This window comes from Deltaproteobacteria bacterium, assembly GCA_029210625.1.
Lineage (GTDB): Bacteria > Myxococcota > Myxococcia > SLRQ01 > SLRQ01 > JARGFU01.
This window is the reverse complement of the sequence record JARGFU010000005.1, coordinates 57,672-173,014: the sequence shown is the minus strand read 5'-3', so window position 1 is coordinate 173,014 and position 115,343 is coordinate 57,672. Positions and strand designations below refer to the sequence as shown.

Here is a 115,343-nt window from a genome sequence, read left to right as displayed (position 1 = left end):
CTCTCGTTCACCGTCTTCACCACCGCGCCGGAGACGCCGAAGGAGGAGATGTTGATGAAGGCCCGGCCGGCGGGGCTGCCCTGGTGATCGACGAAGTCGAGCCAGCCGGCGTCGATCCTTCGCGTGGCCCGCCCGGCGAGCTTCTCGCAGGCGCTCTCGAGCTTGCGCTCGACGCCGACCGTCTTGCGGAAGTCGCCGCCGGTCCCCTGGGGGAGCAGCCCGAGCACGGCCTCGGGGAAGCGGGCCTCGCCTCCCTGGAGGAAGGCGTTGGTGACCTCGTTGAAGGTGCCGTCGCCTCCGACGGCGACCACCATCTCGGCGCCGCGCTCGAGGGCCTCCCGCGCCAGCACGGTCGCGTGCTCCGGCCCCTCGGTGAGCCCGTGCTCGAGCTCCCCCACCCGCGCGCCCACCGCGGCGAGGATCTTCTGCACGCTCTTCCCGGTGGCGCCCCCGGCGGAGCGCGGGTTGAGCACCACGTAGGTCTTGAAGCCGCCCTGACTCATCCTTCCTCCCTGCTCTCGCTGCGTCCGCCCTCGAGGAAGCGCCCGAGGAGCTCGAAGAGATCCTCGCTCTCGACGCCCGCCTCCCAGAAGTGCCGCTCGCAGCAGGGGCTGGCCGTGACCAGCTGCCGCGCGCTCCCCGGCAGGCCCTCGAGGGCCGGCGGCCCGGCGCTCTCCCCCAGGAGATCCGCCGCCCGCACCCGGGCCATCTCCCGGGCGAGCTCGGGGCGGGTGTGGGGCAGCGCCCCGCCGCCCCCGCAGCACCAGCTGCGCTCGCCCTGCCAGATCGACTCGCCCGTCCCCTCGGCGGCCTCGGGCCGCCCGCCGGTGATCGCCTCGAGGAGCTGCCGCGGGGCCTCGCTCTCCTCCAGGCCGTGCACCAGGTGGCAGGGCTCGTGGAGGACCCAGCCCCGGGGGAGCAGGTCCTCGACGACCCGGGTGACGCCCTTGCGGCGCAGCGCCTTGGCGAGGGTCTGGGAGAGGTGCTCGACCGGCGGGAAGCCGATCCCGAAGCGCTCGCTCGCCAGCTCCAGGGTCGTGGCGCAGTGGGCGCAGGGCGTGGTGATCAGGCTGGCCCCCGCCAGGGCGCTCGCGAGCCGGCTCGCGTGGGCCGCGTAGCCCGCGGCGTCCCCGGCCGCCAGGAGCGGGTAGCCGCAGCAGCGGGCCGCCCCGTCCCAGACCACCAGGTCGCCCTCGCCGAGGCTGTCGGCGATGTCCAGGAGCCGCCCCACCCGCTCCGGCGCGTCCTCCACCAGCTCGCAGCCCGGGAAGAGCACCCGCAGGCCCCGGCCGGGCACCCGCGGCCCCTCGAACTCCCTCACCGTGCGGCGGATCCGCCGGGCCTCCTGGATCGACTCCAGGCGCCGGCGATCCACCGGGCCGCGCGGGGTGCCCTCCTCCCGGCAGCGGCGCGCCAGCGCCCGGGCGGCCTCGGGGGCGTCACCGGCGACGAAGCGCCGGGCGCGCGCGGCGAGGAGGAGCTCCCCGACGGGGTTGTCGTGCTCGCAGGTGGCGGTGCAGAGGCCGCAGCCCGCGCAGTCCCAGGCGGTGTGCACGCCGACCTCGCTCTCGCCGCGCAGCTGGCGCCGGGCCTCGGCCATCTTCTCCTGCGGGGTGAGCGCCTCGTCCCGGGCCACCACCCCCACCGGACAGGCGTGGCGGCACATCCGGGGGCAGAGCTCGCAGAGCAGCAGCTCCTTCTCGTGGGCGGCCAGATCGAGGCCGGGGAGCTCGGACCTCACGCGCGCACCTCCGGGAAGACCTTCGCCGCGACGGCGTCGAGCAGCGCGAGCTCGGCCGGAGGCGTGTCCCGCAGCGCGCCGACCTCGGCGAGGAGCGCGTCGAGCGCCGCCGGCGGCAGGCCCACGATCCAGGCCGCCGCCCCCTCCGGCGCGACCGCCTCGAGGTGGAGGCGCGCCGCGGGGTGCTCGGCCCGGAGGCGCTCGACCAGCGGCTCGACCTGGGAGAAGAGCAGCCAGGCCCGGGAGGCGGCGGTCTCGGCGCGATCCGCGGTGGCGGCGCGCAGCTCGCTCGAGCCCGCCAGCCGCTCGCAGCCGGCCGGGGCGGGCGCGCCGCCCGCGCCCCGCGCCACGATCTCGGCCGCGCTGCGCCTCACCCGCACCTGCACGGCGCTCTCGGCGAGCTCCCAGCAGAGCTGCACGCCCCCGGCGCCGTCGTGGAGCGTCATCGCCTCGGGCCAGAGGTCGGCCTCGAGCAGGTCCACGCAGGCCCGCAGGGCCGCGGCGTGCCCCGGGAAGGTCCAGGCCAGCCGCTCCCGCTCGGCCGGCGCGGGGTGGACCCGCAGGTGGAGCCGGGTCAGCAGCCCGAAGCGCGCCCGCGCGCCGAGGAAGAAGGCGGAGAGCTCGGGCCCGGTGGCGCTGCGCGGCGCCAGGCAGCTACGCAGCGGCGTCCCGTCCCAGAGGACCGCCTCCACCCCGGCCACCGGGCCGTGCCCGGGCAGCCCCCGGGGGGAGTGGATCGCGCCGGCGTGGGCCGCCAGCCAGACGCCCACCGGGATCGGCGGCAGGTGTCCCCAGCGAAGGGAGAAGCCCTCGGCCTCCAGGCGCTGCTCGATCACGCTCACCGGCAGCCCGGCGCCCACGCGCGCCAGGTGATTCTCGCGGTCCAGCTCGAGCTCGTCGAAGCCGGAGAGCTCGAAGGTGACCGCGGCCTCGGTCTCGCTGTGCGCCCGCAGGCCCTCCAGCTTGGTCGGGACCCCGGCCTCGGCGGCGGCCGCCAGCGCGCCCCGCAGGGCCGCCTCGTCCGCCGGCCGCACGATGAGGGGCTGCTCGCCCCGCACCCGGCGGGAGCCGCAGACGGCCTCCAGTCGCAGGCGCAGGTTCATGAGCGCACCTCCGCCCGCAGGGCCGCGGCGCCGCCGGGCAGGCTCGGTCCCTCGCCGAGGCCCAGCTTGCCGGGGTTCGCCAGCCCGGCGGGATCGAGGGCGTCCTTCAGCCCCCGCAGGAGCTTCATCCCGCCCTCGCCCAGCTCGTCGCGCAGGAAGGCCTGCTTGCTCATCCCGACCCCGTGGTGGTGGGAGAGCGTCCCCCCACCCTCGCGCACCGCGGAGAGGGCCTTCTGCCAGGTCCGATCGTAGGCCGCCTCGCGGGAGGCCAGCTCCGGCGCCCAGCCGGCGAAGGTGAAGTAGATCGACGCGCCGTCCTCGTAGGCGTGGCTGAAGTGGGCCATGACGAAGGCCTCGTCGGCGACCGCCCGCCGCACCCGCTCGTAGAGGGGGAGGAGCCGCTCCCAGGTGGTCGCCACCTCCATGGTGTCCACGAAGGCCCCCAGGGAGAGCATCGGAGAGAGCTTGTAGCTCACGGCGTGGCGGTGCTCGAGCCAGTGCTCCCCCGGCGCGGGGCCCAGGTCGTCGCCCCCCGCCTCGGCGGCGAGCACCAGGCACTCGGCCAGCTCGTGCTCGACCAGCGAGGGGTCGGCGCCCTCGCTGCCGAGGATCAGGAGCGCCTGCTTGCCGAGGGCGTCCACCGCCCGGTTCAGGAGCGCCGGCCGGTGGAGGCCGCCCTTCATGGCCTGGCGCAGCAGGGCCTCGATGGGCTCCTGTCCCTTGAGCCAGGAGAGGCCGCGGCCCAGGAAGGCGGGCAGGCGCCGCTCAGCGGTGCCGGTCCCCTTGCCCTTGTTCACCGTGGTGTCGAGGGGATCGTAGAGGCGCGCGACGAAGGGGCGATGCCCGGCGGCGAAGATCCGCTGGATGGCCCGCAACCCGGCGCCCACCGTGGGCATGAGGAGCCCGCGCATCCGGCGGTGGCGCGCCCTCCGGCGCACCCGCAGGGTGAGCTCCGGGATGAAGCCCAGCACGCCCTCGCTGCCCACGATCAGGTGGAGGGGATCGGGGCCCAGCCCCAGCCGGGGGCGCGGCGCGAAGTGGTGGACCTCTCCCCGGCCGTCCACCAGGGTCATCCCGGCGACGATGTCCTCGATCTTGCCGTAGCGGGAGGAGCACTGGCCGGCGCCCCGGCCGGCGACCCAGCCGCCCACGCTCGAGCACTGGATCGAGGAGGGGAAGTGCCCGGCGGTGTAGCCCTGCCGCCCGAGGGCGTCCTCGAGGTGCTGCCCGATGACCCCGGCCCCCACCCGGACCAGGCGATCCAGGGGCTCGATCGGGCCGATCGTGTCGAAGCGCTCCAGGGAGACCGTGACGCCGCCGTGGAGGGCGTGGACGCCGCCGCAGACCCCGCTGCCGGCGCCGTAGGGGATCATCGGCACCCCCACCTCGGCGCAGAGCTTCACCAGCCGCACCAGCTCCTCCAGCCGGCCCGGCCAGACCACCAGCTCGGGGGTCTTCAAGGCCACGCCCTCCCGGGCGAGCAGGTAGGTGCGGGGCCAGGCGTCGCGGCCGTAGGCGCGCAGGTGCTCCGGCCGGGCGCTCACCCAACGAGGACCGACGATGGCCTCGAGGCGCTTGTCCAGGGACTCCCTGCTCACGGCACGACTCCCCCGATTCGAAGGATGTTCTTCAGGCGGTGTTCTTCACCTTCAGCTCGGCGAGCTGCTTGGCGTCGACCTCCCCCGGAGCCTCGGTCATCAGGCAGAGGGCCCGCTGGGTCTTGGGGAAGGGGATCGTATCGCGGATCGAGCTGGCCCCGGTGAGCAGCATGACGATCCGGTCCAGGCCCATGGCGATCCCGCCGTGGGGAGGCGGGCCGTAGCGGAAGGCGTCCAGCAGGAAGCCGAACTTCACCCGCTGCTGCTCCTCGGAGAGGCCGAGGAGGGAGAAGACCCGCGCCTGGACCTCGCGGTCGTGGATCCGGATGGAGCCGCCGCCGATCTCGTTGCCGTTGAGCGCCAGGTCGTAGGCCCGCGCCTTGAGGGCGCCGATGTCGCCCTCGAGCTCGCCGGTGAAGATCTTCCGTTGCTCGTCGCTCTCCAGCTTGGGAGAGGTGAAGGGGTGGTGGAGCGCCACCCAGCGGCCCTCCTCCTCGTCGCGCTCGAAGAGGGGGAAGTCGGTGACCCAGACGAAGGAGAGCGCCTTCTCGTCGATGAGGCCGAGCTTCTTGCCCAGGAAGAGGCGCAGCGCGCCGAGGGAGTCGAGGACCACCCGCTTCTCGTCCGCCACGAAGAGGAGGATGTCGCCCGCCTCGGCCCCGAGGGCCTCGCCGAGCTTCTGCTGCACCTCCTCGCCGAGGAACTTCACGATCGGGCCCTGCCAGCCGTCGGGGTTGACCTTGATCCAGGCCACGCCCTTGGCGCCGTGGTCCTTCACCTGATCCGGCAGGGTGTCGAGCTCCTTGCGGGTCATCGTCTGCTGCTTGACGTTGATGGCCGAGACCATCCCGCCCTTCTCGACCGTCTCCTGGAAGACCTTGAACCCGGAGGCGGCGACGATCTCCGACACGTCGTTCAGCTCGAGGCCGAAGCGCAGGTCCGGCTTGTCCGAGCCGTAGCGGCGCATCGCCTCGTCGTAGGGCATCCGGCGGTAGGGGGTCGGCGGGGCCTCGTGCCCGTCGCGCTCGAGGATGGCCGTCATCATCCCCTCGATCGTCGCGTAGATGTCCTCCTCGCAGACGAAGGAGAGCTCCATGTCGATCTGGGTGAACTCGGGCTGGCGGTCGGCGCGCAGATCCTCGTCGCGGAAGCACTTCACGATCTGGAAGTAGCGATCGAAGCCGCTGACCATGAAGAGCTGCTTGAAGAGCTGCGGCGACTGCGGCAGCGCGAACCAGCGGCCGGGGTTCACCCGCGAGGGCACGAGGTAGTCGCGGGCGCCCTCCGGCGTGCTCTTGGTGAGGACCGGCGTCTCGAGCTCGAGGAAGCCCTGCCCGTTCAGGAACTCGCGGGTCGCGGCCATCATCTTGCTGCGGCGGATCAGCACGTCCTGGAGCGCCGGGCGGCGCAGGTCGAGGTAGCGGTGGCGAAGGCGGATGTCCTCACCGGTGCTGATGTCGTCCTCGATCTGGAAGGGCGGCGTGTCCGACTTGCTGAAGACCTCGATCTCGGTGGCGATGACCTCGATCTCGCCGGTGGCCATGCGGGGGTTCACCTGGTCGCCCCGCGAGCGCACCTTGCCGCGGATGCCGATCACCCACTCGGAGCGCAGGTCGCCCGCGGTCTCGAAGGCCTCCTTCGCCTCGGAGGGGTCGAAGACCACCTGGGTCAGGCCGCGCCGGTCGCGCAGATCGACGAAGACGCAGCCGCCGTGATCGCGGCGGTTGTGGACCCAGCCGAAGAGGACGACCTCCTCGCCCGCGTGGGTGCCCCGGAGTTCGCCACAGGTGTGGCTTCGCTTGTGGTCGTGGATGAAGCGCGGCACGTCGTTCTCCTGGCCGGATAGGACCTGCTCGCTCGAAGGAGCGGGCCGGTCGATGTCGAGCCGCACGATTGCCATCGAGGTCTCCGGGTGTCAAGCACCCTCCCCCGTATTCCCCCGGGATTCCAAGGGGTTGCGCCTTGACACCTCTCACCGCCCCACCTAGGGTCCGGCCCCGCCCCTGACACGATCCTGACATTCGGCTGGCACCTCCCGGCCGCACCTCCCGGCCCGCACCTCCCGGCCCCCTCCCGTCATCGACCCGAAGCACCGTGAGCAACCTCCCCGTCAAGAGCCCCCGCCCCCACCGGGCCGTGCCGATGCGCAGCCGCTTCTGGAGAGGCTTCCGGGGCCTCTGGTCCTGGCTCTTCGCCAACGTCCGCTTCCCCGAGGTGGCGGTGAAGGACCTGCGGGAGCTCGCCAGCCGGGGGACCATCGTCTACGTGGGCCGCACCCGGGGCTGGATCTTCGGCCTCCTCCTCAACTGGATGGCCCTGCGCTTCGGCCTCCCCCTGGCCATGCACGTCGACGGCTGGCGGGGCCGGCTCGCCGGGAGCCTGGGCAAGTCTCCCGCCGCCTCGAAGGTGGGGCAGCCCACCCCCTCCCCCCTCCTGGACGTGGTCTGCCGGGGGGAGAGCGCGCTCTGCTTCCTCTGGAAGCGCTCCGCGGGCCTGCGCCTCAAGCAGCCGGCCCTCGACGTGCGGGAGGTCTCCGCCCTCCTCGAGCTCCAGGCCGAGCAGGAGCGGCCCATCTTCCTGGTCCCGGTGACCCTCCTCCTCGGCTTCGATCCGGGCACCCAGCTCGGCCGCACGCCGATCCTCGACGCCCTCTTCGGGCCCCGGGAGATGCCCGGCGCGATCCGCGCCTTCCTCACCTTCCTGCGCTACCGCAAGCGGGCCCGGCTCCAGCTGGGTGAGGCGGTCGACCTCGCCGCCCTCCTCGCCCGCTCCACCGAGGTCCCCGCCGACAAGCTCGCCCGGATGGTGCGGGGCTCGCTGGTGCAGCACCTCGCCCGGGCCGAGCGCTCGGTCACCGGCCCGGTCCGCAAGGCCCCTCGCCGGCTGCGGATGGAGATCCTCCGGGATCACCAGCTCCGCGCCTCCCTCGCCGAGGCCGCCCGCGAGGAGGGCAAGCCCCTCTCGGAGATCGAGCGGCGGGCCGACCGCTACCTCAAGGAGATCGCGGCCCGCTACACGCCCTTCGTGGTGGCCGCCATGGCCTCCTTCTTCCGGATCGTCTTCAACCGGATCTACGACGGCATCTGGGTGGACGAGGAGGGCCTCCAGCGGATGACCGACGCCGGCCGGCGCGGGCCGATCGTGCTCTGCCCCAGCCACCGCTCGCACATCGACTACCTCGTCATGTCCTGGGCGATGCACATGCGGGGCCTCACCGCGCCCCACATCGCGGCGGGCAAGAACCTCTCCTTCTTCCCCATCGGCCCCATCCTCCGGCGGGCCGGCGCCTTCTTCCTGCGCCGCACCTTCCGGGGCAACCCGGTCTACGCCGCGACCTTCCGGGCCTACATCCGCCGCCTGCTCCACGACGGCCACCCGGTGGAGTTCTTCATCGAGGGCACCCGCTCGCGGAGCGGAAAGCCCCTCCCCGCCCGCATGGGGCTGGCGACCTACGAGGTCGAGGCCTTCCTCGAGGGCAGCCGCTCCACCCTGAGCTTCATCCCGATCTCCATCGGCTACACCCGGGTCATCGAGGCCCGGGCCTACGGGAAGGAGCTGCGGGGGGAGGAGAAGCAGAGCGAGGACGTCTCCGGGCTGCTGGGCGCCCGCAAGGTGCTGCGCAAGCGCTGGGGCCGGATCTACATCCAGGTCGGGGAGCCCATCGAGCTGGGCGCCTTCCTCCGCGAGCGGGGGATCGACCGCGAGGCGGTCGACGAGGACACCCGCCGGGATCTGGTCGTGGAGCTCGCCAACACGCTGAACCACCGCATCGGCGCCCTCACGACCGTCACGCCCACCGCCCCCATCGCGGCCGCGCTCCTCGGCGAGCGGCGGCGCGGGCTGGACCTCTCGACCATCGTCGAGCGGGCGACCCTCCTGGTGGACTTCGTGGCGAAGGAGGGAGACGCGCGGGTGAGCGACGCCGTGCGCTACGACGACGAGGGCCGCCTCGAGGAGCCGACCGTCCGCGAGACCGTCGCCACCCTCCAGGACGAGGGCCTGGTGCGCACCCACCAGCTGGGCGACCGGACGATCGTCGAGCTCCACCCCGAGGGCCGCCTCGGCCTCGACTACTACAAGAACGCGCTGATCCCCTTCCTGGCCGGCCGGGCCCTGGCGGCCACGGCGCTGGTGGACGCCCGCCGCCTGCGGGAAGGCCTCGCCGGGGGCGGCGAGGATCCGGTGCGGGGCGCCGCCCTGGCGCTGGCCGAGACCCTGGCCCCCGAGTTCGTTTTCGATCCCGCCAGCGGCGCCGAGGGCGCCCTGGACGCCGCCTTCGAGGAGCTGGTCCAGGACGGCCGCGCCCGCCTCGCCGTGGGCGCCACCGCCGACGCCGTCTTCCTCGAGCCGACGCCCGAGGGCTGGCCGGTGCTCCTCCTCCTGCGCGCCATGACCCTCGCGCTGGTGGAGGGCTACTGGATCACGCTGACCACGGCCTCCCGCCTCCTCTCGGAGGCTCCCCTCCCCCGGGCCGAGCTGCGGCAGGCCATCCTCGAGGAGGGGCGGGCCCGCACCCTGATCGGCGAGATCGACGCCCCGGAGGCGCTCAACCGCCCGCTGGTCGAGGGCGCCATCGACATGCTCGTGCAGCGCGGCGCGCTGGTGCGGGGGCCCGGGCGCGAGGCGCTCCTCGAGCTGGGCGACCCCCTGGCCCTGACGGCGCTGATCGCGACCCTGGCGCCGCACGTCGGCACCCGGGAGGCGCCGGGCGCCGGAGAGTCCTCTTCGGCAGCCCGCACCGGTGACTGAGGATCCGGTCATCGGGTACCCTCGCCGCGCGATGCGGCTTGCGATCACGAACCGGGGGAGCTCGCTCCTGTCTTGCCTGCTCCTGGGGCTCTCTCTGACGGCGTGCCCCTTCGGCTCGGCGGAGCTGCGCCGGGGCGACGATCTCGCGGCCAAGGGTCTCTGGCGCCAGGCCAGCGCGGCCTACGCGGCGGCCCTCGAGAAGGATCCCCGCGACGCCGCGGCGCAGAGCCGGCTGGCCGAGGCCGAGCGCCAGCTGGCCGCCGAGCTGGCCCGGGAGGTCGAGCCGGCGCTCAACCTCGGAGAGCTGGCCCGGGCCGACGGGCTCTTCCTCGAGGCCGAGGCCCTGGACGCCGGCTCCCCGGCGCTCGCGCCGCTCCGCCCCCGGCTGGCCCGCGCCCACCTCGATCAGGTGATCGTGGCCACCGGGGCCGGCGAGCTGGATCGGGCCTTCCACGCCGCCGACCGCGCGGCCGATCTCACGCCCGACGACCCCGAGGCCGTCAGCGTGCTCTCCGCGGCCCGGCACGCCTACAGCGACGAGCTCTCCCGGGAGGCCCAGCGCCACCTGCGCGAGGGGCGCCCGGGGAACGCCCTCGTCTCGCTCCTCCGGCTGGAGGAGGTCGCGCCGGGGGAGAACGACGTCGTCGCCCGCATCTTCGATGCCCGCCTCGCCGCGCGCGAGGCCAACGGCTACGCCACCGAGCTCCAGGTCAGCGCAGGCGGCGCCGCCCGGCGCCGGGTGGCCGTGGAGCTGGTGCGCACCCTCGGCGCGCTGGAGGACAACGCCACCTGTGAGGGGCTCGAGCTGGTGCGGGTCGCCCTCGAGGGCCCCGGGGCGAGCCTGCGCCTCGCCGTGGAGAACTACGCGGTGCTCTCCCAGCGCAAGACCCGCACGGAGCAGAAGCGCTACGTCGCCGGCAGCCGCCGGGTCCCGAACCCGGCCAAGGCCGAGGCGGCCGAGGCGGTGACGCTGGGTCAGGCCAAGCTCGAGGCGGCGGTCGCCGAGTACAAGGCGGCGCTGGGGAAGGTGAGCGAGCGGGAGATCGGCTTCGCCGAGGCCCCGCCCGAGTCCGACACCGAGCAGCTGCGGCAGGCCCTCTCCGACGCCCGGCAGACCGCCTCCGGTGCCCGGCAGGCAGCCGAGGCGGCCGCCAAGGAGCTCGGCCTGGCGCGGCGCCGCCTGGCAGACACCCCGAAGATGATCGACCAGGCGATCGAGAAGGAGGTCGAGCTGGAGATCGCCGACGTCACCCGTCGCGCCGAGCTCGAGGTGCGCATCGCGGCCAAGGACCTGGAGACCGGCGAGCTCGCCATCCCGAGCACCATCCTGCGCGCCGAGGCCTCCACCGAGGACAGCACCCACCGGGCGCTGCCCCGGGCCCAGATCGAGGCCGACCCCCTCGTCTTCCCCAAGACCGACGAGGAGCTGGAGCAGACCATCCTCGACCAGATGAGCCGGCAGATCTCCGAGCGGGTGCTCGGCCTCTGCCAGGCTCACAACGAGAAGATCATCGAGGCGCCGCTGCAGCTCTCGGCCGGCGCCCCCCGCGAGGAGCGCACCGAGGCCTGGGTGAAGGCCATCCTCCGCAGCAAGAAGCCGATCCCGCCGGAGGCGGAGACCTTCTTCACCACCGAGTGGACCCTCTCCGATCTCCACCGCCTCCGCGACTGACCGGGGGCCGGGAGTCGGGAGGCGGGAGGCGCCCGGGGCTTCAGGCCCGGGCGGTCGAGGACTTGGCGAGCTTCTTGTTGATCAGCCCCTCGAGGGCCAGGACCATCGGCGAGGCGATGAAGACCGTCGAGTAGGTGCCGACGAGGATGCCGAAGGTCATCGCGATGGCGAAGTCCCGGATCGTCCCCTGCGCGTAGACCAGCAGGCCGATGAGGGCGAGGACGGTCGTCCCGGAGGTGATCAGCGTCCGGGAGAGGGTCTCGTTGATCGACTGGTTGATCAGGTCGGAGAGACCCCGGCCGGAGAAGCGCTGCCGGTTCTCCCGGACCCGGTCGTAGATGACCACGGTGTCGTTCACCGAGTAGCCGATGATCGTCAGGATGGCCGCGATCGAGGTCAGGTTGAACTCCAGCCCGGTGACGGCGTAGAGGCCCACCGCCAGGAAGGCGTCGTGGGCCAGGGCCACGACCGCGCCCGGGGCGAAGGAGAAGTCGAAGCGGATCGCCAGGTAGATGAGGATGAAGATGCAGGCGTAGAAGAGCGAGAGGAAGCCGCGGCGCCGCAGCTCCTTGCCGACCTGCGGGCCGACGTACTCCACCCGGCGCAGATCGACGGTGCCCTCGCCCACCTGGGCCTCGAGCTGCTCGGTCAGGCGCTTGGAGACGCCCTCGAGGATGAGGGTGTACTGCCAGCCGGTGCCCCGGCGCAGGGCCCGCACCTCGTCGAGGGCCAGCCCGGCGTCCTTCACGATGGTGTCGAAGGTCTCCCGCTGGATCTCCTCGGTCGAGATGACCTCGACGGCGTCACCCTTGTTGGGATCATAGTCGCCGACGGTCACCTGCTCGCCGTGCTTGCCCTTGAGCTCGGAGACGATCTGACCGTGCTCCTCGGGGGTGAGCAGGCTCATCCGCTCCACCCGCACGAGGTACTCGCTGGTCCCCTCCTCGCCGAAGACCTGCACCGACGCCTTGTCGAAGCCGATCTCCTTCATGGTGTTGCGCAGGGTGTTCGCGTCCACGTCCTTGGAGAACTTGAGCTGGATCTCGGTGCCGCCGGCGAAGTCCACGCCGAGGTTCAGGCCCCGGGTGGTGAGCAGCAGCGTGGTGCCGAGCACGGCCACCAGGCTGAAGATCAGCGCGGTCCGGCGCTTGCCGACGAAGTCGAAGTTGGTCTTTCCGATGAGCTGCATGATCGTGGCTCCCTAGACGCTCACCGTCTTCGAGTTGCGGTTGAGGCCTTCCTGGAACACTCGGCTGGCGTAGTAGGCCGTGAAGAGGGTCGAGAGGATGCCCGCGAAGAGGGTCACGGCGAAGCCCTTGATGGGGCCGGAGCCGTACTGCAGGAGCACCAGGGCCGCGATGCCGGTGGTGACGTTGCCGTCGAGGATCGCGGAGAAGGCCTGCTCGTACCCGGCCTGGATGGAGGCCCAGGCCGTCTTGCCGGCCTCGATCTCCTCCCGGATGCGCTCGAAGATGATCACGTTCGCATCCACCGCCATGCCGACGGTGAGGACGATGCCCGCGATGCCCGGCAGGGTGAGCGTCGCGCCGATGGCGCTTAGCATCGCCAGCAGGAAGAGCACGTTCAGGACCAGGGTGAGGTTCGCGACCAGGCCCGAGGCCTTGTAGTAGAGGGGCATGAAGAGCAGCACGAGGATGCCGCCCATCATCAGCGCGAAGAGGCCGCGGCGGATCAGGTCGGGGCCGAGGGTGGCGCCGACGGTCCGCTCCTCGAGGATGCGCACCGGCGCGGGGAGCGCGCCGGCCTTGAGCACCAGGGCCAGGTCGTTCGCCTCGATGAAGAGGTCCTGGTTCGACTTGTAGCTGCCCAGGGTGATCTGGCCGCGGTTGGTGATCTTGCTCTGGATGACGGGGGCCGACTCGACCATGTTGTCGAGGACCACCGCCATGAAGCGGTTCACGTTCGCCTCGGTGAGCTCGCCGAAGATCCGGGCGCCCTCCTGGTCGAACTCGAAGGCGACGTAGGGGCGGCCGTTCTGCTGGGAGTCGGTCGCCACCCGGGCGTCGACGAGGTAGTCGCCGGTGATGCCGGGCGCGGCGGTCAGCAGGTAGGTGCGGTAGGTCGCGGTCCCGTCCGGGGCCGGGATCTTCTGGAAGGCCAGGGTCGTGCCCTCGGGGGTGTGGGGCAGCAGCGCCTCCTTGGCCTGGTCGAGGGGCCGGCGGTCGCTGGCCTCGAGGTAGTGGGTGGCGACCTCACCCTCGGGGCCGCGGCCGCGGTCCGTCTTGAGGGTCACGCCCTCCGGCAGGAGAGCCTGGTTCTCGACCAGGAAGCCGGTCTGGTGATCCTGGGTGATGCGGAACTCGAGCTGGGCGGTCTTGCCCAGGAGGCCCTTGGCCCGCTCGGGGTCCTTCTCGCCCGGCAGCTGGATGAGGATCTGGTCCTCACCGCGGCGGATGATCTGCGGCTCGGTGACGCCCCACTGATCGACGCGGTTGCGGATGGTCTTCACGGCCTGATCCACCGCGGACGTGCGAATGCGCTCGACGGTGTCGGCGGTGAAGGCCAGCTCGAGCCCGGACTCCAAGGAGGTGACCAGGGTCATGTCCTGGAAGTAGCCGAGCATCTCGCTCTCGAACTGCTCCCGCTGGTCGGCCGTGAGCTCGACCCGCAGCAGCGGCTCCTTCACGTCGGCCTTGATCTTGCCGTGGGCGATCTCCTTGTCCTTGGCGTAGGACGTGATCTCGTCCACCCGCCGCTGGACCCGGTCCATCACGGCCTTCTCGACCTCGACGCCCATCACCAGGTGGATGCCGCCCTGGAGATCGAGGCCGAGGGTCAGGTGCTGGGTTCGCATCCAGCTCGGCACGGCCTTCTCGTAGGTCGTCGCGTCGTTGCGCTCCTCCGCAGGCAGGGAGAAGTAGACGTAGGTGGGGAAGAGCATCCAGACCGCTGCCACGGTCAGTGCGATGACGATTCCCAGCTTGGTGATCCAGCCACGATCCATCGGTCTCTCCGGCTCTCGTTACTCGCCGTCCGCTTCCGCGGCGGGCGAGGTGTACAGCGAGCTGATGTTGGTCTTGAGGATGCGAATGCGCGTGTCGCGGGCGATCTCGAGCGTCACCAGGTGGTCCTGAACCGCGAAGACCTTGCCGACGATGCCGCCCTGCGTCACGACCTCGTCACCCTTCTTGAGGGCGCCGAGGAGGTTCTGGTGCTCGCGGGCCTGCTTGCTCTGGGGCCGCAGGATCAGGAAATACACCACCGCGAACATGAGCAGGATCGGGATCATGTTGACGCCACCGCAGCCCGGAGGGCCACCCGCGCCATCCGCGGCCTGGGCCAGGAGAGTGGGGATCGACGAGAACATGGGGTTCACCTGCGAGAAGGAAGGAGTGCGCTCGAAGGGGCGCTAAAGGGCGCGCACCCTACCACCGGGTGGGGGGGGCCACAAGAGCACCGCTTCCGGTCGAAAGCCCGCGATCCCGGGGACTTAGGCTTCGGCCGGGCCCCGGCCCAGCCGCTCGAGCCTCTCGGCCGCGAAGGCCTCGTAGCGGCCCTCCTCGATGGCCTGCCGCGCCTCCCGCATCAGCGTGAGATAGAACCAGACGTTGTGCAGGGTGGAGAGCTTCATCCCGGTGAGCTCCCCCGAGCGGCAGAGGTGCCGGAGGTAGGCCCGGCTGTAGCGCTGACAGGCCGGACAGGCGCAGGAGGGGTCGATCGGGCGCTCGTCGTCCTTCCAGGTGGCGTTGCGGATGGGCAGCCGGCCGTAGGAGGTGAAGAGCAGCCCGTTGCGAGCGCAGCGGGTGGGCAGGACGCAGTCGAACATGTCCAGCCCCAGGGGGATGCAGCGCAGCAGGTCCTCGGGGAAGCCCACCCCCATCAGGTAGCGGGGCCGGTCCGCCGGCAGCCGGGAGGCCACCCGGTGGGCGATCTCCCGCATCCTCGCGGGCTCCTCGCCCAGGGCGAGGCCGCCCACCGCGTAGCCGGGGAGGTCCCGCTCGAGGAGGATCGCGGTGTGCTCGTCCCGGAGCTCTCCGTCGAGGGCGCCCTGGACGATCCCGAAGAGCTCGCCCTTCCCCGCCTCCCGGGCCGGCCGCCAGACCTCGATGCAGCGATCCAGCCAGCGGGTCGTGCGCTCGACGGCCGAGGCCACCTCGGCCCGCGGGGCGTCGGTGGCCGGGCACTCGTCGAAGGCCATGATCACGTCGCTGTCGAGGGCCAGCTGGATCTCCATGCTCCGCTCGGGCGAGATGAGGTGGCGCGAGCCGTCGAGGTGGGAGCGGAACTCGACCCCCTCCTCCCGGATCTTCCGGCGCTTGGAGAGGGAGAAGACCTGGTAGCCGCCGGAGTCGGTGAGGATGTTCCGGGGCCAGGACATGTAGCGGTGCAGGCCGCCGTGGCGGGCCACCAGCTCGTGCCCCGGCCGCAGGTAGAGGTGGTAGGTGTTGCCCAGGAGGATCTCGACCTCCAGCAGGGTCTCGAGCTCGTGCTGGTCGAGGCCCTTCACGCTGCCCGCGGTGCCCACCGGCATGAAGACCGGAGTCTCCACCGTGCCGTGGCGCAGGTGGAGGCGGCCCCGGCGGGCGCCGCTCGGATCCGTCGCCAGCAGCTCGTAGAGGGGGGCGCTCACGAGCCCGCCTTCCGGGCGGGCTTGCAGTCCCCGTCGCGCCGCTGCCGCGGCGAGGCCGGGTCGAAGTAGCTCGCGGGCTCCAGCGGCCCCTGGAGCCCACCGAGGTGGTCCGCGACGATCTCGCGCAGGAGGGGACGCTCCCAGAGGACCTCGATCCGGTCGCCCGGGATCGCCAGCGTGTCGAAGCCGCTGCCCCCGCCGCTCAGGTAGTCGTTCGTGACGAGGGTGTAGGTCGCCGCGTCGTCCAGCGGCGCCTCCCCGATCCGGATGGAGAGGAGCTCACAGCCCCGGGCCTCGAGGGAGAGGCCCGAGTAGGAGAGCGCGCCGTGGCCGCTGTCGATCCCGTGCTGCACCAGCCGGCGCAGCTGGGCCCCCTCGAGCTTCAGCACGGCGAGGTGGTTGTCGAAGGGCAGCGCCTGGAAGACATGCCCCCAGCGCATCTCCCCCGCCGGCAGGTCCGCCCGCAGGCCCCCGCCGTTCGTCAGCCCGATCTGCGCCCCCTCGACCGCGGCCCGGAAGGCGTCGGCGACCAGGTTCCCCAGCGCCGACTCCTCGCCGTAGGCGCGGGTGAAGGGGGCGGCGAGGGAGACGCCCAGGGGGCGGGCCTCCAGCACCCTCGCCTGCTCCAGCGCCGGAGCGACGAGCGCCGCCACCTCGGGGTCGGGCAAGAGCGGGGCGCCGAGGAAGGTGGCGGCCTCGGGCTCGACCTCGCTGGCCTGCACGGCCTTCTTCTCGCAGGTCGGGCCCTCCGCGCCGGGCACGGTGGCCCCGCAGAGCTGCACCGGCGCGTGCACCACCGGCGGCTGGCCCGGCGCCAGCTCGGCCCAGGAGAGGAACTGCCCCCGCGCCGCGCCCTGGAGGAGCGCCCGGTTGCCGACCCGGCGGGCCACCAGCCCGTGGGTGTGGGCACCCAGGATCAGATCCACCAGCCCCTCCGGGAGGCCGGCCTGCAGGCGCAGGAGCTCCCCCTCGGCGCAGCCCTCGAGCCCCTCCCCCAGCGCCGGGCTGCAGTAGGAGCCGTCGTGGAGGAGGACGATCACCAGGTCGGCGCCGGCCGCCCGCAGGCGGCGGGCCTCGGCCACGGCCACCGGCACCGGATCCACGAAGGTCAGCCCCACCAGGTTCCGGGCCACGGTGGTGCTCGCCGTGTTGATCGAGGCCAGGCCAACGATGCCGACCTGCCACTCCCCCACCTCCACCAGGTGGCTGGCCTGGAAGGGCTCCGGGACCTCGTCGCCCCCGCCCTCCGCGCGCAGGTTCGCCGCCAGGAAGGGGAAGCCCGCCTCCTCGATGCGGGCCCGCAGGGCGCCGCGGGGATCCTGCCCCTCCTCGCGCACCACGCCGTCGGGGCCCACCGGCCCGAAGTCGAACTCGTGGTTGCCCAGGGCCGCCGCGGCCACCCCGAGGTGATCGTAGAGGGAGATGACCGGCGCCCCCTCGGCCATCCCCGAGGCGAGGGTGCCCTGGTACATGTCGCCGGCGTCCAGCAGGAGCACCGGGCCGGGGGCCCGCTCCCGGATGCGCTCCAGGTAGGCGCTCATCAGGGCGGCGCCCCCCACCGGCACCTCCCGGCCGCCGGCGCTCCGCAGCAGGACGGGCTCGAGGGCCCCGTGGAAGTCCGAGATGCCGACCACGGTCAGGCGCTGCGGAGCCGCGGGGGCGTCGGGCGTCGTCTTGCAGGCCACCGGACCCGCGGCGAGAGCGGCGAGGAGGCCAGCGAGGAGGAGCGGCGGAAGGACCGGTGCGCGCGTGAGCATCGGCGCATCCTAAACCAGGCGCCGCCTCAGACCAGCAGCATCGCGTCGCCGTAGCTGTAGAAGCGGTAGCCCTCGTCGATGGCCTCGCGGTAGGCGGCGAGGAGCCGCTCCCGGCCGGCCAGGGCCGCGACGAGCATCAGCAGGGTCGAGCGCGGGAGGTGGAAGTTGGTCAGCAGGCCGTCCACCACCCGGAAGCCGAAGCCGGGGGTGACGAAGAGCTCGGTGCGGCCCGGCCCCACGGCGAGCTCGCCGGCCGCGCTGGCGGCCGCCTCCAGCGCCCGCAGGCTGGTGGTGCCCACGCTGATCACCCGCCCCCCGCGGGCCTTGCAGGCGGCGATGGCCCCGGCCGCCGCCTCGCCGATCTCGTAGCTCTCCTCGTGCATCTTGTGTCCGGCCACGCTCTCCCCCCGCACCGGCAGGAAGGTCCCGGGGCCCACGTGCAAGGTGATGAAGGTCCGCTCGGTCCCGGCCGCCGCGAGGGCGGCGAAGGTCTCCTCGGTGAAGTGGAGGCCGGCGGTGGGCGCCGCCACCGCGCCCCGCTCCCGGGCGAAGATCGTCTGATAGCGCTCCCGGTCGGCGCCCGCCGCAGCGTCGTCCTCCTCGCGCTGGATGTAGGGGGGCAGCGGGACCTCGCCGGCGCCGGCCTCGAGGCGCGCGAGGAGCGCCTCGTCCGGCAGCTCGAAGCGCAGCCGCTGGACCCCCTCCCCCTCGGCCTCCTCGATCCAGGCGCGGATCGGCTCGCCCCTCCCCTCCGCGAAGAGGAGCTCGCCCCCGGGGCGCAGGGGCTTGGAGGAGCCGCAGAGCGCCCGCCAGCGGCCCTCGCCGAGGGACTCGAGGAGCAGGGCCTCGACCTTGCCGCCCGAGGTGGCCTTGCGCCCCTGCAGCCGCGCCGGGAAGACCCGGGTGTCGTTGAAGACGAGCAGATCCCCGGCGCGCAGCAGGCCGGGCAGGTCCCGGAAGCGCCGGTGAGAGGGCGGGTCCGTGACCGGCAGGCGCGGCAGCACCATCAGCCGGGAGTCGTCGCGGCGGGCGAGCGGCGCCTGGGCGATGCGCTCGCCCGGGAGCTCGTAGTCGAAGTCCGAGAGCTTCAAGGCAGGCGAAGGTGATCAGTCGTCGGACATCAGCTTCTCGACGGTGTCCTCGGAGCGGATCAGCCCGACCTTGCCGAGGATCTCCTTCACCTTGGGATAGTCGTCGAGGATCTCGAGCACCGGCTGGCGGTCGAAGGCCAGGAGCACCAGATCGCTCTTCGCGACCACCGTCGCCGTCCGGGGCTGCCCGAGGATCGCCGAGATCTCACCGAAGAACTGGCGCGGGCCGAGGGTGGCGACCTCCTTCTCGTCGAGGACGTCCTCGACCGAGACCTGGACCTCGCCCTCCTGGATCACCCAGAACACCGCGCCGGCCTCCAGCTCCCGGCAGATGACGCTGCCGGCCGCGTACTGCTCCTCCCGGGCGATCGCCATCATCCGCTGCCGCCCGGCGTCGTCGAGGAAGCCGAAGAGCTTGGACGCCTTCGCGAACTCCTCCCGGGTCATGCCTTCGATGCTCATACTTGGTCTTCTCCGGCGAGAGGCAGGGTGACGGTGAAGGTCGTCCCCTCCCCCTCCTTCGATTCGTAGGTGATGGCCCCGCCGTGTTCCTGCACGATCTTCTTCACGATCGCCAGGCCCAGGCCGGTGCCCGAGCTCTTGCCGTGGGAGGCGAAGGACTGGAAGAGGCGCCCCTCCATCTCGGGGGGGATGCCCGGCCCGTCGTCCGCGAAGCGGAAGACGAGGTGATCGTCCTGCCGGCTGATCTCCCAGGTGAAGGTGCCGCCGGGCTCCATCGCCTCGCAGGCGTTCCGGGCCAGGTTGGCGACGACCCGCTTCATCTTCCCCTCGTCGAAGCGCGCGGCGCCCCGGTAGCCGTCGATCACCTTGAGGATGATCTTGTGGCGCTCGATCTCGGGCTGGAGCAGCTCGCGGGTCTCGTCGATGAAGCGGTTGAGGAAGACGCGCCGCACGAGGATCTCGCGCTTGCCCTTGGCGAAGGCGAGGATCTCCCGGGTCATGGCGTTGATGTTGTCGAACTGCGCCAGGAGAGACTCGCAGTGGGCCTCGCGCTTGGCGCCGTCGTCCTCGAGGGCCATGAGCTGGGCGTGCCCGGAGATGACCGTCATCGGGGTCTTCAGGTCGTGGAGGATGCCGCTGACCATCTGCCCGAGGAGGGAGAGGCGCTCGGCCTTCTCCTCGGCCTCTCGGGCCTGGCGGATGGCGATGGCCCGGGAGGCCTGCCCGGCGATGAGCACCAGGAGCTTCAGGTCGCCCTCGGTGAAGCCCCCGCCGGACTGGCGGTTGAGGACCTCGATCGCCCCGATGACCTTGCCCCGGGCGCGCAGCGGCGCGGCCAGCAGGCTGTGGGTCTCGAAGTGGACCTCCTGGTCGATCGAGGTGTCGTGGTGCGGATCCTGGCTGACGTCGTTGACGATCCGCGCCACCCCGAGGCGGGCCACCATGCCGGCGATGCCGCGGTCCAGGCCGATGCGCACCCGGCGGAGGGCCTCGGCCGAGGGGCCCGAGGCCGCCTTGAAGAAGAGCTGGCCGGACTCCTCCTCCAGCAGCATCACCGAGGCCGCCTCGGCCCGGATGACCTGACAGCACTGCTCCAGGAGGGTGTCGAGGGTCTCCTCGAGGTCCGCCGCGGCCGAGATGCTCCGCTCGACGTTGTAGAGGAGGTCGACCTCCTGCACCTTGTGCTCGAGCGCCGACCGGGCGTCGACCAGGGCCTGGTTGCGCTGGATCAGGTCCCGGTAGAGCTGCGAGTTCTCCAGGGAGACCGCCGCCTGCGCCACCAGGGAGGCCGCCAGGGCCTCGTCGTACTCGGTGAAGGGGCCGCCGCGCTTGTTGAGGCACTGGACCGCCCCCATCACCTCGTGGCGGCTGTCGAAGACCGGCACGGTGAGGATCGACTCGGTCTTGTAGCCGGTGGCCTGGTCGATCTCCCGGTTGAAGCGCTCGTCGGAGTAGGCGTCGGGGATGTTCACGACCTCCCCGGTCTGGGCGACCCAGCCGGCGATGCCCTTCCCCGCGGCCATCCGGATCTCCTTGATCTCGACCCCCTGGGCGACCATCGACCACAGCTCGCCGGCCCTGCGGTCCAGCAGGAAGAGGGTCGAGCGATCGGCGTCCATGAGCAGGGTGACCTGCTCCATGATGATCTGGAGCACGGTGTCGAGGTCGAGGGTGCGGCCCAGGGCCCGCCCGATCTCGATGACGGCGTCGAAGCGCCGCTGCTGCCAGGCGATGGTCTCCCGCAGCTGCTCCGGCGGCGCGCTCTCGAGGTCGGTCCCCTTGGGCAGGGTCACGGCGCGCGAAGCGGTGCCGGCACCCCCGCTCTCTTCCCCCTGCTTCATGCGCCCATTCTAGTGTGCTTCGGCCCAGGACGCACCGATTCCGACCTCCACCTCCAGGGGCACCTTCAGCTCGAGGGCCCCGCTCATGGTCTTCGCCAGGTACTCCCCCACCGCCTCCGCCTCCCCCGCCGGCGCCTCGACCAGCAGCTCGTCGTGGACCTGGAGGATCAGCCTCGCCTCGGGCCAGCGGGCGGGCAGGCCCGCGTGCACCGAGATCATCGCCAGCTTGATGATGTCCGCCGCGCTGCCCTGGATCGGCGTGTTGATCGCCATCCGCTCGGCGGCCTGCCGGGCGACGCGGTTGGGGGACTTCAGATCGGGCAGGAGGCGCCGCCGGCCCAGGAGGGTCTCGACCTTGCCGTCCGCCAGCGCCGCGGCCTGGGTGCGCTCGATCCAGGTGCGGACGTTGGGGTAGCGCTCGAAGTAGCGCTCGATGAAGGCGGCCGCCTCGGCGTGGGGGATGCCCAGGTCCCGCGAGAGCCGGAAAGCGCCCATGCCGTAGAGCACGCCGAAGTTGATCGCCTTGGCGATGCGCCGGTGCTCGGCGTCGACCGCGTCGAGGGGCACCCCGAGGAGCTCGGAGGCGGTGCGGGCGTGGATGTCCTGGCCGGCGAGGTAGGCGTCGATCAGCCCGGCGTCCTGGGCGACGTGGGCCAGCACCCGCAGCTCGATCTGGGAGTAGTCCGCCGAGACGAGCACCATGCCCTCCTCGGCGACGAAGGCCTCGCGGATCTTCCTGCCCTCCTCGCTGCGGATCGGGATGTTCTGCAGGTTGGGATCCGAGCTCGCCAGCCGCCCGGTCGCGGCGGTGGTCTGGGAGAAGCTGGTGTGGATCCGTCCGGTCTCGGGGTGGACCAGGGTGGGCAGGGTGTCGAGGTAGGTGCTCTTGAGCTTGGCCAGCTGGCGGTAGTCGAGGATCGCCCGGGGCAGCGGGTGCTCGTCGGCCAGCTTCTCCAGCACCGAGTGGTCGGTGGAGGGGCCGGTCTTGGTCTTCTTCACCACCGGCAGGCCGAGCTCCTCGAAGAGGATCACCCCGAGCTGCTTGGGCGACTGGATGGAGAACTCGTGCCCGGCGTGGCCGTAGATCTCCTGCTCGATTCGCAGGAGGGAGCCCTCCAGCTCCCCGGACTGCGCCTCGAGGCGGGCGGCGTCGACCTTCACGCCGGCCTCCTCCATGTCCATCAGCACGGACGAGAGGGGCAGCTCGAGGGTCTCGAAGAGGGCCCAGAGCCCGGCCTCCCGCACCCGGGGCTCCAGGAGGGCGGCCACCCGCAGGGTGACGTCCGCGTCCTCGGCGGCGTAGGGCAGCGCCTTCTCGAGCTCGACCTGGTCGAAGGTCTTCTGGCTCTTGCCCTTCCCCGCGACCTCCGAGAAGGGGATGTTCTCGTGGCCGAGCTCCTCCCGGGCGAGGGTGTCGAGGCCGTGCCCCGGCCGCCCGGGATCGAGGAGGTAGTCGAAGAGCAGCGGGTCCCCCACCACCCCTCGCAGCTCGACGCCGTGGCGCCGCAGCACCAGGGCGTCGTACTTGGCGTGCTGCGCCACCTTGGGCCGCGCCGGATCCTCGAGGAGGGGGCGCAGCGCCTCGAGCACCTGCTCCCGGGGGAGCTGGGCGGGCGCGCCCTCGTAGCGGTGGGCCACCGGCAGGTAGCAGCCGTGGCCCTCCCGCACCGAGAAGGAGAAGCCGACCAGCTCGGCCCGCATCGGGTCGGGGGAGGTGGTCTCGGTGTCCACCGCGAAGCGCTCGGCCGCCTCCAGCTCGCGCAGCAGCGCCTTCAGCTGGGCCTCCTCGAGGATCAGCTCGTAGGCCGAGCGATCGACGGCCGGGGCGCCGCCGGCCGGGGCCCCCGCCCGCGGCAGGGAGGCGGTCTCGCGCTCCAGCTCGTCGAGCTCGCGCTTGAAGCCCAGCTCGGTGAAGAGCTCCCGGAGGTGCTCGGTGGGCCGCCCGGGGCTCCAGTCGAGGCTGCGCCAGCCGCGCTCCACCGGCGCCGCGAGATCGATGGTGACCAGCTCCCGCGAGAGCTCGGCCTCCGCGCGCCCCTCCTCCAGCTTCTGGCGCTGGCTCTTGGACTTGATCTCGTCGAGGTGCTCGTAGATCCCCGCCAGGCTCCCGAAGTCCTCCAGGAGCTTGCCGGCGGTCTTGGGGCCGATGCCCTTCACGCCGGGCACGTTGTCCGAGGCGTCCCCGATGAGGGCCATCGCCTCGATGGCCAGCTCGGGCTTCACCCCGAGCTTCTTCAGGGAGGTCTCCTCGTCCAGCCAGCGGGCGAACATCCCGTCCCAGATCTTCAACCCCCGGGGCAGGAGCTGGAGGAAGTCCTTGTCCCCCGAGACCAGCACCACCTCGGCGCCCTCCTCCAGGGCCTGCACCGCCAGGGTGCCCAGGACGTCGTCGGCCTCCCAGCCGGGCAGCTCGAGGATGGGCAGCTCCAGGGCCTCCACCACCTCCCGGATCCGGGGGATCTGCGCCCGCAGGTCCTCGGGCATCGCCTCCCGGTTGGCCTTGTACTGGTCGTAGCGCTCGTGGCGGAAGGTCGGCCCCTTGGTGTCGAAGGCGACCCCGACGTGGGTGGGGTTCGACTCCCGCAGGGTCTTGGTGAGCATCTTGTAGAAGCCCAGGACCGCCCCCGTGGCCTCTCCCCTCCGGTTGGAGAGATGGGGCATGGCGTGGTACGCGCGGAAGACGTAAGAGGAACCATCCACCAGGTAGAGCACCGGTGTGTCGGTGTTTCGCTTGGCCATCAGGAGGACAACATGGCGGCGATCTCCCGGGCTGTAAACACGGCACTGCTCGTGCTCGCCCTGGCCGGGCTCCCGGCGCCCGCGCGCGCTCAGGCCGGCGGGACGCCGCCCACCGCGGGCTCGCCGCCGCCCATCCTCGCCGGCCGGGTCATCCCCCTCACCCAGGGGGCGGAGCAGGCCAGCAAGAAGGGGGAGGAGCTGGCCCTGAAGGTCCACGTGAAGGGCAGTGGCGCCGTGGGGGGCGACGAGCCCCTCGACCTGCCCACCCTGGTGGCCCGGGCCCGGCAGGACGACCTGCGGGTGGCCGCCGCCCGCGCCCAGCTCGACGCCTTCGAGGCCCAGCACCAGGAGGCCTCGTGGGCCTGGTTCCCGGCCTTCACCACCACGATGCTCTTCGGCGGGCCGGTGCCCGAGGCCCGGGTCGCCGACGGGGCCGACCTGATCCGCGACCCCCTGAACATCACCGACGCCTCGGTGGAGGGCGACTGGAACTTCGGCCGGATGGGCGTGCTGGCCCGGGCGCGGATGGACGCCGCCCTCCCCGTCTGGACCTTCGGCAAGCTCGCCGGCCTCGAGACCGCCACCCGCAAGCTGGTGGACGTGGGCGCCGCCCAGGTGCGGATCGCCGCCGATGAGGCCGCCTACGACGCCGCCCGCGCCTACTGGAGCTACCAGGCCGCCCGCCAGCTCGGCGAGGGCCTCGACGACGCCATCGCCCGCGCCCGCCAGGCCATCCAGGAGGTGCAGGAGCTCCTGGACCGCGACTCGGAGCAGGCCACCGTCGAGGACAAGCTGGCGGCCGAGCTGGTCCTCCAGCACCTCCTGGCCCAGCGCGGCAAGGCCGAGGAGGCCGAGGCCATGTCCCTGGCGGCCATCGGCCTGCTGGCCGGCAACGAGAGCGACCACTCCCCCACCGTGAAGCGCGAGGCCCTCTCGCTGCCCGGCGAGCTCCCCGAGCTGGAGGTCTCCACCGGCCGGGCCCTGGAGAACCGCCCCGAGCTGATGGCCCTCGACGCCGCCTGCCAGGCCCGGGAGGCCGAGCTGGAGGTGCGCCGGGCGATGTTCCTCCCCGACCTCCTGGTCGGCGGCTACGGCGAGTGGTCCTGGTCCAACGCGGCCACCGACCAGCGCAACCCCTTCGTCTACGACCCCTACAACTACGTCACCGCCGGCGCCGGCCTGCTGCTGCGCCAGACCTTCGATTTTCCCCAGAAGAAGGCGCGGATGGACCGCACCCGGGCCGAGCTGAAGCAGCTCGAGCGCCAGAACGAGCTGGTGCAGCGGGCCGTCCGGCTCGAGACCGAGAAGGCCTGGCGAGACCTGCGCTCCACCCGGGAGGAGGCCATGCAGCTGGAGCAGGCCACCCGCACGGCCCGCCGCTGGGTGATCGCGGCCCAGAGCAGCTTCGAGCTGGGGATCGGCGAGGTGCAGGACCTCCTCCAGCCGATCCTGGCCTGGGCGATGACCCGCAGCCTGCACTCCCAGGCCCTCTACCGGGCCCGGATCGCCGAGGCCCAGCTCCTGAAGGCCGAGGGGCGCAGCGCAACCGTGCTAGGAGAATAAATCCGCTCGGGCTATGTCTATGGGACCATGGTTCAACCAATCCGGCCGTTCCACGTCCTCCTCGCCCTGATCCCCCTCCTCCTGGCCGCGCCCGCCCTCGCCGAGACCGCCAAGAAGGCCCCCGGCAAGAAGGGCACCGCCGCCACCGCGGCCCTCAAGGGAGGCCAGAAGCGCATCGACGCCGCGCTCGAGAAGATGACCGGCGAGGGCGCCGACCACGGGGCCGCCGAGGACCAGCTGCGGGCGGCGGTGAACGGGTTCATCGACTTCAAGGAGCTCGCCCGGCGCGCCCTGGGCAGCCACTGGGAGGAGCGCAGCGAGGAGGAGCGCACCCGCTTCCAGGACACGATGCAGGCCCTGGTCGAGGCCGCCTACCTGGCCCGGGTCAGTGAGCGGGGCGACTACACGGTGGCCTATCTGGGCGAGGACGCCCTCGAGCAGGGGGAGGTGAAGGTCCGCACCGAGCTGCGCGCCAACAAGGGCTCGATCAAGATCGACTACGAGCTCTACCGCCGCGAGGGGAAGTGGCTGGTCTACGACGTCATCACCGACGACCTCTCCCTCCTGGAGAGCTACCGCAGCCAGTTCAACCAGCTCATCAAGAAGAAGGGCTTCGAGGGCCTGCTCTCGACCCTCGAGCGCAAGCGCAAGGAGCTGGAGGAGAAGACCGCCGGCGGCGGCGGCAGCGCCTCCGCCGACGGCTGATCGCGCGGACTCTGCCGCGCGAGCTATCAGCTGTCAGCGTTCAGCTCTGCCGTGCTGCCTCGACGCTCTGCGACCGATCGACCGTGGAGTCGTCCGCCGGCTGCCGAGACGGCAACGGCCAGGCTGATAGCTGATGGCTGATAGCTGACAGCTTCTAGCGGCAGCCGCGCCGCTCCATCTCCTGCTGCGCCTGCTTGTGGGTGGCGCTCGGGGGATCCGACTGGGTGAAGGCGAGGATCTTGGCGAACTCGCCGCAGGAGGCCGCCCGGCGGATGTCCACCGCCGCCTGCTGCTCGAGGCGGTAGAGCAGCTCCTTGATCTTCGGATCGCCCTTGCCGACGCGCATGCCCTTCTGGGCCCACTCGTAGGCCTCGGGGTAGCGCTCCATGTTCATCTCCATCTGGCCCTTGTCGCGATAGGCCTGGTGGAGCCCCTTGCGCGCCTCCCGCCGGTAGTAGCTGTCGGCGCCGTCGGGGACGATCTTGCCGTCGGCGGTGAGCATCACCTGCCAGACCCGCTCGGCCTCCTCGGGATCGCCCTTGAGGATCAGCGCCTGGCCCTCCTTCCACTTGCCCTCGACGACCTGCATGCTGGTGGAGATGTCCACCGCCTGGTCGCGGCTGGGGTGGGAGTACTTGTCGGTGATCTTCTTGAGGATCTTCATCCCCTTGAGGGCCGAGCCCTGGCAGTACTCGGACATGGCCTCCTTGACCTGATCGTCGGTGTAGCGCTTGGTGGCCGCCTCGGCGCAGTCCCCCACCGGCGCCGCCGAGCAGGGCACCCACTGGGCGTACTCGACCGGGCACTTCCAACGCTTCTCGACGGGCACCTTGGTGGCCCGCTCGGAGTCGACCAGGTAGCGCCTCACCTGAGTGCTGTCGTACTCGGAGGGGCACTGGCAGGCGAAGTTCTCGTGGAGGCGGCAGCTGTCCACGGCGTCCTTGTAGCGCCGCGCCCGGTAGTTGCCGAGGCAGTCGCCGGCGGCCTTCTTGATGATGTCCTTCACCAGGAGGGACACCTCGTACTGGGCCTGCCCGTAGTAGTAGGACTGCTTGTCGATCTCGACGAAGATCTCCAGGGCGATGCGCAGGTCGCCGAGGTCCTTCTTGGACTTCGCGTCCCGGAACTTCTGGGCCATCTTCTTGTCGAGCTGGATCTGGCGCAGCTTGTCCCGGGCCTCCTTGTTGATCGGATCGAGCTCGACCACCTGCTGGCAGAGCTTCTCGGCGGTCGCCCACTCCTGGGCCTCGGCCTGGGCGCGGCACTGCCGCATCAGGCGGTAGCCCTCCTCGGCGACGCTCTTCTGGACGGCGGCGCCACCGCCCGCTCCCGCGTCGTTCCCCGCCGGCTTGGGCGGCGGCGGCTTGGGCTTGAGGACGGCCGCCACGGCGATGATCGCGACCACCACGGTGGCGCCCACCAGGAGCAGCTTCTTCTTGCCGCCTCCGCCCGAGCCTCCCCCCGAGCCCCTACGCGCGCTCCGGCGCGCGCCGGGGCGGATCGGAGGCGGCGGCGCGCCGTCGGCGGCCGCGGCCAGGGGCATCGCCATCTCGCCGGCCTTCACCTGCAGCTCGACGTCACCGAAGCGGACGATGTCGCCCTCGAAGACCTCCTGGGGCCCCGAGATGGGCTGGTCGTTGACGAAGGTGCCGTTCGACGAGCCCAGATCGCGCACGACGATCGAGGCGCCCCGCAGCACCACCTCGGCGTGCTGCCGCGAGATGGAGGGATCGGCCAGGACGATGGTGTTGCCCTCGACCCGCCCCACGGAGTTGCGGGTGGAGAGATCCCAGGTCTGGCCGTAGGCCACGCCGCCGAGGCCCTCGAGCTGGGGCGCCCCCTCGGGCGCCGCCGGCGGGGGCCCGGAGAAGGTCCCCTGGGAGTCGAGGGCCGGCGCGCCGGCCACCGTGGCGGGGAAGTCCTCCTGGTGACCCCCCGACGGGGCGTCGGGATCCTCGATGTAGATCACGAAGGAGCCCAGCTGGGCCTCCTGGCCCGGCTCGAGGACCACGGCGCCCACCACCGGCCGCCCGGCGATCGAGGTGCCGTTGGAGGAGCCGAGATCCTCCAGGTAGCAGAGCCCGTCCTCCATGAAGAGCCGGGCGTGCTGCCGGGAGACGCTGCCGTCGCCCAGCCGGATGTCTGCGCTCTCGTCGCGACCGAGGATGACCTCGCCCCCGAGGTCGTACTCGGTCTCGTTGCCATCCGCCTCTCGAACCACCAGCACGTACATGCTTTCGCCTCTCGCCTACTCTTCCCGGAAGATTTCCATGTTGACCGGGATGCCCCGGCGCTGAAGTTCGTCGTAGAACTTCGGGATGAAGCCGGTCGCCAGGAAGCGGCCCTTCACCTTGCCGTTCTCGTCGAAGCCCTCCTGCTTGAAGATGAAGATGTCCTGGAGGGTGACGATGTCGACCTCCATGCCCGCGACCTCGGAGATGTGGGTGATCTTACGAGAGCCGTCCGAGAAGCGGGTCTGCTGCACGATGATGTCCACCGCGGAGGCGATCTGCTCGCGGATGGCGCGCACCGGCAACTCCATGCCGCTCATCAGCACCATGGTCTCGAGGCGCGCCAGGGCGTCCCGGGGGCTGTTGGCGTGGGCCGTGGTCAGCGAGCCATCGTGACCGGTGTTCATCGCCTGCAGCATGTCGAGGGCCTCGCCGCCACGGCACTCGCCGACGACGATCCGGTCGGGGCGCATCCGGAGGCAGTTCTTCACCAGGTCGCGGATCGAGATCCGGCCCTTGCCCTCGATGTTGGCCGGCCGGGTCTCGAGCTGGATCCAGTGATCCTGCCGGAGCTGAAGCTCGGCCGCGTCCTCGACGGTGACGATGCGCTCACCCTCGGGGATGAAGTTCGAGATGATGTTGAGGGTGGTGGTCTTCCCCGAGCCCGTGCCGCCGGAGATGATCACGTTCTTCCGCGACTGGATGCAGGCCCGGAGGAACTCGGCCCCCTGGGGAGAGATCGTCTTGTAGCCGATGAGGTCCTCGATCCCGAGGGCCTCCTTCTTGAACTTCCGGATGGTGATCGAGGGCCCCTTCAGGGCCAGGGGCGGGATGATGGCGTTCACCCGGCTGCCGTCCTTCAGGCGCGCGTCGACCAGGGGGCTCGACTCGTCGATGCGGCGGCCGATGGGGGCCACGATCCGCTCGATGACCGAGAGCACCGCCTGGTTCGACGAGAAGGTCTTCGGCGAGAGGGTCAGCTTGCCGCCCCTCTCCACGTAGATCTGCGTGGAGTGGTTGACCATGATCTCGGAGATGTCGTCGTCAGCCAGGAACTCCTCGAGGGGCCCGAGGCCGAGGGCCTCGTTGAGGACATCCGTCTTCAGCTCGTCGATGTCGAAGCCCGAGGGGAGCTCACCGTCGGCGTCCATCTGGGCGAGGATGTCGGTGACGCCGCGCTCGGTCCTGGACCAGAGCTGCTCGTCGCCGATCTTGTCCATGTCGAGGCGCCGCAGGTCCATGTACTCGACCAGGCGGTCGTGGATCTCGCGGATGAGGGCGTTCTGGCGCTCGATCCGCGGATCCATCAACGCCCGCTTCGCCGCCTCGCGCTCGGCCGCCGCCGCGAGGGAGGCCGGCATGTTCTGGGTGCTCTTCCGCCGTCGCTTCTTGCGGGGAGCTTCGTCCTCCTGGTCGCCGCCGCCTCTCGCGACCGGCGCCGGCACGCTCTCCCGGGGACGGCGGGCCGGCAGATCACCGGTGCCCTCCTCCTCGTCGGCCCCGTCGTCCACGTTGATGATGAAGTCGCCGACGTAGATCTTGTCGGAGCCTCGCACCACCTGCGGCGCGGTGATCCGCTTGCCGTTCACGTAGGTCCCGTTGGTGGACTTCAGGTCCAGGACGATGAACTTCCCGTCCTTCAGGACGATCTTCGAGTGCTGCTTGGAGACGTTGCCCTTGCCCAGGACGATGTCGTTCCCGGCCACCCGGCCGATGGTCACTGCGTCCTTGGAGAACGTCTTCCGCTCGGCGGAGCCGCCCTTCTCCCGGATGACGAGCGTCAAACCCATGCCTGTTGCTCCTTGAAGCTGTGAGAGAGTCCGCCCGCGCCCGGCAACGAGGGGTCGGATCCGAGGCAAGGGATCCCGCAGGCAATACGGGAGCATACCCCGGGTCGCCGGAACGCTGCACGCCTCTTCCTCGGGCCCCAGACGCGAGAAGGGGGGCGACCGGCCGGTCACCCCCCTCCCTCATCGGTCAGGCGTTCGCCTCGAGCTCGAGGATCAGTCGAAGATCGAGAAGTTCACCTGGCGGCGCGCCTGCTTGTAGCGCGTCTTGATGTCCGCGATGGTCTTCCGGATGCGCTCGGTGTCCGGGTTCACGATGCGCGGGATGACGAAGATGACCAGCTCGGACTTCGTCTCCTGGAACTTCCGGGACTTGAAGAGCTCACCGAGGATCGGGATGTGCCCCAGGAGGGGGAACTTCGCGACGCTCTTCTGCTGGTCGTGGTTGAACACGCCGGAGAGGACGATGGTCTCACCGTGGCGGACCGTGACGTTCGTCTTCACGTGGCGGTTGCGGAAGCCGGGGATGTTGATGTTCGCGCCGACCTTCACCGAGACCGAGTCGTCGACCTCGCTCACCTCGGCGTAGATCTGGGTCTGGATGTTGCCGTGGCGGTCGGCCGTGGGCTGGATCTCCAGCTTCACGCCGAACTCCTTGTACTCCACCGACATCTCGTTGGCGGTGATCATCGGGATCGGCACCTCGCCGCCGGCGAGGAACTCGGCCTTCTCGCCGGAGGCGCAGACCAGCTTGGGCTGGGCCAGGAGGCGGCCGTAGCCGTCGGAGAGGTTCAGGCCGAAGGCGAAGGGCGAGGAGGCCTCGAGGCCGCCACCCCAGGTCGCCTTGTAGTCGGGGTTGGTGTTGACCCAGCCGACCGACGAGCCCGCCTGGAAGGGCTGGGCGACGTCGATGTTGTAGGTCACGCTGCCGTTGATATCGAGCGGCCAGGCGACGCCGATGTTGTCGGTGCCCTTCTTCCGGATCTCGACGAACTGGACCTCGGTGAGGATCATCCGCTTGATACCGACGACCAGCAGGTTCTCGACCCGCTCGCCCACGGCCTTGGTGATCAGCTCGGCCTTCTGGAGGTCCTGCTGGGACTCGACCGAGCCCTCGAGGAAGATCGTGGTGCCCACGACGCTGGCCTGCACGTTCTTGAGGCCCGCGCGCTGCAGCTCCTGGTTCAGGGTGTTGGCGACCAGCTTCTTGGCGTTGGGGGCGACCTTCACGAAGCTCTTCACCGAGGGGTAGAGCTCGGTCACCTCGTTGATCCGCTGGAAGTCCTCGGTGGTGTAGGCCGAGCCGTCCAGGTAGACCCGGTCACCGACGGTGCGGATGGTCACACCCTCGATGCTGCCCAGCAGGGCCTGCACCTCGCGGATGACCTCGCTCGCCGGCACCATGGTGACGTTGACGAGGTAGGAGACCCGCTGGCCGCTGGAGCGCCACACGATCAGGGTCGTCCGGCCCTTCTTCACGCCGGTGATCAGCACCTGGTTGGTCGCGGCGATGGCCTTCACGGCCGCGATGCTGTCGTCACCGATGGAGATCCGGGTGATTCCCTTCACCGTGAGGACGCGCTGCTGGCCGACGGCGATGGAGATGTTCCCACCTTCCTCTGCCATCGCGGCGGTCGAAAGCCCCAGGGTCAGCCCAAGGGCGAGAAGAGAGGAAACCGCCCACCGGTAGAAGTTCGTCGTCCGCCTCATCTCTCAATTCCCCATGCCAGATCTCGAGAATTCAGCCACGAAGGCCCAGATGGCACCCGCGGCGATCGCAACGCCGTAAGGAATGTAGACCTTTTTGTCTCCCGAGGGATAGCCCTCCGTCGAGGGTTCTTCCCCCTCTTCATTGCCCTGCGCGCCCTCGGGGGCGCGCTCGCGCCGCACCATCCCCAGCAAGGTCCGGCCGAGCTTCCCCTGCCAGAGCAGCACCGCGATGGCGAGGATCCCGCCGGCCAGGGCCAGGCGCACGAAGATGTCGAGGATGAAGGGGAAGCCCGTGAGCGCCCCCAGGGCCGCCACCAGCTTCAGATCCCCCATCCCGAAGGACTGGGCGTTGATGGAGACGAAGATCAGGAAGGGCAGCGCACCGGCGACGAGGCCGATGAAGCTCCACTTCAGGCCCATCCCGGTGCTCTGGGACCAGCCCCAGAAGACCAGGTGGAGCACCAGCCCCACCACGATGGCGGGGAGGGTCACGACGTTCAGGATCTTGCGATCCTTGAGGTCGGTGTAGATCGAGATCAGACAGATCAGCGTCGCGACGCCGGCGAGCACCCACTGTGGCGTGGTGAAGGGCGCGCCTTCCCCGAGCATTTCCATGGCTACCCTTATAGGGCGCCTGGCGGTGTCAGGTCATCGGTCGGGCTGACGCCCGACCTAGCGGATGACCATCTTCACCTTCTCGGAGCAGACGTAGTACTCGTCCCCGTCCTCGATCTTGCGCCGCTTGATCCGCTTCTTGTTGTGCCAGGTGCCGTTCGAGGAGCCGAGGTCCTCGATGTAGAAGCCGTCGTCCTCCCGGACGATGACCGCGTGCTCGCGGCTGACCTTGCCGGACTGGATGATGAAGTCGCAGTGCTTGCCGCGGCCGATGAGGAAGCGCTCCTTGACGATCTTGTCGAGCTCGCCGTCCTCGGACATCAGGTAGAGGTTCTTGCGGCTGACCTCGCCCATGAGCTCGTCGACGATCTCGTCGTCGTCGATCTCGTCGTCGTCGATGAAGTCCTCTTCCTCCTCGAACTCGCCCTCCTCGTCCTCGAGGTCGTCGAACTCGGAGTCGGGCTCCGGCTCCGGCTCCGGCTCCGGCTCCGGCTCGGGCTCGGGCTCGGGCTCCGGCTCGGGGCGGTTCTTGCCCTTGATGTCACGCTCGAGCTTGGCGGCGGTCTCCAGGACCCGCTCTTCGACCTCGCGCCGGCGGGCCTCCCGGCCGTCGTCGTCCTCCTCCTCCTCCTCGAGGATGGGGGGCTCGGGGCGCTCGGGGCGCTCGCGCTCCGGCGCGGGGGCCGCCGCCGGGGCCGCGACCCTCGCCGGGGCCTCACCGCCCCCGGCCGAGAGGAAGCCGTTCAGCCTGGCGAACATGAACATCGCCTGGTTGATGAGGCCCTCCCGGTCGGAGCCCATCTCCTCGGCCATCTGCTCGAACGCATCCCAGAGGTGGTCTGCGATCGCTACCTTCCGCGGCGCTCGACTCTTGTCGCTCATGTCCCTCTCGCTGCTCGAGAACGTGCGTCCACTTCGCGACGCAACTTTCCCGAAACGCTACCAGACTTCCCTTTCAGCACAAAGATCCGGGCCGGGTCTAGGGGGCGCCCCCTAGTAGGACTCCCCGTAGAAGGCATCGAGGATGGCCTGGTTGCCCTTCTCCACCACCCGGCGCTTCACCTTCAGGGAGGCGGTCAGCTCGCCGGACTCCTGGGTGAAGTCGGCCTCGAGGATGGCGAACTTCTTCACGGTCTCGTAGGAGGCCAGGCCGGCGTTCACCGCGTCGACGTGCTTCTGGATCTCCTCGCGGATGCGGGGGTGCTTCGCGAGCTCGGGGATCGAGAGGTCTCCGAGCCCCTCCTTCGCCGCCAGCGCCTTCGCGTTCTCCTCGTCGAGGGTGAAGAGGGCCGAGAGGAACTTGCGCTTGTCCCCGTGGACCACGACCTGGGAGACCAGGGGCGCGGTCTTCAGCTGGTTCTCGATGTTCTGCGGGGCGACGTTCTTCCCGCCCGCGGTGACGATGATGTCCTTCTTGCGGTCGGTGATCTTCAGGTAGCCGTCCGCGTCGAGCTCACCGATGTCGCCGCTGTGGAACCAGCCCTCCGCGTCGAAGGCCTCCTTCGTCGCCTCCTCGTTGCCGTAGTAGCCCTTCATCACGCCCGGGCCGCGGATCATGATCTCGCCGTCCGCGGCGATCTTCAGCTCGGAGCCCGGGATCGCCGGCCCCACGGTGCCGATCTTGATCTTGTGGGGCAGGTTCACGCAGGTGGCCGCCGAGGTCTCGGTGAGGCCGTAGCCCTCGAGGATCATGATGCCGGCGATATCGAAGAAGTAGGCGATGGTCGGCGAGAGGGGCGCCCCACCCGAGAGGAAGAAGCGCATCCGGCCGCCGAAGGTGCCCGAGAGCTTCTCGGCCACCTTGGAGAAGACCAGCTTGTTGGCCAGGGCGAAGCCCACGCCGCCGTACTCCTGACCCTTGCGCTTGGCGTCGGCGTAGCGGTCGAAGTGCCCCATCGCCCAGGCGAAGAGCTTCCCCTTGATCCCCGGGGACTCCAGGCCGCCGGAGATCACCTTCGTGAACACCTTCTCGAAGATCCGCGGCACGCAGGCCATCACCGTGGGGCGGGCCTCGGCCAGGTTCGGCACCAGCCGCTCGATGCTCTCGGCGAAGGCCATCTCGTGGCCCAGGTGGTACCAGGCCGTCTTGAGCACCTGGGCGAAGGAGTGCGCGAGCGGCAGCCAGAACATCTGGATGTCGTCCTCCTCCACCAGGTTCAGCTTCTCCACGGCCTTGGCCTCGTAGGCCCAGGCGGAGTGCGGCAGGATCACGCCCTTGGGCGGCCCGGTGGTCCCCGAGGTGTAGATGATGACGGCGGTCAGGTCCGGATCGATGGCCTCGATCCGTTCCTCGAGGGTCTTCTTCGCCCCCTCGTCACCCTCCCCCGCGCTCATCAGGTCCTCGACGCCCCGGATCCAGTCGCCCTCGCCGGCGGCGTCCCAGCGCACCACCCGCTTCACCGCCGGGATCCGGGCCTTGATCTCCTCGAACTTGGCCAGCTGCTCCGGCCCGTCGACGAAGGCGTAGCTGCCCCCCGAGTTCTCCACGACGTACTGCACCTCGTCGGGGGTGTTGGAGTGGTAGATGGGCACCGAGGTGGCGCCGGCCAGGTGGACGCCCAGCTCGGCCAGCACCCAGTCGATGCTGGTGCTCCCGAGGATGTTCACGCGGTCCCCCGCCTGCACCCCGTCCAGGATCAGGCCGGCGGCGATGGCCCGGGCCCGGCCCTCCAGCTCCTTCCAGCTGTAGGTGCGCCAGGCGCCGTCCTTCTTGAAGCGGGCGGCGACCGTGTCCCCCTTGCGGGCGCAGGTGGCCAGGAAGATCGAGGCGACGTTCTCGCTCATCTTCTTTCTCTCCTTCGTCAGTATTTCTCGTCGTAGAAGCCGTCGAGCAGCTCCGCGTGGCGCGTCTCCAGGACGCGCCGCTTCACCTTCAGGGAGGGCGTCAGCTCGCCTCCCTCCTGGGAGAGCTCGTAGGGCAGGATCGCGTGCTTCTTGATCGTCTCGTAGGAGGCCAGGCTCCCGTTGAGGTCGGCCACCGCCGCGGCGACCGCCGCCTTCACCGCGGAGTCCACCGAGAGCTCGGCCAGGCCGCGGGCCGGCGAGCGGGCCTCCTCGGCGACCTTGGCCGCCGCCTCCTCGTCGAGGGTGACGAGGGCGGTGAGGAACTTCCGGCGATCACCGTGGACCACGGCCTGGGAGATGAGCGGATAGGCCTTGAGCCGGTTCTCGATGTTCTGCGGGGCGATGTTCTTCCCGCCCGCGGTGACGATCAGGTCCTTCTTGCGGTCGGTGATCTTCAGGTAGCCCTCGTCGTCGAGCCGACCGATGTCGCCGCTGTGGAACCAGCCGTCCGGCTCCAGCACCTCGGCGGTGGCCTCGGGCTTCCCGTGGTAGCCCCGCATGATGTGCGGGCCGCGGATGAGCACCTCGCCGTCCTCGGCGATCTTCACCTCGACCCCCGGGACCGGGATGCCGACGGTGCCGATCTTGTTGCGGCCCGGCCGGCAGACGGTCGAGGCCGCCGAGGTCTCGGTCAGGCCGTAACCCTCGAGGATCTCCACCCCGCAGAGCTCGAAGAAGTAGGCGATGGTCGGTGAGAGGGGCGCGCCGCCCGAGACGAAGAAGCGCAGGCGCCCGCCGAAGAGCTCCTTCAGCCGGGCCGCGAGCTTGGTGAAGACCAGGCGCTTCATCAGGAAGAAGCCCGGGGAGGCGTAGCGGCGCCCCGACCGGCGGGCCGCCGCGTAGGCGTCGACCTGCCGCATCGCCTGGGCGAAGAGCACCCCCTTGAGGCCCGGGGAGGCCATGCCGGTGGCGACGATCTTGGCGTGGACCTTCTCGAAGATCCGGGGCACGCCGGCCATCACCGTCGGGCGGGCGTGGGCCATGTCCTCGACGATGGTGGTGAGGTCCCGGGCGAAGCAGGTCGGGTGCCCCAGGGTGAACCACACCGTCTTGAGCACCTGGGCGTAGGAGTGCGCCAGGGGAAGGAAGGCCAGGCTCTGATCCTCGGGGCCGACCAGCCCCACCGCCTCGGTGGCCTTCGCCTCGAAGGCCCAGTTGGCGTGGGTGAGGACGACCCCCTTGGGCGGGCCGGTGGTGCCGCTGGTGTAGATGAAGTGGGCGACGTCGTCGGCCTGGATGCCCGCCAGCCGCTCCTCGAGCCCCTCGGGGTGGTCCGCGAGGTGCCGCTCCCCCTGCTGGCGCAGCTGGGGGAGGTCCGAGACCCACTCTCCGTCCCCCTCCCCCTCCATGAGGATCACCCCCTCGAGGTCCGGCATGGAGGGCCGCTTCTCCTCGAAGCGGGTGAGGAGCTCGCGGCCCTGGACGAAGGCCAGGCGCGAGCCGGAGTCGTTCACCAGGTAGGCGATGTCCTCGGCCAGCAGGGTCGCGTAGATGGGGACGCAGACCGCGCCGGTGAAGTGGATGGCGAGCTCGCAGACGATCCAGTCGAGGGAGGTCTGGGCCATGAGGGCGACCCGGTCTCCGGGCCGGATGCCCCGGGCCAGCAGGCCGGCGGCCCGCGCCCGGGCGCGCTCCTCGAGCTCGCTCCAGGTGCTCTCCCGCCAGTGGCCGCCCTCGAAGTGCTGAGCGGCGGTGCGCTCCCCCAGGCGCCCCACGGTGCGCAGGAAGATGGCAGGGAGGTTCTCCATCCCTCCCCTTCCCTGCGCTGCGCTCTCCCCCGGCCGGCCCGCGCTCACTTCCAGTCCTTCTGCCGGTCCTTCGCCCACTTCACCACGATGCCCACGGCGCCCGGATCCTGCGGGAAGCCGGCCCGGGTGGACTTCAGGGCGATCTCGAGGTGCTTCTTCGCCTCCTCGTCCTTGCCCTCCTTGTGGTAGGCGTCCGCGAGGAAGAGGTGGGTGCGGGGGTTCTTCGGGCAGATGGCGATGGTCTTGTTCAGCCACTCGATCGACTTGTCGAAGTCGTGCTTGGGCCAGGGCAGCTCGTCGAAGTAGCGCCCCTTCGCGTTGTTCGGGCCGCCGCAGTCGAAGCTGGAGTCGATGCCGATGGCCGTGTCGAGGCGCTCGTTGAACTTGCCCTCGAGGCCCTTCCAGAGGGCCTTGGCGATCCCCATGCCCTGGGACCAGGCGCCGGTGCCGATGGCGGCGAAGTAGTGCCCCTCCACCCGCTTGGGCTGCAGGGCCCGGGCCTCGTCGCCCTTCTCCATGGCCTTCTTGCCCCAGGCGCTCTTGGTCTTCTCGTCGGGGGAGACGTCCGCCCGCCACCAGTAGATGCGGGCCATCCGCCAGAGCAGCTCGAACTCGCCCGGGTGCTTCTCCAGGGCCTTCTCGAGCAGCTCGGTGTGGAGGGTGTTGTTCTTGCCGGCGAAGGTGGCGTCCCGGACGCCCCAGAGGCGATCGGCCTCGGCGGCGAACTCCTCCACGGTGGCGGGGCCGGCAGGAGCTTCAGCGGCCGGGGCCTCGGCGGGCGCCTCCGCCGCGGGCTCCGGGGCGGCCTCGGCGGCGGCCTCCGGCGCAGCGGCGACGTCCTCGGCGAGGGCCGGCGACAGGGCGAGGGCGCAGGTGAACAGAGAAGATGCACCGAGTGCGACGAGCCGTTTCATGGGACCTCCCCGACCAAAAGGGCCGAAATCAGGCGGAGGACGCTACCACCGCGCCGCCGGGAGCGACAAGCAGCGTCCGGCCATCAAAAGGGTTGCCGGAAGAGACGGGCCGACCGGCCCCCGGATTCAGCAGGGGTTCTCGGTGGAGCAGGCCTGCTCGACGAAGCTCACCTTGTAGGAGTCGCCCGGCTGGATCGTGCAGTTCGGCGTGTTGCAGAGCCGGATCGCCACGTCGACCGGGTCGTAGACCCAGTCCACCCCATCGGCGCAGGTCTGGGTCGCGTCGATCGGGGACGAGCAGAGGATCTCCTCGCCGTCCCGGATGATCTTCAGCAGCACCAGGGAGGGATCGTCCTCGAAGGGTCGCGCGCTGAGGAAGATGGCGTCGGGCGTGACGATCACCTCGGCCAGGGACCGAAGGGTGTCGGAGAAGCTCGACTGGCAGATCGAGTCCTTGAGGCTGCCGTTGGCCACGAGATCGGCCAGCTGCAGGTAGCGGCCGCCAGCGGAGAAGCCGCCGCACCAGCAGGGATCCGCCCGGGGATCGCCGGTCGTGCAGGCCGCCTCGCAGGCGCTGTCGGTGCAGAGGCCGGGCGTGATGTTGGGGCGCGTGCCGTTGGCGCTGACGATGCTGCCGACGATGACGTCGCTGCCGGCGTCGGCGGCGACGCCCCGGAAGAAATCGGCGTAGTCCGAGACCGGGCCGAGCAGGCCGCCGCCGGGCTGGGCCGCCTCCTCGATGCAGCGGTCGGTGGTCAGGGAGAGGATCAGGTCCCCGTCGGGATCCGAGCAGTCCTCCTCGTCGGAGAGGAAGACCACGACCAGCCGGGACTTGTCGCGGACGAAGGTCGGGTTCGCCTCCAGGGCCCGACGGGCCGCCAGGAGGCCCTGCTCCTGGCCGGAGCCGCACACCCCCAGCTGCACGTTCTGGCGGAACTGGGTGATGATCGTGTTGCTGTCCATCGTCGTCGAGTCGAGGATGGCCTGGTTGCCCGGGGCCGCCATGAAGCGCCCCACCGGGAAGGGGTCACCGGCGGTGATGTTGTAGGGGGTCTGGCAGTTGGCGGTGGAGGAGTAGGTGTTCTGCTCGACCAGGGTGCCGTCGGTGAGCTGGTACTTCAGGCTCACCGAGGTGCTGGCCACCGCCAGCCGGTACTTCAGCTCGGCCTTCCCCTCGTTGCGCCGGTTGGCGTTCTCCTGGTCCAGGGCGTTGATGAAGACGTCGAAGTTCGCCGCCAGGTTGGCCTGCTCACCGGCCATGGAGCCCGAGTCGTCGATCACGAAGAGGATGTCCGCCGAGGAGACGTCGGGCAGCTCGTAGGTGGTGTTGTTCACCGCCAGCAGGGAGGTGACGGCCGGCTCGAAGACGTAGCTCTGGCACCCCGCCGCGGTGGCCGTCGCGAAGACGAGGGCCGCCCCGGCGGCCAACCCGAGGATGGGCCGGATATGACGCTTCATGGAGATCCTCCGGAGGGAAGGTACGTAGGCCACAGTATAGCCCAAGCGGTCCCCGGTCGATCCCCCTGCCCTCCTCCTTCCCTCCCCGGCCCTTCCACCGGGCTTGCCACCCACCCGGGATCGTGCTTCGAGAGACGGTCGAGGGGCCTCGCGGCAGCTTTCGCTGGCGCGGCCGGCGAGGGTGGTTACCTTCCAGCCCAGCCCTTCGTCAGGAGAGACCCGATGAGCGACCAGAACCCGACCCCTCCGGCCAACTTGACGGCGGATGTGCCCGAAGAGCTGCCCATCCTCCCTCTGCGGAACTCCGTCTTCTTCCCCGGCGGGGTCCTGCCCCTGGCCGTGGGCCGGAAGAAGACCATCGCCCTCATCAAGGAGGCGGTGCGGGACGACTCGCTGATCGGCGTGGTCTCCCAGCGCCGCGCCGAGGACGAGGACCCCAGCGAGACCGATCTCTACACGGTGGGCACCGTGGCCCGGATCGTGAAGCTGCTGAAGATGGGCGACGACAACTACTCCCTGGTCGTCCAAGGCCTCGCCCGCTTCCGGGTAAAGTCCCTCGCCCAGACCGAGCCCTTCCTGAAGGCGAAGATCGACCCGGTCTCGGTCGACGAGGGCGCCGAGTCCGACGTCGAGGTGCAGGCCCTGGCGATCAACCTCAAGAAGCTCGCCAGCGAGGTCATCGACCTGATGCCCGACCTGCCGGCGGCGGCCACCGAGCTGATCGAGTCGATCACCGAGCCGGGGCACCTCGCCGATCTGATCGCGGCGAACATCGACGTTCCGATCGACGAGAAGCAGACGGTCCTCGAGACCATCGACGTCAAGGCCCGGATGAAGCTCGTGATGGAGCTCCTCAACCGCAAGCGCGAGATCCTGAAGCTCTCGAACAAGATCGAGACCCAGGTGAAGGGTGAGATGTCCAAGACCCAGCGCGAGTACTACCTGCGCCAGCAGCTCAAGGCGATCAAGGAAGAGCTCGGCGAGCTGGGCGAGGACGAGGAAGAGGTCGACGAGCTCGGCGAGCGGCTGCGCAAGGCCGCCCTCCCCGCCGAGGTCGAGAAGGTCGCGATGAAGGAGCTGAACCGGCTCAAGAACATCCCGACCGCCTCGAGCGAGTACACCGTCGCCCGCACCTACCTGGAGTGGGTCGCCGATCTGCCCTGGAAGCGGCAGACCGAGGACAACCTCGACATCAAGAACGCCCGGGAGGTCTTCGAGTCGCGCCACTACGGCCTGGAGAAGGTCAAGAAGCGCATCCTCGAGTACCTCGCCGTCCGCAAGCTGAAGAAGGACATGAAGGGCCCCATCCTCTGCCTGGTGGGCCCCCCGGGCGTTGGCAAGACCTCCCTGGGTCAGGCCATCGCCGACGCCCTCGGCCGCAAGTTCGTGCGCATGTCGCTGGGCGGCGTGCGGGACGAGGCCGAGATCCGCGGCCACCGGCGCACCTACGTCGGCGCCCTCCCCGGCCGGATCATCCAGAGCATGAAGAAGGCCGGGACCGTGAACCCGGTGATGATGCTCGACGAGATCGACAAGCTGGGCCAGGACTTCCGCGGCGACCCGGCCTCGGCCCTCCTCGAGGTCCTCGATCCCGAGCAGAACAACACCTTCTCGGATCACTACCTCGACGTGGCCTACGACCTCTCGAAGGTGATGTTCATCGCCACGGCCAACCTCCTCGATCCCATCCCGGCGCCCCTGCGGGACCGGATGGAGATCATCGAGCTGCCCGGCTACACCTTCGACGAGAAGACCCACATCGCCACCCGGCACCTCATCCCCAAGCAGATCGAGGAGCACGGCCTCACCGACGATCACATGTCCCTCGAGGACAGCGGCCTGCGCTCGATCATCACCGACTACACCCGCGAGGCCGGCGTCCGGAACCTCGAGCGGCGCGTCGCCGACGTCTGCCGCGGCGTGGCGGTGAAGGTGGCCGAGGCCGAGGAGGGCGAGTTCGAGCGCTGCGTCGTCGACAAGGACTCGCTGCACTCCTACCTCGGGCCCCAGAAGTACTTCTCCGAGGTGGCCGAGCGCACCGAGGTGGCCGGCGTGGCCACCGGCCTCGCCTGGACCGCCGCCGGCGGTGAGCTCCTCTTCATCGAGATCACCAAGATGGCCGGCGCGGGCAAGCTGATCCTCACCGGTCAGCTCGGCGACGTCATGAAGGAGTCCGCGCAGGCGGCCCTCTCCTACGTCCGCTCGAAGGCCGACAACCTGGGCGTGGATCCGCACTTCCTCGACAAGAGCGACATCCACATCCACTTCCCGGCCGGCGCCATCCCCAAGGACGGCCCCTCCGCGGGCGTGACGATCTTCACCGCCCTCACCAGCCTCCTCACGGGCATCAAGGTCCGCCACGACGTGGCGATGACCGGCGAGTGCACCCTGCGGGGCCTGGTCCTGCCCGTCGGCGGCATCAAGGAGAAGGTCCTCGCCGCCCACCGGGCCGGCATCAAGACCGTCATCCTCCCCGAGCGCAACCGCAAGGACCTCGAGGACGTGCCCAAGCAGGCCAAGGACGAGATGGAGTTCGTCTTCGCCACCCACATGGACGACGTCCTCGGCGTGGCCCTCGAGAAGGACGGCGACACCGCCACCAAGAAGAAGACCCGCAAGGCGGGGGGCAGCGCGCCGAAGGCGGGCGAGGCTCCGGCCAGCTAGCGCCGGCGGCGCCCCAGCAGGAGGAACGCCCCGAAGGCGGCCAGGAAGGCGACCACGGTGCTCACCACCGTGGACGCCGTCCAGAAGGGCGCGCTCGCCTGCGGAGCGCCGGGCACGGCCAGGAGCACCTGCTCGGCCTTCACGGCCAGCTCGCTGGCGCCCTCCTCGGGCCAGGTGAGCACCAGGAGGAGGTGGTGCTCCCCCCGTGGCAGCAACGCCAGCCGGAGGTGCCGCTTCCTCCCGCTGCGGCGGAAGCGGCCCTGGAGCTGGAGGGTGGGCTCGCCTCCCACCTGGACCAGATCGACCCAGCGGACCTCGGCCTCGACCCCCCAGAGGTGTCGCAGGGCCTCGGGGGCCGAGAGGAGGAGCGCCTCCCTGGAGGCGTTGTCCGCGGTGAGGGGCGCCTCCACCTCCACCAGGAAGAGGGCCGTGTCCTCCTCGAGGGTCTCGGCGGCGAGGAGCACCTCGCCCGGCGCCCGCCCGATCAGGGACGGGAGGGTGCCGAGATCCGAGGGACCCAGCGTGGTGGTCTCCCGGGCCCGCCAGCCCTCGGGGAGCCAGCCGCTGTCGGCCCAGGGCGCTGCGGGCTCCGAGGCCACGGCGGGGTGGAGGGCGCAGAGGAGCACCGAGGCCAGCAGGAGCCCCACCCGGCGTACGCTCGATACTTGGACCACCACGGGGTGGAGGGTAGCATCCTTCGCCATGAGCGATCCCATCGGTGGAGCCGACCCGAACGAGGAGAAGCGCCGAGAGGCCGAGCGAGAGGTGCGGCACGGCAACTTCCGGGGCGCCCTGGCGCTCTTCAAGGAGCTGGCGGCCGCCGACCCCGGCAACGCCGCCTACGCCGCCCGGATCGCGACCCTGGAGGAGGGGCTGCAGCCCATGGAGCTCCACCACCCCAAGGCCGCCGCCGGCGCCGCCGCCCGGCCCCTGGCCAACGATCTCCAGGAGGGCGAGGCGGCCGCCAACGTGGAGGACTACGCCCGGGCCGTCGCCTGCTACCGGCGGGTGGTCGCCGCCGACCCCGACAACGAGCTGGCGGCCGATCGCCTGCAGGAGCTCGAGGGCCTCCTCGCCGCGCAGGCCACGGCGCCGAAGCCCGGGATCTCGGCCCAGGCGATGACGCCGAGCGCCGCCGCCACCCGGGAGCGCAGCTTCTCCGCCTCCCTCTTCGACGTGGACGAGCCGGAGGCCGCCCCCGCGCCGGCCGCCGTGCCGGAGGATCCCCGGGATCCCATCGCGCTGCTCGAGCTCTTCCTGGAGCGGATCCAGGCCCGCCGTCGACCGCTCCGAGGCGCGGCGAAACCCTGACCCCTGCGTCCTTGTCCATGACGCAGGTGCCAGGCTAGACTCGGGGCATCCCTGACAGGGGCGTCAGGGCACCGGGACTCAGACGGCAGGATTTGCCCGCAGATGGCCAGCCCAGAGCCAGCAGAATGGACGCTCGGAGGTCATCGCAGGTGACCGACCTCCCGCGCATCCCCCGCTACGACCTCCTCGAGGAGGTGGGCAGCGGCGGCATGAGCGTGGTCTACCGCGCCGTGGACACCACCCTGGACCGGGAGGTGGCGGTCAAGGTGCTCCACCGGCACCTGGCGGGGCGCGACGCCGAGCGCAAGCGCTTCCGCCAGGAGGCCCAGGCGGTGGCGCGCCTCTCCCACCCCAACATCCTGGAGATCCACGACTACTCGGGGGAGGACACCGCCGACGCCTGGATCGTCTCGGAGTTCATCCGGGGCCCGACCCTGCGGGGCTTCGCCGAGACCCTCGGCTTCGGCCTGCCGACCATCGGCGCCCTGGTGGCCGAGCGCCTCGCCCGGGCCCTGGCCCACGCGCACGGCATCGGGATCATCCACCGGGATCTGAAGCCCGAGAACGTGATGGTGCAGGACGACGGCACCATCAAGCTCACCGACTTCGGCATCGCCCGGATGGTCGACCGGGACACCCGGATGACGACCACGGGCACCCTCCTGGGCTCGCCGGCCCACATGGCGCCGGAGATCATCGAGGGCAAGGGCTGCGACGCGCGCTCGGACGTCTTCAGCCTCGGCACGGTGCTCTACTGGCTGGTCTGCGGCTCGCTGCCCTTCCAGGGGGAGAGCCCGGCGGAGGTGCTGCGGAAGATCCTCGAGGGCGAGTACCCGGACCCGCGGCAGCTGGATCCCCGGGTCTCGGATCCCCTCGCCGAGATCGTGCGGACCTCGATGGCCCGGGAGAAGGAGGACCGCTACCAGAGCGCCGAGGAGATGGCGGACGCCATCGCCGCTCACCTCGCGGATCTGGGCCTCGAGCGGCCCGCGGACGAGGTGAAGGCCTTCTTCGCCGATCCGCCCCGCTACAAGGAGAGCCTGCGCGAGCGCCTGATCGTGGCCTGGCTCGGCCGCGCGGAGCGCGCGGTCGCGCAGAAGAAGATCCCCGAGGCCATCGGCGCCTGCGACGCGGTGCTCGGCCTGGATCCGAGCAACGAGCGGGCGACCCTGCTGCTGGCGCAGATGCGGCGGCGGAGGGAGCGGCTGCGGGCGTTCTCGGCGTTGGGGGTCACGGCGGTGATGGCGTGTGCGGCGGGGGCGGTCGTCGTCTACTGGCCGCCGGCGGTGGTCTCGGACGCGGGTGATCCGGGAACCGTGGTGGGTCCAGAGGAAAAGCCGCTGACGCCGACGCTGACTGCGGGCACAGGCGAGACGGAGGTGGCCGCCGCGGAACCAGATGCGGCAGGGGTACGCCCGGCGATCGAAGGTGTGACGGAGGAGCCGGTGGAGGTGGCCACCGTGACGCCGCGGCCGGAGCCGGAGGTCTCGCCGGTGGTGAGGCCGCTGGTGCGGCCGCCGGTGAGGAAGGTGCCGCGGCCGGTCCGGATCCTCCTCGACAACTGGGCGGACATCTACATCGACGGGAAGCTGGCGGTCGAGAAGTTCACCGAGGCGAAGGCGACCCTCTTCCACGGGCCTCACGAGCTGAAGGTGGTGCGCGAGGGCTTCGTCACCCTCGAGGAGAGCTTCGAGGTGGCGAGCGGCGAGGGGGTGCAGGAGCTGCGACGCCGGCTGGTCCCCCGCCCGGCGACCCTGGTGATCGAGAGCGCCCAGGAGGGCGTCCTCTCGGTGGGTGACAAGCTGATCGGTCCGGTGGTGGGCGGCCGGCGCGAGGTGCCCATCACCTTCGAGACCGCCGACGGCGAGTACCTCCTCGAGCGCCCCGAGCTCTTGAAGGTCGAGAAGCAGGGCTTCGAGCCCTGGACCGAGACGGTGAGGTTCCGTCCCGGGCAGACGGTGAGGCTGACCGCCAGCATGGTGCCCTCGTCATGAGGCGGCGCCTGCTGATCGTGGCGCTCGCCGCCCTCCTCTTCCCCCTCGGCGCCAGCGCGGCGGGCGACCCCCAGCTGAAGCGGGCGCAGGACCGCTTCCAGTACGGCGACTACGCCGACGCGGTGCAGCAGGTGAGCCGCCTGCTGGAGCAGAACCGCCTGACCTCGGACGAGTCCCTGGTCGAGGCCCACCGCATCCTCGGCCTCGCCTACTACTACCTGGACCGCAAGGAGGAGGCCCGCAGCGCCCTCGTCAGCCTCCTCTCGGTGGATCCCGACTTCAAGCTGGACCCCTTCTTCTACCCGCCGAAGGTGGTCGAGTTCTTCGATCAGGTGAAGGCCGAGAACGAGACCCTGCTCGCCCCCATCCGGGAGCAGAAGGCGCGGATCGAGGCCGAGCGCTTCCGGGCCGAGCAGGCCCGCCTGCGGCTCCTGGAGGAGGAGCGCAAGCGCCGGGAGGAGGCGGCCGAGCGGCTGCAGCCCTCGGAGGTGGTCGAGCGGGTCGAGGAGAACCACCCCTACCTCCTCAACTGGCTGCCCTTCGGCGTCGGTCAGTTCCAGAACGGCGACGTCCTCAAGGGCAGCCTCCTCGCCGGCGGCCAGACCCTCGCCGCGGGCGCCAGCGTGCTGGGCTACCTCGTCACCGCGAACCTGCGGACCTGCAAGCCCCTGACGATCCCCGGCGGCTCCCTCGGGCAGCCCGACCAGGAGGGGCAGCGCTGCGGCATCCCCGAGGGCAGCCAGAACCTCGCGGCGACCATGATCTCGATGAAGTGGATCGCGGGCGCGGCCTTCTGGGGCCTCTTCGCCTACGGGATCATCGACGCCCACCTCCACTGGGAGCCCGTCGTCCTCCGCTCCCAGACCACCCGCAAGCTGCCCACAGCACCGCCGACCGAAGCGACCTCCGAACCGCCGTCCACGTCCACGGACACGTCCACGGGTTCGCCCGAGACCCCCGACGCCGGCCCCACCCCCCAGGCCCGCCTCCACCTCGCCCCCTGGTTCGGCCCGAAGGCCGCCGGAGCCACCCTGGTCCTCACCTTCTAGAGGAGCCCCCATGCCCAGCCTCTTCATCAAGCCCCCCGGCAAGGACGCCATCCAGGTGGCCCTCTTCAAGCGGATCACCTCCGTGGGCCGGGGCGCGGCGAACGACATCGTCATCGACGACCCCGAGGTCGCCGAGGCCGCCCTCACCCTCACCGCCGACGGCGCCACCTGGATGGCCGAGGCCCTCCCGGGCACCGACCTCCTCCTCGGCGGCAAGAAGAAGCGCCGGGCCGAGCTGGGCGCGGGCGAGAGCTTCGCCGTGGGCGGCACGGTGATCGAGATCCGCCCCGAGACCGCCCCCACCGCCACGGTGAAGGCCACCCCGATCAAGGTGACCGACGCCGGGGGGAGCCAGGCCGGCAAGCTCGCGGCCCTCCAGACCCTCCACGACTTCTCGCGGCGCCTCCTCGGCGGCTACGACCTTCCCCGCCTCCTCGACGCCCTCCTCGACGCCATCATCGAGGTGACCCGGGCGGACAAGGGCTTCCTGATCCTCCTCGAGGAGGGCGAGCTGCGCATCCAGGGCGCCCGGAACCTCGACCAGCAGACGATCGAGGACGCGGTCTCGCGGGTCAGTGACTCGATCATCGCCAAGGTCGTGCAGGAGCGCGCGCCGATCATCGTCAGCGACGCGATGCGGGACGAGAGCTTCTCGGCCTCCGAGTCGGTGGTGAACCTCAAGCTCTGCTCGGTGATGTGCGCGCCCCTGATCCACAAGGGCGAGCTCCTCGGCCTGCTCTACGTCGGCAACGACAGCGTGGTCGCGCTCTTCGAGCCCGCCGACCTGGAGGTGCTCACGGTCTTCGCGGCCCAGGCCTCGCTGATCATCGCCAACGCCCTGCTGGTCAGCGACCTGCAGGAGGAGACCGTCGAGCTGCGCCGGGCCCTGGAGGACAAGCGCTTCGGCGAGATCATCGGCGCCTGCGACGCCATGCTCGACGTCTTCCGGAAGATCGAGAAGGTCGCCTCCACCGACATCTCGGTGATGATCACCGGCGAGACCGGCACCGGGAAGGAGCTGGTCGCCCGGGAGATCCACCGCTGCTCGACCCGCGCCGAGGGCCCCTTCGTGGCCATCAACTGCGGCGCCATCCCCGAGAACCTGCTGGAGTCCGAGCTCTTCGGGCACGTGCGGGGCGCCTTCACCGGCGCGACCGCCAACCGCGAGGGCCGCTTCCAGGCCGCCCACGGCGGCACCCTCTTCCTCGACGAGATCGGCGAGCTGCCACCCCAGCTCCAGGTGAAGCTCCTGCGGGCGATCCAGGAGAAGACCATCACCCGGGTGGGCGACGTGAAGCCCCAGCGGGTGGACATCCGGATCCTGGCCGCGACGAACCGCAACCTCGAGGAGGAGATCAAGAGCGGCGCCTTCCGCGAGGATCTCTACTACCGCCTCAACGTCATCACGCTGCACCTGCCGCCCCTGCGCGACCGCGGCGAGGACGTGCTGGTCATCGCCCGCTACCTGCTGGAGAAGTTCGCCGCCGAGCACGGCAGCAAGGTGAGGAGCTTCTCCCCCGCCGCGGTGAAGGCCATCCGCCGCTTCACCTGGCCCGGGAACATCCGGCAGCTGGAGAACCGCCTGCGCAAGGCGGTGGTCCTGGCGGATCGCAGCGCGGTGACCCCCTCGGATCTCGACCTGGACGAGGCCTCCTTCGAGGCGGTGCTGCCCCTCCAGGAGGCCCTCGAGGTCTACAAGAGCGACTACATCAACCGGGTGCTGGAGCGGAACGGCGGCAACCGGACCAAGACGGCGAGGGACCTGGGGGTCGATCCCCGGACCATCTTCCGGCACCTGGAGAGGATGAACACCGATGAAGAGGCATGACATCGATGTCGCGTTCCGGCTCCCGCCCCGGGGCGCTTTCCTCCGTATTTCCAGTGGGTTGGCACTTGGCCTGGTGGTTGCTTTCTCAGGGGGTTGTCTGATCCCCCAGGACACCACGCCCATGCCTCCCGAGCCCATCTACGTGAACCGACCGCCCGCCATCGACCTGGTGAACGTGCAGCCCTCGGCGCCCGTGGTGCAGCTCTACCTCGACTGCCCGGAGCAGACCGACCTCTTCACGGTTCGATTCATCGAGCTGGACACCGACCAGCTGCTCTCCGTGCGCTGGTTCCTCGACTACGACGTCTCGGGGCAGAACGGCGCGGGCTTCCTCCAGCAGCGACTGGTCGACCCGAACGGCACCGTCTGGCGCTCCGACGACTTCGATCCCGCGGATCTCGTCGGCGAGTTCTCGTCCCCGGGGGTCTACGTCCTCGAGGCCTTCGTGGTCGAGGTCGATGCCCTCACCGGCGACGACACCGATGTGCCGCTCTTCCGGGCGACCAAGGACTGCGCGGCCTCGGGCTACCCCGACGACTGCATCTCCACCCACCCGGCCTCCTATCGCTGGGTCCTCGACGTGCGTGACGAGCAGTGCCTGTGAAGCGAAACCTCCTCATGCTGCCGCTCCTGGCGGCCCTCGCCGGCTGCGCCGCGATGGACGGGATGAACTTCCTCCCGGAGGTGGAGTGCTTCGACGACTCGGAGTGCTACGCCGGTCAGCAGTGCAGCTTCGCCCGCTGCACCTGGCAGCCCGAGTTCGCGCTGGACCTCGAGGTCACCCCCCTCCCCGCCTCCGGCTACCTCTTCCAGTCGGTGGAGGCCATCGACTTCGACCGGACCGAGCCGCTGAAGGTCCTGGTGGCCGAGCCCCTCCTCCTCTCCCTGGAGTCCCCGGTGGAGGCCAGCGCGCGCTTCACGACCTCCGAGGGCCTGCGCCGCTCCCGCACCTTCGAGACCCTGCTCGAGATCGATCAGGGCACCACCCAGGCCCGCGCCGAGCTGGCCCTGATGGCCGGCGTGCGGGACGGCGCCAGCGACGCGCTGATCCCGATGGCCTACGACCTGGTGGCCGAGCCCCTGGCGGGCGGCTGCTGCGGGGGCGCGGGCGAGTGCACGGCCCCGGTGCGGCAGAGCGGCGTGGTCCCCACCGCCGACTCCACCTTCGTGCTCCCCCTGGATTTGGCCACCGCCCCGGTGATCCTCACCGGCCAGGTCCTGGTCTCCGAGGCCAACTGGACCCCGGTGGAGAACCTGCAGGTCCAGCTCTTCGATCCCGCCACCGGCGTGCGCAGCCTGGCCTCCCACACCGACCCCGAGGGGCGCTTCTGCCTGGCCGTGGTCCGGCCGCCCGCCGGCAGCGCCCACCGGATGACCCTGCGCCTGGGCCCCTCCGAGTCCCGCCCCACCCTCGAGTTCGACGCGATCGAGGTCGGCGCCGACGACCTCGACCTCGGGGCCTACTTCACCGGCGACCACGGGACCCCGGTCACCGTCACCGGCAACAAGATCGTCGGCCCCGATCAGGCGCCGGTGCAGGGCGCCCGGGTGAGCCTGGTCGGCGAGGTCGAGACCTCGGGCACCTTCCGCCAGACCGCGGTGTCCGACGAGCTGGGCCGCTTCGAGGTGCGCCTGCTGGCCGGCACCTACCTGGCCCAGATCAGCACCCCCGAGGACTCGCCCCTGGCGAGCGCCACCGTGGCGAGCTTCGTGGTCTCCAGCGATCCCACCATCGCCCCGGCCCCCCTCGAGGTCCAGCTCCTGCCCCGCCCGGTGCTGCGCGGCGCCGTGCGGGACGGCCAGACCGACACGCCGGTCGAGGACCTGGAGGTCGTCGCCTCCCGCATCGTCCCGACGGGACCGAGCGAGGAGGCCCCGGTGATGCAGACCTTCCGGACCCGCACCGACGCCGAGGGCAAGTACGTCCTGCCGGTGGACGCGGGCAGCTACCTCATGCACTTCCGCCCGCGGGGCGGCTCGGGCCTGCCCTGGAGCGTCGGCCACGCCGTCACCGTGAACGAGGCGGACTTGAGCCTCGAGACGGTCGTCCTCGACGCGCCGGCCCTCCTCTCGGGGACGGTGCTCGGCGAGCGGGCCGACGCCCTCTCCGAGACCCTCGGCGGCTCGCAGGTCGAGATCGTCGGCCGCACCCCCGACGGCCGCCTCTACCCCGTGGGCGAGGCCTGGGCCGACGAGGCGGGGGTCTTCGAGGCGGTCCTGCCCCAGAGCCTGGCCGGCGGATCGGGCCTCTGACCCACCCGGCCTAACCAGGCTCCCGCGGCCTGAAGTAGAGTCTTCGGCCATGGCCGCCAAGCGTCCCGCCCGCTATCGCCCCTACCGCATCGCCATCCTGGTGATCTTCTTCGTGATGGCAGGCGTCCCCGCGCTGCTCTTCCTGCGGGGCGTGGTCGTCACCCTGGCCGCGGGCGCCCCCGAGAAGGCCGCGGGCCTCGACGCCTCGGCGCCCGGCGGGCTCTCGGCGGCCTGCGTCGAGCGGGCCGAGCAGCTGCGGCGGGAGATCTCGGATCACTTCGACGGGCTGCGGGCGATGGCGAGCAAGGACGGCAGCGCCGGCCTGCGGCGCTGGCGCGCCTACTCCGTCGCCTTCGACGGCCGGGTGGACGCGGCCCGGGAGGCCTGCCAGGTCGACGCCGACGCCGCCACGCGCACGGCGCACCTCTTCGACGAGCTGGAGGAGCTGGCGCGGGTGGCCAACACCGTGGCAACCCGGGTGCTCACCGACGAGGGCGACACCCTCGCCCGCATCGACCGGGCCTTCGCTGCGGCCCGGAAGTAGCTCCCGCACCAGGGGGTGCCCCTAGTCGGCGGGCGCGGCGTCGCCGTCTTCCTCGGCCGCTCCCGCCGCGGCGGGCAGCCCCAGCTTGCGGCGCAGGGTGGCCGTGGCCCGGCCCGCCGGGTCGACCTTCAGCCCCTCCCGCCAGACCTTCTTGGCCTCCTCCTCGGCGCCCGCGCCCAGGAGGACGTCGCCGAGGATCACGTGGGCCTGGGCGCGGTTGGCCTTGGGGGCCTCGGAGGCGATGAAGCGCTCGAGGAAGGGGCGCGCCTCGGGGCCGCGGCCGAGCCGGGCGTAGGTCGCGCCGCTGTAGTAGTCGCCCATCGTGCGCAGGTCGGCGCCCCAGCCCGCGGGCAGGGCCTCGAGGTGGTGGCGGAGCTGATCGAGGGCCGCGGCGGCCTCCCGCATCCGGCCCTTGCGGTAGTGGGCCTGCGCCTCGTCGAAGGCCTTCTGGGCGGACTCGCGGCGCTCCTCGCCCTCGGCGGAGAGGAGCACGGTGCGGGCGAAGGGATCGAGCTCGGCTGGATCGACCTTCTCGAGGGCCACCAGGCCGCCGGCCCGGTCCGCCTCGTCGGCGGAGGTGAGGAGGCGGTGGATGTTGAGGGCCCTGCGGGCCTGGGCCTCCATCGTCTCGATGCGCTGGTCCGCCTGCTCCTGCGAGAGGCGGGCCGCCTCCTGGGCCTGCTCCGCCTCGGCGATGCGATCCTCGAGCGCGGCGCGCTCGGCGTCCACCATCATGTGGGTGTAGAAGAGCGCGCCGCCCCCCGCGAGCACCCCGATGACCACGTAGGCCGCGACGTGCCCGACGAAGTGCCGGCGCTCGGCCCGGGCCTGCCGGTCGGCCACGGCCTTGAGCTCCGCGTGGAAGGTCTTCAGGAGATTGTCGTTGCGGATCGTCAGCGTCCGCGCCTCGTAGATCTCCTTGCGGAGCGCCGCGAGCTCCTTGGCGGTTTCGCTTCCCTCACCCATGGGGACGCTTGTAGCCCGAGGTGGGGGGCCGGAGCCAGCCCGGGGCGTCCCTAGGGGGCCAGGATCCGATCCTGCTCCGGCGCGAAGGTGACGACCACCCCGGCCCAGAGCAGGTTTCCGCCGCCGGCCACCTTCCGCTGGATGCCGTGCACCTCGAGGGAGGCGTTGGCCAGCTCGAAGCGATCCTCGACGACCAGCCCGATCCGCTCGGTGAGGGGCACGTAGAAGCCCACGCCGCCGAAGAAGTCGGTGGCCCCGGACTCGGAGTAGCGCTCGCTCGCCACGGCGCCGATCAGGCCGTAGCCCACGCCCACCGAGAGGTAGGGCAGGACCGGGCCCCGGGTGAGCACCTGGTAGGTGGTGGTGAGGAGGAACTTGCCGACGGTGACCCGCACCGGCCCCTCCACCGGCTGCTGGTGGAAGTAGGCGAAGCCGAGCTCGACCCCCAGGAGCCAGTGGGCGTCGGCCTGCCAGCCGAAGCGCGCGACCGCGCCGCCGCCGCTCTCACCGGGGAGGTAGCGCCAGCCGCCACCGACGTCGATCCGCCCGCCACCGGGCAGGGGTCCCTGCGCCTCGGCGCGGGCGGCCTGGGGGACGAAGACCAGCAGGGCCGCCGCGAGCAGCGCCGACTTCAGGGCACGCCTCACCACTGGCGCCAGCCCTCACCGACGGCCCGGGGGCGGGGCTGCTCTCTCTCCTGCGCCTCGCGATCCCTGGTCGCCGGGGCATCGCCGCTGGCGGTCGCCACGGGGGCGCGGTAGCTCGCGGAGGGGCGCGGGGGACGGGGCGCGACGGGCTCGGGGGCCGTGGGGGCCCGCACGGGCGCCTCGGCCACGGCGGCCACGGCGGGCGCTGCGGGCGCTGCGGGCGCCAGGTCCACGGCCGGTGCCGGCGCGGCTGGCGCCTCGCTCGCCGGGGCTGCCGGAGGGGCCTCCGGCGCGGCCGGGCCCGGCCGGGCCAGGCTGCGCAGCACGGTCTCGGTCGCGGCGCTCAGGCCGCCGCCGCCGCCCACCCGCAGGGTGCCCACCGCCGGGCCGCCCCGCCGGTGGAGCTCGACCTCGAGCAGGCGCACGTAGGACTCGAGCTCGGCGCGGTCCTGCTCGGCCGCCATGAGGCGCCGCGTGATGTCCAGGGCCCGCTCCTTCTCGGCCATGAGGTCCTCGTGGAGGGAGAGGAGCGAGCTCATGGTCTTCTCGGCGTAGTCCGCCGGGACCAGCCCCAGGCGCGAGCGGCGGCTCAGGGCACCAGGCTCGGCGTCCCGGCCCTCGGTCGCTGCCCTGGCGAGCTCGGAGAAGGAAGTGCGCTTGTCCGACATGGCGCGACGGTGCCACGCGGAATGCGGAGCGTCAAATTCCGGGACGCGGGTGGGAGGGGGGCTCCCGGCCCGCCCTTACCCGTCGCGCGCGCCCCTCTACGATGGCGCGCGAAGGTGCTAGATCTGCGGGCATGATGCGCAGTTCGCCGGTGGTCCCCCTCTCCCTCTCCACCCTCCTCCTGGCCCTCGCCGCGACCGGCTGTCCCCAGGAGCCCACCCCCTCGGACAGCGTCCCCCGGGCCACCGCCACCGCCGATCGGCTGGCGGGCACCGCGCCGCTGACGGTCTCCTTCGTCGGTGAGGGGACGGGCGGAGACGAGCCGCTGATCTACGCCTGGGACTTCGGAGACGGCGAGACCGCCACCACCGCGGACGCCCTCCACACCTTCGTCCTGCCCGGGAGCTACCAGGCCACCCTGCGGGTCACCGACGCCGACGGCGACTTCGACGAGGACGCCCTCACCGTCGACGTCACCGCCGCCCCCCTCTCGGCGACCCCGATGGCCGATCCCTCCTCCGGCCGGGCCCCGCTCTCCGTGCAGTTCTCGGTGGGGGTCCAGGGGGGCGTCGGCCCCTACACCTTCGAGTGGGACTTCGCCGACGGCAACCGCTCCAGCCTCGAGTCCCCCACCCACACCTTCGCTGCCGGTGGGCAGTTCGACGTGCTGGTGACGGTGCAGGACAGCAACCTGGTCTCGGCCTCCGGTCAGGTGAAGGTGACCGTCGCCAGCGACGACCAGCCGGCCGCGGCGCTCTCGGCCTCTCCGACCTCGGGCATCGCCCCCCTCACCGTGGCCTTCGAGGGCCGGGCGACCGGCGGCAACGCCCCCCTCTCCTTCTCCTGGGACTTCGGTGACGGCGCGACCGCGGATCGGGCCAGCACCTCCCACACCTACCAGAGCCCCGGCACCTACACGGCGCTGCTCACCGTCGTCGACGCCGACGGCGACCAGGACTCTCGCAGCGTCGAGATCGTCGTCACCGACAACTCGGCCCCCTCCGTGAGCGTGTCCGCCAACCCGGACAAGGGCATCGCGCCCCTCACCGTGGCCTTCACCTCCTCGGTGAGCGGCGGCGACGCCCCCCTCTCCTTCGCCTGGATCTTCGGGGACGGCAGCACCTCGACCCTCCAGAACCCCAGCCACACCTACGCCACGGCCGGCACCTACACCGCGCAGCTCACGGTCACCGACGCCAACGGCGATCCGGCCACCGCCTCGGCCGCGATCGAGGTGGGCAACGACGACGTGCCCATCGTCTCGGGCAGCGCCACGCCGAGCAGCGGCCGCGCGCCCCTGACGGTCTCCTTCAACGCCTCGGCCCAGGGCGGCAACGCCCCGCTCTCCTTCGCCTGGGACTTCGGCGACGGCGGGACCTCGACCCTCCAGAACCCCAGCCACACCTTCTCCACCGCCGGGACCTACCAGGCGACGGTGCAGGTCAGCGACGCCGACGGCGACACCGACTCCACCACCGTGGTGGTGAACGTCACCACGAACGCCCAGCCCCAGGTCACCGCCTCGGCCTCGCCCTCCTCGGGCCGAGAGCCCCTGCCGGTCTCCTTCTTCGCCTCGGTGCAGGGCGGCGACGCTCCCCTCAGCTGGCAGTGGAGCTTCGGTGACGGCTCCCCGGGCTCGACCACCCAGAACCCGACCCACACCTACGCCGCCGCGGGCACCTACCAGGCCCAGGTGACGGTCATGGACGCCGACGGGGACGCGGACAGCGCGCAGCTGACGATCTCGGTCTCCTCCAACAGCCAGCCCACGGCCCGGGCCTTCGCCGACGTGACCCAGGGCATCGCGCCCCTGAAGGTGAACTTCTCCGGCTCGGTCACCGGCGGCAACGCCCCCATCACCTACGACTGGGCCTTCGGGAACGGCGCCACCGGCAGCGGCCAGGCGACCTCCTACACCTACCCGGCCGCGGGCTCCTTCACCGTGGTGCTCACCGTCACCGACGCCGACGGCGACCAGGCCAGCGACAGCCTGATCATCGGCGTGGCCAGCAACCAGGTGCCCACGGTCTCGGCGACGGCGACCCCGGCCAGCGGGGCGGCCCCCCTGACGGTGGCCTTCGACGCCACGGCCAGCGGCGGCGACGCCCCCCTCACCTACGCCTGGGACTTCGGCGACGGCTCGCAGGCCGCGGTCGAGGACCCCTCCCACACCTACGGCCTGGACGGGGTCTACAACGCCTCGGTGATCGTCACCGACGCCAACGGCGACTCGTCCAGCGCCACCGTCGAGGTCGTGGTGCAGCAGGCCCTGCCCGACTACGCGATCTCCGGACTGCAGGTGGACGTGCAGGGCTCGGTGGTCGTCTACTCGGTGACCGTCCAGAACGCCGGCAACACCGCCAGCCCGGGCACCTGGGTCGACTTCTACTACGACCGGGTCTCGGCCCCGGCGATCGGCGACTTCGGCGACTACACCTGGGTGGATGGCCTGGCGGCGGGCGCCTCCACGACCGTCTCGGTGGCCCTGAGCGTGCAGCCGGGCACCTATCAGGCCTGGGCGCAGATCGACGCGAACGACGACGTCACCGAGTCGAACGAGACCAACGGCGTCATCGGCCCCGTCTCCTACGAGGTCTTCGGGCCGATGCTCATCAACGAGGTCTTCTACGACTCCCCCGGCGCCGACACCGGCACCTTCGTCGAGCTCTCCGGTCCCCCGGGCACCTCCCTGGACGGCTACGCCCTGGTGGGCGTGAACGGCGCGGACGGCAGCCAGTACGTCAGCATCGATCTCACCGGCCTCTCGGTGCGCAGCGACGGCTTCCTCGTGGTCGCCCAGGACGGCACCGTCGATCCGACCCAGGTCGACCTGGTGAACGCCGGCGTCGACCTGCAGAACGGCCCGGACAACCTCCTGCTGACCTGGAACGCCAACGTGCTGGACGCCGTCGGCTACGGCGTGTTCGGCGCCGGCACGACCTTCTCCGGCGAGCTGGCGGCCGCCCCGGGCGCCGCGGGCAAGCCCCTCGGCCGCCCCCGCGGCAGCACCGACACCGACGACAACAGCGTGGACTTCGTGGTCCTCGACCTCCCCTCCCCCGGCGCGGCCAACCCCGTGGTGGGCGACACCTGCGCGTTCCCCATCCCCCTGCTGGCCTCCGGCACCCTCACCCACAGCACCGCCGGCGCGGTGGACAACTACCACGCCCTGAACTGCGGCGGGATCTCGGCCCCCTACACCGCCGAGCCCGACGTGGTCTACGAGGTGGTCCTCACGGCCGGCCAGACCCTGACCGCCGAGCTGACCTCGGCCGCGACGGGCTTCGACTCGGTGATGTACCTGCGCTCGAACTGCACCACCCAGTCCAACGAGCTGGTCTGCGACGACGACGGCGCGGTGGCGAGCCTCCTCTCGAAGGTGGTCTACACTTCCAGCGCGGGCGGCACCTACTACCTGATCGTCGACGGGTACGGTGGCGCCACCGACGACTTCGGAACCTTCTCGATGACGGTGAACATCCAGTGATGCGCGTGACGAACCTGGCCCCGGCGGCGCTGACCGCCCTCCTCCTCTCCCTGGCCTGCGGCCAGGGGGGTGGCATCGACCCCGTCCCCACGGCCCGGGCCTGGGCGACGCCGAACAGCGGGCGCGCGCCCCTGACCGTCGATCTCGTCGGTGACCACCTCGGCGGGAACGATCCGGTGCGCTACGACTGGGACTTCGGCGACGGCGCCACCGGCGAGGGCGAGGCCGTCCAGCACACCTTCGAGATGCCGGGGGACAACGTCGTCACCCTCACGGTCACCGACGTCGACGGCGACTCGGATCAGACCGAGGTCATCATCGCGGTGACGCCCGGGATCCTCGGCGCGACCGTCCGCGCCGTGCCCGAGCTGGGCCTCGCGCCCCTCACCGTGGCCTTCACCGGCGAGGCCGCCGGTGGCACGCCGCCCTACCAGTTCCTCTGGACCTACGGCGACGGCCAGACCGACAGCGTCATCTCGCCGACCCACACCTTCCAGAACCCCGGGGACTACGACGTGGTCTTCCAGGTCACCGACGCGACGGGCGGCACCTCCCAGAGCGGCATCCGGATCACCGCCTCGTCCACCCCGGTGCCCCTGGCGGTGGCGGCCCAGGCCTTCCCGGCCACCGGCAACGCCCCCCTCGGCGTGCAGTTCATGGCCACCGTGAACGGCGGCAGCCCGCCCTACACCTACAACTGGACCTTCGGCGACGGCGCCAGCGCCCAGGAGGCGGACCCCTTCCACGGCTACGCCACCGCCGGCACCTTCGACGCCCAGCTCACCGTGGGCGACACCGGCGGCAACGCCGCCAGCGACACGGTCACCGTCAGCGTGGGCGCCCCGGTGCGGGTGCTGATCAACGAGATCCGCTACGACACGACCGGCACCGACGACAACTGCTTCATCGAGCTGGTCGGCGACCCCTCGGTCTCCCTCACCGGCTTCAGCCTGGTGGGCGTCAACGGCGAGACCGGCACCCCCTACGCCAGCTACCCCCTCACCGGCCAGAACATGCCGGCCGACGGCTTCCTGGTCCTGGCCCAGAGCAGCGCCCACGCGCTCACCCTGGCCGAGGCCGACATCCGCACCGAGTTCGCCAACCTGCAGAACGGCCCGGACAGCCTCCAGCTGGTGAAGGACGGCATCGTGGTCGACGCGGTCGGCTACACCAACGGCACCACCGGGCAGACCTTCGCCGGCCTCACCTTCGCCGGCGAGGGCAACCCCGCCGCCGGCGTCGCCTCCGAGCACTCGCTGGGCCGCAACGCCAGCTCAGCCGACACCGCGGACAACGCCAGCGACTTCCGCGACTTCGGTACGCCGACCCCGGGGAAGCCCAACAACTGATCTCGGCTTTGAGCTTCGAGCTTTGAGCTTGGCCGGTGCCGGTTCGCACGTTGGTGCGTCCTCGACCCGGGGGCTCGCAGCTATCAGCTATCAGCTCTCAGCTTTCAGTCTCGGGTCGACGAGCGTGATGAGGGCGACTTGGGGCCCGGTTCACCGCGGTGAGCACGGATACTGATAGCTGATAGCTGACAGCCGAGAGCTGCCGCCCCTATCACCGAAGACCGCACCACCCGTCCAGGAAGTCTCCAGAGCTCGAAGCTCGAAGCTCATAGCTCGCAGCTCAGAGGTTGACCCGGTACTCGATGACCCGGTTCTTCACCAGGTCGGCGCGGATCTGCGCGGTGGTGACGGTCTCGGTGCCCTTCATCGCCTCGATGATCACCTGCAGGGTGCCCGAGACCCCCTCGGTGTCGATGGCGAAGTCGTGGGGGAAGGGAGAGAGGATCGTCACCGGGTAGGTCTGCGCCGGCTGGTTGCCGCCGCTGACCTCGATCACGAGGCTGTCGACCTCGTCGGGCACCGCGTAGCTGGACTCCACGATGATGTGCAGCCCGGTGTCCGCCCCGCAGCCCGCGGAGAGGAGCAGCAGGAGGAGGAGTCCGAGGAGAGCCGATCGCCGTTCGAGGTACACTTGAAGAGTCCCTGCCGTGTTCTTCGCTTCAGGAGCCCGGAGGATAGCGGATCACTCCGAGGTCGGTATCCGAGGGGATCTTGTCGCCGCTGGTCCCCGCCACCACGCCCGCCGCGCCGGCGCCGAGCACCACGATGACGCCGAGGGTGATCCAGACCCACTTGGCGCTCCCCGTCGGGGTCGCGGCCGGGCCGGGCTTGCGCCAGGGGCGGGAGCCGTCGGGGGGGTCGACCTCGACCTCGACGGCCTCGATGACCTCGTCCTTGCGGTCGCGGCCGGCGGTCCCCGTGCGGACGGCCACCGCGTCCTCCGGGTCGAGCCCCGCGCCCGTGCCCGTGGCGCCCGCGTCGACGAGATCCACCGCGGTCAGATCGATGGGGTCCTTCGTGCCCGCGCCCGCGTCACCCTCGGGGTCCTTGCGGACGATGACCACCCCACCCCCGGCCGCCGGATCGCCGCCGCTCTCGACCTCCGGATCCTTCACCGGATCCGGGAGGGTGGCGGTGAGGGGCCCCGGGTCGTCGGTGGGCGCCATCACCCGGATGGCGAGGGGCTGATCCTCGCTGCCGGCGCTGTGGAGGTGCTCGCCCTGCTCGGACTGGGCGACGATGTAGTACTCGTACTCGTAGGCCGCGGCCAGGCCGGCCAGAGGCGGCATGGTGAGCTTCACGTGCCAGCCCAGGTCGTCTCGCTCCAGGGCGGTCGACTCGTAGTCGGTCTTGCCGGCGCGGCGGTGGAAGACGACGAGGTCCTGGGTCGCGGCGTAGCGATCGCGCAGGTTCACCCGGATCTCGACCGTCCGTCCGGCCAGCGCGCCGGGGGGCGGGAGGTGCTCGACCACCACCACCCCGGCCCGGGCCTGGACGTAGGCCGAGCGCACCTCTCCGGGCAGGTCCTCGGGGAGATCGCCGTCGGGATCGAGGCGCACCCGCTCCTCCCAGGCGTCCCCGGCCTCGGCCTCGTTGCCGGCGAGGTGCTGGGCCGCCCCGAGGTAGCCCAGGATCTCGATGCGCTGGACGAGGGGGAGCTCCGGGAACTCGAGGGCACGGGAGAGCTCCTCCACGGCCTCGCCGGGCTTGCCCTTGGCGATGAGGCGCTTGCCCTCCTCGAGGAACTGGTTGCGCCCCTGGGCCCGGGCGGCGCCGGGCGCGGCGGTCGAGAGCAGGATCAGGCCGGCGAGCAGCCAGGCCGGCACGAGGGTCTTGGGGGTCGCGCGCATCAGGTCGGCTTCTGTCCGAGGTAGGCCGCGGTCACGGTCTCCTCCTCGACGAGCTCCTCGTAGTGCATCTCCAGCAGGTCAGAGAAGAGCACCTGGAGCTCGCCGGGGGCCAGGAGCCGCTCGCGCTCGAAGTCGGGCTTCTTCTCCAGGTGATCCATGGTGTAGCTGCGATAGTACAGCACCCCCCCGGGGACGAGGGCGCGGACCAGCTTCGAGCAGAGGCTGCGGTCGAGGAAGCGGGTACAGATCACCACCTCGTAGGCGTTCTCGGGGAAGTCCCAGGTGGAGAGATCGGCCAGCTCCAGCCGGATCTGCTTGAGCACGCCCTCCGCGCTCGCCGCGCGCCGCAGCCGCTCGATGGCGACGTCGGAGAGATCCACCGCGTGCACCTCCCAGCCCCGCTTGGCCAGGAAGAGGGCGTTCGCGCCCACCCCGCAGGCGACGTCCAGGGCCCGCCCGCCCGGCAGATCCGAGAGGCGCGTCACCAGGTGGACGTCCGGCGCCCAGTCGGGGCTGAAGCCCGCCCTCGAGTAGCGGTGGTTCCAGCGAATGCGATCCTCGAATGCGCCCAACGCTCGCGGTCTCCTCTCGATCTTCCGGTCCAGGAGAGGACCGGATCCTCGCGAGTATGGATCGATCCTCGCCGGGTCCGCAAAGACCCGGCCCGGCGTGGGGGGGTGTTGACCCGAGCTTCGACCTCACGCCAGCATGGATTCCGCGCGCATGAAGCCCATCGTCCTAGTCACCGCCTTCGAGGCCTTCGCCGGGCGCGAGACCAACACCAGCCGGCGGCTCCTCGATCCGCTCCTGCGCGAGACCCCCGAGGCGGTGGTGGCGGAGGTGCTGCCGGTGGACTTCCACATCCTGCGGCGCCGGATCCCCGCCCTCCTGCGCCGCCACCGGCCCCTGCGCTGGCTGATGCTCGGTGAGTCCGAGGGGAACGACGCCCTCCACTGCGAGCGGATCGCCGTGAACATCCTCGAGGGTGACCTGCCCGACAACCGGGGCAAGCTGCCCCCCGGCGGCCGCGCCGTGCGCGCGGCTCCCGACGCCTACTTCTGCACCCTCGATCCCCGGTGGATCGCCCGCCACCTGCAGGAGGCCAGCGTCCCGGCCGAGGTCAGCCACCACGCGGGCACCTTCGCCTGCAACCTCTCCCTCTTCCTGGCGCTCCACCACCTGCAGCGCCTCTGCCCCGAGACCGAGGTGGGCTTCATCCACGTCCCGCGGCGCTACCAGCGCACCGGCCTCTCGCTGCCGCAGCTGCGGGCGGGGCTCCACCAGCTGGTGGACGACCTGGTCACCGCCCCCGCCGGCGCCCTGCGGCCCGACCACGACTGACCTTGGCCGTTGACCGCGGTGGCGGGGACCCGTAGAAAACCGATTGACGGGTCAATCTAGGCGCCCGTGCGAGCAGGGAGGCAGCACCATGGAGAAGAACGAGAAGATGCGGGCCGCGGTCGAGGACCTGGCCGCCCGGCGGGAGAAGGCCCGGGAGATGGGCGGCCCCGAGCGGGTGGCGAAGCAGCACGCCCGCGGGAAGATGGACGTGCGCCAGCGGATCGACGCCCTCCTCGATCCCGGCAGCTTCCTCGAGCTGGGCATGCACGCCCAGCACGAGGGCAACCTCCCCGAGAAGCAGCCCAAGCCCTCCCCCGCCGACGGCTGCGTGACCGGCATCGGCGCCCTCGACGGCCGCCCGGTGGCCGTGGCGGCCTACGACTTCACCGTCTACGGCGGCTCCATCGGCATGGTGGCCGAGCACAAGGTGACCCGCCTGCGCGATCTCGCCCTGAAGGAGCGCCTGCCCATCATCTGGCTGGTCGACTCGGGCGGTGCGCGCCTCTCGGCGGACGGGGGGATGGATCCCCGGGCCATCTCCGAGTTCGCCGGCACCGGCTACCTCTTCCGCGAGCAGTCGATCCTCTCCGGCGTGATCCCCCAGGTGGCCGCGATGGTCGGCCCGGGCGCCGCGGGCACGGCCTACATCCCCGGCCTCGCCGACTTCGTCCCGATGGTGAAGGAGCAGAGCTCGATGGCCATCGGCGGGCCCTACCTGACGAAGTCGGTGGTGGGCGAGGACGTCACGGAGGAGGAGCTCGGCGGCTCGAAGGTCCACACCGAGAAGTCCGGCGTCGCCGACCTGCAGGTGAAGGACGACGCGGCCTGCATCCAGGCCATCAAGGACTACCTCTCCTACTTCCCCAGCTCCTGCACCGAGAAGCCGCCGCGAGGAGCGACCCGCGTCGAGCCGGACAGCCTCATCGACGACGAGATCCTCGACATCATCCCGGAGAACCGCCGCCGCGCCTACGACATGCGGAAGATCCTGAAGCTGGTCGTGGACGAGGGCGTGCTCTTCGAGATGAAGCCGAAGTGGGCCCGCAACATCACCACCGCCTTCGCGCGGATCGACGGCTGGCCGGTGGGCATCGTCGCCAACAACCCGCAGTACTACGGCGGCATCCTCGATGTGGACTCGGCCGACAAGGCCGCCCGCTTCGTGAACCTCTGCGACAGCTTCAACATCCCCCTGTGCTTCTTCCAGGACGTGCCGGGCTTCATGGTCGGCACCAAGGTCGAGCAGGCCGGCATCATCCGCCACGGCGCCAAGATGCTGCAGGCGGTGAGCCTGGCGACGGTCCCGAAGCTCACGGTGGTCGTCCGCAAGGCCTACGGCGCGGGCTACTACGTGATGAACGGCCGGGCCTACGAGCCCGACCTGCTCGTCTCCTGGCCCGGCGGCGAGATCTCGGTGATGGGCGCCGAGGGGATGGTCGCCATCGCCGCCCAGAAGCTGCTGGCCGCCGCCGAGAACCCCGAGGAGATCAAGGAGCAGCTCGCCGCGGGGATCCGGCCCTACATCGACATCAACCAGGTCGCGGCCATGGGCCACGTCGACGACGTCATCGACCCCCGCGAGACCCGGACGGTGCTGGCGAAGGCGCTCCTCTACACCCGGAACAAGACGGTGGAGCGGCCCTGGCGGAAGGGGCCGGTGCGGCCGGTGTAGCTGTGAGCTGTGAGCTTCGAGCTGCGAGCTTTGGCGTTGCAGGGACACACCTCGGTGCGTCCTCGGCCAAACCAGAGATCATGATTCCCGAACAGCGGATGGCGCCGCGGACGTGCCCGGATGCAAGGAAGGGTGAGGGAGCCTAGCCTTAGCTAGGTGACCGAGGCCTGACGCCGCAGGCGGGTGCGGCCTGCAAGCCAAACGTGATCGGGAATCGTGATTTCTGGTTTAGAGTGTTCGCAGCTATTAGCTGACAGCCGGCAGCACCGGGCCCGAAGCATCCCGGAGGTGCGACCCGGCAGGGACCGAGCTCGCAGCTCGCAGCTCGAAGCTCGCAGCCGAATCAGCTCGCGCCCTCTTCCCCCTCGACCAGCCTGCGATCACAGCCGTCGCAGAAGCCCTGCGTCGGGCTCAACGCCTGACCGCACTTGCCGCAGTAGTGCTGGGACACGACGCCCGGGTAGCGGTGACCGGCCCAGAAGGCGGCGCCGGCGAAGACCAGCAGGATCGCCAGCAGGATGTTCTGGTCGAAGGGCACGAAGTGCTGGACCAGGAGCAGGACGGGCAGCGCGACGAAGAGGGTCAGGGCGAAGGGGAGCCCCACCCGGGTGACGGGCACCTGCGCCGAGACCCGCGGGGCGGTCTCCCGCTCCTTCTTCTCCTCGCCCTCGGAGCCCTCCTCGTCCGAGAACTCCCCCTGGGTCTCGGCGACGGCGATCAGACCGCGGGCCTCCTCGGCCTCCTCCTCCGGGACCTGGATCGAGGCGGTGCGCCACTGGTCCATCATCGAGTAGCCGCCGCCGGTGAGGGCCTCGTGCTGCCCGTAGACGTAGACGGTCAGGCCGGCGTCGCGCAGCAGATCGGCCAGCAGGCGGACCTGCCCCTGCTCGGGGGCCCGGAAGACGGTGACCAGCTGCTCCTCCTCCTTCTCCGGGACGTGCTCCAGGGCCTTGCCACACCGGACGCAGGTCTCGGTGGCGTCGGCATACTCCGCGTAGCCACCGATGACATCGGGACACTCGGGATTCACGCAGATGCGCATCGCTCTCCCCCTTGGGTGCTCGAGTGGGACTGCTACATCTACTCTACGCGCGCTGATCGCGCGCGACCGCGTGACCTGAGGCTATCAGCTATTAGCTGTCAGCTGTCAGTCGGTCTCGACGGTCAGCTCACCGGCGAGATCGCGGCCGATCTCCTGGCGCACTGCTTCCGGCGGCAGGCCCCGACCCAGCAAGACGAAGAGCTTGGTCAGCGCCGCCTCCGGGGTCATGTCCCGCCCGCTCACCGCGCCGCAGTCGGCCAGGGCCTTGCCGGTGCTGTACTGCCCGGCCTGGACCGCGCCCTGGTGGGTCTGGGTGCAGTTGACGACCACGACGCCGCGCTCGCAGGCCTCGCGGACCACCCGGAGCAGCTCGGCGTCCTGGCTCGGGAAGTTGCCGACGCCGTAGGTCTCGAGGACCACCCCCTCGGTGGGGGGCTCGAGGATCCGGCGCAGCAGGTGGGCGTCCAGCCCGGGGAAGAGGCGCAGGGAGATCACCTCCGGGGCGCGCGCGAGGCTCGGAGGCTCGGTGATCCCCGCTCCCTTCGGCCGCAGGAGGCGGTGCCGCAGCTGGATCCGGGTGCCCACCATGGCCAGGGGCGGGAGGTTGCCACTGGCGAAGGCGACGAAGCCGTCGGCGCTCACCTTCTGGGCGCGGTTGCCGCGCAGGAGGCGGCCGCTGAAGTAGATCCCCACCTCGTTGATCGCCGGCTCGGCGGCCAGCAGCAGCGCGGTGATCAGGTGCGAGCGGCCGTCGGAGCGCAGGTGCGAGAGCGGCAGCTGGGAGCCGGTGAAGATCACCGGGTGGTCGAGCTCGGGCAGCAGGAACGAGAGCGCCGAGGCGCTGTAGGTCATGGTGTCGGTGCCGTGGACCACCACGAAGCCGTCGCACTGGCCCGAGCGCTCGGCCACCGCCCGGGCGATGCGCAGCCAGTCCCGGGGGCGCATGTCCGCGCTGTCGAGGATGGGCTCGAGGTTGGTCAGCTGCCACTCGGGCATCTCCTCGGAGGCCAGCTCCGGCATCGCCGCGAGGTACTGGCGGAGGAAGTCGGCCTGGGGGGCGTAGCCGCGCTCGGTGCGCACCATCCCGATGGTGCCGCCGGTGTTCAGGATGCAGACGCGACGCCTGGTCATGGTGGGTCTCCGGTGGCTACGGCGCGGTGCGGAAGGTGAGGACGAACGCTACCGCGAGGTGGCGGCTCTGAACATCCCGCAGCCCGGGTGTCACCGTGAGCGTGAGGAGGGTGTCCGCCGGGAGCTCGGCGAAGGGGGTCAGGATCACCCGCCGGGGCTCGGCGTCGTCGAGGGCCGCTCGCAGGCCGACGCTGCTCCCCGCCTCGTCCTCGAGCACGAAGTGGGCGCGGTCGAGGGTGAGGGTCGAGAGGGGGACGTCGAAGTCGAGGGTGATCTCGAGGCGCCGGGCGACCCCCTGCGCGCCCTCGCCGGGCTCGGTGGCGACGACCTGCAGGGGGTCGTCCGCGGTGGCGACGGTGAAGCCGAGGTTGCGGGGCGACGCGGGATCGAGGGGGTTGAAGGCCGGGTCGTGGAGGCTGTTCGCGAGGCCGAGGTTGTAGCGCAGGCCCCGGTGGAGGGGCTCACCCGGGAGCAGGCGCACCAGGCCCGGCCGCGGATGGTCGATGGAGACCGGGACCACCAGCTCGCCCGAGCGCAGCTGGACCTGCCCGGGCGTGGGTTGCCCCTCGGCCAGGGGCTCCGAGAAGGAGAGGTAGAGCTCGGCGTCCGGGGGCACCCGCAGGGCCCCCTCGAAGGGGACGCTCGCGACCAGCAGGGGCGCCTCCTCGTCGCGGGCGCCGAAGGGGGACGCGCCGGGCTCCAGGCAGCCGCCGGCCAGGACGAGGAGCGCGAGCGGGGCGCGCAGCGGGATCGCCCGCGTCATGGGCAGGGGGCCCCCGCGGAGGTGTCGTGGCACTTGGCGCAGGCCCTCGGGGTGGCCCGGAAGAGGGCGTCACAGCGCTCGAGCACCGAGGCCGGGTGGGGGCTGACGCCGCTCCCCCCGCGCTCGAGGCCGGCGTGGCAGCCCAGGCAGGTCTCCTCGCGGTGGCAGGAGACGCAGGCCTCGATGTTCCGGCGGGCGTGGACGCTGTGGTGATCGGGGCTGGCGGCGGCGTCGAAGTCCGCCCAGCCCACCGGGTGGACGCGCAGGTTGGTGTTGGCCGCCCGGAAGGTGGGCTCGTCGCCGGGGGGCGCGCCCCGCACCCGGCCGGTGGGGGCGTCGCGGCCGAGGCCGAGGCGCTCGTGGCAGGTGACGCAGAAGCTCTGGGAGCGGTGGCAGCCGTCGCAGGAGAGGCTCGCCTGCCGCGCGGCGAGGGGATGGAGGGCCAGCCAGTCCGCCGGGTGGAGGCCGAAGGGCTTGAGGGTGCCGGCGTGGCAGTCGAGGCACTCGGTCTCGGCGTGGCAGCCGGCGCAGAGGGCCTGCTGGCTGCGCGCCGGCCCGGCGTGCTGGTGGCGGAAGGCCTCGTCGTGGGCCAGGGAGGGGAAGGCCTCGGTGGGCACGAGGCGCCCCGAGGGGAAGGTGGTGCGCAGGCCGCCGCCGGGGCGGGAGAGGTGGCAGGTGGCGCAGTCCGAGGAGGCGCGGCCGGGGGCCTGCCCGGGCCGGGTGTGGCACTCGAGGCAGGTCGCCATGCGGGGGAGCTGATCGCGGGTCGCGAGGGCCAGGGCCGAGACCTCGCCGTGGCAACGCTCGCAGGTGACCCCCTTCGCGAGGTGCGCCGCGTGGGAGAAGCGCAGGTTCGGCTCGGGCAGGGTGAGGGGCACGGGCGCCCTCCCCTCCTTCACGCGCGGGTGGCAGAGGCTGCAGTCGTTCGCCGGCGGCGGCGGCTCGGGCGCCGGGGGCGCGCCGTAGAAGGCGAGCATGGGATCGGGCTCGGGCTGGGGTCCGGGGTCGGCCACGGGCGCGGGCTCGGGCGCGGTGACCGCATGACACTTCCCACAGGTCGGGTGGCCCGGGAGCAGGCGGTCCCCCGAGCGACGGCTCTCCTTCGCCGGGTGGCAGTCGGTGCAGCCGAGGATCCCGGTGGCGAGGTGGCGGTCGTGGAAGAAGCGCAGCTCGATCCGCTGGGGCGGATAGACCGCCCGGGAGGGCTCGGCTCGCGCCGGGGCCGCCGCGAGGGCGAGGGCGGCGGCGAGCGCCAGGGCGGTGGAGCGCCTCACTCGCGACCTCCCCAGAAGACGTCGAGGCCCACCTCGAGGCGGCCGAGGACCCGCAGGTCGAGGCGGGAGAGCGGGCTGTGGTTCAGCTCCAGGGCGAGGCCGGCCCGTGCGCTCTCGTCGAAGCGGTAGGTGAGGCCCGAGCGCGAGCCCAGCACCAGCCCCTGCAGGCGCCCGGGATCGTCGAGCCAGCCGGCGGCCAGATCCACCTGCGCCCCGAGGCGCCGGTCGAGGCGGGCGCGGCCCCCGAGGACGAGGTAGCCGCGGGTGCCGCTGCCCCCCGACTCGAGGGTCCCGCTCGCCTGCAGGCGCAGCCGCGCGCTGGCCCCGTAGCCCAGGTGCGCCCGAAGGCCGAGGACGTGCTCGGCGGTGGCCTGCACGGGATCCGAGAGGCGGGTGTCGTGGAAGGAGAGGCCGCCGCGCAGGCGCCGGGAGGGCGGTGAGCGCCAGCTCACGCCGGTGGTGTCTCGGTCGCCCCGGACGAAGAGGTTCCAGATCGAGTCGCCGTCGAAGGTCGGGCGGCTGCGCCGGTGGAAGACCGAGAGGCGCCCCGCCCCGGCCAGGCGCCAGCCCAGCTGGAGATCGAGGAGCTCGAGCTCGGCCTGGACCAGATCCCAGGCCAGCGCGGTGCCGAGGTGGCCGCCGTGGAGGTGACCCTCACCCTGCAAGGTGAAGAGGCGATGATCCACGCTCCCGGCCGAGCTCGCCTGCTCGACGCCCGCCAGGAGGCGGCCGTGGCGGGGGTGGGCGACGCCGGCGCCCGTCCCCACCAGTAGCGTGGGGGCGGCGTGCTCCTCGGTGAGCACGAAGGGCCAGGCGGCCTCGTCCACCCTCCCGGCGAGGGCCGCGTCGCTGGAGCGCACGCCGTCCGCCTCGAAGGTCGAGGGCCCCAGGAGGCTGCCGTCCTTCACCGAGAGGCCGGCGAAGCTCTCCACCTCCAGCCAGGACCAGCGCCAGCGCAGGTGAGCGCCGTCGAAGTAGCGGGGGCGCACCGCGGCCAGCTCGAGCTGCCGCCCCACCTGCAGCTCCAGGCCCAGGCGCGGCAGCCGCCAGCGCAGGGAGAGGAGCAGGGCCTCGGCGCGGTGGCGGTCGGCGCCGTCGAGGGCCTCGGCCTCTCCGAGGCGCCAGCCCAGATCGGTCCCCAGGCGCAGGGAGGAGACCAGGTCGAGCTGCTGCCCGGCGACGAGCTCCGCCCCGAAGAGATCCAGGCGCAGGCTCAGGGGATCGCGGCCCAGGAGCACCACCTCGTCGTGGCGGGTGGGCCACGCGGGCAGCGAGGAGAGGAAGGCCTCGCTGCGCGCCTCCAGGCGGAAGGAGGCGGCGAGCGCGGCGGCGGGCGGCGCGAGCGAGAGCAGCGCCACCGCGATGAAGGCTGCGTGCCTGCTCCCTCGTCCGACCATGATGGAGGAGTCTAACCCACCCCCCAGCGGGCCGGTGCTATGGTGGGCCCGTGTTCACCCGCCTGTGGAATCTCGAGGCCCTCGTGGTGATGCTCGGCGGCCTGGCCGTGGTGGTCGGGCTCGCCCTGGACTCGGACCTGGGCTGGGTGACCTGGCTCCTGGCGGCGGGCTGGCTGGCGATCTCGATCCCCCTGGCGATGAGCGCGCAGGCGACGATGATCCCGATCTACGTGCGCTGGGGACGCTTCCAGCGCGCCCTGGATCTCGCGGTGGCGATCCGCGAGTCGGCGCCCTCCCCCAAGATCCGGCACATCGCGGGCATCGACGTCGCGATGGTGCAGATCGCCATGGGCCGCTTCGAGCGCGCCCTGGAGAACCTGGAGAGCGCGCGGGTGGGCAGCTTCAAGGAGGGCACCCGGGCCCTGGTGGTGGCGAACCGCGCCTACTGCCGCGCTCACCTGGGGCAGGACCTGGAGCAGGCGCTGGAGGAGGCCGAGTCGGCCCTCTCCATGCTCCCCGAGGAGGGGATCCTCGACTACGTGCGCGGCCTCTGCCTCCACAAGCTGGGGCGCAACGAGGAGGCCCGCGAGGCCATCGCCCGCTCCCTGGAGCGGGATCCCACCGCCGACCTGCCCGTGCCCGCCGAGCGTCCCTGGATCTACTCCCGGGTGCTCGCGGCCCTCGATGAGGGCGAGGCGGCTGCCCATCAGGTGGCGCTGGCCCGCAAGCGCATGAAGCACAGCCCCTTCCGCGAGGCCATCGAGGCGGCCTGACGCCGGGCTGACAGCGGCCCTGCCCGGCCTAGGTTGTGGGCAGGGTCGAAAGTTCAAGTAGACGCGCCCTCGCGGCCGGCTCGCCCTCCTCGCTCGCACCGCTCATCCGTCGCTCGAGCGCGCCGACAAGGGAGGTACGCCATGAAGATCCTCTGTGGCATCGACTTCTCGGAGACGGCCGGCGCTGCCCTCGAGGTCGCCGTCGATCTCTGCCGCCGGGCGAAGGGAGAGCTGCTCCTCGCCCACGTCTACAACCCGCCCGTCCCCACCCAGGCCGTCCTCGAGGCCTCCACCGCCATCGAGCTCAACCGCACCCTCCGGCGCGGCATCGAGGAGACCCTGGAGAACCTCGCCCTCCCCCTGCGCGAAGAGGGGCTCCCGGTCTCCACCCAGGCCATCGACGGGACCATCCCCCTGGGCATGGTCACCCTCGCCGAGGACCACGAGGCCGATCTGATCGTGGTCGGCAGCCGGGGGGGGCGCACCACCGAGCACTTCCCCCTGGGCAGCGTGGCCGACCGCCTGGTCGAGCGGGCGGATCGGCCGGTGCTGGTGGTGCGCGGCAAGCACGACGGCTTCGCCAACTGGGCCCGGGGAGAGCGCAACCTGCGGGTGCTCTGCGGCGTCGACCTCACCCAGGCCAGCGGCGCGGCGATGCGCTGGCTGCACACCCTGCGCACCCTGGGGCCCTGCGACATCACCCTCCTCCACCTCTACTGGCCGCCGGTGGAGTACGCCCGCCTCGGGCTCCGCGGCCGGCGGACCTTCACCGACGCCGACCCCGAGGTGGCGGAGATCGTCGCCCGGGAGATCGAGCGCCGGCTGGGCGAGCTGCCCGGCGAGGGCAGCGTGAAGGTGCACGTCACCCCCAGCATCGGCAGCGTGAGCTACCCCCTGAGCCACTGGTCCGAGCGCCAGCAGGCCGATCTCGTCGTCATCGGCCACCACCACCGGGGCTTCCTCTCCCGCCTCTGGAGCGGCTCGGTCGCCCACCGGCTCCTGGCCCGCTCCGAGGTCCCCGTCGCCTGCATCTGCGAGCCGCAGGTCGGCCAGGCGCTGGAGCATATGCCCCGCTACTCGAAGGTGATCGCCGCCCTCGACGTGGACGACGCCGCCTCCCGGGTGCTGGCCCACGCCATCGCCATGACCGAGCCCTGCGGCGAGGTGGAGGTCTGCCACGTGGTGCCCGGCCCGATCCGCGCCCCCGAACAGAGCGTCCTCGACGACGACGCCAGGGACCTGCTGCGCGAGCGCTTCGAGGCCCTGATCCCCGCCGACGCCGAGGAGCTGGTGCAGGAGGTCCGCCTGGAGGTCATCGAGGGCGGGGAGCCCGGCCGCGAGATCGTCGCCCTGGCCGAGCGCCTGGGGGCCGACGCGCTGGTCATCGGTGCCCACAGCCGGCCCGGACGCCGCTCCCTGGTCGGCTCGGTCGCGGAGTGGGTGCTCCGCCACAGCGAGCGCCCGGTGATGGTGGTGCACGCCTTCCCCGAGTGAGCCGAAGCTCAAAAGAAGGAGCCGCATGTTCTCCTCCATCCTCGTTCCCCTCGATCTCTCCGACCGCAACACCGAGGCGCTCCGGCTCGCCGCGAGCCTGCTCGCTCCGGGTGGCCGGCTCACCCTCCTCCACGTGGTCGAGCTCATCCCCGGCCTGTCCCGGGAGGAGGAGCCCGCCTTCTACGCGCGGCTGGAGCGCGCCGCCCACGAGCAGCTCGGGGCGCACGCCCGGACCCTGGAGGCCGAGGGCTGCGCGCCGGAGGTCGTGATCGAGGCGGGACGCAGGGTGGAGGTCATCGTGACCCAAGCCGCGGACCACGCGCTGGTCGTGCTCGCCTCCCACCGGATCGATCCTTCGACCCCGGCGCGGAGCTGGGGGACCTTGAGCTACCAGATCGGCCTGCTGGCGCCGGCCTCCGTCCTGCTGGTGAAGAGCGGCGAGGCGCAGTAACAAGCCCGGGATGAGCCCCACGATCGATCCCTCGAGCCTCGTCGTCCTCGTCACCGGCGCCACCTCCGGCTTCGGCGCCGCCACCGCCCGCCGCTTCGCGCGGGAGGGGGCCCGGGTCGTCGCCGCCGGGCGCCGCCTCGAGCGCCTCCAGGCCCTCGCCGCGGAGCTGGGCGAGCGCTGCCACCCCCTGCAGCTGGACGTCTGTGACCTGCCCGGGGTGGACGCCGCCCTCGCGGGCCTGCCGGCCGAGTTCGCCGCGATCGACGTCCTGGTGAACAACGCCGGCCTCGCCCTCGGCCTCGACCCGGCCCAGCGCGCCAGCTGGCAGGACTGGGAGACGATGATCGACACCAACGTGAAGGGCCTGGCCTACGTCACGCACGCCGTCCTGCCGGGCATGGTCGAGCGCAAGCGGGGCCACGTCGTCAACCTCGGCTCCATCGCCGGCGAGTACCCCTACCCCGGCGGCAACGCCTATGGCGGCACCAAGGCCTTCGTGAAGCTCTTCTCCCTGAACCTCCGCGCCGATCTCCTCGGTACGCCGGTCAGGGTGACCAACATCGAGCCGGGCCTCTGCGAGAGCGAGTTCTCGGTGGTGCGCTTCCACGGCGACGCCGAGGCCGCGAAGAAGGTCTACGCCGGCACCGAGCCGATCACCCCCGATGACATCGCCGAGACGATCTTCTGGTCGGCCACCCTCCCGCCGCACGTGAACATCAACCGGATCGAGCTGATGCCCACCTGCCAGGCCGCCGGGCCCCTGGCGATCCACCGGGGCCCGCTGGGCTAGGCCTCAGTTCCGCAGCTTCGCGTCGGTCGCCCGCAGGCGCCGGCAGAGGGTCGTCGCCAGGACGATGTGGATCCGCAGGGAGAGCGCGGGCCGCGTGTCGAGCAGGCGGCGGAAGGCGTCCACCGGCAGCACCAGGGCCTCGACCTCCTCGGCGGCGATCACCCGGGCGCTGGTGGGCGCGTCGTCGATGAGGCTCATCTCGCCGACGTGGGCGCCCGCCGGCAGCACGGCCAGCAGCTTCTCGGCCGAGGCGTCGGTGCGCTTCACCTCCACCCGCCCCTTCGTCACGACGTAGAGCGCCTCGCCGTGGGCGCCCTGCTCGATGAGGACCTGCCCGGGCTGGAACTCCCGCACGTGGGCGATCTCGGCCAGGGCCCGGACGTCGTCGAGGGAGAGGTCCTCGAAGAGGGGCAGCTCCCGGAACTGTGCGAGGGCGTCGTCCATGCCGACCACGTCCTCGGCCTCGAGCTCCTCGTCCAGCTCGACCTCGACCTCGGGCAGGGCGTCGTCCTCCTCCTCGCCCTCCTCGCAGCGCTTCAGGCGGGCCGCGGCGTCCCGGTAGTTGATGTCGAACTGGAGGATCTCACCGAAGACCTCCTTGGCGCGCTCGGTCTTGCCGGTGCGGGCGTAGAGGTCGGCCAGCGCGTAGTGGAGATCGACGGTGGAGGCGTCGACCGACTTGCCCTCCAGGAAGGAGAGCAGCTTCTTCTCGGCCAGCTGGGCGTAGCCGTTGCGGCCCAGCAGCTCGGCCAGGAGGGTGATGGCCTCGTTGAAGTCGGGGTGGTCCTCCTCGACCTTCTGCAGGAGCTCGAGGGCCAGGCGGTCCTTGCCCAGCTTCTCGAGGAGCTGGCCGGCCCGGAAGTTCTTGCCCACCCGGCGGAAGCACTCGGCCGCCTGCTCGAACTCCTCGGCCTCGACGTAGAGGCCCGCGGCCTGCTCGAGGTTGCCCGCCCGCTCGTACATCACCGCGGCCCGGGCCCGGTTGCCGCAGCGCACGTACATCTCGGCGGCGAGGTAGGGATCGTCGGCCTTCTCGTAGAGGGCGGCGGCCTTCTCGAAGTCCTCGAGGGACTCGCAGACCAGCGCGGCCTTGGCGTAGTCGCGGGCCCGGTAGAGCATGGCCGCGGCGGCCTTCTCCAGCTTCCGGTCCCCGGAGATCTTCTGGGTGAGCTGGAAGCCGACGTCGACGCTGCAGCGGGAGTAGACCTTGGCGGCGTCGTCCACCCGGTCCTCGCCCAGGAGCTTCACCAGCCCCGCGATGACCTGCGAGGCCGGCATGAGCCGGTCCTCATTGCCGTGGCCGAGCCCCCGGATGACGACCTGCGTGTCACTCATGAGGCGAAGGGATCCTTGCGAACGATGGTGGCGGCGCGATCGGCGCCGACGGAGACCAGGACGACGGGGACACCCGTCCACTCCTCGATGGACTCGACGTAGGCCCGGGCGCCGGCGGGCAGATCGTCGAAGCTTCGGACCTGCGCGACCGAGGCGGGCCAGCCCTCCACGGTCTGGAGGATCGGCGTCGCCTTCTCCCAGCCCCAGCGGGCCAGGGGCAGGACCTCGAAGCGCTCGCCCTCGAGCTCGTAGGCCGTGCAGACCTTCACCTCCTCGAAGCCGCCGAGGACGTCGAGCTTGGTCAGGGCGATGCCGGTGAGGCCGTTGACCCGCACCGCGTAGCGCAGGGCCGGCAGATCCAGCCAGCCGCAGCGGCGGGGGCGGCCGGTGGTGGCGCCATACTCGGAGCCCGCCTCGCGGAGGCGATCGCCCAGCGCCCCCTCCAGCTCGGTCGGGAAGGGCCCGGCGCCGACGCGGGTGGTGTAGGCCTTGGAGATGCCGATCACCTCGTCGATGGCCTTGGGCCCCACCCCGCTGCCGGCGGCGGCGTGGCCGGCCACGCAGTTGGAGCTGGTCACGAAGGGATAGGTGCCGTGGTCGACGTCGAGGAGCGTCCCCTGGGCGCCCTCGAAGAGGATCCGCGCGCCCGCCCGCTTGCGCTCGTCGAGGAGCGCGCCGGTGTCGGTGACCATGGCGCGGAGGCGCTCCGCGGCCGCCAGGTAGGGCCCGATGATCGCCTCGGCCTCCAGGGCCTCCCCGCCCAGGCCGACCAGGTGCGGGTTGACCTCCCCGAGGCGCCGGGCGACCCGCGCGCGGAAGTGCTCCGGGTGGAGCAGCTCCCCCATCCGGATGCCCTGCCGGGAGGCGCGGTCCTCGTAGGTGGGGCCGATGCCCCGGCCGGTCGTGCCGATCGCCGCCTTGCCCCGGTGGGCCTCCCGCAGCAGATCGAGGGCCTTGTTCCAGGGCATGATCACCTGGGCCGCGTGAGAGATCCGCAGCTGCTCGGGCCCCAGGTGAAGCCCCCGCTCGGCGAGGAGCTCGAGCTCCTCGAGCAGGACTAGGGGATCGATGACCACGCCCGGCCCGATGATCCCCAGGGTGCCCTCGTTGAGGACCCCCGAGGGGACGAGGTGGAGGACGGTGGTCTCACCGCCGACCACGAGGGTGTGGCCTGCGTTGTTCCCGCCCTGGAAGCGGACGACGAGCTCGGCCTGCCGGGCGTAGCGGTCCACCACCTTGCCCTTGCCCTCGTCGCCCCACTGAGCGCCCACGATCACGACGTTCGGCACCTGAAGTCCTCCCTTCGAGGAGCGAGTCCCTGGTCGAAGCGCGCATAACACGGGCGACGAGAAGGGTCCATCGAAGGTCACCGGGTGTGAGATCCATCACTCTTGGCCCCCGGCCCGAATCTGTTAGAGACTCTCCCGCAACCGTCACCTCGAAAGGGAGGAGAGATGAAGCGTTTCGCCACCGCAACTGCGTTCCTGGCCGCCCTAGCCATGATCGTGCTTCCCCAGACCGCCACCGCACAGTTCGTTCCCCCGGATTCGGGTGGAGACTCGGGCTATCAGCCCCCGCCTCCGCCTCCTCCGGCGCCGAGCCCCACCACCACCTCCACCTCGAGCACCAGCGCCGACGACGACGATCGCGGCGACCGCCCCCTCTCCTACTCCGAGCGGATGAAGCTCAAGCAGGAGGAGGAGCGCAAGGCCAAGATGGCCGAGAAGGCCGAGAAGCGCGGCGCCGTGGCCACCGGAGAGGCCGGCCCCGTCACCCAGACCCGCCCCACCGACTTCAGCATCGGCTTCGGCGCCGGCTGGATCTGGACCGGCTGGACCCTCGGCCTCGCCAACCCCGGCCTGAACGGTGGCGGCGCCGCCTACGCGGGCCCCGGGCCCGGCACCGGCACCGACATCCTCACCCCGAACACCGCCAGCGCGCGGATCCGCTTCGGTGAGAGCGTCGCCCTCGAGCCGGCGATCCTCCTCGGCATGGGCAACGCCCGTCAGTCGGTGGACGTCTCCGGTGGCAGCGCCGGCGACACCCTCGACAAGTGGGACGGCTACGGCGCGATGATCGACCTCAACGTCCGCTACGGCTTCATGCACCGGGCCAAGTCCTCTGCCCTGCTGATCTTCGGCGCTGGCTTCGGCGTCGCCGGCATCCAGGTCGACCCCGAGGGCGCCGACAACATCACCCGCGCCATGAACCTCGGCGTGAACATCAACTTCGGCATCGGCGCCGAGTGGTTCATCACCCCGCACCTCGCCCTCTCCGGCGACATGATCAACCCTCTGATCAGCGTGCGGAACTTCCAGACCAACGATCCGAACACGGACGTGACCACCGGCCAGGGCACCCTGGATCTGGCCCTGAACTTCCAGCCGGGCGCCCGGCTGATGTTCCACGTCTACTACTAGGGCTCGATAGAGCCTTCGGCGCGACGGCCCGCGGCGAACCTCCGAGAGGAGGTTCTCGCGGGCCTTCGTGTTTCTGGCTACGAGCTACGAGCTACGAGTCGACCCCGATCGAGCTCGCAGCTCGCAGCTCGCAGCTCAAAGCTGCGCGGTGCGCACCCAGAGGATGTGCGGTAGGGCGGCCAGCTTCGCCAGCACCTCCTCGTCGGGCAGCCGGGCGACGTTCACGATCGACATCGCCTTGCCCGTCTCGTCGTGGAGGGAGAGCTGCATCCCGGCGATGTTGATCCCCGCCTGCCCCAGCAGGGTGCCGATCCCCCCGACGACGCCCGGCTGGTCGTCGTTGTGGAAGACCAGGAGCGCCCCCTCGGGGATGGCCTCGAGGTCGTGGCCCTGCATCCGGACGATCCGGGGATCGTCCTCGCCGAAGAGGGTGCCGGCGAGCTCGAAGCTGCCGCCCTCGGACTCGACCTCGATCTGGATCAGGCTCACGAAGCGGCCGGCCGAGCCCGCGCGGGCCTCGATCAGCTCGAGCCCGTGCTCGGCGGCGAGGTGCGGCGCGTTGACCTCGTTGACGTTTCCGTCGAGGCGCGCGCCCACGAAGGCCGCCAGGGCCTTCGAGGCCAGGGGCCGGCTGCTCACCTGGGCCACCTCGCCGGCGGTCGTCAGGGTGAAGCGCTTCGCCCCCTTCGGGGCGAGCTGGCCGGCGAGCGCCCCGAGGCGGTGGGCGAGCTCGAGGTAGGGCGCGATGACCTCGCGCACGTCGGAGGGCACCGCGGGCAGGTTCACCGCGTTCCGGGGGTTGCCGGTGGTGAGGTACTCGACCATCTGCTCGGCCACGGCCACCGCCACGTTCACCTGCGCCTCCTCGGTGGAGGCCCCGAGGTGCGGGGAGCAGACGAAGGTGTCGTGCTTGAGCAGCGGGTGATCGGCCGGGGGCGGCTCCTCGACGAAGACGTCGAAGGCGGCGCCGCCGATCCGGCCGGCGGCGAGCGCCTGGTCGAGGGCGGCCTCGTCGACGATGCCGCCGCGGGCGCAGTTGATGATGAAGACGCCCGGCTTCATCTTCTCGATCACCGCCGCGTCGATCATGCCGCGGGTCTCGTCGGTCATCGGCACGTGCACGGTGACGTAGTCCGAGCGGCGGTAGAGCTCGTCGAGGCTGACCAGCTCGACGCCCAGGGTCCGGGCGTCCTCGCCGTCGAGGAGCGGGTCGTAGCCGATCACCTTCATCTTCAGGCCCATGGCCCGGTCGGCGACGATCCGGCCGATGGCGCCCAGGCCGATCACGCCGAGGGTCTTGTTGAAGAGCTCGCGGCCCTGCAGCTTCTTCTTCTCCCACTTGCCCGCCTTGAGGGTGGCCGTGGCCTGCGGGATGTGCCGGGAGACCGACATCAGCATCGCGAGAGTGTGCTCGGCGGTGGTCACGGTGTTGCCGCCCGGGGTGTTCATCACCACGACCCCGCGGCGGGAGGCGGCCTCGCGGTCGACGTTGTCCACGCCGATCCCCGCCCGGCCGACCACCTCGAGCTTCTTCGCGGCGGCCAGCACCTCCGCGGTCACCTTGGTGCCGCTGCGGATGGCGAGGCCGTGGTAGTCGCCGATGCAGGCCAGCAGCTCCTCGGGTGAGAGCCCCGGTCGGTTGTCGACCTCGATGCCCTCGGCGGCCTCGAAGATGGCGAGGCCCTCCTGGGAGAGCTTGTCGGAGACCAGCACACGCTTGATGGAATCGCTCATCTCGGCTTCCTTCCTGGACGGTGGGGAGTGAACTCCAGTGGATCCAATGACGCGGCGCGACACAACCTGCCGCGAGCCGTGTCGGCCGTCAATCGCCCTAGGAGGCGGACGCTTGACACCACCCCGATTCCTGGGGGGAAACTCGTTTTCGACCTTTTCGTAGCCATCTGGCGCCAAGTCGCCAGCAGGAGGGACCATGCGTTTCGTCAATCTGTTCGTCTGGGGTGTGATCGCGTCGCTCGCCGTCTCGGTGGCCTGCGGCGGCGGCAACAGCAACGCCGACGCTGGCCCCGACCGCACCCAGGTCGAGCCCAGCGACGTGCGGGGGACCATCTGGGGTGAGGTCGTCGACGCGGCCACCGGCGCCCCCCTCGAGGGCGCCACCATCGTGCTGGCGCTCGGAGATCTGGCCTCGGACGCCACCTCCGACGCCTCCGGCTCCTTCTCCTTCCTCGACGTCCCCGCCGGCGGTCAGGCCGGCGTGACGATCACCAAGGAGGGCTACACCCGGGTGACCCTGGCGGTCGCCATCCCGGGCGCCAACGGTGACTTCCCCACCGACAACATCGGCGCCTTCGTGGGTCCGGTGGGCCTCTTCCCCCTGACCGGCAGCGTCGAGGTGCAGGTGGTGGGCTTCGACTCCACCCCCATCGACGCGGCGACCGGCAGCGCCACCGCCTCGGTGGCCTACGTGAACGGCAACATCGCCATGGGCCGGGTGACCGTCACCGCGGCCAGCGCCAGCGGCAACATGCGCTTCCAGGGCCTGCCCTCCCTCCAGGGAATGGCGCTCTGGGGCGGCAACGTCGATGTCGTCATCGGCCCGGTCGACCTCGATGGCGACGGCCAGATCGACTACCAGGGCACCGCCGACTCGCGCAGCGCCCAGTGGCTGCTGACCCACGGCGGCCGCTTCACCATCGAGCTCCCGCCCCCCGGCGGCAGCACCTCCCTCTCCGCCCTGGCCTCGAACGTCGGCTCGCTGCTCAACGGCGGCCTGCCGCGGCCGGGCGACTCGGTGATCGGCCTCAACGGCCCGATCCGGGTGGTCTACAACCAGCCCCTCGACGAGGGCAGCCTGGTCGCCACCGTCTTCGACGACGAGGGCCGCGCGGTGGTCGAGAGCACCGCCGAGGTGCGCGAGGGCAACGTTGTGCAGGTCACCCCCAACGCGCCCTTCTCCGAGGGCCGCAAGTACCACGTCCTGATCGACGTCCGGGCCGCCGGCACCACCGCCGCCGCCTCGAAGAGCCGCCTCTCCGGCTCCTTCTTCACCGCGGCCCCGGCCGGTGACGTGATCATCGGCACCAACTACCGGATGATCGACAACAACGGGAACGGCCTCCTCGACGCCTTCGACGTCATCGAGATCACGCTCAACCAGGAGATCGGCCTGGGCAACCGGCCCCCCTCGGGCAACTACTGGTTCCCCTTCTACTTCAACGACGATCTCGACAACTCGGGCGTGAAGGGCGACTTCCAGGGCGAGTGGGAGTCCAACAACCCCATCCCCGCCTACCAGCTCGAGACCGCGCCCCTCTCCCCCTTCCTCTCCAGCGGCTTCACCCGGACCTTCCGGCTGCAGATGCCCTACTCTCCCCGGCTGCCGGCCTACGGCCTCTCGCAGAACATCTCGAAGCCCGTCATCCTGAACTTCTCGGGCACCGAGCCGGGCTACGTGAACCTGGTGGACCCCCAGGGGCACCCGATCATCACGCCGGCCTCCTCCGAGGCCCTGGTGGTGACCTTCCAGTAGGGACCGCGAGGACCCTGCAGGAGCGCGAGAGCGCGGGCCGGGCACCCGGCTCGCGCTCTTCGTGCCTCAGCGGCCCTTCCACTCGGGGGCGCGCTTCTCCAGAAAGGCGGCGACGCCCTCCATGGCATCCTCGGTGAGGGTGTTCACCGAGAGCAGGGCGGCCAGGAGCTCCATCGCCGCCGGGAGGGGCTGCTCGTCGACCAGCGAGAGCGCCCGCCGGCCCAGGCGCAGGATCGCCGGCGACTTGCTCGCGACCTTGCCGGCCAGCTCGGCGACCTTCGCGTCGAGCTCGCCGGCCGGGACCACCGCGTTGATCAGCCCCACCTCCCGGGCGCGGGCGGCGTCGATCTTCTCTCCGGTGAAGATCAGCTCGCGGGCCACCTTCTCGGGCAGGACCCTCATCAAGAGCGCCGAGATCATCCAGGGGAAGAGCCCGCGATCGATCTCGGGGGTGCCGAACTTCGCGTGCTCGACCGCCACCGCCAGATCGCAGGCGGCCACCAGGCCGAGGCCGCCGCCGAGGGCGTAGCCGTTCACCCGGGCCACCAGCGGGGTGCCCAGGCCGCGCATCTGCAGGAGGAGCTGCCCGTAGTCCCGCCGGGCCTCGTGCCCCGAGAGGAAGCCGTCCTGCATCGCCGCACCGGCGAGATCTCCGCCGGAGCAGAAGGCCTTCTCCCCGGCCCCGGTCAGCACGATCACCCCGACCTCGGGGTCGGCGTCGGCCGCGGCGAGGGCCGCCGAGAGCTGATCGACGGTCTCGGGCGCCAGCGCGTTGCGCCGCGCCTCGCGATCGATGGTCAGGCGGGCCACCCGGCCCTCTCGCGTCACGCTGACGTGGGTCTCGCTCATGGCGTCGGCCTCCCTTGGACCGGGAGGAGCCCCCGGCAGACGATCTCGACGGTGCTGCGGGTCGCGCTCTCCACCACCCCCTCGGCCTCGACGTCGAGGGTGCCGAGGACGAAGCCGGTGACGAGCATCTCCACCGCGCCGAGCAGCACGTAGGCCAGGTGCTCGGCCTCGATCTCCCGGCGCACCTCGCCCTGCTCCTGCGCGCGCAGGCAGAGGCGCTTCACGGCCTCGAAGGTGGAGGCGAAGGTCTCGACCCGGCCGCGCTCCAGGAAGAAGGGCGAGCGGGCGACCTCGAGCACCATCACCCGCACGGCGTGGGGGTGCGCCCGGTAGGCCTCGAGGGCCACCCGGGTGATCTGCTCGATCTTCTCCTCGAAGGGGATCTCCTGCTCCACCAGGGCCTCGATGCCCGCGGAGAAGAGGTTCCACGACTCCTCGAAGACCGCGGTGAGCAGGGCCTCCTTGCCCTCGAAGTAGTGGTAGACGAGGCCGTAGGCGACGTCCGCCTCCCGGGCCACGTCGGCGATCCGGCAGCCGTGGTAGCCCCGCTCGGCGAAGACCTTCACCGCGGCCCGGAGGATGGCCCGGCGCTTGGCCTCGGTGCTCTCCCGGCGGGTCTTGCGGGCGCTCTTGCTCATCGAAACGACGCTCCCCTGGCTGCTGATTGACGAATCAATCGGCAACCTAGGAGGGGGTCGGGGGGAAGTCAATGCCCGCCCGGCCCGGGGCCGCGCCCCTAGGGCGCGAGCACCTGCACCCGAGCCATCTTCAGCGGCGCCCTGCCCGGGATCCCCGGCACGATGGCCTTCCGCTTCACGCTGAAGGTGAGGACCCGCTTGACCTTCGTGCCCTTCTTCACCTCGACCTTCCAGGGGCCGGCCTTCTCGAGGATCGAGTCCAGGGGCATCAGCTCTCCGCTGGTCTCGTCCTCGACCACGATGTCACCCTCTCCGGGCAGGGGCTCGCTGCTGCCCAGGGCGATGGGCTTGGACATGTCGCCCATGTCGTCGACGATGGCGGCGTCGTCGCCGCCCTCGGCGCCGCCCTCCTCCTCGCCACCGCCGGAGCGGCAGCTGGCGCGGACCCGGACGATCTGGCCCTTGAAGCCGGCCGGGTGGACGGTGTCGGAGCAGACGGCCTCGTTCTTGTGCTTGAAGACGACCTCGTGCGCCGCGCCGGTCTCGGCGATCTTGAGGAAGAAGACGGCGTGCAGGCCCTCCCCCTGATCGTCGATGAAGCCGCGCTTCAGATCCGCGTCGCGCTTCTGGATGTAGGTCGCGATCGTGGTCTCCTTGCCCTTCTTGCCCAGGAAGGACTCCTGCTTCGGCCCGGGGACGATGGTCACCGTGGTCTGGGCCAGGATCCCATTCGGACCCTCGAGGCCGATGGCGTGGGTGCCGACGGGGTTGTTGCCCACCCGTAGCTCGGCCATCACCGGCACGAAGGCCCCGGCCGCGATCTCCGTCAGCTCGACTGCGGTGCCCCGGGTGAGCTTCTTGCCGTTGACCAGCCCGACCTTGAAGGGCCCCTTCGCAGGTCCCTGCACGGTGAGGGTGACCGAGATCGTGCCCCGCTCCCCCACCGTGACGTCGGTGAAGCCAGGCACGATCTTGGCGGCCTGCGCGGTGAAGGGGAGGACGGCGGCGAGGAGGACGAGTGCTCGGACCTTCATGAGGAAGACTCTAGCACTCAGCGACGTGCGCTCAAGGGTCGCCGGGGACTCCGCTCATCCACGGGCGCAGGCCTCCCGCAGGGAGCGGACGAAGGCCTCGACCCGGGCGGGCAGCTCGGGGCCGCCCGCCTCGATGAGGCGCACGAGGGCGGTGCCGACGACCACGCCGTCGGCGACCGGCGCCAGGCGCGCCACGGCCTCCGGGCCGTCCACGCCGAAGCCGACGGCCACCGGCAGCGGGCTGCGCGAGCGCAGCTCGGCCAGGCGCTGCTGCAGATCGGCGGCGCTCCCCTGGGCGGCCCCGGTCACGCCGACCAGGGAGACGTAGTAGAGGAAGCCCCGCGCCTCGGAGAAGATCGCCTCCAGGCGCTCGTCGCGGGTGGTGGGCGTGGCCAGGAGGATCGGATCGAGGCCAGCCGCCCGCAGCTGGTCGTAGAGGGGCAGCCCCGAGTCGGGCGGGAGATCCACCGAGAGCAGGCCGTCCACGCCGGCCCCGGCCAGCGCGGGCGCCAGGGCCTCCCCCCGGCGCAGGAAGGGGTTGGCGTAGCCGAAGAGGATCACGGCGAGGGTCTCGGCGGCGCCCTCGGGAAGGCCCTCCAGCTCCCCGGCGCGCAGCTCCCGGCAGAGCGCGATCACGTCCTCGAGGCGGGTGCCGGCCGCCAGGGCCCGGGCCGCCGCGGCCTCGAGCACCGGGCCGTCCGCCGCCGGGTCGGAGAAGGGCACGCCCAGCTCGATCAGATCCGCCCCTCCCCGCGCGATCGCCGCGAGCAGCTCCCGGCTGGTGGCCAGATCGGGATCGCCGGCGGTGAAGTAGACGATGAGCGCGGCGCGCTCCTCGGCGCGGGCTCGCTCGAAGACCGACGCGATGCGGCCCGGGGCGCACATGCGGCTCACAACGCACCTCCCTCTTCCTCGAGGCGGGGCAGGTCCTTGTCGCCGCGGCCGGAGAGTCCCAGGAGGACCACCGCGCCGGGCGCCAACTCCCTCGCCACCCTCGGCAGGAGCGCCAGGGCGTGGGCAGTCTCGAGGGCCGGGACGATCCCCTCCAGCCGGGCGAGCTGTCGCAGGGCGGCCAGGGCCTCGTCGTCGGTGATGGCGTGGTAGGTGGCCCGGCCGCTCACCGCCAGGTGGGCGTGCTGGGGGCCGACGCCGGGGTAGTCGAGGCCGGCGGAGATCGAGTGGGCCAGCTCGACCTGACCGTCCTCGTCCTGCAGGAGATAGGAGCGGGCGCCGTGGAGCACGCCGGGGCTACCCTTGCTCAGGGTGGCGGCGTGCTCGCCGCTCTCGAGGCCGCGCCCGGCCGCCTCGGCGCCGAAGAGGCGCACGCCCGGATCGTCGAGGAAGGCGTCGAAGAGGCCGATGGCGTTGGAGCCTCCGCCGACGCAGGCCACGGCGGCGTCCGGGGTGAGCCCGAGGGCCGCGAGCTGCGCCCTCGCCTCCCAGCCGATCACCGACTGCAGCTCCCGCACCAGGGTCGGATAGGGGTGCGGGCCGGCGGCGGAACCGATGAGGTAGTGGGTGCCCTCGACGTTGCTCACCCAGTCGCGCAGGGCGGCGTTCATCGCGTCCTTGAGGGTCGCGCTGCCGGACGTGACCGGCCGCACCTCGGCGCCCAGCAGCTCCATCCGGCGCACGTTCGGCGCCTGCCGCTCGACGTCGACGCTCCCCATGTAGACGCAGCAGGGCAGATCCAGGGCAGCGGCGACGGTGGCGGTGGCCACCCCGTGCTGCCCCGCGCCAGTCTCGGCGATGATCCTGCTCTTGCCCAGCTGCCGGGCCAGCAGCGCCTGCCCCAGGCAGTTGTTGATCTTGTGGGCGCCGGTGTGGGCGAGGTCCTCGCGCTTGAGGAAGATCCGCAGCCCGAGCGCCTCCGAGAGGCGCCGCGCCTCGCTCAGGGGCGTCGGGCGGCCGGCGAAGTCCGCGGCCCAGCCCAGGTACTCGCGCAGGAAGGTGGGATCCGAGCGGGCCTGCAGCCAGGCCTCCGTCAGGTCGGCGAGGGCCGCCTGCAGGGTCTCCGAGACGAAGCGCCCGCCGAACTCGCCGTAGAGGCCGTCCCCGAAGGGGCGCCGGTCCAGGCGAAAGCCCGGCCCCCCCACACCGATCGTGTCGTTCATCCGAGTGCCTCCCGCGCACGCTCCACGAAGGCCCGCACCTTGCGGGGATCCTTGCGGCCGTCCTCTCCCTCGACGCCGCTCGCCACGTCCACCCCGGCCGGCCGCACCGCGCGGATGGCCTCGGCGACGTTCTCCGGACGCAGCCCGCCGGCGAGGATCACCGGCCACTCCCGGGCCAGGCGGCGCGCCGCCTCCCGGTGGGCCGGCCGCCCGGTGCCGCCGGCCTCGGGGCCGGGCGCGTCGATCAGCAGGCGCCGCGCGGGCAGGCGCGCGAGCGCCTCCAGCGCGCGGGCGTCCGCCGAGCCCGGCCGGCAGGCGCGCAGCACCCGGTGGCCCTCGGCCTCGAGGGCCTCGATCAGCTCCTCGCTCTCGCTGCCGTGGAGCTGCAGCCAGTCGAGCTCGAGGGCGCGCTGCACCTCCCGCAGCTGCTCGGCCCCGGCGTCCACGAAGACCCCCACGGCCTCCGCCCGGCCCCGCAGGGCCGCGCGCAGCTCCCGTGCGGTCTCCAGGTCGACCCGGCGGCGGGAGCCCGGCACGAGGTTCAGGCCCACCGCGTCCGGCGCCGCCTCGAGGCAGGCCTCCAGCTCGCCGAGGTCCCGCACCCCGCAGATCTTGATCCACCCTCCCCTCACGCGGCCTCTCCCCGCAGGCGGCGCAGGGCCGCGCCGGGATCCGCCTGCCGCAGCAGGGAGGTGCCCACCAGGAAGCCGCTCGCGCCGGCGGCCTGCAGCCGCTCGAGGGTCGCGAGGTCGGAGAGGCCGCTCTCGGCGACCACGAAGCAGCCCGCCGCCACCAGCGCCGGCGCCAGGCGCTCGCTGCGGCCCAGGTCGATCTCGAAGGTGCGCAGGTCCCGGTGGTTGATGCCCACCAGGGGGGCCCGCAGGTCGACGGCGCGCCGGGCCTCCTCCTCGTCGACCACCTCCACCAGGGCGTCGAGGCCCTCTTCGGTGGCGGCCGCGTGGAGCTCGCCGAGCTGCTCGCCCGGGAGCACGGCCGCGATGAGCAGCACGGCGTCGGCGCCCGCCCGGCGCGCCTCGCGCACCTGCGCGGGCTCGACGAGGAAGTCCTTGCGCAGCACCGGCAGGGCGCAGGCCTCGCGCGCCTCGACCAGATCGGCCAGGCTGCCCCAGAAGTGACGCGGCTCGGTGAGCACCGAGAGGCAGGTGGCCCCGGCGGCCTCGTAGGCCCGGGCCAGGCCCGCGGGCGACCAGGGCTCCCCCAGCCGCAGGACGCCGGCCGAGGGGCTGGCCCGCTTGCACTCGGCGATGATCCTCGGCGCCGCCGCGGCCTGCAGGGCCGCGAGGAAGCCCCGGGTTGGCGCGGGCTCGGCCTCGTCCCCGAGGCGGGCCTCCAGGGCCAGCGCGGCCCGCCGGTCGGCGACGATCCGGGCCAGGATGTCGGGCAGCGCGCTCAACCCTGGCTGACCTCGGCCAGGGTCTGCAGGGCCCGGGTGGCCGCGCCCGAGGCGATGGCCTCCCGCGCCAGCTCGATCCCGGCCCGCAGATCCGCGGCCAGCCCACCGACCACCAGGGCGGCGGCGGCGTTCAGGACGGCCGCGTCCGCCCGGGGGCCCGCCTCCCCCCCCAGGATCCGGCGGGTGATCTCGGCGTTCTCCTCGATCTCGCCGCCGGTGAGGTCCTCGGAGTTGCAGCGGCGCAGGCCGATGCGCTCGGGGTGCACCTCGAAGGTGGTGACGTTGCCGTCGCGCACCTCGGCCACGAAGGAGCTGCCGGTGAGGGTCAGCTCGTCGAGACCGTCGATCCCGTGGACCACCCAGGCGTGCCGGGAGCCCAGGTTCAGCAGCACGTGCGCCAGGGGCTCGACCCACTTGCGGGCGAAGACCCCCACCACCTGCCGGTCGGCGAAGGCGGGGTTGGCCAGGGGGCCCAGGAGGTTGAAGAGGGTGCGGATCCCCATCTCGCGTCGGGGCCCGGCGGCGTACTTCATCGCCGGGTGGAGGGTGTTCGCGAAGAGGAAGCCGATCCGCGCCTCGGCCAGGCAGCGCTCCATGGTGGGGACGTCGGCGTCGATGTTCACCCCGAGGGCGGCGAGCACGTCGGCGCTGCCGGAGCGGGAGGAGACCGAGCGGTTGCCGTGCTTGGCCACCCGGGCGCCGGCGCCGGCGGCGATCAGGGCCGCGGTGGTGGAGATGTTGAAGGTGCCCGAGCCGTCGCCGCCGGTGCCGGCGGTGTCGACCACCGGGCCCTCGCCGGGGTTCACCCGGGTGACGTGCTCGCGCAGGGCGCGCACCGCGCCGGTGACCTCCTCGACGGTCTCGCCCTTCATCCGCAGGGCCACCGCGAAGCCGGCCACCTGCGAGGGCGTGGCGTCGCCCTCCATGATGACCTCCATCGCGTCGTGGGCCCGCTCCTCGCCCAGATCCTGACCTTCGACCAGTGCGGCGATGGCCTCCCTAATCGCTGCGTCCTTCATGCCTTCTCTCCTGCCAGGCCCTCGAGCCAGTTCTGGAGCAGGGCGTGGCCCTGCTCGCTCAAGATCGACTCCGGATGGAACTGGACCCCCTCGACCGGGTGCTCCCGGTGGCGCAGCCCCATGATCTCCTCCTCCTCGCCGTCCACGGTGCGGGCGGTGACCTCCAGGCAGGCGGGCAGGCTCGCCGCCTCGACCAGGAGGGAGTGGTAGCGGGTGGCGAGGAAGGGATCGGGCAACCCCCGGAAGACCCCCACGCCCTGGTGGTGGATCTCGCTGACCTTGCCGTGCATCACCCGCCGCGCCCGCACCACCTTCCCGCCGTGCGCGGCGGCGATGGACTGGTGCCCCAGGCAGACGCCGAGGATCGGCACCCTCCCCGCGGCCTCGCGGATCAGCTCCACGCTGATCCCCGCCTCGTCGGGATCCGCGGGCCCGGGCGAGATCAGGATGCCCGCGGCGCCGGCGGCGAGGGCGTCGGCGGCGGTGAGCGCGTCGTTGCGCTCGACCCTCACCTCGGCGCCGAGCTCGAGGAGGTACTGCACCAGGTTGAAGGTGAAGGAGTCGTAGTTGTCGATCACCAGGATCACGGCGCGCCTCCCTGCCCCTCGCTCGCCTCCAGCGCCGCCTGCACCGCCCGGAAGAGCGCGCCGGCCTTGTGGAGGGTCTCCTCGTGCTCGCGGGTGGGATCCGAGTCGGCGACGATGCCCGCGCCGGCCTGCACCCACTGCCTGCCGGCGAACTGCACCAGGGTGCGGATGCAGATGGCCAGATCGAAGTGCCCCCCGGGCGCGAGGTAGCCCACGGCGCCGCCGTAGAGCCCCCTCCCCTGCACCTCCAGCTCGTCGATGATCTGCATGGCGCGGACCTTGGGCGCCCCGGAGAGGGTCCCGGCCGGGAAGGTCGAGGCGACGAGCTCGGCGAGCCCGATCTCGGGGCGCAGGGTCGCCTGCACCTCGGAGACCAGGTGCATCACGTGGCTGTAGCGCTCGACCACGGCCTGGCGGCGCACCCGGACGCTGCCGGCGGTGGCGACCCGGCCGAGATCGTTGCGGCCGAGGTCGACGAGCATGACGTGCTCGGCGATCTCCTTGGGGTCGGCGCGCAGCTCCTCCTCGAGGGCGAGATCCTCCGCCGGCGTCGCGCCCCGGGGGCGGGTCCCGGCGATGGGCCGCACGGTGGCGAGGTCCCCCTCCCGGCGCACCAGGACCTCGGGGCTGGAGCCCGCCACCTCGACGGACTCGCCGCCGGCGCCCGCGGGCAGGTGGAGGTAGTAGAGGTAGGGGCTGGGGTTCAGCGCCCGCAGCTGCCGGTAGACCTGGAAGGGTGCCGCCCGCGCCTTTGACTCGAAGGCCCGGGCCAGCACCACCTGGATCCCCTCGCCGGCCAGGATGCGCTCCCGGGCCTCGCGCACCGCCGCCTCGTAGTCCGCCTGGCTCATCCGGGTCTCGAAGCCCGCCTGGTCCGGCACCGGACCGGGGCGGGGCACCGGGAGGAGCGGCCCCCCCGACCGGGCCGGCCCGGCCTGAAGCCTGGCCTCGAGGGCGTCGAGCCTCGCCTCGACCCCGGCGCGCTGCCGCGCGAGGTCCTCGGGGGAGAGGTCCCGGGGCAGCAGCTGGTTGCAGGAGAGGCGCACGACGTGGCGCAGGTTGTCGAAGGCGACCGCCGTGCCCGGCAGGAAGAGCGCCGCCAACGGGAGGTCCGGGTGGAGCGCCTCGGGCGCGCCGGCCGGGTCGACCTTCTCGAAGGTGCGCACCAGGTCGTAGCCGAGGTAGCCGACCATCGCCCCCTCCAGGGGCGGGCGGCTCGGGTCCGCCTGCTCGACCTCCGAGGCGAGGCCGCCCAGGAGGGCCTCGAGGAGGGGCAAGGGGGCGCCGTCCCGGCGCTCGGTGACGCCGCCCTCCCGCGTCAGGGAGAGCCCACCGGCGTCTCCGCGGACGGTGAGGATCGGGTCGGCCCCGACGAAGGACCACCGGCCCCAGCGCTCGCCGCCCTCGACGGACTCGAGGAGGTAGCCCGGGGCCTCTCCGGCACCGGCGAGGGCCTGCAGCACCCCGACGGGGGTCAGGTGGTCGGCGAGGCGCTCGCGAGAGGTCGTGACGAGCTGCAGGCCGTCCACGGCTGGTCCATCGGCGGGCATCGCGCGGTGTTACCACGGGCCGGAGCTGTCATCCATCGGCTGTCAGCCATCGGCGGCCGGCCTTCCGAGACCGGCCGACGACGCGGCGCCGACCTCAGGCGCCGATGCAGACCATCGCCACGCCCCCGCCCTCCTCGAGGGACTCCTCCCGGCACTGCCAGTCCGTGCCGCGGCTCTCGGTACAGCTGGCTTCCGAGGTACAGGTCGCCAGGCAGATGCCGCTGCTCCGGGAGATGCAGACGAAGCCCTCGGGACAGTCGGTGCTCGCGTCGCACGCGGGCGTGCAGAGGCCCTCGGGGAAGGACCCCCCCACGATGCACTGGGTGTCCTTGCAGTCCTCGGCGGCCGTGCAGGCCTCCCCGGTCTCCGACTTGCCGCAGCCCACCAGGGTCCCCGCCAGCAGCATGGCCAGCACGACGATCTCGCTCTTCATCTCCCGTCCCTCCCTTGGACCGGTTCGTGAGGGGTCACGCTCCAGCAGCGCAGCCCGCACCTCCAGTGTAGTCCGGGGGACGGACGCGGCACCGCTCCCCGGCGAGGCGCCCTAGTAGATGCCGGTGATCCGCAGGAAGGGTCCGCTGGCGTCGCTGTCGATGCGGGCGAGCTCGTCGTCGCTGAAGGAGGCGAAGCTCCAGCCGGCGCCCAGCCGGAAGTGGTGGCCCATGCGGTAGGCCGCCTCGAAGACCGCGCCGTGACGCAGCCCGCCCGAGAGCTCGGTCGCCTGATCGGCGTAGCGCGCGCCGGCCGCCACCCAGAGGATGCGGTACTCGGCCGAGAGGTCAAAGTGCTCGAGGAGGTGGTAGTCGAGGCGGTTCACCCAGAGGACCGAGTGCGCCACGGCGTCCCGCGGGGCGAGGCCCTCGCCGATGCCGACCTGCAGCTCGGTGCGCTTGTAGGCGACCTTCTCGGCCAGGGCGAAGTTCCAGGGCGTCTCGAGGACCGGCGCGAGGGAGACGATCTGGCTCAGCTGCCGGTCGCTGGTGCCCAGGGCGAGATCCAGCGGGCGCTGATCGACGAGGTGGGTGGCCTTGAAGAGGACCGTGATCAGATCGCTCTTCGCCGGGCGGTAGGCCAGCCCCAGGCTGGACTCCATCCAGAGGGACTCGGCCACCAGGGCCTGCACGTTGTGGGTGCCCAGCCAGTTCAGGCGGCCGACCAGGGCCAGGTCGCGGTTCCAGTGCCAGGCCAGGTTGCCGGCGACCACGCCCTGCACCCGATCCGCCACGCCCGGGAGGGTCTCGGCCAGCGCGTCGTCGGCGTTGTCGTAGCGCAGCTCGAGGCGCAGGGTGGCCTCGATCAGCTCGTGGCTGAAGGCGCCGGCGGCCGAGACGGCGTCGCGGCTCACGGCGCCCGGATAGAAGGTGCCCGCGGGGTTCATCCCCACGCTGGCGAAGGGCGGCAGGCCGTCCACCCGGCCCGTGGTCGTCGCCCGGCCCGTCGCCGGGTCGATGGTGGTGCCCGGCAGGGTGCCGGCGGTGCCCACGTCGCCGAGGACCTGCACCCGCTCGTAGGCGAGGTCGAGCTTCAGGCCCTTGGCGGGCGAGAAGGTGTGGCCCACGCCCAGGACGGCGCGGCCGTGGTTCGCGCCGAGGCCGCCGTCGACCTGGTACTCGCCGTGGGTGTTCAGGCCGCCGAAGCTCTGCTCGGCGCCGACCACCGAGGTGGAGCGCCAGCCGCCGTCCACCGGCCGCACCAGGCGCTCGTTCGCGTAGACGCTGCCGGTCTCGCCGGTGCGCACCCGGGCGCCGGCGGTGAGGGCGTTCTCGCCGCTCCAGCGCACCCGCCCCATCGCCGAGAGCTCGAGGGTCTCGGTGAGGCGGTAGCGCAGGCCCATCCCGGTCGAGAGGCGGTCGGCCAGCTGCGGGAAGATCCGGTCGTCGCCGCCCAGGGTCAGGTCCTGATCGAGGAGGAGGGTCAGGCCGTGGGTGAGGTCGAACTCGCCGCCGGCGAGCAGGCGGTCGCTGGCGATCCGGCCGACCTCCTCGTCGCTGACCACCGCGCCGTTCCACTCCCCGAAGGCCCGCCACTTGTCACCGCTGTGGGCGTAGCGCAGGCCGTAGGAGGAGCGCTGCACGAGCTTGGTGCGGCCGGTCCCCTCCCCCACCACGCCGGTGGGGAGCTGGCTGGCGACGTGATCGAAGCGGGCCACCAGATCGTCGTGGTCGGTGATGGTCCAGGCCAGCTGCACGCCGCCCCGGCTCTGGCCCTGATCGAGGAGCCGCTGGGAGTTGTAGAAGCTCGGATCCTGCAGCTCGAGGCGGCCGGTGAGCAGCACCACGTCCTTGCTCTTGCCCGCCAGCTCACCGAAGGAGAGCGCGCCCTCGGCCATGAAGGCGTTGCCCTGCGCGCCGCAGCGCTCGCTGACGAGGGTGCTGCTCTCGCAGCCCGGGATCAGCCCGGCGTAGGTGAGGCCGCCGTCCGCCGAGTAGCTGCCGGCCAGATCGGTGCCCTCGCTCCGGGCGTACTCCAGCTTCAGGTAGGAGCGGGTCTTCGGCCGGATCTCCGCCGAGAGCCCCCAGAGCTGATAGCCCCGGTTGGTCGGCCCCTCGGCCTGGGCCAGGAGGCCGCCGCCCAGGGAGAGCCAGCCGTCGTAGGTGTGGCGCAGGTAGCCGCCGCCGGCCATCAGGCCCTCGGTGCCGAGGCTCCGGTGGTTGTAGTCCACCGTGAGGAAGACCGGATGATCGTCCAGCGGCGTCGCGGCGTTGGTGCCGCCCAGCCAGCCGGCGTGGGCCACCGAGGGCAGCGGGCTCTTCAGGAAGAGCTGCCCCTGGTCGAAGCGGAAGGTGTAGTCGACGTTCCGCAGCAGCGGCCGGGAGAAGAGCACCATGCCCGTCTCGCGATCGCGCACGGTGACGGTCACCCGCTCGCTGCCCTCGACGACGTCGCGGTGGGGCAGGAAGTAGAGGGAGCCGCCCGTGCCCTGGAGCACGGCGTGGCCCGGCTGCTGGCCCAGCTCGCCCGCGGAGCCGAAGCCGTCGGCCTCGAAGCGGTACTTCTCGGCCACGGTCTCGTCGAGGTGCAGGCGCGCGCCGTAGAGGGTGCGCCGGTAGTCGAAGAGGCCGCCGGTGCCCAGGCGGGTCTGGACGTTGCCCAGGTTCAGCTCGCTCTCGTCGGCCTTCAGGCGCAGCCAGAGGGGGCCCGCCGCCTCGGCCACGGCCTCGAGCTCTCCGGTGTCGCCGTAGAGGAGGTAGCCGCGATCCGGGTTCACGAGCTCCCGGGCCATGACCTCCTCGCCCCAGCGGGCGGTGTCGAGGTGCAGCTGCAGCTCGAGCTCGTCCCAGGGCCCCTTCTCCATCGCCCACTCGCCCTTCACGAAGGCGGCGGCGCGGCCGTGGAGCCAGACGGGCCCGAGGTCGAGGCTGGTGGTCTCCCCCACTCCGTCGAGCTGGTTGCCGGGGGTGCCCATCGCCGCGTCGGCCAGGGCCAGGACGAAGAGCTCGCTCTGCTCCCGCACGATCTCCCGCTCGAAGACCGCCTCGTTGCCGGCCTCGTCCCGGATGCGCAGGGAGAAGAGGGACTGGCCGCGGGGCACCTCGATGCTGCTGGCGAATTGTCCGTCGGCGTCGACCTTCAGGGTCTTGCCGGCCACGGTGACCACCGCGCCCGGCGCGGTGCGGCCGTAGATCGGGAGGTGGGCGCCCTTCAGCGGGACCCCCTGGGGCGGCAGCACCAGGCGGGACTCGACGATCGGGACCTGCTTCTCGTCGATCTGCTCGCGGGGGAGGACCACCAGCTCGAGCTCCTGCTCGGGCGCGCTGAGCTCGGCCAGCGTCGGCGGCGCGGCGGGAGGCGGCTCGGGCGCCGGAGCGGGACCGGCCGGGCCGCTGCCCGGGCCCTCCTCGTCCTCGTCATCATCGCCCAGGCGCGTGCCCGAGGCGGGCGCGGACTCGGCGACCGGCTGCGCCACCGGCTGCGCGACGGGCTGCGCGACGGGCTGGGCCACCGGCTGAGCCACGGGCTGCGCGACGGGCTGCGCGACGGGCAAGGCCCCTTGGGGCCCGGCGACGGGCTGCGCGACGGGTTGCGCCACTGGTTGCGCCACGGGCTGCGCGACGGGCTCCTCGTCCTTCTCCTCTTCCTTCGCGGCCGCCTCGTCCGGGGTCACGAGGGGAACGAGCGCCGGAAGGGGCTCCTCGCGGAGCCCGCCGGGGCCGTCCTCCTCCTCGTCCTCCTCGTCGCCGAGCAGGGTGCCCTGGGCCAGGAGGATCGGCCGCGACGTGGCCGGCCAGGCCGCGGGGAGCGAGCGGCGGTCGAGATCGAGGGGGAGGTCGCCGCCGGCGCCGGCCCCGGCGTCGGGCTGGAGGGAGAGCCGGTAGGTGGCCTCGCGGCCCTCACTCGTGCGGATCACCACCGGCAGCGGCTCGGTGAGGGTCACCGTGGCGGTCCAGACCTGACCGGCCTCGGTGGCCTGCGCGGCCACCCCGCCGAGGGTCACGCCGGACTGGACGGGCAGGGCCTCGGGCGAGCGCGGCTGGGCCGGCACCGCCCGCAGGACGATGCGCTTGTTGCGCTCGCGGTTCCGGGCGGAGAGGTTCGGCGCGAGGGGCTGGGTGTCGCCCTTGAAGATCTGCCGGATGCGGTCCGGCGGGATCCCGTAGGAGGCCAGCAGGCGGGCCACGGCCGCGGCCTGCTTGTCGGTGCGGCTCATGGCGGCCTCGGGGCCACCGGTGTTGTCGGTGTGGGCCACCACCGTGACCCGGGTGCCGGGCCCCATCTCCTCCACCCGACGGGCGAAGGCCTGCAGCGGGGCGCGCTTGGCCGGCGCGATGTTGTAGCCGATCGCGAAGAGCCCGTTGAGGGTGCGGGAGAGGCCCACGTTCGCCACGGCGAAGGTGCCCCAGGGACCCTTGCCCTCGTTGCCCTGCTGGTCGAGGACCCGCAGGCGGAAGCGGTAGCCCTCGCCCCGCTTCAGGGCCGGGGCGCCGGCCTCGTCCTTGCCGTCCCAGAGGATCCGCGGCGGCGGCGCGCCGGTGCCGGCCACCCGACCGACCCGCTGGCCGGCGGTGTCCTCGATCCACAGCTCCCACTCCGAGGCGCGCAGCTGCCCGGGCATCCGGGTGAGGAAGGGGATCGGCTTGCGGGGCAGGCCGCCCTTGCCGAGCTTCACCGGCCCCTCCTCGTCCTCCCGCAGGCCGGTGACGGCGGCGAGAGGCAGCGCGTGGCGCGCGCCCTCCCAGGTGAGGAGGGGCGTCCCGCCGCTGCGGGGCAGCTCGAGGCGCATCGCCACGGCCGCGCCCGCGCCCGCGGCGGGCGCGGTGGGGGTCGCCGCGGGGGCCGCCGGCCCGGCGAGGGCGGCGGGGGTGCCCGGCTCCTCGTCTTCGCCCGCGAGGGAGGCCGGCACGCCCGGCTCGTCCTCGCTCGCCTCCGGGGCCGCCGCGGCCACCGTCGTCGCCGCCTCACCCGTGTCGGGGCTGGCCGCCCAGCGCAGGCCGGCGAGGCGCAGGGCCTCCGCCGAGAAGGCGTCGGCCTCGGGATCGTCGGCCGGCAGGGCGAGGGGCTGCCCCTCGGCGTCGAGGCGCCGCAGGAGGCCGAGGCGCTCGCCGCGGGCGAGGCCGAGGCTCAGGGAGAGCCGGCCGTTGCGGGCGACCTCGACCACGTCGGCGAAGTTGCCGATGCCGTCGAGGGCCGTCTCCGCGCCGCCGACCTGGAAGCCGGCCGGGAGGGTGATCGAGGGGAGCTCGGGGATCTCGGGCTCCGGCGCGCTCACCGCCACCCAGACCCGGCGGTTCTTGCGCTGGTTGCGCTGGCCGATGTTCGGCGCCAGCGGCCGGGTCGAGCCCTTGCCGGTGGCGTCGATCCGCTCGGCGGCGATGCCGCTCTCGACCAGCCAGCCCTTGATCGCCTCGGCCCGCTGCCGGGAGAGGGGCATGGCGCGCTTGCGGTAGGTGGCGTCGACGTGGACCGCGATCTCGACGGTCGAGCTGGGGTAGTCCTGCAGGGCCTTCAGGGCCGGCTCGAAGACCTTGCGGAAGACCGCGGTCGGCTTCGCGCCCTGCTTGGGGAAGAGCTCGCCCATCAGGGTGAGCTTCACCGGCGTGAAGGGCGGCGGGATCCAGTCCAGCGCGAAGACCTGCACCGCGCTGCGGGAGGCGAGGCCCGGCTCGCCCTCGACGCCGGCCCAGACCACGAGGGGCTCCCCGCGGGGCAGGTCGGCGGGCAGGGCCAGGCTCGCGGGCGGCGCGCCCTCCCCCGTCAGCACGGCCAGGCGCTGCCAGCTCTCGGGGCCTCCGAGGAGGCGTGCGGCCTCCTCGGCGGAGGTGCCCTCGGGGAGGGCGGGCGCGACCGGCGCCCGGGCGAAGGCCACCCGCCAGCGGCGGGGGGTGCCCCTCGCCTGCAGGTGGAGCTGGGCCTTCGCGCCCTGGTCGAGGCCCACCGGGAGGCCCGGCTCGTCGAAGCGCGGCGTACCGCCCTCGGCGGTGACGCGCAGATCGAGGCGCGGGATCACGACCTCGGCCTCCCCCACCTGCAGGTCGAGGGGGCTGGAGGTCGCCACGACCGCCAGGGCCGGCGGCGCCCTGGGCCGCATCACGCCCAGCTGGGTGGGCTTCATCTCGGCCAGCGCGCAGCGCACCGGGAAGGAGAGGACCGCGTCGAGGCCGCGGGTCAGGAAGAGGGGCTTCCCCGGGGGGCCCACCGGGCCGCTGGCCGGCGGCAGGCTGGAGGGATCGAGCTTGAAGAGCCGCATCCCCGGCGGCAGCCGGTTGAAGTGCAGCTTGCCGCTGCGGTCCGAGGTGGCGGCCATCCCCGTGTCCGAGTAGACGCGCGCTCCGATCAACCCCCGCTCGCCGGGCTGCTGCCGCCCGTCCTCGTTGTCGTCGCAGAAGACCTTGCCGATCACCGTGCCCTCGTCGAAGAGGGGATCGGCGACGATGTGGATCGAGGCCTCGGCCTCGCCGACCTCGACGTCGTCCAGGGTGGCCCGGGCGAGGTTGGTGGCGGCGCCGGGCTTGGCGCGGGCGCCCACCGCGAGCACGTAGCGGAGCTCGAGCTGCTCACCGGCCAGCAGGTCGTAGGGGCCGAAGGAGAGGGCCCCGCCCACCGCCTGCTGGGTGTCCATCAGGGGGGCGGGCTCGGCCCGCTCGCTGGGACAGCCGAGGGCGTCCTCCCCCACCCGGGGGCAGGCCCGCACCAGGCCACCGTCCGGCGCCACCCGCAGCCGGGAGGCGGTCGCCGTCCCGGCGACGTACTTCATCCCGCTCGGGATCAGATCCTGGATCCGCACCCCGGTGCCGCCGAGATCCCCGGAGGCGCCGGTGCTGCGCAGGTCGGCGCCGGAGCGGTTCTTCAGGGTCAGGGTGTAGGCGACCAGCTCGCCCACCGTCGCGGTGCCGCGGGCCGCGACCTTGGTCAGCTGCAGCAGATCCCGCACCGGGTCGAGGGGCACGTGGTTGTGGGTGACCTCGTCCTCGGGCACGCCGATGGAGAAGTGCTGGTACCAGGTCGTGTCGCCCTCGAGGTTCGGGCGGGGGTCGGGCACGACGGCGCCGGGAGGCGCGAAGCCGGGCGCCGCCGGGCGCACCACCGAGGGGAAGGCGAGCTGCGGCGCCGGCGGGACCACCTGGAGCTGGTAGGCCATGGCCGGATCGGCCTGGGGTACGTCGAAGCGGTAGAAGCCCGCGGACTCACCCCGGGGGGTGGTCTGGCCCTGCTGGCCGGGGAGGAGGCAGGCGGTGCCCACCGGGCGCGGCAGGGGGTGGGTCTCGCTGGCGCCGAGGTTGGGATCGGTCTCGAGGGTGACCAGGCGCTGGTCCTCGTCGCAGGGCAGCGGGGCCTGCCCCACCCGGCTCTGGTCGTAGAGCAGCCAGACCCGGGCGTCGGGCACGCCGCTGCCGTCGTCCCCGCGGTAGACCACGCCCGAGGGATCGATGGCGCAGTCGTGGACCTCGAGGGCGTCGGCCCGCGCCGCGGCCACCGCTTCCTGCACGAAGGTGGTGCCGCTGGCCGAGCTCACCCGCAGGATCCAGGGCCCCACCGGGAGGCCGACGAGGGCGAAGTCGCCCCGCGCGTCGCTCACCGCCGAGCGCACGATCTCGCCGCTGGCCGGAGAGACGGCGCTGATGTTGTAGCCGGTCAGGCCGCCCTCCCCCTCGCCGAGCGCGCCGTCGCGGTCGCCGTCGAGGAAGATCCGGCCGAGGTAGCCCCCGGTCCCCGGCGCGGCGCCCACCACCACGGTCGCCGGGCCCAGCTCCCGGGAGGGCAGATCACGCGCCTCGAGGAGGGCGAGGTTGGAGAGGATCGCGCCGTCCGGCGCGTCGTGGGTGATGCGGACCAGGAAGGTGCCCTGCCAGCTCTCCCCGGCGGGGAGCGGCGCCCCGAGGGAGAAGTGGAGCATCCCCTGGCCGGTGCCCGCCGGTGGGTTCTCGAAGCGCGAGCTGCTGCCGCTCGGCGTCTCGTGGGAGACGTAGACCAGGTGGCGCGGGAGAGGATCGGAGAGCGAGATCTCCTCGACCGGGACGTTGCCGGTGTTGCGGACCACGAGCTGGTACTGGAGCAGGTCGCCCCGCTCCACCACGCCGCCGTCGAGATCGACCACGGCCTTCAGGGAGGTCGAGAGGTCGCGCACCGGCGCGTCGCCGATGGGGATGACGGTGGCCTGGTCGCCCGGCACCGAGGGATCGGCGTCGGTGAGGACCTCCACCCGGACGCCGGTCTCGTCGAGGGCCGAGACCGTACCCTGGTTGACCACCGTGGGGCCGGCGTCGCTCTCGATCTCGACCTCGAAGCGCACCAGCGCGGTGGCGTGCGGATCGATCGAGGGGACGACCACCCGCACGGCGCCCAGGGCCACCTGGCCCGGGTCGCCGTCGGCGGCGTCGGTCAGGGGCCGGCCGTCGAGGGTGAGGCTGCCGGTGAGGTAGCGGGTCCCCGCGGGCAGGGGATCCCGGATCTCGACGTCGTGGGCCGTGGAGGTGCCGCGGTTCGGCACGGAGAGCTCGAAGGCGATCCGGTCGCCGGGCTCGACCACGCCCGGGGTCTCCTCGTCGCGGGTGAAGCTCCAGGTCTTGCCGGCGTCCCCGAGGTGGATGGCCCGCCCCACGACCACCACGGTGGCGTCGCCCGGCGTGGGCGTGGCGGGATCGTCGGTGCCGACGGCCTCGGTCTGCAGGGAGGCGATCCGCCCCTGGTTCGCGATCTCGGTGCCGCCGAGGACGCCCGCCTCGACCTGCACCCGGAAGGTGACGACCGCGGCCTCGTCGTCCGGCGCCGCGCCGTCGGAGACCAGCATCACGCCGGCCGGGGTGCCCGGGCGGGCCGAGCTCAGGGAGAGCCCGAGCACCAGGGGCGAGCCGCCGCCGGCGGGATCGTCCACCGGCGCGTCGTTGAGGCGGGTGGTGCCCGGCACGTAGCGGGTGCTCGCCGGGACGGGATCCTGCAGCACCGAGCCCAGGGCGTCCTCGGTGCCGTCGTTGAGGATGACGAGGGTGTACTCGAGCAGGTCCCCCGGCTCGATCAGGCCGCCGTTCAGATCGACCACCGTCTTCTCGGAGTGGTCGAAGCGCGGGGCGGAGAAGACCCGCACCGCCGTGGCGTCGAAGGGCGCGGGCGTCGTGGGATCGTCGCTGGGCACGGCCGCGGGGAGCTCGGCGTGGAAGACCCGGGCCTGGTTGGCGACGAGGGTTCCGTCGGGCAGCGGGGAGGTCAGGACCACGTCGATCGTGAGGACCACGGGTTCGCCCGGGGCGACGGCCGCGAGGGCCGGCACCTCGGTGGGCGTCCAGGTCAGCCGGCGATCGACGGTGACGGCGGCGGGGCTCTCGCTCCAGCTCGCCACGAGGGCCGGCAGGGTGTCCTCCACCAGCACCTGGGTGGCGAGGGTGTTCCCGACGTTCTCCAGGGTGAGGGTGTAGCGGAGGCTGTCGCCCGGCACGACCAGGTCGCCGGTGAGGTCCTCGACGGTCTTGTGCACGATCAGGTCGGGCGCCGAGACCACGACCACGGTGGTGGGATCGTCCTCCTCCGGGGTGGCGGGATCGTCGGTGAGGACGAGGGTGGGCAGGTCACCGAGGGTGATCGTGGCCTGGTTGGGGATCTCGGTCCCGTTGGCCAGCAGGGCCGCCACGGTGGTCTCGAGGAAGAGCTCGACGCGCTGCCCGGGCTCGAGGGTGCCGACGCTCCAGACGGCCTCGTCGCCCTCCAGGGAGCCCCCGAGGACCTGCGGATCGACCAGCAGCGTGGGGTCGAGGGCGTCGCGGACGACCACGTCCTCGGCCGGGTGGCTGCCGAGGTTCTGGAGGGTCAGGGTCCAGCGCAGGCGGTCGCCCGGCTCCACGTCCCCGCCGTCGAGATCCTCGACGGTCATCGTCGCCGAGCCGAGGTCCGGCAGGGCCAGCTGGAGGACGGTGGGATCCGAGGGCGCGGGGGTCGTCGGATCGTCCGAGACCACGGCGCCGCCGATCTCGGCGTTCTCGATCCGGGCCTGGTTGGCGATCCGATCCCCGTCCCGGGCCTCCGCGGCGATGCGGGCGGTGAAGGTGAGGAGCACGTCCCCGCTGGTGCCCGGGGCGACCCGCGCCAGGGCGGGCGTGGTGGTCTGGTCCCAGAGGATGGCGCTGCCATCGAAGCTGCCGCCCTGCCCCGGCTGCACGTCGGTGAGGAGGGCGTCGATGGGATCGAGCACCCGCACGGCCGTGCCGTGGGTGTTGCCGGTGTTCTTCACCCGCAGGGTGTAGGTGAGGCGATCGCCGGGCAGGGGCAGCCCGCCGTCGTCGTCGACCACCGTCTTCTCGGTGAGGGTGAAGTCGGGGGCGGAGACAACCACCACCTCGGTGGGGTCGGCCGGCTCGGGGGTGCTGGGATCGTCGGTGGGGACCGACTGCCCGGCCCCGGCGACGAGGGCCTGGTTGGCGATGACCGTGCCGCTGGCGGTCAGCGGGGGCACCCGCGCCGTGAAGCGCCGGACGACCGGCTGATCGGAGGGAGAGAGATCGACCGCCGGCCAGGTGATGCGGCCGGCGCCCGCGTCGTGGAGGCCGCCGTCCTGGGTGAAGACCACCTCGAGGCGCGGGTCGAGGTCGTCGAGGGTGACCACGCCGGGGGCCAGCATGTCGCCGCTGTTGATCAGGGAGATGCGGTAGTCGAGGAGGTCACCGGGCTCGACGACGCCGCCGTTGCGGTCCACGACCTCCTTGGTGCTCGACGAGAGATCCGGCGCGCTCTCCACCGTGAAGGTGGTGGGGTCGCCCACGACCGCCGTGGCGGGATCGTCGGTGGGCTGGCTGGCCGCCAGGCTCGGGCTCTCGAGCAGGCCCTGGTTGGAGACCACCGTGCCGTGGTCCAGGGGCGTCACCACCCGGGTGAGGAGGGTGCGCTCGAAGATCGGGCCGGGCGGCAGATCGCCCAGGCTCCAGCTCACCGTGTGGCTCCCCGGATCGTAGACCCCGCCGTCGGAGGCCGAGACGAAGGTCAGGGAGGGATCGAGCGCGTCGCGCAAGGTCGCGCTCCGGGCCCAGGCGTCCCCCTGGTTGCGGGTGGAGAGGGTCCAGGTCACCACGGCGCCGGGGCGCACGGGCAGGCCGCCGGTGGCGGTGAAGGTCTTGGTGGTCGCGGAGAGCTCCGGCGCGGCCACGACCACCACCGTGGTGGGATCGTCCACCGCGGCGGTCGCGGGATCGTCGGTGGGCACGGGCGCGACCAGGCCGTCGGCGGAGATCAGGGCCTGGTTGGCGACGAGGGTGCCGTCGTCCTGCGGGGAGTCCACGACCGAGAGCACCACCAGGGTCTGGCTCTCGCCGGGGGCCAGCGCCGCCAGCGCGGGGGTCGTGGAGGCGTCCCAGTGGACGCTCTGGCCGGCGGCCACCCCACCCTGCTGCGGGGAGAGGCCGGTGAGCGCGCCGTCGAAGGCGTCGTCCACGGTGACGTTGCGGGCGACGGCGTCGCCGTCGTTGCGCACCTGGATGGCCCAGGCCAGGACGTCGCCGGGCCGCACGTCGCCGCCGTTGGCGTCGGCGACCGTCTTGGTGCTCGCGTGGAGGTCGGCGCCGCTCACCACGAAGCGGACCGTGGGATCGTCGAGGGCGGCCGTCGCCGGATCGTCGGAGAGGACCGACGCCGGCAGGCCGGCGGCCGTGGCGGTGGCCTGGGCGGTGATGGGCAGGCCGTTGTCGAGGGGCGAGCCCAGCAGGGTCCTCACCGTCCGGATCCGCGCCAGATCGGCGCCGATGCCGATCAGGGGGATGACCCAGGAGACGGCGTGGGCGCTCGCATCGTAGACGCCCCCGGCGCTCGCCGAGAGGAAGCTGGTGCTGGGGTCGAGCGGCAGGGTGACGGAGACGTCCCGGGCCAGCGCCGTGCCCTCGTTCACCAGGGTCAGCCGGTAGCGCAGCTCGTCCCCCGGCCTCAAGGGCGCGCCGTTCGGATCGATCGCCACGAGCGTGAAGCCCGAGAGATCCGGGGTGGAGACGACCGTGAAGGCCGTCGCGTCGTCGACCTCGGGGGTGGCCGGATCGTCGGTGGCCACCTCGGTGGTGAGGCCGGTGCGGCCGATGAAGGCCTGGTTCGAGATCACCGCGCCGTCGTCGAGGGGCGAGGCGAGGTCCGCCTCGAGGGTGAGGGTGCGGGTCGCCCCGGCGGCGAGGGTGGCGAAGGTCCAGCGCAGCTCCGTGCCCACCACGGTGCCGGGGGGCGTGGCCACGACGTTGGAGAGCTCTGCGGGGATCGGATCGCGCACCCGGACGTTGGTCGCGTCCTCGGAGCCGGTGTTCCGGATCCGCAGCGTGTAGCGGATCCCGTCCCCGGGGCTGAAGGCGCCGTCGCCGTTGCGGTCGGCCACGAGCTCGACCTGCTTCTCGCTCTCCTCCAGGGAGGGGCGGGACTCGACGAGGATCACGGTCGGGTCGTCGACGGCCGTGGTGGAGGGATCGTCGGTGAGCACGGGGCCCGGCAGATCGCTCGAGAGGAGCGTGGCCTGGTTGGCGCAGGGCGTGCCGTCGGGCAGGCTCGCGGCGAGCCGGGCGTCGAAGGTGAGGACCACGTCCGCGCCCGGATCGATGCGGGCGAGGGTCGGCGTGAGCGGCGAGCTCCAGGTGAGCTGGCCCCCGGCGAGGGTGCCGCCCTCCCCTGGCGTCACCGAGGTGAGGCAGGCGGCGATCGGATCGCTGACCACCACGTTCCGGGCCGGCGCGTCGCCGGTGTTGGTCAGCACGAGGGTGTAGCGCAGATCGTCGCCGGGCAGGTGCGCGCCGCCGTTGAGATCCACCACCGCCTTGGTCGAGGCGGAGAGGTCGGCCTGCGAGGAGACCACCACCTGCGTCGGATCCGCCGGGAGGGGCGTGTCCGGATCGTCGGAGAGGATCGCGGAGGAGAGCTCGGCGGCGACCAGGTCGGCCTGGTTGGAGACGATCGTGCCGTTCGCCAGCGGGCTGGCGAGCTCCGCCTCGAAGGCCAGGAGGGTGTCACCGGTGGGCGAGACCCCCATCGAGGGGATCGTCCAGACCAGCGAGCCGCCCACCTGGGTGCCGCCGTTCTCGATCCGGACCACCGAGAGCTCCGGCGGCAGGGCGTCGCTCACGGCGATCGAGGTGGCGTCGCCGGGGCCCGTGTTGCGCAGGATCAGCTCGTAGCGGAGCCGATCGCCGGGGCGCACGGGGCCCCCGCCGAGATCGATCACCCGCTTCTCGAAGACGAAGTTGGGCAGGCTCTGGACCCGCACCCGGGTGGGATCGCCGACCTCGAGGGTGGTGGGATCGTCGGTGAGCGCCGGCCCGGTGATCTCCGGGGCCGTGATGACGCCCTGGTTGGAGATCAAGGTGCCGTTGGGCAGCGGGGTGCTCACCTGCACGGCGAGGTCGAGGAGCACCTCCTGGGCCGGCTCGATCCGCGCGAGCGCCGGGGTGCTGATGGCGTTCCAGGTGACCTGGCCGCCCGAGATCAGCCCGCCCTGCCCCACCGAGAGGATGGAGAGGTTGGTGTCGATCAGGTCGGAGACGGTCACGCCGGTCGCCGCCCGGTTGCCCGAGTTGCGGATGGCCAGCTGGTAGTCGAGCCGATCCCCCGGCTCCACCGGGGCGCCGTTGGCGTCCACCACGATCTTGGTGGAGGCCGAGAGGTGGGCGCGGTTGAGGATCCGCAGGCCCGTGGAGCTCAGGGTGAGGGTGCCGGTGGTCTCGAGGGCGGTCAGCGAGGCGACGTTGGTCACCAGCGCGCCGTCGATGGCGTCCTCCTGCACCCGCACCTGGAAGCTGATGAGGGTGGTGCCCCCCGCCGAGACGGGGATGCCGTTGGCGACGAGCTGTCCGGTCCCGTTGGTCCCCCCACTGGCGCTGCAGGTGGCGGGCACGGGCGAGGAGAGGATCGTGCAGGCCTCCACCTCGGCCGGGAGGTTGTCCACGATGCGGGCGGTGGCCGCCCGGTTCCCGGTGTTGCGCAGGGTGAGGGTGTAGGTGACGGTGTCGCGGCCCTGGAGGGGGGCGCCGTTGTCGTCGACCCCGGCCTTGGCCGAGCTCGTCAGATCCACCGCGTAGGAGAGGCGCACCCGCGTGGGGTCCGGAGTGGCGGCGGTGGAGGGGTCGTCGGTGAGCAGGGGCGCGGTCAGCCAGGGGGCCTGCAGCTCACCCTGGGTGGAGATCAGCAGCCCGTCGATGCCCGAGGAGGGCACGCCGGCGGCGATCAGCTCGGCCTCGTCGAGGATCGTCACCTCGAAGAGGAGCTCGACCGAGAAGCTCCCGGGCACCGTGATGTTGGAGACGTCGATCTGCGGCAGGGCGGAGCCGTCGGTGGCGCCCGGCGGCACCGCCAGGACCACCAGGTCCTTCACGTGGGCGGGCAGGGGCTGGACGTAGCGGACCTGCTGGGCGGGCTGGTTGCCGTCGTTGTAGAGGCGGACCCGGTAGCGCAGGCGATCCCCGGGCTGGACCACCCCGCCGTTCAGATCGGTGACCTCCAGCACCTGCGGGTCGCGCAGCTCAGGAGCCTGGACGGTGGTGCAGGGGCTGGTGGTGAGGGTGACGAGCACCGAGCGGCTGGAGTCGACGGTCGCCTGGTTGCAGATCGAGGCGCCGTCGGAGGTGCCCGCGTCGATCGACACCTGGAAGGAGACGGTCTTGGTGGTGGTGGTGCCGACCCGGTAGTCGAGGTCCCCGATGTTCAGCCCCGAGACCAGGGCGCTGTTGCTGCCGCTGTCGGGCACGGGCAGCCCGTCGAGGGTGGTGGTGCCGGGGATGTAGGTCGTGCCCGCCGGCGGGGCGTCCTGCACGATCACCCCCGGCGCCAAGTCGTTGCCGGAGTTGGTGAGGGTCAGGGTGTAGGTGAGGGTCTCGCCGGAGGCCGCGGTGGTCTTGTCCACCCGCTTGGTCGAGGCCTGCCCCAGGGAGGGGGCGATGGTGTCGATGCCCAGGAGCACCCAGCCGAGGATGAAGAGCTCCCCCTGCTGGCCGCCGTCGAGGACGCCGTCCCCCGAGCCGGGGACGATGCTCGCGCTGGTGTCGCCGGGCGAGAGCAGGTTCAGCCCGGTGGGCCCCAGGTCGATGGCGTCGAGGTCCACCCCGTTGAAGGGCACGCCCGCCTGCTGCACCGTGCTGTTGAAGAGGTTGCGCGGTGGATTGGAGGCCGACTGGAGGAGCACCCCGCTGCCGCTCTGCGGGTTGAACTGCATCCAGTCGCCCCACTCGATGCCCCCCGGGGGGCTGCCGAGGTGGGGGTCGCCCTCCAGGGCGAAGAAGACGATCTCGCCGCCGGCGGGATCGCCGACGGTGAAGCCCGAGAGCGGGATCGGCGCCGAGATCCCCGAGGTCGTGGTCTCGTCGCAGCCGTAGAAGCCGTCGTAGAGGAGGAGGTTGCGCACCCCCGGGGCCGTCTCGCTGGACCAGACCACCACCAGCGACCACCCGGCGTAGGCGGCCTGGCAGCCGGGATCGGTGAAGGCGCAGCCGTTGGAGAGGCTGCCGCGCACGCCCACCCGGGCCTGGACGCCGTTGACGTTGTAGACGCCGTTGACGTCACCGCCCCGGGCGGCGGAGACGGCGCGCACCTGCGAGGTGACGTCCCGGCGGCAGTAGAAGAAGCTCTGGCCGCCGTAGGTGAGGTTGCGGCAGAGGCCGGCCACCAGGGGCCGCATCACGCCATCGGGGGTGTAGAAGTCGAACTGATCGTCGGCGACCGCGTCGGTGCGGCCGGAGTAGAAGACGTAGGCCCCCTCGATGGTGGCGTTGATGGGCACCCCGGAGAGGTTCGCGGAGGTGAAGGAGGGATCCAGCAGCGTGTCGTTCACCCGGGGATCCTCGAGGGCGAGGATCATCAGGGTGTTGCCCGTCGTCTGGGCCGAGCCCTGGACGGTGAAGCTCTGGTAGAGGCTCGGCGCGGTCCCGGTCACCACCGCCGCGGCCCGGGAGGGCCAGGCGAGGAGCGCCAGGAACAGGACGAGCAGGAGGAGGGAGGAGCCGCCTCCGGACCATGGGTCCGGCACGCGGCCTCTGCTCCCTCGCGGGATCGCCAAGGTCTGCCTCATGATGATCTTCGGCCGCCGGGTGGTCGTGTTCCCGCGCACCCCTCGTGCGCGGCCCCACCGGACGGGCAATCATCGATTATAGGGGAGGTCGGGGGTCGAGCCACTTCCTTCCTGCCCGTTTTTTCGAATACTTAGACCGCCTTGTACTTCAGCTTGCCGGCCTCGGTGACCTGCACCTGGTAGGCCATGCCGCAGTAGTAGCAGCGGACCTCGGAGCCGTCGGTGAAGCCATCATCCACGGGGTTGTTGGCGTCACAGTCCGGGCACTCGAACTCGTTGTAGCGCTTCGCCGCTTCCTTCTCGTCGTCGTCGTAGCCGTGTTGGTCCATTCCCATGGTCTTCGCCTCCTACCAGCGGTCCAGGAAGTCATCGAGCTCGCTCTTCGCCCCCTTCAGCCGCTCGTGGCACTGCTGGAGGAAGCTCGAGAAGGTCGGGTCGTTGCGGGCCAGCTCCCGGAGGGGCTCGGCCGGGATCTCCACCAGATCGGCCGTCCCGACCGCCCGCACGGTGACGGCGCGGGCGGGGGGCTCCAGGGCCGCCCCGGTGCCGAAGCAGTCTCCGGGGTGGAGGGTGACCAGGGGCGTGGCGTCGGCGCCGCCCGAGCTCAGCAGGACGACCTCCCCCCGGGCCAGCAGGTAGATCCGGTCCGGCGAGGAGTGCTCGCCGTAGATCGTCGCCCCGCCGGGATAGCGGCGCAGGCCCGCCCGGGCGAGGACGGCCTCCGCCGCCTCCCCCAGCGCCTGCAGGAGGTGTGAGCGCTCGAGCAGAGGGTCCTGTCGGACCAGCGTGGCTGCGTCCAGCTTCGCGAGCTTCATCCTCGCGACGGCTTCCCGATCGGTCATCTCTCTCTTCCCCCGGGATCAACCCACCCCCCCGGTGCAGAGACGACTATAGCCGAATCCGATCAGCGCGTGGCGGGGGCCTTCACCCGGTAGGTGGCCTCGATGTGGGCCATGAGCTCGTCGAGCGAGGCCCCGTAGGCGGTGCCCTCCCCCGCCGCCTTGCCCTGGGAGTCGACGTAGAAGGAGCCCCGGTGGCACTCGCGCACCCACCCCGGCCCCTTGTCGGGGGCGTCCGCCGGCTCGTGGCAGTCGCGCTCGCCGGCCGCGTTGCGGAAGCAGCAGCGGCCGTCGACGTAGACGACGATCATCTTCTCGAGGAGGGCCTCGGCCATGTAGCCGGTCAGGACGACGTTGGCGCCGCTCATCCCGGTGGGGTCCTGCCCGTAGCCGTGGAGGAAGTAGACCACCGGGTAGCTGCGCTCGGCGTTGGCCGGATCGAAGTAGCCCGGCGGCAGGGCCCGGGAGTAGACGCGGTCGGAGCCGAGCGCCTCGGAGTAGTAGCTCTCGTCCAGGACGAGCTCGGAGTAGGAGCCGAAGTCGTCGCCGGAGTCGTCCCCTTCCGGGAAGCGCTCGGAGAGCCAGGCGAAGAGGAGGTTCATGCGGTCGAGGACCTGCTTGACCGTCCCCACGTGGGCGCCGTCGCCGTCCCGCCACTGCGCGTCGGTGGCGTCGGGGTCGCCGTAGAGGAAGAGCACCTTGCCGGGGATCCGCGCCCAGTCGACCTCCCGGAAGTCGAAGGGGTCCACCGGCACGTCGTCGTAGGTGGGCACCTCGGGGAAGTTCTGGATGAAGAGGCTCTGCGGGTCGCGGGCGGCGACGTGCCCGTAGGTCTGCGCCGCGCTCACCCCGAGGTTGAAGATGTCGCGGATGCCCCCATCGAACCAGAAGTCGGTGTTCGCCAGCTCCTCGTCGCTCCAGCGCTCGAGCTGGCTGCGGGGCCCGACCGTGAGCCAGCGCGCGGCGCCGTCGGAGAGATCGTAGCGGCCGTTGCCCTCGCCGTGGTCGCCGGTGCCGGCCACGCCGTCGAGGCCCGCGTCGGTGAAGGGCTCGCCCTCCTGCCAGACCCAGTCTCCCTCGGTGCCCAGCGCGTTCCTCTCCCAGTCGTGATCGTCGCCGTTGGGGTCGGGGTTGGTCACCGGATCGTGGGGGCTCTCGGCGGCCGTGGTGCAGCCGCCCGCGCCGTCCTCCTCGGTGGAGGGGCAGCCGTCGGCGCCGGTGTCCTCCCAGCGCTCGCGGCCGTTGACGATCACCGGCTCGCCGTAGTCGCGGACGCCGTCGCCGTCGTAGTCCACGGCGAGCACCACCCGCAGCCGCTCGCTGTGCGGGCGGCAGGGATCGAAGCTGCCCTTCTCCCGGTAGTAGACCTCGGGGTACTGCGCCTTGAGGCGGTTCTTGGGGAGCTGCACCGCCGGCCCGTCCGCGCCGCAGAAGGTGTCGGGATCCACTCCCGCGCAGAAGTCCACGACCTGCCCGGTCTGCTCGCAGGTGACGATGGGCTCCTCGCCGTCGCAGAAGGTGATGACGTCGAAGCGCCCCTCGGGGTTGAAGCGGTCGTTGTAGACCGGTGCGTCGCCGCCGTGGTCGGTGCCGGGGAAGACGATGGGGTCGGCGCAGGTCGCGCTCTCGTCCACCCCCGGCGGGAAGAAGGGGTTCTCGGGGTTGTGGAAGGCGGGGTTGCCCAGCGCCTGGGAGACGTCCTCGAGCAGGTCGATGTAGGACGAGCGGTCGAAGGTGCCGCCGTTGTCGTCGTACCACCAGTGGTTGAAGTCCATCGCGTGCTCGAAGCGCTCGGTGGCCGGGGCGCGCACCGCGCAGGCCTCGATGGCCGCGATGTCGTTCAGGGCCTCGGGGTCGCCCCCGGCCGCCTGGAGGATCGCGAGGGTGTCCTCGTAGGTGCAGAAGCCCGAGAGGGGGTGGTCCTCGAAGTAGTGGAGGAAGTAGCGCAGATCGAGGCTGCCCCCGAGGGGGCCGAGGGCGTCGAAGACGCCGGGCTCCCGGGTCCCCAGGAGGCCGGTGCCGATGGCCCCCATCGAGACCCCCGCCAGGGCCCGGTACTGGTAGGTGCGGCTGCCGCCGTCGCTCCCCCCGTCGGGGCCCCCTCCGCCGCCGCCGCCGCCTTCACCGCAGGCCGCGAGTCCGAGCAGGGAGAGGACGAGGAGGGTCGACAGGCGTCGCACCACTAGAAGCGCTCCTTCCAGGGGCGCAGATCCATCTCGAAGCTCCAGGCGCTGCGCTTCTGCCGGTGCAGCTGGAGGAAGGCCTCGGCGGTCGCCTCGGGGGTGAGGAACTCGTCGGGCGAGCGATCGACCAGGGCCTGGCGGTTGCGCTCGGAGAGGATCTCGCCGTCGATGACGATGTGCCCGACGTGCACCCCGAGGGGGCCGACCTCGCGCGCCATGGACTGGGCGAGGGCGCGCAGGCCGAACTTGCCCACCGAGAAGCCGGCGAAGCCCGCCGCGGCGCTCACCGAGCCGGTGGAGCCGGAGAAGAGGAGCGTGCCCTCGCCGCGGGGCACCATCATCCGCAGGGCCTCGCGCCCGACGAGGAAGCCGCCGAGGCAGTTCTGCCGCCACTGATCCTCGAGGTCGCTGGTGCCCACCTCGAGGATGCTGCGCCGCTGGCTCGCCCCCGCGTTGAAGATGACGAGGTCGGGCAGGCCGAGGTCCTCGCTGACCGCCTCGAAGAGGTTGCGGACGTCGCTCTCCTTCGTCGCGTCCGCGACGTAGGCGGTGGCCTCGCTGGCGATGAAGTCGAGCTCCTCGGCGAGCTTGGAGATGCGGTCCTTGGAGCGCGCGACCAGGGCGAGCTTCATCTCCTCTTCCGCCAGGCGGCGGGCCAGCGCCGTGCCCAGCCCCGGTCCGACCCCCACGATGACTGCCGTCTGTGCCTCGCTGCTCATCTCTCGAGTCTCCTCTGCACCAGTTTCTCCAGGGCTCCGGGCACGCGCTGCGCCAGGAGCAGGATCTCGGCGATGTCCACCGATACGGTCCGCCCCCCACCGCCGTCCAGGTAGACGCCGAAGACCACGCGCCCGCGATAGCGGACCGGGAAGAAGCCGACCGTGGTGGGCTCCCCCTCACCGAGGACCGACAGGAAGCGCTTGTGGATCCGGTGGGGCAGCAGGGGCCCCAGGAAGTGGGCGCCGGTCGAGGCGACGAGGCCGAAGACCGTCCCCTCCTCCGCCGGCACCATCAGCGACTCCAGCGCCCGGACGTCGACCCCGACGCCGGTGCCGGTCCAGCCCGCCCAGAAGGTCCCGTCCAGGGTCAGCAGCGCCACCCGCTCGCCCCGCGAGAGGCAGAAGCGGACCATGACCTCGCCCACCTGGCGGCGGGAGGTGGCGGCCTCCAGGAGGGCGGTGGCCTCGGCGAGGTCCTCGATGGGCACCAGGGAGACGTCCGCCTCGACGGGGAGCATGTCCTCCGGCTTGAGCTCGAGGATCGGCTCGTCGAGCCCGACCCCGCTCTCGTCGAGGTCGAGCTCGTCCAGCGCGTCGAGCTCGAGATCGACGTCGAAGGAGAGCTCGGGCTCCGGGGGCAGCGGCGCGACCGGCGGCACCGCCAGGAGCGGCGTCGCCGTGTGGCTGGCGTAGAGGGCGTTGAACTCCGACTCGTCGATCAGATCGCCCTGCGGCCCGGTGGGGGCGCCCTCGGGGCGGCGCGCCTGCTGGAAGAGGCGGCGGCCGAGCTCGAAGCGGGCCGAGATCGGCAGGCCGAGGACCCGGTGGAGCACCCGGGCCATGGGGACCTCACCCAGGAAGTGCTGCCGGACGGCGAGGCCGCAGTGGTGGGCGGCCCGCTCGACGGTGGGCAGGTCCCAGGGCTCGGCCATGGCGACGTGGAGGGTCCGGCCCTCGACGAAGAAGGGCAGGATCTGGTGCTGCTGGATGAAGTGCACCGGCAGGAGGCGGAAGATCTCGCCCTTGGCCAGGAGGATCACCTGCGGGGCGACGGCCGTGATGCCCAGCAGCTCGCAGGAGACGCGGGTGAGCACCTTGCCCTCGACGAAGCCCAGCTCCCACAGGTTGGTGGCGAGGTGAGCGCCGTGCACGACCTGGCGGTCGAGGGCCTCCTTCATCCGGGCCGGCGAGACGTGACCGTCCCGCACCAGCGCGGCTCGCAGCCGGGCCTCGAACTTCTCCCGCAGCGCGTAGCGCGCCTCGACTTGCACTCGGTCGACCAAGAGTCCGGGATTTACCCTCCGGCCCGCCCCGCGTCGAGCCATCGTGAGAGCGCCTCGGCCTCGGCCGGCGCCTCGGGGGCGTCGGGCTCCCGGAGCGCGGCCAGGTGCCCGGCGGCCACCTCGGGGGAGAGCTCCCCCGGGTCCGCGCCGAGCGCGAGCCAGCGCTCCACCCGGGCCACCGCCGGGCGGGCGTCGGCGGGCGGCTCCGCCCCCGCGTGGAGGGCCTCGATGCCCGCCAGCAGGAGGATCGCGCGACCCCCGACGATGCGGATCCGCCCCGGGCGCAAGGGACCCGGGTGGTCCCGCAGCGCGCGGGCCACGTCCGCGGCGAGGCGCAGCCGCCGGTCCCGGCCCGGAGCCCCGCCCGGCCGCGAGAGCTCCTCCTCGAGGGTCAGCCCCTCGACGAGATGGTAGATGGCCAGGCTCTCCTCCGGGAGGAGATCGAGGAGGGGCTGCAGGTGAGGGTTCCCCGCCGCGGCCAGCTCGCGCAGCCGGGCCAGGGTCGCGGGCGAGATGTCCCCGGGGAGGGTCTCCACCACCACCCGCCGGCCGAGGCGGGCGTCGCGCGCCAGGTGGACCCGCTGACCGAGCGCCGTCTCGAAGTCGAAGCGCGGCCCCGGGCGCGCGGAGTCCTCTGCCGGAGCTCCCGCGGGCGTGGGGGCCGGGGCCGCCTCGGCGCCGCCCCCGAGCTCGGCGAGGGCGCCGAGCGCCCGGGCGAAGGCCTCGCCGCTCTCGAAGCGGTCGGCGCGATCGTGCGCCAGGGCCCGCTCGAAGAAGGCGTCGATGGCCTGCCCCTCCAGCTGCGGCTGCAGCGTGGAGGGCGGCCGGGCGCCGGCGCGCTGCTGCGCCGCCACCTGCGGCCCGGGAAAGGGCAGGTGGCCGGTGGCCGCCCGGTAGAGGGTGACGGCCAGGGCGTAGAGGTCGGTGCGCCCGTCCAGCGCCGCCGCCTCCAGCTGCTCGGGGGCCATGAAGGCGAGCGTCCCCAGGAGGTAGCCGGTGCCGGTCTGCTGGAAGGAGACGAGGTGCGCCGCGCCGAAGTCGCCGAGGTGCACCGAGCCGAGGGCGTCGAAGAGCAGGTTGGCGGGCTTCACGTCCCGGTGGAGCACGCCCCGCCGGTGGGCCGCGGCCAGGGCTCGCGCGGCCTCCACCCCGAGGCGGACCACGACGGGCCAGGGGAGGTGGCGCCCGCCGCGGAGGCGATCGGCGAGGGTGCCTCCGGGGAGGAACTCCATCACCAGGATGCCCTCCTCCGGCTGGGCGTGGCGGACCCGCACCAGGCCAGGGTCGTCGATGGTCTGGGCGATGCGCGCCTCGCGGTAGAAGCGATCCTCGGCGCCGCCCGCGCCCCGCAGGGAGGAGGGGGCCAGGATCTTCACCGCGACCGTCTCGCCGGTGAGGGCGTCGATCGCCCGGTAGACCTGCCCCATCGCCCCGGCGCCGAGCAGCCGCTCGAGGCGGTAGCGGGAGAGCACCCAGCGCTCTCCCTCGCCCTCGTCGGTGGTCTCGTGGCCGAGGGCGAGGTCCTGGAGGACCGCCTCGGGGGTGGCCGGCGCGCCGGGGTCGGCCTCGCGCAGCCGCTGGAGGGCCTCCTCGGCCGCCGCCGGCAGGCCGGCCCGGTGGAAGGCGACCACCAGCAGGCCGAGCGCCGCCCGCCGCTCCTCGCCCTCCCCCACCCCCTCCTCCACGGTCTGGGCGTGGCGGGCGGCGGCCAGCGGGTCGGGCCCCGAGAGGCAGAGCCGGGCCAGGAGGAGCAGCGCCGCCGCCGGCGGCAGGGCGAGGTCGGCGCGCCGGCTCTCCTCCACCCACTCCGTGAGGAGGGCCCGGGCCTCCTCGGGGCTCCCGGCGGCGCAGAGCGCCCGGGCGGCCTCCAGCCGGTGGCCGGCCTGGCGGTGGAGCGCGGCGGCGGTGTCCAGCTCTCCGAGGCGCTCGAAGAGGAGCGCGGCCTCGTGCTTGCGGCCCCGCGCCCGGCACTGCCCGGCCAGGGCCCGGGCCAGGCGGGCGTCCTCGTCGGCGGGGGCGTCCTGGAGGATCCGCGCGCGCAGCTCGGCGGCCGGCCGCCAGCGCCCGGCGGCCAGGAGGCAGCGGTGGGCGCGCAGGAGGTCCCCGCCCGCCTCGGCGGCCGCGGCCTCCTCCACCGGCAGCGCGATCCGGGCGTAGAGGTCGGCGGCCGCGAGGTGCTCGCCGCCCTGCGCGAGCAGGCGCGCCGCGGGGAGGAGCTCGCCGGCGGCGAGGAGCGCCTCGAGGCGCTCGCGATCGTCGGAGGCGCCCAGGGCTCTAGACTCCCAGCGGCATCGTCATCTTCCGGGTCTCCACCTGGACGATGATCCGGTCGAGGAAGACCCGGGTGGGTCCGGGGGGCTCCGCCAGCGCGTGGCGCTCGAGGAGGGGGAGATCGTCGTTGCCGGCGTTGGCGGCGATGGCCGTGCGCAGGGCGGTGAGGACCTCGCCGTCGGCGCCCTCCCGCAGGGTGTGGAGCAGGAAGTCCATGGCGTCCCGGCTCGAGGGGTGCGAGAGGCCGGCCGTCCGCCCGAGGGCGAGGATGACCTCCCGGCGCACCGCGTCCTCCGGGTGCTGCCGGTAGAGGCGCAGGAGGGGGGCGAGGGCGCCGGGGAAGACGAGGAAGCGCATGGCCCCGAGGGCCGCCGCCTGCACCTCGGGGGAGGGATCCTCGAGGCAGGCCCCGACCAGCTCCAGGCTCTCCCGGAAGGGCAGGAAGCGCAGGGAGGCGGCCACCACCCGCCGCACCTCGGGGGTGCCGCGCTCGTGGAGCCGAGCGAGGGGCTCGAGGGCGACCGGCGCGCCGAGGCGGCCGAGCTCGGCGGCGAGATCCTGCACCGCCGCCTCGCGCTCCAGGCGGCCGGGATCCTCGGCCACCCGCAGGACGATGAGCAGGCAGCGGCGGCGCACCACGTCCCAGAGGCGCAGGTTCCCCACCGCGGCCGAGACCGGCCCGAGCAGGTCCCGGGCCTCGTCCCGCCGCAGGAGGTCCGAACGCCAGGTGCGGGGGTAGGCGGCGTCGCGGCTGAAGTACCCGCGGAAGGGCCAGGCATCGCGGACGACGCCCTCCTCGGTGGTCTCGTCGTGGAGGGCGCGGTAGCGCTCGACCCGGCTGGAGGGCAGGGAGAGGCGGGAGAGGGCCTCGTAGGTCTGCCTCACCTTCCGCAGATCACCCACGCGGTTGTAGCAGTCCAGCGCGGCCAGGTAGGCGTTCTCGGCGAGCTCGGGGGGCGCGCCCACCTCCCGGTGCTGCACCGCCGCCTCCTCGAAGGCCGCGGCGGCTCGCTGCTGGAAGCTGCCCCCGTAGAGGAGGCCCTTGCGGCGGCAGTAGGCGCTGGCCTCGCGCAGCACCTCGGCGGCGGCCTGGGGCTCGTCCATCGCCAGCGAGGCCTCGGCGAAGTCGTGGTGGTACTGCAGCACGAAGAGGCGCTGGTCGCGCTCGCGCATCAGGCGGATGCAGTTGAGGTACCCCTCGGCGAGGTTCTCGTGGCTGCCGGTCTGGCGCCCCATCTCGACCAGGGCGTTGAAGCAGGCCAGCGCCCGGGCCTGCTGGTGGCCGCGCTCCGCCTCGTCGGCCTCCTCCTCGAGCAGCACGATCGACTCGGAGAGGCGGCCCCGCCAGCGCAGGTCCTGCTGGTGGTGGAGGGCGAGCCCGAGGTTCATCAGGGCCAGGGCGCGCTCGTAGCGATCGGCGGGATCGCCGAAGCGGCGCACGGCCCGCTCCCACGCCGCGATGGCCTGCGGCCAGCGCTCCGCCCGCTCCCAGGCGACCGCCGCGTGGACGTAGGCGTCGATGCCCTCGAAGATCCGCGCGGCGTCGGCGGCGGCCCCCGAGTGTTCCCGGCAGCGGGCGGCCGCCGCGTGCTTGCGGGCCCGGTGGTGGGCGCCGGCCGCGCGCTCCCAGTCCAGCAGGTACTCCCAGCAGGGCCCGGCGATCTGGGGCCGCTCGGCCTGGTCCGCCACCGTGGCCAGGGCCCGCACCCAGTCCTCGTAGCGGCTGCTGGACTCGTGGAGCTCCTGGAGCAGCCCGGTGAGCTGCTCGATCGCCGCCGGGTAGTCCCGGGCCGACACGAGGCGGAGGGCCTCGGCCTCCTTCACCCGCACCTGAGCGTCGCCGTTCATCCGGCGGCCTCCGCGACGGCGTCGACGATCTCGAGGGCGGCCCGGCGGCGGGCGCCCGACTCGGAGAGGTCCTGGCGCTGCACCACCCGGTGCTGGTGGAGCACCGGCAGGTACTCGAGGGTGAGCTGGCTGTCGGGCAGGACGAAGATGCCGTAGAGCCGCGCCACCGAGGCGAGCTGCTCCATCACCGGCAGGGGCACGTGGCACTGCCCGTGCGTGATGAAGTAGACCGCCGCTCCCCTCCCCGCCAGGCGGCGGCGGCGGCGCAGCTCGTGGGTGAGGGCCTTGAAGACCCGGCTGTAGTTGCGGCCGCGCTCGGACTGGAAGCAGAGCAGGTAGGGGATCTGGAAGTTGTGGGCGCTGACCCGCGCGGGCTCGTGGAGCGTGCTGTCGAAGAAGCGCACCTCCACCTCCTCCCCCAGGAGGATCAGCTTCTTCACCAGGGTCAGGGAGAGGCCCCGCCCGAAGATGGCCCGGGCGCCGCGCATCGAGGCGCTGGCGTCGACCAGCACCAGGTGCACGCGCCGCTCGGTCTGCCGGTCGGCCTCGTGTCCGTAGAAGAGCAGCTCCTTCTCGGCCACCTTGTGGGCGAAGATGTCGTCCGGGTAGGCGAGCTCCGAGGGCAGGAGCTGGTCCGGGTTGCCCCGGCGGCTCACGCCGGCCACGCCGTCCATCGCGAAGCGCTGCAGCCCGCGGGTGCGGCGGGTCTCCAGGACCTGGGGCAGCAGCTCGAGGGAGAAGTGGATCACGTCCGCCGCCGAGGGGTCGCCGAGGATCTGGTAGACGTCGAGCGCCGCCGCCGAGCCCACCAGGGAGTCGTCGCCGGCGAAGAGGGAGATCAGCCGCAGGGTGTCGATGTCGATCCGCTCCGCCGCGGTGGTGATCCGGAAGGCGTGCTCGCTGGCGAGGCGCAGGAAGGCCAGCTCGGGCTCGATGCCGTGCTCGGCGCAGAGGTGGGCCGGATCGCCCATCAGGTAGTGCCCCGCGTCCACCGGCAGGTCGGTGAGCAGCCGCGAGATCCCCTCCGCCGGCGGGGCCGCCTCCAGCACCGGCGCGAAGACCCGGGCGATGAGGGCCGCCACCGCCTCGTCGGAGAGCTGCAGCGAGGGGGCCCGCTGCACCATCTCGGTCCGCCCGAGGCGCTGGAGGAGCTCCTCGTAGCGGGCCAGGTGCGGCAGGAGGCCGGGGTCGGCGCCGAGGCCGGCGAGCTCCAGCCCCGCCTGGTTGCGCTCGGTCCGGGCCGGCGCCCCCTCGACCAGCAGGCGGCCGAGGTCGTGGCAGATCAGCAGCGGCAGGTGGTTGCCGATGCGATGCACGAGGTTGTGCCAGCTCGCCGCGCGCAGCACGCCCTCGATGCCGCCCCGGCGGGGCAAGGGAGAGAGGGTCAGTGCGCCGTAGGCCTGTTCCACGGATCGACGGCCTCTAGCGCTGGAAGACCGCCTCCAGCATGCGATCGATCTCGCTCACCAGGGACTCGGCGGTCTCGCCGCCGTGGGAGAGGAGGGCGACCCGGAGGTCCTGCAGGTTGCCGAGCAGGGCGAAGAGCTGCACGTCCGGGAGGGGCTCGCCCCCGGTGAGGCGCTCGCGCAGGGTGGTCAGCTCGCCGGCGAGATCCTCGAGGGAGGCCGCGCCCTGCAGGGGCCGCTCGGCGGGG

General features: G+C 72.2%; 81 protein-coding genes (2 of these 81 cut by a window edge). 22 read left to right on the top strand and 59 right to left on the bottom strand.

What is annotated here, in order from left to right; all coding sequences use genetic code 11:
- The 5 genes in view from P1V51_06450 to aspS are tightly spaced (at most 31 nt apart) and all read right to left on the bottom strand, a layout consistent with a single transcriptional unit that may run on beyond the window.
- Positions 1-503, bottom strand: partial view of a diacylglycerol kinase family lipid kinase gene (locus P1V51_06450; protein MDF1562663.1) — the 5' portion only. 430 nt of this gene lie to the left of the window's left edge; 503 of the gene's 933 nt are visible here — the first part of the coding sequence; its start codon is at positions 501-503; the stop codon falls past the left edge of the window.
- A complete protein-coding gene (locus tag P1V51_06445; GenBank protein ID MDF1562662.1) occupies positions 500-1,741 on the bottom strand; it encodes a (Fe-S)-binding protein in 1,242 nt (413 codons plus the stop codon). Before P1V51_06445 ends, P1V51_06450 begins: the two co-directional genes overlap by 4 nt.
- On the bottom strand, positions 1,738-2,844 hold the full coding sequence (locus P1V51_06440) for an FAD-binding protein (protein ID MDF1562661.1): 1,107 nt from the start codon (positions 2,842-2,844) through the stop codon (positions 1,738-1,740). The genes P1V51_06445 and P1V51_06440 overlap by 4 nt, the downstream gene beginning before the upstream one ends.
- Complete coding sequence (locus P1V51_06435; GenBank protein MDF1562660.1) at positions 2,841-4,442, bottom strand: FAD-binding oxidoreductase; 1,602 nt, start codon at positions 4,440-4,442, stop codon at positions 2,841-2,843. Before P1V51_06435 ends, P1V51_06440 begins: the two co-directional genes overlap by 4 nt.
- 31 nt (positions 4,443-4,473) lie before the next feature.
- A complete protein-coding gene (aspS, locus tag P1V51_06430) occupies positions 4,474-6,267 on the bottom strand; it encodes an aspartate--tRNA ligase (protein ID MDF1562659.1) in 1,794 nt (597 codons plus the stop codon).
- 269 nt (positions 6,268-6,536) lie between these two features.
- Here aspS and P1V51_06425 point away from each other — a divergent pair, with 269 nt between their 5' ends.
- Together P1V51_06425 and P1V51_06420 are read left to right on the top strand one after the other, a co-directional pair.
- Positions 6,537-9,191: a 1-acyl-sn-glycerol-3-phosphate acyltransferase gene (locus tag P1V51_06425; GenBank protein ID MDF1562658.1), complete on the top strand. Its 2,655-nt coding sequence runs from the start codon at positions 6,537-6,539 to the stop codon at positions 9,189-9,191.
- A 31-nt stretch (positions 9,192-9,222) separates the two neighbouring features.
- The gene (locus P1V51_06420; protein ID MDF1562657.1) at positions 9,223-10,863 is read left to right on the top strand and encodes a hypothetical protein; all 1,641 of its coding nucleotides are present in this window, start codon (positions 9,223-9,225) and stop codon (positions 10,861-10,863) included.
- A gap of 40 nt (positions 10,864-10,903) precedes the next feature.
- Here the strand turns inward: P1V51_06420 and secF are convergent, their stop codons facing one another.
- The 9 genes from secF to polA all read right to left on the bottom strand — a co-directional run bounded on the left by secF (position 10,904) and on the right by polA (position 23,344).
- Complete coding sequence (gene secF, locus P1V51_06415) at positions 10,904-12,052, bottom strand: protein translocase subunit SecF (protein MDF1562656.1); 1,149 nt, start codon at positions 12,050-12,052, stop codon at positions 10,904-10,906.
- Positions 12,053-12,064: 12 nt separating this feature from the next.
- Positions 12,065-13,828, bottom strand: coding sequence for a protein translocase subunit SecD (gene secD / locus P1V51_06410; protein MDF1562655.1), 1,764 nt, complete (start codon positions 13,826-13,828; stop codon positions 12,065-12,067).
- An 18-nt stretch (positions 13,829-13,846) separates the two neighbouring features.
- Positions 13,847-14,191, bottom strand: coding sequence for a preprotein translocase subunit YajC (yajC, locus tag P1V51_06405; GenBank protein MDF1562654.1), 345 nt, complete (start codon positions 14,189-14,191; stop codon positions 13,847-13,849).
- Between the two features lie 123 nt (positions 14,192-14,314).
- Positions 14,315-15,454 (bottom strand): tRNA guanosine(34) transglycosylase Tgt, encoded by a 1,140-nt coding sequence (gene tgt, locus P1V51_06400; GenBank protein MDF1562653.1) that lies wholly within the window; start codon positions 15,452-15,454, stop codon positions 14,315-14,317.
- Positions 15,451-17,211, bottom strand: coding sequence for a bifunctional UDP-sugar hydrolase/5'-nucleotidase (locus P1V51_06395; protein ID MDF1562652.1), 1,761 nt, complete (start codon positions 17,209-17,211; stop codon positions 15,451-15,453). Before P1V51_06395 ends, tgt begins: the two co-directional genes overlap by 4 nt.
- A gap of 26 nt (positions 17,212-17,237) precedes the next feature.
- On the bottom strand, positions 17,238-18,302 hold the full coding sequence (queA, locus tag P1V51_06390; protein MDF1562651.1) for a tRNA preQ1(34) S-adenosylmethionine ribosyltransferase-isomerase QueA: 1,065 nt from the start codon (positions 18,300-18,302) through the stop codon (positions 17,238-17,240).
- A gap of 15 nt (positions 18,303-18,317) precedes the next feature.
- Positions 18,318-18,764, bottom strand: a complete 447-nt coding sequence (locus P1V51_06385) for a cyclic nucleotide-binding domain-containing protein (protein ID MDF1562650.1) — start codon at positions 18,762-18,764, stop codon at positions 18,318-18,320.
- Complete coding sequence (locus P1V51_06380) at positions 18,761-20,605, bottom strand: GAF domain-containing sensor histidine kinase (GenBank protein ID MDF1562649.1); 1,845 nt, start codon at positions 20,603-20,605, stop codon at positions 18,761-18,763. Before P1V51_06380 ends, P1V51_06385 begins: the two co-directional genes overlap by 4 nt.
- 9 nt (positions 20,606-20,614) lie before the next feature.
- Positions 20,615-23,344 (bottom strand): DNA polymerase I, encoded by a 2,730-nt coding sequence (gene polA, locus P1V51_06375; protein ID MDF1562648.1) that lies wholly within the window; start codon positions 23,342-23,344, stop codon positions 20,615-20,617.
- A gap of 12 nt (positions 23,345-23,356) precedes the next feature.
- Here polA and P1V51_06370 point away from each other — a divergent pair, with 12 nt between their 5' ends.
- Both P1V51_06370 and P1V51_06365 read left to right on the top strand, forming a co-directional pair.
- Positions 23,357-24,907 (top strand): TolC family protein, encoded by a 1,551-nt coding sequence (locus P1V51_06370; protein MDF1562647.1) that lies wholly within the window; start codon positions 23,357-23,359, stop codon positions 24,905-24,907.
- A 27-nt stretch (positions 24,908-24,934) separates the two neighbouring features.
- The gene (locus P1V51_06365; protein MDF1562646.1) at positions 24,935-25,612 is read left to right on the top strand and encodes an ABC transporter substrate-binding protein; all 678 of its coding nucleotides are present in this window, start codon (positions 24,935-24,937) and stop codon (positions 25,610-25,612) included.
- Between the two features lie 154 nt (positions 25,613-25,766).
- Here the strand turns inward: P1V51_06365 and P1V51_06360 are convergent, their stop codons facing one another.
- The 9 genes from P1V51_06360 to P1V51_06320 all read right to left on the bottom strand — a co-directional run bounded on the left by P1V51_06360 (position 25,767) and on the right by P1V51_06320 (position 38,919).
- Positions 25,767-27,845 (bottom strand): FHA domain-containing protein, encoded by a 2,079-nt coding sequence (locus P1V51_06360; GenBank protein ID MDF1562645.1) that lies wholly within the window; start codon positions 27,843-27,845, stop codon positions 25,767-25,769.
- A gap of 15 nt (positions 27,846-27,860) precedes the next feature.
- Positions 27,861-29,633, bottom strand: a complete 1,773-nt coding sequence (locus P1V51_06355; GenBank protein ID MDF1562644.1) for an ATPase, T2SS/T4P/T4SS family — start codon at positions 29,631-29,633, stop codon at positions 27,861-27,863.
- A gap of 213 nt (positions 29,634-29,846) precedes the next feature.
- Positions 29,847-31,256, bottom strand: coding sequence for a pilus assembly protein N-terminal domain-containing protein (locus P1V51_06350; GenBank protein ID MDF1562643.1), 1,410 nt, complete (start codon positions 31,254-31,256; stop codon positions 29,847-29,849).
- A gap of 87 nt (positions 31,257-31,343) precedes the next feature.
- Positions 31,344-31,955 (bottom strand): A24 family peptidase, encoded by a 612-nt coding sequence (locus tag P1V51_06345; protein ID MDF1562642.1) that lies wholly within the window; start codon positions 31,953-31,955, stop codon positions 31,344-31,346.
- 57 nt (positions 31,956-32,012) lie between these two features.
- Positions 32,013-32,837 (bottom strand): FHA domain-containing protein, encoded by an 825-nt coding sequence (locus tag P1V51_06340; protein MDF1562641.1) that lies wholly within the window; start codon positions 32,835-32,837, stop codon positions 32,013-32,015.
- Positions 32,838-32,948: 111 nt separating this feature from the next.
- Positions 32,949-34,739 (bottom strand): AMP-dependent synthetase/ligase, encoded by a 1,791-nt coding sequence (locus P1V51_06335; GenBank protein ID MDF1562640.1) that lies wholly within the window; start codon positions 34,737-34,739, stop codon positions 32,949-32,951.
- 17 nt (positions 34,740-34,756) lie between these two features.
- Entirely contained in the window at positions 34,757-36,547 is a 1,791-nt protein-coding gene (locus P1V51_06330) for a long-chain fatty acid--CoA ligase (protein MDF1562639.1), read from the bottom strand.
- A gap of 44 nt (positions 36,548-36,591) precedes the next feature.
- On the bottom strand, positions 36,592-37,461 hold the full coding sequence (locus tag P1V51_06325) for a hypothetical protein (GenBank protein MDF1562638.1): 870 nt from the start codon (positions 37,459-37,461) through the stop codon (positions 36,592-36,594).
- A gap of 126 nt (positions 37,462-37,587) precedes the next feature.
- Entirely contained in the window at positions 37,588-38,919 is a 1,332-nt protein-coding gene (locus P1V51_06320) for a hypothetical protein (GenBank protein ID MDF1562637.1), read from the bottom strand.
- Positions 38,920-39,141: 222 nt separating this feature from the next.
- On the opposite strand from P1V51_06320, the gene lon reads away from it, so the two are divergent.
- On the top strand, positions 39,142-41,583 hold the full coding sequence (gene lon, locus P1V51_06315) for an endopeptidase La (GenBank protein ID MDF1562636.1): 2,442 nt from the start codon (positions 39,142-39,144) through the stop codon (positions 41,581-41,583).
- Here the strand turns inward: lon and P1V51_06310 are convergent.
- On the bottom strand, positions 41,580-42,287 hold the full coding sequence (locus P1V51_06310) for a hypothetical protein (protein ID MDF1562635.1): 708 nt from the start codon (positions 42,285-42,287) through the stop codon (positions 41,580-41,582). The two genes, lon and P1V51_06310, sit on opposite strands and share 4 nt — an antisense overlap.
- Here P1V51_06310 and P1V51_06305 point away from each other — a divergent pair.
- From P1V51_06305 to P1V51_06275, 7 genes are all read left to right on the top strand, one after another.
- Positions 42,286-42,894: a hypothetical protein gene (locus P1V51_06305; GenBank protein MDF1562634.1), complete on the top strand. Its 609-nt coding sequence runs from the start codon at positions 42,286-42,288 to the stop codon at positions 42,892-42,894. The two genes, P1V51_06310 and P1V51_06305, sit on opposite strands and share 2 nt — an antisense overlap.
- A gap of 149 nt (positions 42,895-43,043) precedes the next feature.
- Positions 43,044-44,888: a protein kinase gene (locus tag P1V51_06300; protein MDF1562633.1), complete on the top strand. Its 1,845-nt coding sequence runs from the start codon at positions 43,044-43,046 to the stop codon at positions 44,886-44,888.
- Positions 44,885-45,937: a tetratricopeptide repeat protein gene (locus P1V51_06295; GenBank protein ID MDF1562632.1), complete on the top strand. Its 1,053-nt coding sequence runs from the start codon at positions 44,885-44,887 to the stop codon at positions 45,935-45,937. Before P1V51_06300 ends, P1V51_06295 begins: the two co-directional genes overlap by 4 nt.
- A gap of 10 nt (positions 45,938-45,947) precedes the next feature.
- Complete coding sequence (locus P1V51_06290) at positions 45,948-47,765, top strand: sigma 54-interacting transcriptional regulator (protein ID MDF1562631.1); 1,818 nt, start codon at positions 45,948-45,950, stop codon at positions 47,763-47,765.
- 121 nt (positions 47,766-47,886) lie between these two features.
- Complete coding sequence (locus tag P1V51_06285) at positions 47,887-48,369, top strand: hypothetical protein (protein MDF1562630.1); 483 nt, start codon at positions 47,887-47,889, stop codon at positions 48,367-48,369.
- A complete protein-coding gene (locus tag P1V51_06280; protein MDF1562629.1) occupies positions 48,366-50,018 on the top strand; it encodes a carboxypeptidase-like regulatory domain-containing protein in 1,653 nt (550 codons plus the stop codon). The genes P1V51_06285 and P1V51_06280 overlap by 4 nt, the downstream gene beginning before the upstream one ends.
- 49 nt (positions 50,019-50,067) lie before the next feature.
- On the top strand, positions 50,068-50,562 hold the full coding sequence (locus tag P1V51_06275) for a hypothetical protein (GenBank protein ID MDF1562628.1): 495 nt from the start codon (positions 50,068-50,070) through the stop codon (positions 50,560-50,562).
- Between the two features lie 21 nt (positions 50,563-50,583).
- Here P1V51_06275 and P1V51_06270 read toward each other — a convergent pair whose 3' ends face one another.
- Genes P1V51_06270 through P1V51_06260 form a run of 3 tightly spaced genes read right to left on the bottom strand, consistent with a single transcriptional unit; the run spans position 50,584 to position 52,843 of the window.
- Positions 50,584-51,528: a hypothetical protein gene (locus tag P1V51_06270; protein ID MDF1562627.1), complete on the bottom strand. Its 945-nt coding sequence runs from the start codon at positions 51,526-51,528 to the stop codon at positions 50,584-50,586.
- Between the two features lie 50 nt (positions 51,529-51,578).
- The gene (locus P1V51_06265; GenBank protein ID MDF1562626.1) at positions 51,579-52,175 is read right to left on the bottom strand and encodes a hypothetical protein; all 597 of its coding nucleotides are present in this window, start codon (positions 52,173-52,175) and stop codon (positions 51,579-51,581) included.
- Complete coding sequence (locus P1V51_06260; GenBank protein ID MDF1562625.1) at positions 52,172-52,843, bottom strand: hypothetical protein; 672 nt, start codon at positions 52,841-52,843, stop codon at positions 52,172-52,174. The genes P1V51_06265 and P1V51_06260 overlap by 4 nt, the downstream gene beginning before the upstream one ends.
- A gap of 131 nt (positions 52,844-52,974) precedes the next feature.
- On the opposite strand from P1V51_06260, the gene P1V51_06255 reads away from it, so the two are divergent.
- A complete protein-coding gene (locus P1V51_06255) occupies positions 52,975-56,328 on the top strand; it encodes a PKD domain-containing protein (GenBank protein ID MDF1562624.1) in 3,354 nt (1,117 codons plus the stop codon).
- Positions 56,328-57,677 carry a PKD domain-containing protein gene (locus P1V51_06250; GenBank protein MDF1562623.1) on the top strand — a complete coding sequence of 450 codons (1,350 nt, stop codon included), beginning with the start codon at positions 56,328-56,330 and terminating at the stop codon, positions 57,675-57,677. Before P1V51_06255 ends, P1V51_06250 begins: the two co-directional genes overlap by 1 nt.
- A gap of 280 nt (positions 57,678-57,957) precedes the next feature.
- Here the strand turns inward: P1V51_06250 and P1V51_06245 are convergent, their stop codons facing one another.
- From P1V51_06245 to P1V51_06235, 3 genes are read right to left on the bottom strand one after another with little or no spacing between them, the layout of a single operon-like run.
- Positions 57,958-58,308, bottom strand: coding sequence for a hypothetical protein (locus P1V51_06245; GenBank protein MDF1562622.1), 351 nt, complete (start codon positions 58,306-58,308; stop codon positions 57,958-57,960).
- A 28-nt stretch (positions 58,309-58,336) separates the two neighbouring features.
- Positions 58,337-59,527, bottom strand: coding sequence for a hypothetical protein (locus tag P1V51_06240; GenBank protein ID MDF1562621.1), 1,191 nt, complete (start codon positions 59,525-59,527; stop codon positions 58,337-58,339).
- On the bottom strand, positions 59,527-60,099 hold the full coding sequence (locus P1V51_06235; protein ID MDF1562620.1) for a class I SAM-dependent methyltransferase: 573 nt from the start codon (positions 60,097-60,099) through the stop codon (positions 59,527-59,529). The genes P1V51_06240 and P1V51_06235 overlap by 1 nt, the downstream gene beginning before the upstream one ends.
- A gap of 151 nt (positions 60,100-60,250) precedes the next feature.
- Here P1V51_06235 and P1V51_06230 point away from each other — a divergent pair, with 151 nt between their 5' ends.
- Both P1V51_06230 and P1V51_06225 read left to right on the top strand, forming a co-directional pair.
- Positions 60,251-60,868, top strand: coding sequence for a pyroglutamyl-peptidase I (locus P1V51_06230; GenBank protein MDF1562619.1), 618 nt, complete (start codon positions 60,251-60,253; stop codon positions 60,866-60,868).
- Between the two features lie 88 nt (positions 60,869-60,956).
- Entirely contained in the window at positions 60,957-62,540 is a 1,584-nt protein-coding gene (locus P1V51_06225) for an acyl-CoA carboxylase subunit beta (GenBank protein ID MDF1562618.1), read from the top strand.
- A 343-nt stretch (positions 62,541-62,883) separates the two neighbouring features.
- Here P1V51_06225 and P1V51_06220 read toward each other — a convergent pair whose 3' ends face one another.
- The 5 genes from P1V51_06220 to P1V51_06200 all read right to left on the bottom strand — a co-directional run bounded on the left by P1V51_06220 (position 62,884) and on the right by P1V51_06200 (position 68,147).
- Positions 62,884-63,582: a hypothetical protein gene (locus P1V51_06220; protein ID MDF1562617.1), complete on the bottom strand. Its 699-nt coding sequence runs from the start codon at positions 63,580-63,582 to the stop codon at positions 62,884-62,886.
- 105 nt (positions 63,583-63,687) lie between these two features.
- Positions 63,688-64,713, bottom strand: coding sequence for a type I asparaginase (locus P1V51_06215; GenBank protein ID MDF1562616.1), 1,026 nt, complete (start codon positions 64,711-64,713; stop codon positions 63,688-63,690).
- Between the two features lie 16 nt (positions 64,714-64,729).
- Positions 64,730-65,476, bottom strand: coding sequence for an Ig-like domain-containing protein (locus tag P1V51_06210; protein ID MDF1562615.1), 747 nt, complete (start codon positions 65,474-65,476; stop codon positions 64,730-64,732).
- Positions 65,473-66,750 carry a cytochrome c3 family protein gene (locus P1V51_06205; GenBank protein MDF1562614.1) on the bottom strand — a complete coding sequence of 426 codons (1,278 nt, stop codon included), beginning with the start codon at positions 66,748-66,750 and terminating at the stop codon, positions 65,473-65,475. Before P1V51_06205 ends, P1V51_06210 begins: the two co-directional genes overlap by 4 nt.
- Entirely contained in the window at positions 66,747-68,147 is a 1,401-nt protein-coding gene (locus P1V51_06200) for a hypothetical protein (GenBank protein MDF1562613.1), read from the bottom strand. Before P1V51_06200 ends, P1V51_06205 begins: the two co-directional genes overlap by 4 nt.
- Positions 68,148-68,197: 50 nt before the next feature.
- Here P1V51_06200 and P1V51_06195 point away from each other — a divergent pair, with 50 nt between their 5' ends.
- The 4 genes from P1V51_06195 (at position 68,198) to P1V51_06180 (ending at position 71,655) form a co-directional block, all read left to right on the top strand.
- Complete coding sequence (locus P1V51_06195; GenBank protein MDF1562612.1) at positions 68,198-68,920, top strand: tetratricopeptide repeat protein; 723 nt, start codon at positions 68,198-68,200, stop codon at positions 68,918-68,920.
- A 141-nt stretch (positions 68,921-69,061) separates the two neighbouring features.
- The gene (locus tag P1V51_06190; GenBank protein ID MDF1562611.1) at positions 69,062-70,414 is read left to right on the top strand and encodes a universal stress protein; all 1,353 of its coding nucleotides are present in this window, start codon (positions 69,062-69,064) and stop codon (positions 70,412-70,414) included.
- Positions 70,415-70,439: 25 nt separating this feature from the next.
- On the top strand, positions 70,440-70,865 hold the full coding sequence (locus tag P1V51_06185) for a universal stress protein (GenBank protein ID MDF1562610.1): 426 nt from the start codon (positions 70,440-70,442) through the stop codon (positions 70,863-70,865).
- Between the two features lie 10 nt (positions 70,866-70,875).
- Positions 70,876-71,655, top strand: coding sequence for an SDR family oxidoreductase (locus P1V51_06180; GenBank protein MDF1562609.1), 780 nt, complete (start codon positions 70,876-70,878; stop codon positions 71,653-71,655).
- 3 nt (positions 71,656-71,658) lie between these two features.
- Here the strand turns inward: P1V51_06180 and P1V51_06175 are convergent, their stop codons facing one another.
- Both P1V51_06175 and P1V51_06170 read right to left on the bottom strand, forming a co-directional pair.
- Positions 71,659-72,990, bottom strand: a complete 1,332-nt coding sequence (locus tag P1V51_06175; GenBank protein MDF1562608.1) for a cyclic nucleotide-binding domain-containing protein — start codon at positions 72,988-72,990, stop codon at positions 71,659-71,661.
- Positions 72,987-74,279: an adenylosuccinate synthase gene (locus P1V51_06170; protein ID MDF1562607.1), complete on the bottom strand. Its 1,293-nt coding sequence runs from the start codon at positions 74,277-74,279 to the stop codon at positions 72,987-72,989. Before P1V51_06170 ends, P1V51_06175 begins: the two co-directional genes overlap by 4 nt.
- Before the next feature lie 165 nt (positions 74,280-74,444).
- Here P1V51_06170 and P1V51_06165 point away from each other — a divergent pair, with 165 nt between their 5' ends.
- Positions 74,445-75,410 (top strand): hypothetical protein, encoded by a 966-nt coding sequence (locus P1V51_06165; GenBank protein MDF1562606.1) that lies wholly within the window; start codon positions 74,445-74,447, stop codon positions 75,408-75,410.
- 135 nt (positions 75,411-75,545) lie between these two features.
- Here the strand turns inward: P1V51_06165 and serA are convergent, their stop codons facing one another.
- Complete coding sequence (serA, locus tag P1V51_06160; protein MDF1562605.1) at positions 75,546-77,144, bottom strand: phosphoglycerate dehydrogenase; 1,599 nt, start codon at positions 77,142-77,144, stop codon at positions 75,546-75,548.
- Positions 77,145-77,340: 196 nt separating this feature from the next.
- Here serA and P1V51_06155 point away from each other — a divergent pair, with 196 nt between their 5' ends.
- Positions 77,341-78,900 (top strand): carboxypeptidase-like regulatory domain-containing protein, encoded by a 1,560-nt coding sequence (locus P1V51_06155; GenBank protein ID MDF1562604.1) that lies wholly within the window; start codon positions 77,341-77,343, stop codon positions 78,898-78,900.
- Positions 78,901-78,966: 66 nt separating this feature from the next.
- Here P1V51_06155 and P1V51_06150 read toward each other — a convergent pair whose 3' ends face one another.
- The 21 genes from P1V51_06150 to P1V51_06050 all read right to left on the bottom strand — a co-directional run.
- Positions 78,967-79,749: an enoyl-CoA hydratase-related protein gene (locus P1V51_06150; protein MDF1562603.1), complete on the bottom strand. Its 783-nt coding sequence runs from the start codon at positions 79,747-79,749 to the stop codon at positions 78,967-78,969.
- On the bottom strand, positions 79,746-80,387 hold the full coding sequence (locus P1V51_06145; protein MDF1562602.1) for a TetR family transcriptional regulator: 642 nt from the start codon (positions 80,385-80,387) through the stop codon (positions 79,746-79,748). The genes P1V51_06150 and P1V51_06145 overlap by 4 nt, the downstream gene beginning before the upstream one ends.
- A gap of 98 nt (positions 80,388-80,485) precedes the next feature.
- Positions 80,486-81,421 (bottom strand): hypothetical protein, encoded by a 936-nt coding sequence (locus P1V51_06140; GenBank protein ID MDF1562601.1) that lies wholly within the window; start codon positions 81,419-81,421, stop codon positions 80,486-80,488.
- Between the two features lie 54 nt (positions 81,422-81,475).
- On the bottom strand, positions 81,476-82,306 hold the full coding sequence (gene trpA / locus P1V51_06135; protein MDF1562600.1) for a tryptophan synthase subunit alpha: 831 nt from the start codon (positions 82,304-82,306) through the stop codon (positions 81,476-81,478).
- 5 nt (positions 82,307-82,311) lie between these two features.
- A complete protein-coding gene (gene trpB, locus P1V51_06130) occupies positions 82,312-83,535 on the bottom strand; it encodes a tryptophan synthase subunit beta (protein ID MDF1562599.1) in 1,224 nt (407 codons plus the stop codon).
- Positions 83,532-84,167: a phosphoribosylanthranilate isomerase gene (locus P1V51_06125; protein ID MDF1562598.1), complete on the bottom strand. Its 636-nt coding sequence runs from the start codon at positions 84,165-84,167 to the stop codon at positions 83,532-83,534. Before P1V51_06125 ends, trpB begins: the two co-directional genes overlap by 4 nt.
- Positions 84,164-84,949 carry an indole-3-glycerol phosphate synthase TrpC gene (locus P1V51_06120; protein MDF1562597.1) on the bottom strand — a complete coding sequence of 262 codons (786 nt, stop codon included), beginning with the start codon at positions 84,947-84,949 and terminating at the stop codon, positions 84,164-84,166. The genes P1V51_06125 and P1V51_06120 overlap by 4 nt, the downstream gene beginning before the upstream one ends.
- The gene (gene trpD, locus P1V51_06115; GenBank protein ID MDF1562596.1) at positions 84,946-85,968 is read right to left on the bottom strand and encodes an anthranilate phosphoribosyltransferase; all 1,023 of its coding nucleotides are present in this window, start codon (positions 85,966-85,968) and stop codon (positions 84,946-84,948) included. Before trpD ends, P1V51_06120 begins: the two co-directional genes overlap by 4 nt.
- A complete protein-coding gene (locus P1V51_06110) occupies positions 85,965-86,555 on the bottom strand; it encodes an aminodeoxychorismate/anthranilate synthase component II (protein MDF1562595.1) in 591 nt (196 codons plus the stop codon). The genes trpD and P1V51_06110 overlap by 4 nt, the downstream gene beginning before the upstream one ends.
- Positions 86,552-88,084 carry an anthranilate synthase component I family protein gene (locus P1V51_06105; protein ID MDF1562594.1) on the bottom strand — a complete coding sequence of 511 codons (1,533 nt, stop codon included), beginning with the start codon at positions 88,082-88,084 and terminating at the stop codon, positions 86,552-86,554. The genes P1V51_06110 and P1V51_06105 overlap by 4 nt, the downstream gene beginning before the upstream one ends.
- 115 nt (positions 88,085-88,199) lie before the next feature.
- Entirely contained in the window at positions 88,200-88,538 is a 339-nt protein-coding gene (locus P1V51_06100) for a hypothetical protein (GenBank protein MDF1562593.1), read from the bottom strand.
- 111 nt (positions 88,539-88,649) lie between these two features.
- A complete protein-coding gene (locus P1V51_06095) occupies positions 88,650-104,504 on the bottom strand; it encodes an OmpA family protein (GenBank protein MDF1562592.1) in 15,855 nt (5,284 codons plus the stop codon).
- A gap of 173 nt (positions 104,505-104,677) precedes the next feature.
- Positions 104,678-104,881: a hypothetical protein gene (locus tag P1V51_06090; GenBank protein MDF1562591.1), complete on the bottom strand. Its 204-nt coding sequence runs from the start codon at positions 104,879-104,881 to the stop codon at positions 104,678-104,680.
- 12 nt (positions 104,882-104,893) lie between these two features.
- Entirely contained in the window at positions 104,894-105,361 is a 468-nt protein-coding gene (locus P1V51_06085) for a cyclic nucleotide-binding domain-containing protein (protein MDF1562590.1), read from the bottom strand.
- Positions 105,362-105,450: 89 nt separating this feature from the next.
- Positions 105,451-107,565: a hypothetical protein gene (locus P1V51_06080; GenBank protein ID MDF1562589.1), complete on the bottom strand. Its 2,115-nt coding sequence runs from the start codon at positions 107,563-107,565 to the stop codon at positions 105,451-105,453.
- A gap of 2 nt (positions 107,566-107,567) precedes the next feature.
- Positions 107,568-108,287 carry an SDR family NAD(P)-dependent oxidoreductase gene (locus P1V51_06075; protein MDF1562588.1) on the bottom strand — a complete coding sequence of 240 codons (720 nt, stop codon included), beginning with the start codon at positions 108,285-108,287 and terminating at the stop codon, positions 107,568-107,570.
- Positions 108,284-109,558, bottom strand: a complete 1,275-nt coding sequence (locus P1V51_06070; GenBank protein ID MDF1562587.1) for a hypothetical protein — start codon at positions 109,556-109,558, stop codon at positions 108,284-108,286. Before P1V51_06070 ends, P1V51_06075 begins: the two co-directional genes overlap by 4 nt.
- A 23-nt stretch (positions 109,559-109,581) precedes the next feature.
- On the bottom strand, positions 109,582-111,705 hold the full coding sequence (locus P1V51_06065; GenBank protein ID MDF1562586.1) for a protein kinase: 2,124 nt from the start codon (positions 111,703-111,705) through the stop codon (positions 109,582-109,584).
- A gap of 139 nt (positions 111,706-111,844) precedes the next feature.
- On the bottom strand, positions 111,845-113,689 hold the full coding sequence (locus tag P1V51_06060) for a HEAT repeat domain-containing protein (GenBank protein ID MDF1562585.1): 1,845 nt from the start codon (positions 113,687-113,689) through the stop codon (positions 111,845-111,847).
- Positions 113,686-115,098, bottom strand: coding sequence for a hypothetical protein (locus P1V51_06055; protein ID MDF1562584.1), 1,413 nt, complete (start codon positions 115,096-115,098; stop codon positions 113,686-113,688). The genes P1V51_06060 and P1V51_06055 overlap by 4 nt, the downstream gene beginning before the upstream one ends.
- 13 nt (positions 115,099-115,111) lie before the next feature.
- A protein-coding gene (locus tag P1V51_06050) for an AAA family ATPase (GenBank protein MDF1562583.1) crosses the window boundary here: on the bottom strand, positions 115,112-115,343 show its final stretch. It continues 968 nt past the right edge of the window; the window shows 232 of its 1,200 coding nt (coding positions 969-1,200); its start codon lies off the right edge, out of view; its stop codon occupies positions 115,112-115,114.

Bases quoted from the DNA above. Each gene is read 5' to 3' on its own strand.
- P1V51_06295 (MDF1562632.1), top strand. From the start codon at position 44,885: ATGAGGCGGCGCCTGCTGATCGTGGCGCTCGCCGCCCTCCTCTTCCCC.
- P1V51_06210 (MDF1562615.1), bottom strand. From the start codon at position 65,476: ATGACGCGGGCGATCCCGCTGCGCGCCCCGCTCGCGCTCCTCGTCCTG.
- P1V51_06260 (MDF1562625.1), bottom strand. From the start codon at position 52,843: ATGTCGGACAAGCGCACTTCCTTCTCCGAGCTCGCCAGGGCAGCGACC.
- P1V51_06320 (MDF1562637.1), bottom strand. From the start codon at position 38,919: ATGAAGCGTCATATCCGGCCCATCCTCGGGTTGGCCGCCGGGGCGGCC.
- P1V51_06340 (MDF1562641.1), bottom strand. From the start codon at position 32,837: ATGAGCGACAAGAGTCGAGCGCCGCGGAAGGTAGCGATCGCAGACCAC.
- P1V51_06060 (MDF1562585.1), bottom strand. From the start codon at position 113,689: ATGAACGGCGACGCTCAGGTGCGGGTGAAGGAGGCCGAGGCCCTCCGC.
- P1V51_06190 (MDF1562611.1), top strand. From the start codon at position 69,062: ATGAAGATCCTCTGTGGCATCGACTTCTCGGAGACGGCCGGCGCTGCC.
- trpD (MDF1562596.1), bottom strand. From the start codon at position 85,968: ATGAAGGACGCAGCGATTAGGGAGGCCATCGCCGCACTGGTCGAAGGT.
- P1V51_06345 (MDF1562642.1), bottom strand. From the start codon at position 31,955: ATGGAAATGCTCGGGGAAGGCGCGCCCTTCACCACGCCACAGTGGGTG.
- P1V51_06250 (MDF1562623.1), top strand. From the start codon at position 56,328: ATGCGCGTGACGAACCTGGCCCCGGCGGCGCTGACCGCCCTCCTCCTC.
- P1V51_06330 (MDF1562639.1), bottom strand. From the start codon at position 36,547: ATGGAGAACCTCCCTGCCATCTTCCTGCGCACCGTGGGGCGCCTGGGG.
- P1V51_06230 (MDF1562619.1), top strand. From the start codon at position 60,251: ATGAAGCCCATCGTCCTAGTCACCGCCTTCGAGGCCTTCGCCGGGCGC.
- serA (MDF1562605.1), bottom strand. From the start codon at position 77,144: ATGAGCGATTCCATCAAGCGTGTGCTGGTCTCCGACAAGCTCTCCCAG.
- P1V51_06145 (MDF1562602.1), bottom strand. From the start codon at position 80,387: ATGAGCAAGAGCGCCCGCAAGACCCGCCGGGAGAGCACCGAGGCCAAG.
- P1V51_06255 (MDF1562624.1), top strand. From the start codon at position 52,975: ATGATGCGCAGTTCGCCGGTGGTCCCCCTCTCCCTCTCCACCCTCCTC.
- P1V51_06175 (MDF1562608.1), bottom strand. From the start codon at position 72,990: ATGAGTGACACGCAGGTCGTCATCCGGGGGCTCGGCCACGGCAATGAG.
- P1V51_06200 (MDF1562613.1), bottom strand. From the start codon at position 68,147: ATGGTCGGACGAGGGAGCAGGCACGCAGCCTTCATCGCGGTGGCGCTG.
- lon (MDF1562636.1), top strand. From the start codon at position 39,142: ATGAGCGACCAGAACCCGACCCCTCCGGCCAACTTGACGGCGGATGTG.
- P1V51_06355 (MDF1562644.1), bottom strand. From the start codon at position 29,633: ATGGGTTTGACGCTCGTCATCCGGGAGAAGGGCGGCTCCGCCGAGCGG.
- P1V51_06100 (MDF1562593.1), bottom strand. From the start codon at position 88,538: ATGAAGAGCGAGATCGTCGTGCTGGCCATGCTGCTGGCGGGGACCCTG.
- trpA (MDF1562600.1), bottom strand. From the start codon at position 82,306: ATGTGCGCCCCGGGCCGCATCGCGTCGGTCTTCGAGCGAGCCCGCGCC.
- P1V51_06155 (MDF1562604.1), top strand. From the start codon at position 77,341: ATGCGTTTCGTCAATCTGTTCGTCTGGGGTGTGATCGCGTCGCTCGCC.
- polA (MDF1562648.1), bottom strand. From the start codon at position 23,344: ATGGCCAAGCGAAACACCGACACACCGGTGCTCTACCTGGTGGATGGT.
- P1V51_06305 (MDF1562634.1), top strand. From the start codon at position 42,286: ATGAGCGATCCCATCGGTGGAGCCGACCCGAACGAGGAGAAGCGCCGA.
- P1V51_06440 (MDF1562661.1), bottom strand. From the start codon at position 2,844: ATGAACCTGCGCCTGCGACTGGAGGCCGTCTGCGGCTCCCGCCGGGTG.
- P1V51_06090 (MDF1562591.1), bottom strand. From the start codon at position 104,881: ATGGGAATGGACCAACACGGCTACGACGACGACGAGAAGGAAGCGGCG.
- P1V51_06180 (MDF1562609.1), top strand. From the start codon at position 70,876: ATGAGCCCCACGATCGATCCCTCGAGCCTCGTCGTCCTCGTCACCGGC.
- P1V51_06290 (MDF1562631.1), top strand. From the start codon at position 45,948: ATGCCCAGCCTCTTCATCAAGCCCCCCGGCAAGGACGCCATCCAGGTG.
- P1V51_06365 (MDF1562646.1), top strand. From the start codon at position 24,935: ATGGTTCAACCAATCCGGCCGTTCCACGTCCTCCTCGCCCTGATCCCC.
- P1V51_06165 (MDF1562606.1), top strand. From the start codon at position 74,445: ATGAAGCGTTTCGCCACCGCAACTGCGTTCCTGGCCGCCCTAGCCATG.
- P1V51_06140 (MDF1562601.1), bottom strand. From the start codon at position 81,421: ATGAAGGTCCGAGCACTCGTCCTCCTCGCCGCCGTCCTCCCCTTCACC.
- P1V51_06215 (MDF1562616.1), bottom strand. From the start codon at position 64,713: ATGACCAGGCGTCGCGTCTGCATCCTGAACACCGGCGGCACCATCGGG.
- yajC (MDF1562654.1), bottom strand. From the start codon at position 14,191: ATGTTCTCGTCGATCCCCACTCTCCTGGCCCAGGCCGCGGATGGCGCG.
- P1V51_06310 (MDF1562635.1), bottom strand. From the start codon at position 42,287: ATGGCGAAGGATGCTACCCTCCACCCCGTGGTGGTCCAAGTATCGAGC.
- P1V51_06085 (MDF1562590.1), bottom strand. From the start codon at position 105,361: ATGAAGCTCGCGAAGCTGGACGCAGCCACGCTGGTCCGACAGGACCCT.
- P1V51_06350 (MDF1562643.1), bottom strand. From the start codon at position 31,256: ATGGCAGAGGAAGGTGGGAACATCTCCATCGCCGTCGGCCAGCAGCGC.
- P1V51_06420 (MDF1562657.1), top strand. From the start codon at position 9,223: ATGCGGCTTGCGATCACGAACCGGGGGAGCTCGCTCCTGTCTTGCCTG.
- P1V51_06275 (MDF1562628.1), top strand. From the start codon at position 50,068: ATGGCCGCCAAGCGTCCCGCCCGCTATCGCCCCTACCGCATCGCCATC.
- P1V51_06380 (MDF1562649.1), bottom strand. From the start codon at position 20,605: ATGAAGCAGGGGGAAGAGAGCGGGGGTGCCGGCACCGCTTCGCGCGCC.
- P1V51_06240 (MDF1562621.1), bottom strand. From the start codon at position 59,527: ATGCGCGCGACCCCCAAGACCCTCGTGCCGGCCTGGCTGCTCGCCGGC.
- P1V51_06150 (MDF1562603.1), bottom strand. From the start codon at position 79,749: ATGAGCGAGACCCACGTCAGCGTGACGCGAGAGGGCCGGGTGGCCCGC.
- P1V51_06285 (MDF1562630.1), top strand. From the start codon at position 47,887: ATGCCTCCCGAGCCCATCTACGTGAACCGACCGCCCGCCATCGACCTG.
- P1V51_06075 (MDF1562588.1), bottom strand. From the start codon at position 108,287: ATGAGCAGCGAGGCACAGACGGCAGTCATCGTGGGGGTCGGACCGGGG.
- P1V51_06370 (MDF1562647.1), top strand. From the start codon at position 23,357: ATGGCGGCGATCTCCCGGGCTGTAAACACGGCACTGCTCGTGCTCGCC.
- secD (MDF1562655.1), bottom strand. From the start codon at position 13,828: ATGGATCGTGGCTGGATCACCAAGCTGGGAATCGTCATCGCACTGACC.
- P1V51_06185 (MDF1562610.1), top strand. From the start codon at position 70,440: ATGTTCTCCTCCATCCTCGTTCCCCTCGATCTCTCCGACCGCAACACC.
- P1V51_06360 (MDF1562645.1), bottom strand. From the start codon at position 27,845: ATGTACGTGCTGGTGGTTCGAGAGGCGGATGGCAACGAGACCGAGTAC.
- P1V51_06270 (MDF1562627.1), bottom strand. From the start codon at position 51,528: ATGGGTGAGGGAAGCGAAACCGCCAAGGAGCTCGCGGCGCTCCGCAAG.
- P1V51_06220 (MDF1562617.1), bottom strand. From the start codon at position 63,582: ATGCGCATCTGCGTGAATCCCGAGTGTCCCGATGTCATCGGTGGCTAC.
- secF (MDF1562656.1), bottom strand. From the start codon at position 12,052: ATGCAGCTCATCGGAAAGACCAACTTCGACTTCGTCGGCAAGCGCCGG.
- P1V51_06335 (MDF1562640.1), bottom strand. From the start codon at position 34,739: ATGAGCGAGAACGTCGCCTCGATCTTCCTGGCCACCTGCGCCCGCAAG.
- P1V51_06225 (MDF1562618.1), top strand. From the start codon at position 60,957: ATGGAGAAGAACGAGAAGATGCGGGCCGCGGTCGAGGACCTGGCCGCC.
- P1V51_06395 (MDF1562652.1), bottom strand. From the start codon at position 17,211: ATGCTCACGCGCGCACCGGTCCTTCCGCCGCTCCTCCTCGCTGGCCTC.
- trpB (MDF1562599.1), bottom strand. From the start codon at position 83,535: ATGAACGACACGATCGGTGTGGGGGGGCCGGGCTTTCGCCTGGACCGG.
- P1V51_06385 (MDF1562650.1), bottom strand. From the start codon at position 18,764: ATGAGCATCGAAGGCATGACCCGGGAGGAGTTCGCGAAGGCGTCCAAG.
- P1V51_06325 (MDF1562638.1), bottom strand. From the start codon at position 37,461: ATGAAACGGCTCGTCGCACTCGGTGCATCTTCTCTGTTCACCTGCGCC.